Annotated in this window: 79 protein-coding genes, 4 pseudogenes and 1 riboswitch; of the genes and pseudogenes, 60 read left to right on the forward strand and 23 right to left on the reverse strand. The window is 41.2% G+C overall.

What is annotated here, in order from left to right; translation table 11 throughout:
- Window positions 1–559 precede the first annotated feature (559 nt).
- The gene (locus H0185_RS24365) at window positions 560–994 is read right to left on the reverse strand and encodes a family 43 glycosylhydrolase (RefSeq protein ID WP_343223188.1); all 435 of its coding nucleotides are present in this window, start codon (window positions 992–994) and stop codon (window positions 560–562) included.
- Window positions 957–1,562, reverse strand: a complete 606-nt coding sequence (locus H0185_RS24370; protein ID WP_281427658.1) for a family 43 glycosylhydrolase — start codon at window positions 1,560–1,562, stop codon at window positions 957–959. Before H0185_RS24370 ends, H0185_RS24365 begins: the two co-directional genes overlap by 38 nt.
- A 203-nt stretch (window positions 1,563–1,765) precedes the next feature.
- Between H0185_RS24370 and H0185_RS20585 the strand changes: the two genes are divergently transcribed.
- The 5 genes from H0185_RS20585 (at window position 1,766) to H0185_RS20605 (ending at window position 8,550) form a co-directional block, all read left to right on the forward strand.
- Complete coding sequence (locus H0185_RS20585; protein WP_221875382.1) at window positions 1,766–3,562, forward strand: glycoside hydrolase family 2 protein; 1,797 nt, start codon at window positions 1,766–1,768, stop codon at window positions 3,560–3,562.
- Between the two features lie 185 nt (window positions 3,563–3,747).
- Entirely contained in the window at window positions 3,748–4,935 is a 1,188-nt protein-coding gene (locus tag H0185_RS20590) for a galactokinase (RefSeq protein WP_221875383.1), read from the forward strand.
- Entirely contained in the window at window positions 4,935–5,924 is a 990-nt protein-coding gene (gene galE / locus H0185_RS20595) for a UDP-glucose 4-epimerase GalE (RefSeq protein WP_221875384.1), read from the forward strand. Before H0185_RS20590 ends, galE begins: the two co-directional genes overlap by 1 nt.
- Before the next feature lie 12 nt (window positions 5,925–5,936).
- Window positions 5,937–7,436, forward strand: coding sequence for a UDP-glucose--hexose-1-phosphate uridylyltransferase (galT, locus tag H0185_RS20600; protein ID WP_221875385.1), 1,500 nt, complete (start codon window positions 5,937–5,939; stop codon window positions 7,434–7,436).
- A gap of 70 nt (window positions 7,437–7,506) precedes the next feature.
- Window positions 7,507–8,550, forward strand: a complete 1,044-nt coding sequence (locus tag H0185_RS20605) for an aldose epimerase family protein (protein WP_221875386.1) — start codon at window positions 7,507–7,509, stop codon at window positions 8,548–8,550.
- A gap of 276 nt (window positions 8,551–8,826) precedes the next feature.
- Here the strand turns inward: H0185_RS20605 and tatC are convergent, their stop codons facing one another.
- The 3 genes from tatC to H0185_RS20620 form a co-directional block, all read right to left on the reverse strand.
- Window positions 8,827–9,552, reverse strand: a complete 726-nt coding sequence (tatC, locus tag H0185_RS20610) for a twin-arginine translocase subunit TatC (protein WP_221875387.1) — start codon at window positions 9,550–9,552, stop codon at window positions 8,827–8,829.
- A 60-nt stretch (window positions 9,553–9,612) separates the two neighbouring features.
- On the reverse strand, window positions 9,613–9,858 hold the full coding sequence (locus H0185_RS20615; RefSeq protein ID WP_221875450.1) for a twin-arginine translocase TatA/TatE family subunit: 246 nt from the start codon (window positions 9,856–9,858) through the stop codon (window positions 9,613–9,615).
- A gap of 329 nt (window positions 9,859–10,187) precedes the next feature.
- Window positions 10,188–11,834, reverse strand: a complete 1,647-nt coding sequence (locus H0185_RS20620) for a PhoX family protein (RefSeq protein ID WP_221875388.1) — start codon at window positions 11,832–11,834, stop codon at window positions 10,188–10,190.
- A gap of 735 nt (window positions 11,835–12,569) precedes the next feature.
- Here H0185_RS20620 and H0185_RS20625 point away from each other — a divergent pair.
- The 10 genes from H0185_RS20625 (at window position 12,570) to H0185_RS20670 (ending at window position 23,730) form a co-directional block, all read left to right on the forward strand.
- The gene (locus tag H0185_RS20625; protein ID WP_221875389.1) at window positions 12,570–13,289 is read left to right on the forward strand and encodes a GntR family transcriptional regulator; all 720 of its coding nucleotides are present in this window, start codon (window positions 12,570–12,572) and stop codon (window positions 13,287–13,289) included.
- Between the two features lie 163 nt (window positions 13,290–13,452).
- Complete coding sequence (locus H0185_RS20630) at window positions 13,453–14,364, forward strand: Gfo/Idh/MocA family protein (RefSeq protein ID WP_221875390.1); 912 nt, start codon at window positions 13,453–13,455, stop codon at window positions 14,362–14,364.
- A gap of 194 nt (window positions 14,365–14,558) precedes the next feature.
- Window positions 14,559–15,881 (forward strand): 6-phospho-beta-glucosidase, encoded by a 1,323-nt coding sequence (locus tag H0185_RS20635; protein ID WP_221875391.1) that lies wholly within the window; start codon window positions 14,559–14,561, stop codon window positions 15,879–15,881.
- A 104-nt stretch (window positions 15,882–15,985) separates the two neighbouring features.
- A complete protein-coding gene (locus H0185_RS20640) occupies window positions 15,986–17,425 on the forward strand; it encodes a glycoside hydrolase family 1 protein (RefSeq protein ID WP_221875392.1) in 1,440 nt (479 codons plus the stop codon).
- 237 nt (window positions 17,426–17,662) lie between these two features.
- Window positions 17,663–18,013, forward strand: a complete 351-nt coding sequence (locus H0185_RS20645) for a hypothetical protein (protein WP_221875393.1) — start codon at window positions 17,663–17,665, stop codon at window positions 18,011–18,013.
- Between the two features lie 461 nt (window positions 18,014–18,474).
- The gene (locus H0185_RS20650) at window positions 18,475–19,764 is read left to right on the forward strand and encodes an ABC transporter substrate-binding protein (protein WP_221875451.1); all 1,290 of its coding nucleotides are present in this window, start codon (window positions 18,475–18,477) and stop codon (window positions 19,762–19,764) included.
- 83 nt (window positions 19,765–19,847) lie between these two features.
- Window positions 19,848–20,792, forward strand: a complete 945-nt coding sequence (locus H0185_RS20655; RefSeq protein ID WP_221875394.1) for a carbohydrate ABC transporter permease — start codon at window positions 19,848–19,850, stop codon at window positions 20,790–20,792.
- A complete protein-coding gene (locus tag H0185_RS20660) occupies window positions 20,789–21,628 on the forward strand; it encodes a carbohydrate ABC transporter permease (protein ID WP_221875395.1) in 840 nt (279 codons plus the stop codon). The genes H0185_RS20655 and H0185_RS20660 overlap by 4 nt, the downstream gene beginning before the upstream one ends.
- Window positions 21,629–21,726: 98 nt before the next feature.
- The gene (locus H0185_RS20665) at window positions 21,727–22,803 is read left to right on the forward strand and encodes a LacI family DNA-binding transcriptional regulator (RefSeq protein ID WP_221875396.1); all 1,077 of its coding nucleotides are present in this window, start codon (window positions 21,727–21,729) and stop codon (window positions 22,801–22,803) included.
- A 21-nt stretch (window positions 22,804–22,824) separates the two neighbouring features.
- On the forward strand, window positions 22,825–23,730 hold the full coding sequence (locus H0185_RS20670) for an ROK family protein (protein ID WP_221875397.1): 906 nt from the start codon (window positions 22,825–22,827) through the stop codon (window positions 23,728–23,730).
- Window positions 23,731–23,862: 132 nt separating this feature from the next.
- Here H0185_RS20670 and H0185_RS24110 read toward each other — a convergent pair.
- Window positions 23,863–24,148 (reverse strand): annotated as a pseudogene (locus H0185_RS24110) (IS3 family transposase); the annotation flags it as partial.
- 2 nt (window positions 24,149–24,150) lie between these two features.
- On the reverse strand, window positions 24,151–24,372 hold the full coding sequence (locus tag H0185_RS20675; protein ID WP_246629330.1) for a zinc-binding metallopeptidase family protein: 222 nt from the start codon (window positions 24,370–24,372) through the stop codon (window positions 24,151–24,153).
- A 358-nt stretch (window positions 24,373–24,730) separates the two neighbouring features.
- Between H0185_RS20675 and H0185_RS20680 the strand changes: the two are divergent.
- Window positions 24,731–25,180 (forward strand): annotated as a pseudogene (locus tag H0185_RS20680) (N-acetylmuramic acid 6-phosphate etherase); the annotation flags it as partial.
- 219 nt (window positions 25,181–25,399) lie between these two features.
- Here the strand turns inward: H0185_RS20680 and H0185_RS20685 are convergent.
- On the reverse strand, window positions 25,400–26,164 hold the full coding sequence (locus H0185_RS20685) for an IclR family transcriptional regulator (protein WP_221875398.1): 765 nt from the start codon (window positions 26,162–26,164) through the stop codon (window positions 25,400–25,402).
- 398 nt (window positions 26,165–26,562) lie between these two features.
- Here H0185_RS20685 and H0185_RS20690 point away from each other — a divergent pair, with 398 nt between their 5' ends.
- From H0185_RS20690 to H0185_RS20715, 6 genes are all read left to right on the forward strand, one after another.
- Window positions 26,563–27,747, forward strand: a complete 1,185-nt coding sequence (locus H0185_RS20690; protein ID WP_221875399.1) for an iron-containing alcohol dehydrogenase — start codon at window positions 26,563–26,565, stop codon at window positions 27,745–27,747.
- A 162-nt stretch (window positions 27,748–27,909) separates the two neighbouring features.
- On the forward strand, window positions 27,910–29,904 hold the full coding sequence (locus H0185_RS20695) for a YjhG/YagF family D-xylonate dehydratase (protein WP_221875400.1): 1,995 nt from the start codon (window positions 27,910–27,912) through the stop codon (window positions 29,902–29,904).
- Between the two features lie 262 nt (window positions 29,905–30,166).
- Window positions 30,167–31,513, forward strand: a complete 1,347-nt coding sequence (locus H0185_RS20700; protein WP_221875401.1) for a GntP family permease — start codon at window positions 30,167–30,169, stop codon at window positions 31,511–31,513.
- 31 nt (window positions 31,514–31,544) lie between these two features.
- On the forward strand, window positions 31,545–32,459 hold the full coding sequence (locus tag H0185_RS20705) for a dihydrodipicolinate synthase family protein (protein ID WP_221875402.1): 915 nt from the start codon (window positions 31,545–31,547) through the stop codon (window positions 32,457–32,459).
- A gap of 420 nt (window positions 32,460–32,879) precedes the next feature.
- The gene (locus tag H0185_RS20710) at window positions 32,880–33,881 is read left to right on the forward strand and encodes a CE1 family esterase (protein WP_221875403.1); all 1,002 of its coding nucleotides are present in this window, start codon (window positions 32,880–32,882) and stop codon (window positions 33,879–33,881) included.
- A gap of 452 nt (window positions 33,882–34,333) precedes the next feature.
- Window positions 34,334–35,185 carry a transposase gene (locus H0185_RS20715; RefSeq protein ID WP_246629331.1) on the forward strand — a complete coding sequence of 284 codons (852 nt, stop codon included), beginning with the start codon at window positions 34,334–34,336 and terminating at the stop codon, window positions 35,183–35,185.
- Here H0185_RS20715 and H0185_RS20720 read toward each other — a convergent pair.
- On the reverse strand, window positions 35,182–35,688 hold the full coding sequence (locus tag H0185_RS20720; protein ID WP_221875404.1) for a sigma-70 family RNA polymerase sigma factor: 507 nt from the start codon (window positions 35,686–35,688) through the stop codon (window positions 35,182–35,184). The two genes, H0185_RS20715 and H0185_RS20720, sit on opposite strands and share 4 nt — an antisense overlap.
- A 380-nt stretch (window positions 35,689–36,068) precedes the next feature.
- Here H0185_RS20720 and H0185_RS20725 point away from each other — a divergent pair, with 380 nt between their 5' ends.
- Window positions 36,069–36,644, forward strand: coding sequence for a general stress protein (locus tag H0185_RS20725; RefSeq protein ID WP_221875405.1), 576 nt, complete (start codon window positions 36,069–36,071; stop codon window positions 36,642–36,644).
- 83 nt (window positions 36,645–36,727) lie between these two features.
- Here the strand turns inward: H0185_RS20725 and H0185_RS20730 are convergent, their stop codons facing one another.
- Window positions 36,728–37,549, reverse strand: a complete 822-nt coding sequence (locus tag H0185_RS20730) for a Cof-type HAD-IIB family hydrolase (RefSeq protein WP_221875406.1) — start codon at window positions 37,547–37,549, stop codon at window positions 36,728–36,730.
- Between the two features lie 367 nt (window positions 37,550–37,916).
- Here H0185_RS20730 and H0185_RS20735 point away from each other — a divergent pair, with 367 nt between their 5' ends.
- Window positions 37,917–40,250: a TOTE conflict system archaeo-eukaryotic primase domain-containing protein gene (locus H0185_RS20735; protein WP_221875407.1), complete on the forward strand. Its 2,334-nt coding sequence runs from the start codon at window positions 37,917–37,919 to the stop codon at window positions 40,248–40,250.
- 102 nt (window positions 40,251–40,352) lie between these two features.
- Here the strand turns inward: H0185_RS20735 and H0185_RS20740 are convergent, their stop codons facing one another.
- Window positions 40,353–41,315: a DMT family transporter gene (locus H0185_RS20740; protein ID WP_246629332.1), complete on the reverse strand. Its 963-nt coding sequence runs from the start codon at window positions 41,313–41,315 to the stop codon at window positions 40,353–40,355.
- A gap of 238 nt (window positions 41,316–41,553) precedes the next feature.
- On the opposite strand from H0185_RS20740, the gene H0185_RS20745 reads away from it, so the two are divergent.
- The 6 genes from H0185_RS20745 (at window position 41,554) to H0185_RS20770 (ending at window position 46,715) form a co-directional block, all read left to right on the forward strand.
- Window positions 41,554–41,997: a hypothetical protein gene (locus H0185_RS20745; protein ID WP_221875408.1), complete on the forward strand. Its 444-nt coding sequence runs from the start codon at window positions 41,554–41,556 to the stop codon at window positions 41,995–41,997.
- A 292-nt stretch (window positions 41,998–42,289) separates the two neighbouring features.
- On the forward strand, window positions 42,290–43,117 hold the full coding sequence (locus tag H0185_RS20750) for an amino acid ABC transporter substrate-binding protein (RefSeq protein ID WP_221875409.1): 828 nt from the start codon (window positions 42,290–42,292) through the stop codon (window positions 43,115–43,117).
- Window positions 43,101–43,805 carry an amino acid ABC transporter permease gene (locus H0185_RS20755; RefSeq protein ID WP_221875453.1) on the forward strand — a complete coding sequence of 235 codons (705 nt, stop codon included), beginning with the start codon at window positions 43,101–43,103 and terminating at the stop codon, window positions 43,803–43,805. The genes H0185_RS20750 and H0185_RS20755 overlap by 17 nt, the downstream gene beginning before the upstream one ends.
- 14 nt (window positions 43,806–43,819) lie before the next feature.
- Window positions 43,820–44,569 (forward strand): amino acid ABC transporter ATP-binding protein, encoded by a 750-nt coding sequence (locus H0185_RS20760; protein ID WP_221875410.1) that lies wholly within the window; start codon window positions 43,820–43,822, stop codon window positions 44,567–44,569.
- 192 nt (window positions 44,570–44,761) lie between these two features.
- Window positions 44,762–45,814: a 2,3-butanediol dehydrogenase gene (locus H0185_RS20765; RefSeq protein WP_221875454.1), complete on the forward strand. Its 1,053-nt coding sequence runs from the start codon at window positions 44,762–44,764 to the stop codon at window positions 45,812–45,814.
- A gap of 139 nt (window positions 45,815–45,953) precedes the next feature.
- Complete coding sequence (locus H0185_RS20770; RefSeq protein ID WP_221875411.1) at window positions 45,954–46,715, forward strand: SDR family oxidoreductase; 762 nt, start codon at window positions 45,954–45,956, stop codon at window positions 46,713–46,715.
- A 150-nt stretch (window positions 46,716–46,865) separates the two neighbouring features.
- On the opposite strand, the gene H0185_RS20775 is transcribed toward H0185_RS20770, so the two are convergent.
- Both H0185_RS20775 and H0185_RS20780 read right to left on the reverse strand, forming a co-directional pair.
- Window positions 46,866–47,486, reverse strand: a complete 621-nt coding sequence (locus tag H0185_RS20775) for a DUF3298 and DUF4163 domain-containing protein (RefSeq protein ID WP_221875412.1) — start codon at window positions 47,484–47,486, stop codon at window positions 46,866–46,868.
- Window positions 47,487–47,729: 243 nt separating this feature from the next.
- Window positions 47,730–48,455, reverse strand: a complete 726-nt coding sequence (locus tag H0185_RS20780) for a sugar phosphate isomerase/epimerase family protein (protein ID WP_221875413.1) — start codon at window positions 48,453–48,455, stop codon at window positions 47,730–47,732.
- Window positions 48,456–48,647: 192 nt separating this feature from the next.
- Here H0185_RS20780 and H0185_RS20785 point away from each other — a divergent pair, with 192 nt between their 5' ends.
- The 8 genes from H0185_RS20785 (at window position 48,648) to hxlA (ending at window position 55,766) form a co-directional block, all read left to right on the forward strand.
- Window positions 48,648–49,652 carry a LacI family DNA-binding transcriptional regulator gene (locus H0185_RS20785; RefSeq protein WP_221875414.1) on the forward strand — a complete coding sequence of 335 codons (1,005 nt, stop codon included), beginning with the start codon at window positions 48,648–48,650 and terminating at the stop codon, window positions 49,650–49,652.
- Between the two features lie 18 nt (window positions 49,653–49,670).
- The gene (gene hxlB, locus H0185_RS20790) at window positions 49,671–50,228 is read left to right on the forward strand and encodes a 6-phospho-3-hexuloisomerase (protein WP_221875415.1); all 558 of its coding nucleotides are present in this window, start codon (window positions 49,671–49,673) and stop codon (window positions 50,226–50,228) included.
- Window positions 50,229–50,305: 77 nt separating this feature from the next.
- Complete coding sequence (locus H0185_RS20795) at window positions 50,306–51,319, forward strand: TRAP transporter substrate-binding protein (protein ID WP_221875416.1); 1,014 nt, start codon at window positions 50,306–50,308, stop codon at window positions 51,317–51,319.
- A 14-nt stretch (window positions 51,320–51,333) separates the two neighbouring features.
- A complete protein-coding gene (locus tag H0185_RS20800; protein WP_343223186.1) occupies window positions 51,334–51,822 on the forward strand; it encodes a TRAP transporter small permease in 489 nt (162 codons plus the stop codon).
- Window positions 51,822–53,108, forward strand: a complete 1,287-nt coding sequence (locus H0185_RS20805; RefSeq protein ID WP_221875417.1) for a TRAP transporter large permease — start codon at window positions 51,822–51,824, stop codon at window positions 53,106–53,108. The genes H0185_RS20800 and H0185_RS20805 overlap by 1 nt, the downstream gene beginning before the upstream one ends.
- A 152-nt stretch (window positions 53,109–53,260) precedes the next feature.
- A complete protein-coding gene (gene rpiA / locus H0185_RS20810; protein WP_221875418.1) occupies window positions 53,261–53,935 on the forward strand; it encodes a ribose-5-phosphate isomerase RpiA in 675 nt (224 codons plus the stop codon).
- A gap of 141 nt (window positions 53,936–54,076) precedes the next feature.
- Window positions 54,077–55,027 (forward strand): sugar kinase, encoded by a 951-nt coding sequence (locus tag H0185_RS20815; RefSeq protein ID WP_221875419.1) that lies wholly within the window; start codon window positions 54,077–54,079, stop codon window positions 55,025–55,027.
- A gap of 130 nt (window positions 55,028–55,157) precedes the next feature.
- Complete coding sequence (gene hxlA / locus H0185_RS20820; RefSeq protein WP_221875420.1) at window positions 55,158–55,766, forward strand: 3-hexulose-6-phosphate synthase; 609 nt, start codon at window positions 55,158–55,160, stop codon at window positions 55,764–55,766.
- Between the two features lie 142 nt (window positions 55,767–55,908).
- Here the strand turns inward: hxlA and H0185_RS20825 are convergent, their stop codons facing one another.
- From H0185_RS20825 to H0185_RS20840, 4 genes are all read right to left on the reverse strand, one after another.
- Window positions 55,909–56,088: a sulfurtransferase TusA family protein gene (locus tag H0185_RS20825; protein WP_343223189.1), complete on the reverse strand. Its 180-nt coding sequence runs from the start codon at window positions 56,086–56,088 to the stop codon at window positions 55,909–55,911.
- A 69-nt stretch (window positions 56,089–56,157) separates the two neighbouring features.
- Entirely contained in the window at window positions 56,158–57,381 is a 1,224-nt protein-coding gene (yedE, locus tag H0185_RS20830; RefSeq protein ID WP_221875422.1) for a selenium metabolism membrane protein YedE/FdhT, read from the reverse strand.
- A 111-nt stretch (window positions 57,382–57,492) separates the two neighbouring features.
- Entirely contained in the window at window positions 57,493–57,831 is a 339-nt protein-coding gene (locus H0185_RS20835) for a DsrE family protein (protein WP_221875423.1), read from the reverse strand.
- Between the two features lie 453 nt (window positions 57,832–58,284).
- The gene (locus tag H0185_RS20840; protein ID WP_221875424.1) at window positions 58,285–58,608 is read right to left on the reverse strand and encodes a hypothetical protein; all 324 of its coding nucleotides are present in this window, start codon (window positions 58,606–58,608) and stop codon (window positions 58,285–58,287) included.
- A 348-nt stretch (window positions 58,609–58,956) separates the two neighbouring features.
- Here H0185_RS20840 and H0185_RS20845 point away from each other — a divergent pair, with 348 nt between their 5' ends.
- From H0185_RS20845 to H0185_RS20880, 8 genes are all read left to right on the forward strand, one after another.
- Window positions 58,957–59,496, forward strand: a complete 540-nt coding sequence (locus H0185_RS20845) for a glycerol-3-phosphate responsive antiterminator (RefSeq protein ID WP_246629333.1) — start codon at window positions 58,957–58,959, stop codon at window positions 59,494–59,496.
- 215 nt (window positions 59,497–59,711) lie between these two features.
- A complete protein-coding gene (locus H0185_RS20850) occupies window positions 59,712–60,533 on the forward strand; it encodes an MIP/aquaporin family protein (protein ID WP_221875426.1) in 822 nt (273 codons plus the stop codon).
- Window positions 60,534–60,563: 30 nt separating this feature from the next.
- On the forward strand, window positions 60,564–62,054 hold the full coding sequence (gene glpK, locus H0185_RS20855; RefSeq protein ID WP_221875427.1) for a glycerol kinase GlpK: 1,491 nt from the start codon (window positions 60,564–60,566) through the stop codon (window positions 62,052–62,054).
- Window positions 62,055–62,301: 247 nt separating this feature from the next.
- Complete coding sequence (locus H0185_RS20860) at window positions 62,302–63,990, forward strand: glycerol-3-phosphate dehydrogenase/oxidase (RefSeq protein WP_221875428.1); 1,689 nt, start codon at window positions 62,302–62,304, stop codon at window positions 63,988–63,990.
- Between the two features lie 310 nt (window positions 63,991–64,300).
- Window positions 64,301–65,680, forward strand: coding sequence for an MFS transporter (locus tag H0185_RS20865; protein ID WP_221875429.1), 1,380 nt, complete (start codon window positions 64,301–64,303; stop codon window positions 65,678–65,680).
- Window positions 65,681–65,968: 288 nt separating this feature from the next.
- Entirely contained in the window at window positions 65,969–67,000 is a 1,032-nt protein-coding gene (gene dctP / locus H0185_RS20870; RefSeq protein ID WP_221875430.1) for a TRAP transporter substrate-binding protein DctP, read from the forward strand.
- Between the two features lie 284 nt (window positions 67,001–67,284).
- The gene (locus H0185_RS20875; RefSeq protein WP_343223187.1) at window positions 67,285–67,815 is read left to right on the forward strand and encodes a TRAP transporter small permease; all 531 of its coding nucleotides are present in this window, start codon (window positions 67,285–67,287) and stop codon (window positions 67,813–67,815) included.
- Window positions 67,812–69,080 carry a TRAP transporter large permease gene (locus H0185_RS20880; protein ID WP_221875431.1) on the forward strand — a complete coding sequence of 423 codons (1,269 nt, stop codon included), beginning with the start codon at window positions 67,812–67,814 and terminating at the stop codon, window positions 69,078–69,080. Before H0185_RS20875 ends, H0185_RS20880 begins: the two co-directional genes overlap by 4 nt.
- 53 nt (window positions 69,081–69,133) lie before the next feature.
- On the opposite strand, the pseudogene H0185_RS20885 reads toward H0185_RS20880, so the two are convergent.
- Both H0185_RS20885 and H0185_RS20890 read right to left on the reverse strand, forming a co-directional pair.
- Window positions 69,134–69,997 (reverse strand): annotated as a pseudogene (locus tag H0185_RS20885) (IS3 family transposase); the annotation flags it as partial.
- Between the two features lie 203 nt (window positions 69,998–70,200).
- Window positions 70,201–70,506: a helix-turn-helix domain-containing protein gene (locus tag H0185_RS20890; protein ID WP_221875432.1), complete on the reverse strand. Its 306-nt coding sequence runs from the start codon at window positions 70,504–70,506 to the stop codon at window positions 70,201–70,203.
- 307 nt (window positions 70,507–70,813) lie between these two features.
- Between H0185_RS20890 and H0185_RS20895 the strand changes: the two genes are divergently transcribed.
- The 7 genes from H0185_RS20895 (at window position 70,814) to H0185_RS20925 (ending at window position 77,226) form a co-directional block, all read left to right on the forward strand.
- Complete coding sequence (locus H0185_RS20895; protein ID WP_221875433.1) at window positions 70,814–71,641, forward strand: transporter substrate-binding domain-containing protein; 828 nt, start codon at window positions 70,814–70,816, stop codon at window positions 71,639–71,641.
- 21 nt (window positions 71,642–71,662) lie between these two features.
- A complete protein-coding gene (locus H0185_RS20900) occupies window positions 71,663–72,493 on the forward strand; it encodes a sugar phosphate isomerase/epimerase family protein (protein ID WP_221875434.1) in 831 nt (276 codons plus the stop codon).
- 501 nt (window positions 72,494–72,994) lie between these two features.
- Window positions 72,995–73,657: an amino acid ABC transporter permease gene (locus tag H0185_RS20905; RefSeq protein WP_221875435.1), complete on the forward strand. Its 663-nt coding sequence runs from the start codon at window positions 72,995–72,997 to the stop codon at window positions 73,655–73,657.
- The gene (locus tag H0185_RS20910; RefSeq protein ID WP_221875436.1) at window positions 73,644–74,366 is read left to right on the forward strand and encodes an amino acid ABC transporter ATP-binding protein; all 723 of its coding nucleotides are present in this window, start codon (window positions 73,644–73,646) and stop codon (window positions 74,364–74,366) included. The genes H0185_RS20905 and H0185_RS20910 overlap by 14 nt, the downstream gene beginning before the upstream one ends.
- 14 nt (window positions 74,367–74,380) lie before the next feature.
- Window positions 74,381–75,223 (forward strand): PfkB family carbohydrate kinase, encoded by an 843-nt coding sequence (locus H0185_RS20915; protein WP_246629334.1) that lies wholly within the window; start codon window positions 74,381–74,383, stop codon window positions 75,221–75,223.
- Between the two features lie 103 nt (window positions 75,224–75,326).
- The gene (locus H0185_RS20920; RefSeq protein ID WP_221875437.1) at window positions 75,327–76,295 is read left to right on the forward strand and encodes an SIS domain-containing protein; all 969 of its coding nucleotides are present in this window, start codon (window positions 75,327–75,329) and stop codon (window positions 76,293–76,295) included.
- A gap of 196 nt (window positions 76,296–76,491) precedes the next feature.
- The gene (locus H0185_RS20925; protein WP_221875438.1) at window positions 76,492–77,226 is read left to right on the forward strand and encodes a GntR family transcriptional regulator; all 735 of its coding nucleotides are present in this window, start codon (window positions 76,492–76,494) and stop codon (window positions 77,224–77,226) included.
- 451 nt (window positions 77,227–77,677) lie between these two features.
- Here the strand turns inward: H0185_RS20925 and H0185_RS20930 are convergent.
- The 3 genes and pseudogenes from H0185_RS20930 to H0185_RS20945 all read right to left on the reverse strand — a co-directional run bounded on the left by H0185_RS20930 (window position 77,678) and on the right by H0185_RS20945 (window position 81,569).
- Window positions 77,678–78,816, reverse strand: a pseudogene (locus tag H0185_RS20930) (IS91 family transposase).
- 2 nt (window positions 78,817–78,818) lie between these two features.
- Window positions 78,819–79,685, reverse strand: coding sequence for a tyrosine-type recombinase/integrase (locus H0185_RS20940; protein WP_221875441.1), 867 nt, complete (start codon window positions 79,683–79,685; stop codon window positions 78,819–78,821).
- 327 nt (window positions 79,686–80,012) lie between these two features.
- A complete protein-coding gene (locus H0185_RS20945) occupies window positions 80,013–81,569 on the reverse strand; it encodes a BCCT family transporter (protein WP_221875442.1) in 1,557 nt (518 codons plus the stop codon).
- A gap of 548 nt (window positions 81,570–82,117) precedes the next feature.
- A riboswitch (cobalamin riboswitch) is annotated at window positions 82,118–82,312 on the forward strand.
- A gap of 166 nt (window positions 82,313–82,478) precedes the next feature.
- Between H0185_RS20945 and H0185_RS20950 the strand changes: the two genes are divergently transcribed.
- The 6 genes from H0185_RS20950 (at window position 82,479) to H0185_RS20975 (ending at window position 89,800) form a co-directional block, all read left to right on the forward strand.
- Complete coding sequence (locus tag H0185_RS20950) at window positions 82,479–84,524, forward strand: DUF4430 domain-containing protein (RefSeq protein WP_221875443.1); 2,046 nt, start codon at window positions 82,479–82,481, stop codon at window positions 84,522–84,524.
- Between the two features lie 261 nt (window positions 84,525–84,785).
- Entirely contained in the window at window positions 84,786–85,646 is an 861-nt protein-coding gene (locus H0185_RS20955) for a DUF4430 domain-containing protein (protein WP_221875444.1), read from the forward strand.
- Between the two features lie 220 nt (window positions 85,647–85,866).
- Entirely contained in the window at window positions 85,867–86,754 is an 888-nt protein-coding gene (locus H0185_RS20960; RefSeq protein WP_221875445.1) for an energy-coupling factor transporter transmembrane component T, read from the forward strand.
- The gene (locus H0185_RS24540; protein WP_221875446.1) at window positions 86,727–88,382 is read left to right on the forward strand and encodes an ABC transporter ATP-binding protein; all 1,656 of its coding nucleotides are present in this window, start codon (window positions 86,727–86,729) and stop codon (window positions 88,380–88,382) included. The genes H0185_RS20960 and H0185_RS24540 overlap by 28 nt, the downstream gene beginning before the upstream one ends.
- Window positions 88,358–89,050: an ECF transporter S component gene (locus H0185_RS20970; RefSeq protein WP_221875447.1), complete on the forward strand. Its 693-nt coding sequence runs from the start codon at window positions 88,358–88,360 to the stop codon at window positions 89,048–89,050. Before H0185_RS24540 ends, H0185_RS20970 begins: the two co-directional genes overlap by 25 nt.
- A 168-nt stretch (window positions 89,051–89,218) precedes the next feature.
- A complete protein-coding gene (locus H0185_RS20975) occupies window positions 89,219–89,800 on the forward strand; it encodes a YitT family protein (RefSeq protein WP_246629335.1) in 582 nt (193 codons plus the stop codon).
- A 131-nt stretch (window positions 89,801–89,931) separates the two neighbouring features.
- Here H0185_RS20975 and H0185_RS20980 read toward each other — a convergent pair whose 3' ends face one another.
- On the reverse strand, window positions 89,932–90,330 hold the full coding sequence (locus tag H0185_RS20980) for a hypothetical protein (RefSeq protein WP_221875448.1): 399 nt from the start codon (window positions 90,328–90,330) through the stop codon (window positions 89,932–89,934).
- 1,052 nt (window positions 90,331–91,382) lie between these two features.
- Between H0185_RS20980 and H0185_RS20985 the strand changes: the two genes are divergently transcribed.
- Window positions 91,383–92,957, forward strand: a complete 1,575-nt coding sequence (locus H0185_RS20985) for a histidine kinase N-terminal 7TM domain-containing diguanylate cyclase (RefSeq protein ID WP_221875449.1) — start codon at window positions 91,383–91,385, stop codon at window positions 92,955–92,957.
- Window positions 92,958–93,128 lie beyond the last annotated feature (171 nt).

Raw genomic sequence — 93,128 nt, forward strand, 5'->3', positions numbered from 1 at the left:
CATTTTTGTACATAATTAAATTAGCATTTCTACCTTCGGACAGGAGAGGCGAGAAAAAGGAGGACTGAGTCCGAATAGAGGTTGCCTTCGGACAGGAGAGGCAGGGAAAGGGAGGACTGAGTCCGAATAGAGTTTGCCTTCGGACAGGAGAGGCAGGGAAAGGGAGGACTGAGTCCGAATAGAGATTGCCTTCGGACAGGAGAGGTAGGGAAAGGGAGGACTGAGTCCGAATAGAAGTTGCCTTCGGACAGAGTAGGCAAGAAAAAGGCGGACTGAGTCTGAATAGGGGTTGCATTCGGACTCGCATTTCGGAAAAAGGAAGTCTGAGTCCGAATAGGGGCTGCCTTTGGATTTAACATCACCATACGCAATTTGAAACCAGAGAAACGATCACCTTGGCGGGACAGTTTTATTTATCTTATAACAGTTATTCCTTGTTTCCTACCTAGACTTCGTCCCCATCACCGCCGCTTGATTAAGCCGTATTCCAATGTCACATCAGTAATACTAAACTAATTAGTCTACAGCGCCCGCTCTCGAAGTGAGTGTTGTAACTAAGCTATTCTTTTACTTCAATAACAGGCTTCTCTATTTCACTTTCGCTTGGAACAAGGTCTTTTACCTTAGGCCAGCCATCTTCCCAAATGAGTGGGTCAATCATTAACGGTCTGCGGGTAGCGCCGCTATCAAGCTTTGGTTTATTTTTATCGATGGCATGATACAAAATCCAATCGGTGCCGCTGTCATCTGTCACGATTGCGTTATGGCCTGGTCCAACAAAGGTATCTCCTTTTGAGAGAACCATGGTTCCTTCAGAAGCTAGTATGTCGACGCCCTTCTGGTCAAGGTAAGGACCCTGAATGGATTCAGATCTTGCAACCGTTACACGGTAAGTGCTATTCTCGCCTTCACAGCAAGAGCCAAGTGACCCAAAGAAATAATAATAGCCATCGCGTTTAATGATATAAGGTGCCTCGTAGGCATTTCCCGCAATTTGGAACGGTTCCCCTTTTGGGGCAAGCCCGTCCCCTGTTAACTAATAAATAGGGCGTCCCATTTTCTTCGATGAAAAAGGGATCAATTGAGTTTTCAACGCCAATTTCAGTGCTTCGGAAAACTTTCCCTTGGTCTTGAAACGGACCTTCAGCTGAATCGCTTGTTGCCACCCCAATCCCAGGATCATAGTCACCCCAAGTGGAAAGTGAGTAGTATAGATAATATTTGTTGTTGTAGAAAGTGATTTCCGGCGCCCATAAGCCACCTTGTTTCCACATAGGATGGTGTTGGTCGCTAAAGGCATTTCCGATATGCTTCCAATCGGTTAAATCGGCAGACTTAAGGATGGGAATATACTTGGAGCCTTCGCCATCTCCCCAATCATCTTCAGTGCCATATGCATAAAAATGGCCATCTTCGCCTTTAATAATAGAAGGGTCGGCGAAAACCGGTTCAAATACTGGATTCTGATACACAGAATCATCCTTACTCTCCCCAGATGAGCAAGCGCTTATAGCTAAAACCCCAGCAGCTAAAATGGGGAAGAAAAACTTCCTATATTTCATCCAAATCCCCCTTTTCGTTTGTCTAGTTTATTGTATTTGAATGGTTCCCGCTTTTCTATAAGTTTTAGTAAATTATTTAGTTAAAATTTTAGTAAAATCATTGACTGCATTTTACCTTTCTACTAAAATAAGTGTAAAGCGCTTTCAGTAGGTAAAAGGTGAAAAATTACTTTTAATATAAATCGCACAGAGGAGAGAAGCAGATGACTTATCGTCAAGAGTATCCAAGACCACAATTTGTTCGTAAAGATTGGCAGAATTTAAACGGAGTTTGGGGATTTGCCTTTGATGACGACAAAATTGGAACACAACAGAAATGGTACAAACAAGCTAGTGATGCCTTTGATAAGGAGATCCAGGTACCGTTCGCCTATCAAACACAGTTAAGTGGCATCCATGACCCAAGTTTTCATGATGTTGTTTGGTATAAACGTGAATTTGACGTTCCGGAAGATTGGCAAGATCAACGAGTTATCCTCCATTTCGGTGCTGTTGATTACCGTGCTTGGGTATACGTGAACGAACAGTTTGTTGGCTTCCATGAAGGAGGAAATGTTGGTTTTAGCTTTGATATTACGGATGAGCTTGTTGAAGGCAAGCAAAATGTCGTGGTAAAAGTGGAAGACCCATCTACAGATGAAACAATTCCTCGTGGAAAGCAGTACTGGATTGAGCAATCAGATAGCATTTGGTATACAAGAACAACCGGTATTTGGCAGACCGTTTGGTTGGAAGCGGTTCAACCAACTCATCTCTCCAAGCTTCGGTTTACTCCAGATGTGGACAAGGGTGCTGTTGATGTTGAGTTTGAACTTGCTGGTGATTTTGTTCATAAAAATGTTCAGTTTGAGATTTCGTTTAAAGGTGAAGTGGTGATTAACGATCAAATTACTACTCAATCTAAAAATACGAAACGCTCGTTTGATCTTTATAATCATAAAATTTTCCGTACAAGCTTCCACCATGATGGCTGGAACTGGACTCCGGAAAATCCTAATCTATTTGATGTGAAAATAACTGTACGTGACCAAGACGAAGTTCTTGATGTCGTGGATACCTATTTTGGAATGAGAAAAGTTCATACCGAAAACGGCATGGTGTACTTGAACAACCGTCCTTACTATCAAAAGCTTGTTCTAGACCAAGGTTACTGGCAGGAAGGTTTGTTGACTGCACCAACGGATGAAGACTTGAAAAAGGATATTGAGCTAGCAAAAGAAATGGGCTTCAATGGTTGCCGTAAACACCAAAAAGTCGAAGACCCACGCTTCCTTTATTGGGCGGATAAGCTAGGATATCTAGTTTGGGGCGAATGCGCGGCGTCTCCTTCCTACAGCGAGGATGCAGCAGCCCGACTAACGAAAGAATGGATTGAAATTATTGAGCGCGATTATAACCATCCAAGCATCGTCGCATGGGTGCCGTTGAATGAAAGCTGGGGCATCCCGAATGTTCGTGATAACCGCCAACAGCAAAACCATTCTTTGGCCATGTACCACTTGGTGCATTCGCTTGATACGACGCGTCCGGTGATTTCCAATGATGGGTGGGAACTTACGAAAACCGATATCTGTGCGATTCATAACTACAATCACGGTGGCAAGGACGAGACAGCGAAATACGCTCAATATCAAGAGGATTTAGCAACAAAAGAAGCTATTCTCGCTGCAAAACCTGCAGCAAGGTCGATTTATGCAAATGGCTTCGAGCATGAAGGGGAGCCAATTATTTTAACAGAGTTTGGCGGCATCGGTTACAAAGTCGGCGAAGACGCTGGCTGGGGCTATACATCAGTGGCCAATGCAGAAGAGTTTCTTGAAGATTATCAACGCATTATGGAAGCCGTTTACAGTTCGAAAATTTTATACGGCTATTGCTATACACAGCTAACTGATGTGGAGCAAGAGATCAATGGAATTCTAACTTATGACCGCAAACCAAAATGTGATTTAGCAAAAATAAGAGAAATTAACGATATGTGGCATCCAAGAACGATTTAATTGGGACAAGTGCATGTCCTAGGGCTGGAATGAGACAAGGGGACAGGTACCGCGTCCCTGGTCTACATGGTTAAGAGAGACAAGGGGACAGGTACCATGTACCATGTCCCAGGCCTACAAGCTTAAAATGTAAATAGTGGGACAAGGGACCTGTCCCTCTGTCCCGTTGGAGAGGGGTTCTATTTATGGACAAGGAATTTCTTGTTACGAAATTTCATGAGATTTTCCCGAATACAGACAATGATGAGATTCGAGTATTCTTTTCGCCAGGTCGAATCAATTTGATTGGGGAGCATACCGATTACAATGGAGGACATGTGTTTCCGTGTGCGATTACGTTTGGAACTTATGGGGTTGCCAGAAAACGTAGTGATCAACAAATTCGCATGCACTCCCTTAATTTCTCGGAAAACGGGACCATTGAATTTTCACTAAGTGACTTAGATTACGAGAAAAGTCACGGCTGGGCGAACTATCCTAAAGGAATGATTCGTTACATTCGGGAAGCTGGGAAAAACTTCGCAAGCGGAATGGATATCCTTGTTTTCGGGAATATTCCAAACGGAGCGGGGCTGTCGTCATCCGCATCACTTGAGATGCTGATTGGCGTCATCTTAAATGAATTGTTTGGGTTGAAAATCCCTCGCTTGGAGCTTGTTCGCCTAGGCAAACAGGTTGAAAACGAATTTATCGGTGTAAATAGTGGAATTATGGATCAGTTTGCCGTCGGGATGGGCAAGAAAGATTGTGGTATTTTACTAGACTGCAATACGTTGAACTATCAGTATGCGCCATTAAATTTAACGGATTACCAGATTATTATTATGAATACAAATAAGCGGCGAGAGCTTGCGGATTCGAAATACAATGAGCGTCGTAGTGAATGTGAGCAGGCGCTTGCTAGATTGCAAACAAAGCTTAGCATTAAAGAACTAGGCGACCTTTCCGAGCAAGAGTTTGAGGAGAACAGGCAGTTGATTGATGATGATGTGCTCGAGCGTAGAGCGAAGCATGCCGTGTATGAGAACCAACGTACGCTGAAAGCGCTAAAAGCCCTGCAAGCAGGTGAGCTTGAGACGTTTGGCAGTTTAATGAACGATTCCCATATTTCGTTACGTGATGATTATGAGGTTACGGGAGATGAGTTAGATACATTGGCTGAAGCTGCTTGGAAGCAACCAGGAACAGTGGGTGCTCGTATGACGGGGGCAGGCTTTGGTGGCTGTGCAATTGCGATTGTAAAATCAACAGAAATTGACACATTCATCGAGGAAGTTGGCAAAGAGTACCAAGCTGAAATTGGATATGAAGCAACCTTCTACGTCGCGAGTATTGGCGAAGGGGCCACAGAAATCACAACGGAGGTCTTGTAATGAGCATTTTAGTTTTAGGTGGAGCAGGGTATATCGGGTCACATGCCGTTTATCAGTTAATTGATCAAGATTATGAGGTCGTGGTTGTTGATAATCTGTTAACCGGTCATGAAAAAGCACTGCATCCGAAAGCGAAGTTCCACCAAGGAGACATTCGTGACAAGTCCTTTTTGCAGAAGGTTTTTCAAAACGAGAAGATTGAGGGCGTCATCCATTTCGCTGCAAGTTCGTTAGTGGGTGAATCGATGACCAACCCAATCAAGTATTTTGATAATAATGTGTACGGAACGCAAGTGTTACTTGACGTGATGAATGAATATAACGTGAAAAATATTGTGTTCTCATCTACAGCGGCAACTTACGGGGAACAAAAAGAAATGCCGATAACGGAAGAAATGCGGACGATTCCAACAAATGCATATGGTGAGACAAAGTTAACGATGGAAAAAATGATGAAATGGTGTGACAGCGCATACGGGATTAAGTTTGTTTCCTTGCGCTACTTTAATGTTGCTGGTGCAAGGTCCTCAGGAGAAATTGGCGAAGATCATGATCCTGAAACGCATTTAATCCCGGTGGTGTTGCAGGTGGCGCTAGGTCAGCGTGAAGCGATTTCCGTATTTGGAGACGATTATGAAACGCCAGACGGTACGTGCATTCGCGACTATATCCATGTGGAAGATCTCATTGATGCCCATCTTCTTGCCTTGAAGTATTTGCAAATTGGTGGGGAAAGCAATGTGTTCAATCTTGGCTCAAGCCAAGGCTTCTCGGTCAATGAAATCATTGAAGCCGCACGTGAGGTAACCGGACACCGCATTCCTGCTATCGTTGCTGAGAGAAGAGCAGGAGACCCAAGCACATTGATTGCTTCTTCTGCGAAAGCAAAGGAAGTTCTAGGTTGGGAGCCGAAACGCAATTCTATCCAGCAGATTATTCAGGACGCATGGAACTGGCACCAAGCAAATCCCAATGGTTACAACGATTAGGGGGGATCTTCAATGAGGATTTATACCGCAGTAGAAGGGCTGGTTCAGCAGGGAATTGCCGCTGAATTAATCCAGCCGGAAGATAAAGTTTATGCTCGAAACCAAGTCTTGTCGAAATTAGGACTTGATTCATTTCCAGAAGAAGTAGAGTGTGAAACGGATAAAGATATACCAGATTTAGTAGATGAGCTTGTCGACTATGCTGTTTCACAGGAATTCATTCCTGATTTATTTGATAAAAAAGAAATTCTCGCCAGTCAAATTATGAATGTTTTCATGCCACGGCCATCCGAGGTGAACCGAGAATTTTATCAACGGTATAAAATAAACCCGGAAAATGCTACTGATTTTTTTTATAGGCTGAGTCAAAACAGCAATTATATCCAAACGAAACGAATTGCGAATAATATCAGTTATAAAGCCAGTACGGTTTACGGTGAGCTTGACATCACGATTAACCTCTCAAAGCCAGAGAAAGATCCGAAACAAATTGCGCTAGAGAAGGAAATGAAGAAAACTGGGGTCAATTATCCAAAGTGCCTTCTTTGTGTTGAGAATGAAGGATATGCTGGTCGAATTGGGCATCCAGCGCGCTCGAATCATCGGATGATTCATGTGGACTTGGCAGATGAAGATTGGTATTTCCAATACTCTCCATATGTTTACTATAATGAGCATTGCATTGTGTTGTCTAGCGAGCATCGTGATATGAAAATCGATAAAGGAACCTTTGTGCGCTTGCTTGAGTTTGTTGAGCAGTATCCGCATTATTTTATCGGCTCCAATTCAGACTTACCGATTGTTGGTGGGTCGATTTTGACACATGATCATTATCAAGGTGGAAATTATGAATTTGCGATGGCAACCGCAGAAGAAGAGCATGCTTTTACGATGGAAGGCTATCCAGGGGTTCATGCAGCCACGGTTAAATGGCCGATGTCTGTCATCAGACTGCGAAGTGAAAATAAGGCACAGTTGGTGGATGCAGCGGACTTTATCCTCGATACATGGAAATCCTATAGTGATGTTTCCGTAGAAATTGCGGCGTACACAGATGAAATTCCACATAATACGATTACACCAATTGCACGTATGCGCAACGGGGCCTATGAGGTTGACCTGGTTCTTCGTAATAACCGCACAACAGAAGAGTACCCGCTAGGAATTTTCCATCCGCATGCAGATGTCCATCATATTAAAAAAGAAAACATTGGCCTTATTGAAGTCATGGGGCTCGCGGTCTTGCCAGCACGATTGAAACATGAGTTGGGTGAGGTCGAGAAGTTCCTGCTTGATGAGGAAAATAAGATTGCCGATTATCATCTCATGTGGGCGAAGGAAATGAAGGAGAAGTATGGACCGGAGTTAAGTGGTGCTACGGTTGAAGAAATTGTTCGCAAAGAGGTTGGAATTAAATTTATGCGTGTCCTTGAAGATGCAGGTGTTTATAAGCGTGATGAAACTGGACAAGCAGCGTTCCGTCGATTTACCGATTTGCTTGCGCAGGCTTAATCCATGTATCCTTTTCCCTTTATTGGCTCAGGGAAAAGGATTTATTTTTAATAGATAGGAGTTTATACGAATGAGAGTTTACCAAGAAACGTTTGGCGAGCTTAATGGTCAAACTGTGACAGCTTATACGATGGTCAATGACCATGGAATGGAAGTTACTAGCCTTGATTATGGCTGTATTATTTCTAAATTAATCGTACCAGACCAGCATGGAACAAAGGAAAATGTTGTCCTAGGTTTTGATACGGTAGAGGAATATGTGAAGCATTCTCCGTATTTTGGTGCTGTGATTGGCAGAGTGGCTGGAAGAATTAGTGGAGCTGAATTTGAGCTAGATGGTCAGGTTTATAAATTGGCGAAAAATGATGGCGAGCATCACTTGCATGGTGGGAATGTTGGGTTTGATAAGGTGATTTGGAATACCGAAGTTGTCGAGGAAGACCATTCAGTTTCCTTAGTCTTTACTTACTTAAGTATGGATGGAGAAGAAGGTTATCCAGGGAATGTGAAGCTGAAGGTATCATACACATTGACGAACGACAATGAGCTTCAACTTGCCTATGAGGGCGTTTCTGACCAGAAAACTTTGCTGAATGTCACGAACCATACATATTTTAACTTATCTGGTGATTTGAAACGGGATATTCTTGACCACGAATTAATGTTAAAAAGCACTCAGTTTGCTGAACTAGATTCCGAGTTGATTCCTACAGGAGAGCTTCTTTCTGTGAACGGCACATCATTTGATTTTACAGCGGGAAGAAAGATAAAGGATGGAGTCGAAGCACAGCATCCACAAAACCTATTGGCGGGAAAAGGGTACGACCATCCGTTTGTCCTTGATGAAAATCAGCAAAAAGAGATTGTTTTAATAGATGAAGAAAGTGGTAGAACGCTAGTGGTGGAAACGGACCAACCAGGTGTCGTGCTTTATACAGGCACCCAGCTAGGGGAGGACTTTGAAATTCGCGGCGTAAAGTCCCGGAAGTATTTAGGTTTATGTCTAGAAACCCAAGGAATGCCAGACGCCATTCACCAACCAAGCTTTCCTTCCGTAATCGTTGAAAAAGATGAGGTTTACACAGCAACAACAAAATGGCGGTTTAGAGTATAAGACAAGGGGACAGGTCCCTTGTCTCAAATAACAAGGCGAAGTTGAAATTCCCCTTTAAATGTGTTTTCCAAAATTGGAAATTCATTAAGAGATAATCTTTAATATGATAAATTGAGAGGTTTGGATAAGGTTATTCTATTATCCATAAGTTGATCGATAAAAGGCCCGGCAAAGATTTTGCCGGGCCTTTTATCATGGTTAGGGCGATAGTGGAAAGGCTTGTCCAGGTCGAAGGGGTCAAGACTCCAACACAGCTCCTAGTGAACCCTTGTTCCTTTAGTTTAGTGCAAGTTCTTGATTTTGTTTTTTTCGATAGACGATTTTCGATAGCATCACGCTGCATTCGTACAGGAAAAGCAATGGGATGACGACGAGTATATCAGAGACAATATCAGGTGGCGTGATGAGCACGGCAGTAACAATTAGGCCGAAGTACGAGTACTTTCTCATTTTTGCCAGGCGGTAAGGGTTCAGCACGCCGATGCTTGTTAGGAACATAATAATGACCGGGAGCTCGAACAAACAGCCGAAAGGAAGGACGATGTTCATCATAAATCGAAAGTATTTTTCAGCGGTGAAAAAGCTCATGAACAAATCTCCGGCTAAATTGAGCAAAAAGTCAAAGACAATTGGGAAAATGATAAAATAGCCAAAACTGATTCCAGCGATAAATAAGAGAAACAACGCTGGAATATAGGACAAAGTGACTTTTCGTTCACTGACAGATAATGCTGGTTTCACGAACAACCAAATTTGGTGTGCGGCAATGGGGATGATGCCGGCAATCGCAACGACGCCTGCGAGCATAAAATATACCCAAATGATGTCGCTAGGACCCAGGATTGCTAGTTGGATCTCTGAATCCTGCAAAAGATAGTTGTAAATCTCCTCTACATAGATAAACGCAACAATAAACAACAGCATAAAGCTCCCTAGAATGATAAACAGACGCTTCCGTAGTTCGCTTAAATGTTCAACCATATTCAATTCCTGATTCTCCATCAATCCACCTCTTTTCATAAGGCTCTTTTCATTGGGGCTTTCGGAGCGTTTGTTTCTAGCTTATATTACCTTCTTCGCTTCCTTTTCCTTCGCTTCTACCGCTGTTCCATCCTTTGCTTCTTTTTTTGCTTCTACTGCTTTCGGCGCATTTTCATCCTCTGAAACTAGCTCGCGAGTGGATTTTTTAAATTCCTTCAAGGTGCTTCCGAAGGCACGGCCGATTTCCGGTAATTTTTTTGGCCCGAAAATAACGAGGGCAATGACAAGGATGAGGATCAATCCAGGGATTCCAATATTTTGTAGCATCATGTTTCCTCCTTTTTATATCGCTTGCTTGTGTTTTGGTTGACGTTCAAAGTTGTACAATTTGTAGTCGGCGTTTTGTGCACAGACTTGGCATTTCACATCTCCGTTCTTTTTTTCCTCATAGCTAATCGGGTGAATATGGGGGAGGAAAATCATTTTCAATCCTTGATTGACATGCTGTTTGCACACATTGTAATCATGGCCAAGACTCCTCTCTTAGAATGAAGGTGTAAACCTTATGTTGGTTTACACCTTTTTTACCATGGGTTTAGTAAATTGCTGTGCATATTGTCCAGCTTCAGTCCCTGTGCAAGGTGCTGGCGCTTTTTTTATTTAAAAGCTCCACCTTGAATCGCGACTAAGCAGGAGCGGCCGAATTTCTGACCAGGGTGTTGATTCCATGTGCTTGGATGTTGAACATCAACAAACAATGTGCGCTCATCTGGAGTCAGCCACGGGCCAGTGACCTCACAGCCTTGAGGGCCTGAAGCGAACTGGAAGGGCTCGCCGTAGTTTTTGCCATCGGTTGGGACCATGAACACTCCGCAGTTTTTATATTGAGCATATTGATTATCTTCTGTTGCGCTAAAGTCTTCGACCACCCAAAGATTTCCTTTGCTATCAAAGTGCAGGTTGTCTGGGCACGTAATTCCGCTTTGCTGTCCACCGGCAATAAAGACTTCGAATGTAAAAGTTTCGCTAGCATGGTCACCATTTGCTGGAACAAAACGATAGATTTGGCCATGGAAGTTCCCGTGGTTAGAGTTATTCGTTAAGGATAAGAAGACACTTCCGTCAATTGGATGAATTTCAACGTCTTCTGGACGATCAAGCTTTGTACCACCGACAGCTGCTGCTGCTTCACGTGCATAGGTTAAGACATCTGCTTGGCTTGTAAAGAATTTTTTACCGTCTTTTTCATAGTTTTGTAGTTTCGTATTGGTATTGTAATCGAGTGCAATCCAAGTTTGCTTGCCAAGGTCGGCTACATACAGAGTTCCGTCTTCTAAAAGAGAGAAGTTTGCTTCACGATTGTTTGGATTGAACTTCTTTTTACTAACAAACTTGTAAAAACATTCGCCGCGGGAGTCATCGCCCATATATACGACCACTCGTCCGTCCTTGGTTTGACCCATTGCTGCATTTTCGTGTGCGAAGCGGCCAAGTGCCGTATGTTTACGAACTGGTGCGTTGCTGTCGAATGGATTCACTTCCATGACCCAGCCGTAATGCTCGTCCGTAAAGTTTGGCCAACCGTAATCATCGCCGTACTCCGTATTTTCCTCACAAGAAAGGGCCGTGTTCCAAAGTGTAAGTCCACCGCTACAGTTTCCAAGTGAACCTTCCACCACTTTTGCTCCTTTAACAGCAGAACTTCCCGCTGCAGGGCCGGTTAAGTGAATTGGGGTTGTTCCATCCACACGACGGTTATACTTGTCGTCTTGAACCAAGGTCCACTTGCCTTTTTCCTTTTTAACATGGATGACAGAGCCGCCAACCGCTTCTTTCTGCATCTTTAAAAATGCAGGGTACTTCGCGAGATCTTTTTTATTATATGTATTCGAATTGATGCCAAGGATTTGCATGTAGTTGTCTGGTTCAGGGAACTCATGGTTTACCCAGATAAGACCTTCTTCAGAGTTGTTTCCGCCTTCTAAACTATCGATTGGAAAATAAACCGTTAAGTCAGCTGCATCTCCAAATTTCTCACCTTTTGAGTTGATGACATCGCCATAAGAAGCGATGATATTGTAGTTGTAACCTTTAGGGAGAAGGAGTTCATTTTCCCATGAACGGTTGATTTCTTTAAATGGGGCAGTAAGAGGTTTTCCTCTCCCTCCCTTTGGTTGTCCATCCATTAGATGGTTGGCTGTTTGTGCACTTGCTTTTGGAACGAAAGCCTCCAAGCCTGAAGTTGCAGCTACAATTGCAGCAGTACCAGTTCCCATATACGTTAAAAACCTACGACGATCCATATATTCATCGCTCCCTTTTTATGATTTTGTATTGATTCATTTTGTTGAAAATTGTAAATAACAATCTACATTTGGAATTCTAGAGAACAAACATTAACCCAGTGTTAATAGAGTTTGAAGACTTTGTAAATCGGGAAAATTTAGGCAAAAGGGCCTACATCGGGACAGGTCACCTTGTCCCAATGAAGTCAAGGGAGGATTTGCTCGCCAAACGGCGAGTTTTCTTTATGTGAACAGCTTTAGAGGTTTGAAAATTAGAGTTTATAACGCTTGGACTGATGGTGGGACCTGGGGACAGGCACTGTGTCCCGTCCCTCTGCTAGGTCCTGGGACACAGTGCCTGTCCCTCCGTCTCGTCGTTTCCCTCCGTCCTATCGTTTGCGGAAGAAAAGGAATTCTCCTGCAGTATGACCGTGTTCTAGTGGACGGACAGGGGAAATCTACTGCGACCAGATGACCCATGTGTATTTAAAGTACAACAACGGAGGGAGGGACATAGGTTCAAGCACATTCTTCTGTCTTTTTTGTTTCTTAAATGTATATACATTTATATAAAAATGTATATAATAATAAATGTAAGCGTAAACATACTACGTACATACAAATAACAAACCTTTTGTATGAATGACTCTACTCTCTTTGAGGAGAGCTAACAGGTCTTTAAAAGAATTTGTGTTATCTTTTTCCTTTGAGCAAAATATTAGATTAATGGTTTTAGTGATTGGGGTGAAAAGCGTGGTCAAATATCAACAAATTTCAAAAGAAATGCGGCAGAGGTTGGTAGATGGTTATTATTCTTCTAATCAGCCGATTCCAGATGAGGTAACTCTCGCCAAACAATTTGATTGTAGTCGCATGACCATGAAAAAGGCTCTAGATATTCTCGTAACAGAGGGGTTCCTTTATAGGAAACGCGGGCATGGGACGTTTATCGTAAAATCTGCCATTCAATCCAATAAACTGAATGTGGTAAGTAACGATACACTAGGTTTGTCAAACCTGCTTAAGGGGCAAGGGAAAAGGCCGACTAGTAAGATATTAAACTTCGAAGTGAAGTTCCCGACAGAAGAGATCGCCTCGCATCTTTCGATTGATTTAGATACCCCAGTCTATGACATTACAAGGCTAAGATGTGTCGATGGTGAGCCATATGTAATTGAACATACCTATATGCCGACAACCTTAATACCAGGAATTAACGAAAAGGTATTACTTTCGTCTATTTATTCTCATATTAGTGACAACCTCGGACTAAAGGTTGCAGGCTCTCACCGTAAAATACGAGCTAGCAAGGCGGAGCTGTTAGATCAGAACTATTTGGACTGTCAGCCTGACGATCCAATCCTCGAAGTGGAGCAGGCTGGTTACTTAAACAACGGTTTACCTTTTGAATATGCTTTTGCAAGGCATCGCTATGATAAGTTTGAATTTACAACGGTTCATATCAGACGCTGAGAGGGCGGCATGTACTACTTGGGGAATAGAAGTTTGGCGGACTGTGCAGTCGAAGGCGGAATAGGAACAATATTTCAGTAGAATGCAGATTCCGTCAACTCTCCAATATAAAACAATCGAATGAGCTAGGAAAACGCTAGAATATTTTAGATGGGGTGTCAGTATGCTTAAATTGGGCATAATTGGGGTAGGAAATATAGCGAGGAAAGCATATTTGCCTGTACTTAGTACCCTTAAAGACGTTGAACTACATGTTTTTACAAGAAGTCAGCAAACCCTTGCTTATCTTCGAGAATTTTATCGGTTTACCTATTTACATGACTCTCTTGAAAAGTTAATTAATAGTGAGATTACTGCTGCCTTTGTGCATTCATCGACAGATTCTCATTATGAGATTATCAAAGAGTTACTAAAGCATGACATCCATGTATACGTTGAAAAACCAATTACCAATTATTATGAAACAACGAAAGAGTTAGTAGAGATGGCAGGCTCAAAAAATCGAATGTTAACGGCAGGCTTTAATAGAAGGTTCGCTCCTGCCTATCAAAAATTAAAAGAAATTGAACAACCGAATATGATCATCATGCAAAAAAATCGAATTTCTTCTCCGGGAAACATTAGAGAGATTGTGTTTGATGATTTCATCCATGTTATAGATACAGTTCGGCTTTACCAATCAAAACCCGTTAATGAAATCATAGTGACAGGAAAAATTCGCGATGGGCTTCTTTATCAAGTAGCGGCGCAATTCATCACCGAGGATGAAGTTGGGGTTGCGATTATGAATAGGGATAGCGGCGTGAATGAAGAAATTATAGAAGTCATGAGCTCTACGGAAAAAGGAAGAGTTGTCAATATGGTCGATCTTTCAATTAAAAAGGGACTTCATGACACCCACCATTCGTTTGGAGATTGGGAAGGGACTTTATTCAAGCGAGGGTTTGAGCCAATGATCCATGAGGTGATAAAGTCTATGCGTTTAGGGGCTTCTCCTCCTATCCAGGGTGAAGTGGTTCTATCCACGCATGAACTCTGTGAGAAGGTCGTTAGAGAATTAGAAAAAATCAATTGACCTATGGAGAGAAGGGCAATTCCCATTACTCTAAAATGAAAGCGGTTCATTATTACCGTTTTGTAAGGGCGTTTCTACTAAACTCTAATGATTTATCATACAGGAAGATTGATAGAGTTTTAATAAGGTCTACGTATACGAAATTATGAGCGATTAAGGGAGTAAACGATTAATTTAAAGGATGTGAAAAAGGAATGGAAAAGGGCATAAAGATTGTTACGATTGGTGGAGGTTCTAGTTACACCCCTGAATTGGTTGAAGGCTTGATAAAGCGATATGAAGAGCTTCCTGTATCGGAGCTTTGGTTAGTGGATATTGAAGCGGGAAAAGAAAAGCTTCAAATTGTTGGCAACTTAGCTAAACGGATGGTGAAAAAAGCAGGCGTTCCAATTGATATCCACCTAACCTTGGATCGGAAAGCAGCCCTAAAGGATGCTGATTTTGTTACAACCCAATTTCGTGTGGGATTGCTTGAGGCACGTGCGAAGGATGAACGGATTCCATTAAAATACAATGTTATCGGTCAAGAAACGAATGGACCAGGTGGGCTGTTTAAAGGCTTACGGACGATTCCGGTCATCCTAGAAATTATTAAGGACATGGAAGAGCTATGTCCAGATGCTTGGCTTGTGAACTTCACAAACCCTGCTGGGATGGTGACGGAGGCGGTTCTGCGTTATACGAATCACAAAAAAGTGGTAGGCCTTTGCAATGTTCCGATTGGCATTCGCATGGGAGTGGCGCAAATGCTTGGGGTTGAGGCAGAACGGGTACATATTGATTTTGCCGGTCTTAATCATATGGTTTTTGGTTTGGATGTTTATTTAGATGGTGTTCCGATTAAGGACGAAGTCATCCGCCTTATGAACGATCCGAATAACTCAGTAACGATGAAGAATATAGCGAATATCGGCTGGGAACCAGAGTTTCTTCAAGCTTTAAACGCGATTCCTTGTCCGTACCATCGTTATTACTATAAAACGAGGGAAATGCTAGTGGATGAACAAGAAAAGGCGGCAACCGTTGGGACCCGTGCAGAGGTTGTCAAAAAGCTAGAAGATGAACTATTTAAATTGTATAAGGATCCGAATCTAGACATTAAGCCACCGCAGCTTGAGCAGCGAGGTGGGGCTTATTATAGTGATGCGGCCTGTAACCTGATTTCTTCCATTTATAACGATAAACGAGACATTCAACCAGTGAACATCCGTAATAACGGAGCCATTTCTAGTATCGAAGATGATTCCGCAGTAGAACTAAACTGTATCATCACAAAAGAGGGACCAAAGCCAATTGCCGTTGGAGATCTTCCTGTTGCGGTTCGTGGTTTAGTTCAGCAGATTAAGTCATTTGAGAGAGTGGCAGCAGAGGCTGCTGTAACCGGTGATGTAAATAAAGCTGTGCTAGCCCTAGCAATTAACCCGCTTGTTGGCTCAGATAAGCTAGCGAAAGAAATCGTGACTGAGATGCTAGAGGCACATAAGGAATATTTGCCACAATTTTTTACAGAGGTTTAAGCATATTAAGGCTGTGTGTAAAAATTTATAGAAGGAAAACTCATTACTTGTATTCGGGAAATTTAAATTCCTTACACTGATAAACAACTAAAGGAGTGTATAAAATGATACATAAAGAAATGAAACCTTTTCCGAAGGATTTTCTATGGGGCGCAGCATCCGCTGCTTATCAAGTAGAGGGAGCCTGGGATGAAGATGGTAAAGGCGTCTCTAACTGGGATAAGTTTGTTAGAATTCCAGGTAAAACGTTTAAAGGGACGACTGGGGATTTAGCAGTCGACCACTATCACCGTTATAAAGAAGATGTTCAATTAATGGCGGAAATGGGCATGAAGGCTTATCGCTTCTCGATTGCATGGACTCGCATCTTTCCTAATGGAAAAGGTGAAGTAAACCAAAAAGGTCTTGAATTTTACGAGAACCTAATCAATGAGTTAATTGAAAACAACATCGAGCCTGTGTTGACATTGTATCATTGGGATTTACCGCAGGCCCTTCAGGATGAGTATGGTGGCTGGGAATCTAGACAAATTATTGAGGACTTTACGAATTATAGCATTGAGTTATTCAAGCGCTTTGGTGATCGAGTGAAATACTGGGTTAGCTTAAATGAACAAAACATCTTTACGATGCTTGGCTATCGCATGGCTGCACACCCGCCAGGAGTAAAGGATGACAAGTTATTTTATCAGGTCAACCATCATGCAAACCTTGCGAACGCAAATGTTATTAAGGAATTCCGCAAGTATGTGCCAGATGGGAAAATTGGTCCAAGCTTTGCATATTCGCCATCTTATGCTCTATCATCCAATCCAAGGGATATCCTTGCTGCAGAAAATGCAGAGGAACTAAATGCTCATTGGTGGATGGATGTCTATGCATGGGGAAGATATCCTAAGGCAGCGTGGAAATATTTAGAAACCAAAGGACTAGCTCCAATGGTTGAAGAAGGCGACTTTGAGCTTCTAAAAGAAGGCAAGCCTGACTTTATGGGATTGAATTATTACCAAACTACAACCTTTGAAGAAAATCCATTAGAAGGCGGCGTTGGTGCTGCAGAAATGAATACAACTGGTAAAAAAGGAACCTCTAAGGATACTGGAATTCCTGGGGTTTATAAAACTGTAGAGAATCCAAACCTGGAAAGAACGGATTGGGATTGGAATATCGATCCACAGGGACTGAGAATTGCGCTCCGTAGAATTACTGACCGCTATGCCCTGCCAATCTTAATTAGCGAGAACGGCTTAGGTGCGTTTGATAAAGTCGAAGAAGGCGATGTTGTCAATGATGACTACCGAATTGATTTTATTCGTGCTCACGTAAAGGAGATTCAGGAGGCAATTTCTGACGGGGTTGACATGATGGGATATTGTGTCTGGTCCTTTACTGACTTATTAAGCTGGTTGAATGGATTCCAAAAACGCTATGGTTTTGTTTATGTAAATCAGCATGAGGAAGGGGACCATGACCTTCGTCGTATTAAAAAGAAAAGTTTCTATTGGTATAAAGAAGTGATCGAATCAAATGGAGAAAAACTTTAAACGTTTTTCTTTGTTCTATCACATTCCCCCTCGCATGGTTCTTATGTGAGGGCTTTTTTTATTGGAGGACTAATTACGGTTTTAAAAAGTGGTGGCTAATGCTTCTATACCTCATGCAAAAGCAGTGAAACCGATGTTTCTGAGGACAAGTGGCGGGACTAAATCATGAAGCTTGCCATAGAAGAAGGAATGATCGCTTTAGAGCTAGATTAATAGGAGACAGATGTTCCTAAAAGGATGGGAAAGATCAATACCCTGAAAAAACGGATTAACTACCATGAAGGATCGAGTGTTGTTTGTGGGATTTTATCTGTAAAAAATGAGCCCAAATATTGTCGCGATCTGGCGGCTGCTCAATTATTAGCCTTGGCGATATCGATTCATATGTTATACGTCCCTCAGGTTGTCCCAAGGTTTTATATGTTAATGAATTGGATGGTGAGGGTGATTTTTAGTGTCCCTCCTATATTCGAAGTCCCCTTTATGATGGCCATCGGAATGCTTCCAACAAGAATTGATCATGCAATACTAGTGAAGATTGCTTCTTCCCAAGCTAGTTTGAATCGACAAGGAAAGCGGTTTCTGTAGGAGCGAAAAAAATAAATGGTTGCTAGAGTTAGATCCACTATATTTCGCTATTCTTTTATTTAGTTCTTAGATGTTGTTTATGTACTTCCTTTGTATGTGCAAAGCCCTAAATTCAGTCAAAAATGGATTATATCTGGCTTTTTCATATTGATAGCCAATCTTTTTACCAAGTTTTAAATCAGTTTTGTGGTTTGTAATCTCAAAAAGTATAGAAACCGATTTCTAATATTCCGAAAAAAGTATTGTTTTTTATCAGAATGGGCTTTATAATTTGGTTTGTAAGCGGTTGCAGAAAGGTTTTCGCAATCAGAACATCGAAACCGGTTTCCGAAGAATTTGGGCTTCATTATGTAAACAAAAATTCTATTAGAGGAGGTTGAAGAAACAAATATAGAAAAATAGTAATATAGGAAAAGCATTACTACTAAAAAATACTGGGGGTCCTGATTTTGAAAAAAGTAATGAAGAAATTTCTTTCACTTGCATTAACACCTGCACTAGCCTTCTCATTAGTAGCTTGTAGCGGAGGAAATGAAGGTGCTTCGAATACAGAGAAAAGCGGAGACGAGAAAGTTGAATTAACGTTTTGGACATTCGGTGCTACTGGGTATGAAGATTTAGCACAGGAATATTCAAACGTAAATCCAAATGTAACAGTTAAAGTAAGGTCTGCTGAAACAGCAGAGCATCATGATGCATTATTCACAGCATTATCTGCTGGAAGTGGTGCACCTGATATCGCGATGTTAGAAGTTGACCAGTTTGACCGATTTAAAGCAGCGCAGGATCGCTTTGAAAATCTATATGACCTTGGCGCGAAGGATGTTCAGGGTGACTATCTAGATTGGAAATGGACAGCTGGTGAAAACCAAGAAGGCGATTTCTTATTCGGTTTACCAACTGATATCGGTCCTAAAGGATTATACTATCGTACAGATGTATTTGAAGAAGCTGGTTTACCATCAGACCCAGCGGAGGTTGCTTCTTTAATTAACTCACCAGAAGCTTTCCAAGAAGCAGGTCTTCAAGTAAAAGACAAAACGGGGAAACCATTTGTTGACAGTATTGAAATGGCTTACCGTGCATATTTAGATGCGGCTCAAATTTCTTACTTCAATCCAGATGGAACACTTGCGTTAGATGATGAGGGCAGTGCGGTTAAAGAAGCTTATGACTATGCAGTGAAGTTAAATGACATGGGCATCGTTGGTAAGTTTGATATGTGGACACCTGAATGGGCTAATGCTGTAAATAAAGGTGAATTTGCTGCTGAATTAGGCGCTGGCTGGTTAAAAGGTTGGATGGAAGGTAATGCAACAGATGCAGTTGGAAAATGGAGAGTTGCAACACTGCCTACTGAATTCGCTGCAAACTGGGGCGGGTCTTACATCGCAATACCAAGTGAAACTGAAAATGCACAAGCGGCTTATGATTTCGTAGAATGGTTAGTTTCTCCTGAAAACCAATTGAAATCATTCCAAAGCCATGGTTTATTCCCATCTGCACCAGCTGTGTATGAAATGGAAGAATTCAAAGCAAACGAAGATGAGTTCTTTGGTGGACAAACAACAGCTACAGTTTTCGCTGAAGCTGCACAAGCCATCGAAGGTGCTGTTTACAAAGGTGAAAAATACTTCCCAGTTCATAACGAAATTCTAAATGCGCTTAAAAATGTTCAAAACAAAAATGCAGACCCTGAGAAAGAATGGAAAGCTGCTGTTAAACGTTCAGAAGATTTACTAGCTCGTTAATCTAAGATTTTAATAGCAATTAATTGGATATGGTGACCTTATGGGCCACCATATCCTACTTTAACAGGAAAAGAGGTGTGAACATGGCTGCTATCAATCATTCTAAAGTAAAAAAGAAGAGGTTCATGTCTGAGGAAAAGAAGGATAGAGTCTCCGGATACTTATATATAGCGCCTTTCTTCATTATTTTTGCCATTATAGGGTTATACCCAGCTTTATTCAGTATCTTTCTAGGGTTCCAAAAATGGAATGGATTGGGTCCAATGACATTTGTTGGTTTTGATAACTTTAAAGTTGTCCTAACTGATCCTCTATTTTGGAAGTCTGTCTACAATACAATTGTCATGGGTATTATGGGAACTGCACCACAGTTGGTTTTTGGAATTCTTTTTGCATATTTATTAAATTTAGCGTTTCTTAAATTTAAAAATGTCTTCCGAGTAACCATTTTTATGCCATACATTACTTCCATGGTTGCAGTAGCTCTAATCTTTAGTGTCCTTTTCAGTGACCATGAATCTTCCCTTGCGAACTATGTGTTAACTCTAGCAGGTCTTGATCCTGTCCATTGGGGAACTTCCGAGTGGGGGACTAAGATTGCTATTTCTATAATGGTGTTTTGGAGATGGGTAGGATATAACACTATTATTTATCTTGCTGGAATTCAAAGTATTCCAAACGATTTATATGAAGCAGCTACAATTGATGGGGCAAATAAGTTCCAACAGCTCTTCTATATCACAATGCCAATGTTGAAGCCATTTATTATTTTAACTGTATTCACATCAACCGTTGGAGCCTTGCAATTGTTCTCTGAACCAACCGTTTTCCTAGGGACAAGTGCCTTTACAAGAGATGAAGCAATGACGATTGTTATGTACTTGTATCGCGATGCATTTAAATTACAATCCTTTGGGACAGCTTCTGCTACGGCCATCATTTTATTAGTTCTAATCACGGTCTTTGTTGCAATTAACACGCTAATAGCATCAGGTTATGGTAGAAAAAAAAGGGGTGAAAGTGAATGAGTAAACCAAATGGAAAAAAGGTATCAATGAGTAAAATATTGATTTACTTATTTCTATCCCTTGCATCCTTACTTTCATTGTTCCCGTTTTATTGGATGTTTGTTATGGCTACAAGCCCTAGCTCGGCTTATAACACGATTCCCCCGACATTAAAACCGGGGAACTTACTTGTAGAAAACTTTCAGAAGGTATTAGGCCAAGTCGATTTCTTCCAAGCTATGTGGAACTCGTTTGTCATCTGTACAATCGTAACACTTGTGGTTCTGTTTATTAGTTCCTTAGCAGGATTTGCTTTTGCAAAATTTAAGTTCCCTGGAAAAAACGTCCTTTTTATGCTAGTTTTAACAACTATGATTATTCCACCCCAATTAGGATTAATTCCACAATTTTTCCTAGTTTCTAAAGCAGGGCTTTTAGATACATTACCCGGTGTAATGGTTGTGTTCTTTTTAAATCCATTGGGTATTTTCCTTATGAGACAATACGTCAGTGAAGCTGTACCGGATGAGTTAATTGAAGCTGCAAAATTAGATGGGTGCTCAAACTTTAAAATATACCGTAGCATCGTGCTACCAATTATTTTACCGGCCTTTGCTACATTAGGGATTATCGTCTTTACGGCTGTTTGGGGAGAATTCCTATGGCAGTTTACAGTACTAAGAGATCCGGAAAACTACACAATTCAGGTTGCCTTAGCACAATTAAGCAATACACGTAATATTGATTTTGGTATGATTATGTCAGGTGTATTCTGGGCAACTGTGCCATTACTAGTTATCTTCTTAGCGTTTAACCGTTTATTTATTTCTAGTATTACTGAGGGATCTGTTAAGTAAAGCAACGCGTTAGTCCCCCTGCTTAATCTTGTTGTATTAGTTAACTCCAGTAATCTGTTTATAAAAATATAATTTTGAAAGAATTGAAGGGATAAAAAATGAGTCTAACTATAAAAGATATTGCAAAGATGGCAGGGGTTTCCCCATCCACGGTATCAAAGGTATTAAATAATTACGGTGGCATTAACCCGGAAACGAAGCGAAAAGTAACGGAGGTCATTCAAAAGGTGGATTACCAACCTAACTTTTCTGCTAGGTCTCTTGCGACTAAAAAGTCCAACCTGATTGGATTAATTTATGCAGGTAAGATAAACGTAGACATGACTCACCCTTTTTTTAATGAAGTTATATCCACGTTTAAAAAGGCAATTGGGCAATTAGGTTATGATATTATCATGTTCTCCAATGAGCAATTTCGTCAAGATAATGGCAGTTATATCGCACGTTGCAGGCACTTCCATGTGGATGGATGTCTAGTAATTGCAGGTGAAGAGGTAGAAGAATTGATCTATGAACTAGCGAGGGGAGGCTTCCCATGCATGGGTATTGACATTGAGTTGACCGGCCCAAGGTCGAGTTATTTAATGACTGATAACGTGAATTTGTCTAGAAAAGTAGTGGAGTATTTTTATTTGAACTCTATTAGGGAAATTGGCTTTATCGGTGGAAGACGTGATTCTCAGATTTCCAATCTCAGAAAACAAGGGTTTATAGAAGCTATGAATCAATTTGGACTAATCGTCAAGGATGAATGGATTCGATATGGAGACTTCCATGAGGATAGTGGATATAGAGCAATGAAAGAGGTTTTAAAATCAAAGTCGTATCCTGAAGCAATTTTCTGCGCCTCCGATTTGATGGCGCTGGGGGCTATTACAGCCATTAAGGAAGAGGGTTTAAAGGTCCCAGATGATATTCGGATTGTTGGTTGTGATGACATTGCGGCTTGTCGATACAGTGACCCCAAACTGACTACAGTCAAGCAGGATAAAGAAAAGTTTGGAAAATTAGCTGCTTATATGTTGAATGATCTCATTAATGGTACATCCCAATTAAAGCCCGTACTCATTGACTCTGAATTGATTGTTCGAGACTCATGTGGTGGCCGGGAATTATCAAGAGGTGAAGAAAGCGAAAGAATCCAATCTGCTATTACGTTAGGTTTGAAGTCATAAATTTAGATTGGAGGGTTATCCATGAATTATTATGCGGTTCTTGATGTGGGCGGTTCTTCTATTAAGTTTGCCTTGATGAGTGAAGCTGGCGAGTTTATAGAAAGGTCCATGGTTCCCACTCCGAGAGAGGGAATTCAAGTCTTTATTGATACGATCGAAACGATCGTTAAAAATTTTCAAAACATGCACCCTCTAAAGGGGATTGCCCTAAGTATGCCCGGAGCAGTGGATGTTGAGTCAGGTGTGATTTATGGAGCAAGTGCGATTCCATATATCCATGGACCGAATATCAAACAGCTTCTACAGGAACGTACAGGTTTACCTGTTGAACTTGAAAATGATGCGAACTGTGCCGGACTAGCAGAAGGTTGGATTGGTGCAGCAAAGCATGTCCAAGACTACATATGTATCGTCATTGGTACTGGAGTTGGTGGCGCCCTCGTATTAGACAAAAAGGTTCGCCATGGAAAAAACCTCCATGGTGGAGAGTTTGGCTTCATGATAATGGAAGATTATCTTGAGCAGCCATTTGGTGTAAGTTTAAGTTCCTTAGGTGCTACAGGTGGATTAGTAAAACTTGTAGCAAAGCGAAAGGGAATGGATCCGAGTTTGCTTAATGGGAAGATTATTTTTGAAATGGCTGATTCTGGTGATGAGGACGTACAGGATGAGATTCGCAAGTTCATTAAGCGGCTAGCTGTTGGTATCTTAAACTTGCAGTATTCCATCGACCCTGAGAAAATCTTAATCGGTGGTGCAATTAGCCAACGTCAAGACCTAATTGACGGAATAAATGAAGCGTTAGCACAGATGAAAAATAACGTATATAATTTAACCATTAAAGTGGAAAGATGCCAATTTGGGAATGATTCCAATTTAATAGGAGCCCTCTATCATTTCCTTCAAAGAAAAACAAAACTGAATTAACAACTATGTCTAGTCTCTCTTTTATTTATTCTAAAATAGAAAAAGGGTAGACTTTTTCTATTTTAAATGTCATTACAAATAAATGAAGAATTAGTGCCAGAAAAGGCCCTTAAAGAGGCCATTATGCAATTATTAAGTGGCTGTATGAATACGGGGTTGAACCGGACTCACGCGCGCCAATTTTTGCTTTATTATATTAATTCTCCACTTAACTCTTCAATCGTGCACTTTGCCTCTCCATAGTACCTCTCTTGTTTTAGAAGGCCAAAAAAGTTCTCCATCCGGGAGTTATCCAAACAGTATCCTTTTCAGGACATGCTTTGAAAAATTTTATTTCTCTTGAGTGTTGTAACCAACTTTTTATGTTTTGGTATTGCAAGCCTTGATCCGAATGAATCGTTGTCCTAACCCTCGAGTCTTTTACAAATTCAGACTTTGAAAAATAAAGTTCAGCGCAGGAATGCCGACTTCATGAAATGCTTCATGGTCGGATGCGCTTCGCTGATACAGAATTAACTCTGAAGGAGTCCCGATTCGTTCAGCTGTAGCTAATGACGAATCCGTAGCAATGTTTGCCTTTCCATCAAGTGTATTCATATAAATAGCCGTGGCGTTTTCCCAAGCAGTCCCAACCATAACCATTTTGAAGTTTACAAGGCTTCGCTTTTGTTCATTCTCACTTATTTGATTCGCACTAAACCCGTTTTCTTGGTGGGACTGAAGTATTGGCGAGTTTAGTGGACTTGGTTCAAGATGAATTTGCCCATCATTATGCTCGTTGGTACGCCCGATTGATTTTTTATAGGGCAGGAAAGACGAATCACTCTATAGTTTTATCCTGAATCACTGTAGGACGAATGTTTGGTATCATACCGAACAATTACTAGATGCTCGTTCAGCGGAACAAAGGAATCTTCTAAAGGAGAGAATTGAACAAAATGCGTGCGATTGGGCTGCAGGTGGTAAATGTACGCCCATTTAGGGTGTTGAGGAAACTGGCACCCATGGCGAGGAAAACGGATTAGTCTGTTGTAATAAAAGCGCTGAAATCTCTCCAATTGTCGATGTTGCGGTCGAAATTGAGACAGGAACTGAAGTAATTGCAGGGTCTACTAGATTGAAAGCAGGCACTGCCCAAAAAATGGCCCTTAATATTTTCTCTACTGCAACGATGATTAAAGTAGGAAAGGTATATAAGAATTTAATGGTTGATCTCGTTGTGAGTAACAGTAAATTGCATGATCGGGCTATCAGAATCATTGAGGAAGCAACAGGAGCTACATATGAGAAGGCAGCTGAGGCCTTTAAGTCCTCAGATAACGAGGTAAAAACAGCTATTGTCTTAATCTTAACTGGTAAGACAGTGGAAGAAATTAATGAAAAGCTCGTTAAACATCACGGTAAGGTTCGAGATGTTTTGTTAGAATTTGGAAAAGGTGACAAGCAGTGAGCTTACTCACTAAAGTTAGAGTTTATATTGTGTATTAGTAGGCAGGCATGATTCTGGTATTAAACCGGACTCATGCCTGAATTGCTTGTTAGGACCTGACGGTATCCCTATTTACCATTATTTGCACATTACTAGATGGTGGTATGTTATTAAAAACCACGGATAGTTATTATAGTAATATCAGTTATGAGCTTGAGACCTTTGAAGAACCTATTCTTTTCATACCTCATACCCATACTTCATCAACTCAGATAGTTCCTGACAAGCTGTTTTAAGAAGATCAATAAAGACCTCAAGTTCCTGGTCACTCACTCTTGAAATTAATGTCGAAATACTAATGGCAGCGAGTACTTGACCTTTTCCGTTGAAGATAGGCACAGCTGCGCAGCGAACTCCTTGTTCATTTTCCTGGTCATCGATGGCGTAGCCTTGTTGCTGGATATTCTCTATTTCTCTTCGAAACAACGCTTCATTGGTAATGGTACTCGTTGTTTGGTGCTGGTAAGGATACTCTTTTAATAGTCGTTGAATCTCAGCTGGTGTTTGATAAGCTAACAGGGCTTTTCCGATTGCTGTAGAGTGAAGGGGAAGCCTTCTGCCAATTCGAGAGTATCGAATGATTGATTGCTTTCCTTCTACTTTATCAATATACACCCCTTCATTTCCGTCTAAAATCCCCAAGTGTACCGTTTGTCCTGTTTTTTCAGAAAGTGCAAGAAGGTAGTTCCGCGCCACTTTACTAATGTCCATATTGCTGATGACAAGATTTCCCCGTTCCGCTAACTTCAACCCTAAACGATATTTTCCATTTTCCGGATTTTGATTGATATAGGAATATTCTTGGAGTGTTTTTAGCAGGGAATGAACCGTACTTTTATGAAGGTCCATTTTCTCACTAATTTCTGTTATTTTTAGTTCCGTTGTATGCTCATCAAATAAATCCATGATTTTCAGAGCCCGTTCAACCGATTGAATGATAGGCATAGTAAAACCTCACTTGTTCTATATTATAAAACTATGTCTTATTATACCAAAATAAAGATAGATGTGAAGGATGAAAAACTAAAGAATAACGTTCAACTTAAATAAATAGGCTTGTAACGGAATCGACACAATGTTAGCGTTTGCCCAAAATATCGTGTGCTATAATGAAATTGTTAAAAGCGAAATAGTAAAACGGTGTTTTATAATATAAAACAAAGCGCGTTCCATCCAACATTGATAGTGAATACATAATGGAGTACATGCGTTTAATCAAGCGGGAATTTACAAAAAGTATGTGGATAGAAAACCATGCGTAGATTTCCTTCGTTTGGTTCCTAGTACACTATTTTGTGAAAAGAATCACATAATAAAATATAACCCATAAGGAGAGATCGTTTATGTTAACACCAAGAAAAATTTATTGGCCAGCAATCAATCTTGTAGGACCTGGAAGTGTAAAGTTTGTCGGAGAAGAAGTAAAGAAATTGGCTTTGACAAAAGCATTGCTTGTCTCTGATAAGGTCTTAGTTGAAAACGGTGTTGTTAAGCAAATCACAGACGCCTTGGATCAAGATGGCATCGTTTATACCATTTTTGACGATGTGAAACCGAATCCAACTACAACCAATGTCCATGAAGGCTTAGCTCTTTTTCAAAAGGAACAATGTGATTTTATCATTACGGTTGGGGGTGGTTCACCTCAAGATACCGGTTCAGCCATTGGGATTCTAGCAACAAACGGTGGAAACATTGCCGATTATGAAGGAGTAAACAAGTCTAAAAATAAATCGGTTCCGATTGTGGCGATTAGTACAACAGCCGGGACTGCCGCTGAGGTAACCATCAATTACGTGATCACTGATGAAACACGCAAATTGAAAATGATTATGGTCGACCCAAACGCGCTGCCAAGCATTGCCGTTAACGACCCTGAATTAATGATGAAAAAGCCTAAAGGATTAACAGCAGCGACAGGATTAGATGCTCTTACTCATGCGATTGAAGGATATACAGCAAATGGGGCATTCGAGCTATCTGATGCGATCGCCTATAAATCAATTGAACTCATTGGAAGGTATGTTGAGAAAGCGGTTGAAGATGGTTCTGATTTGGAAGCACGTTCTGGAATGGGCTGGGGTTCTTATATTGCCGGTCTTTGTTATTCAAATGCTGGACTAGGAATTGTCCATAGTATGGCCCACCAGTTAGGCGGCGAGTATGACCTTCCACACGGTGTTGCCAATGCAATGTTGTTGCCATATGTAATGGAGTTCAATATGGATGCATGTCCACAAAAATTTGCCGATATCGCCCGTGCTTTAGGAGTTGATACATCCGCTGCGGCTACCGTAGAAGAAGCAGCGAACATGGCGATTGATGAAGTTCGACGTATATCCAAATCAGTTGGAATTCCACCACTACGTGAATCAGCTTTCCGCGTTGAAGACGTTGAAAAATTAGCAGAACAAGCTCTGAACGATGCTTGTACAGGAGCAAATCCAAAACCAGTTACAAAAGAAGACATAATCGAAATTTATATGAAGGCATATGAAAATGCACCAGTTGCAGTAGCAGCCCAATAAGGGACGGGGGCGCGGGACAGAGGGACAGGCACCTTGTCCCAGGGGCTGCCACTAATCGGTTACCGCTAGAGTCTGGGATCTCTGGGACAGTGAACCTGTCCCCTTGTCCCACACTCTGAACAGTGGACCTGTACCTAAAAACAAGAATCTAGGAGGGTTATTATGTCAATCGATTCCATTTATGGTGAAGATCACGATAATTTATATGAAATCAATACTCATGCTGAAGGACCGAAGGGAAAGCTTCCGGTTACTCCTGAGATTTTAAAGGAGCGTCCAAGTGGCGATATCTTTGGGATGACGCTGAATGCGGGAATGGGCTGGGACCCAGCTAAGCTATTAGGAAAACAGGTGTTGATGTTAAGTACATTAGGTGGAATCCGAAATGATGACGGAACTCCTGTGGCAATGGGCTTACATACTGGTCACTATGAAATCGGCGTCCAGATGAATAAGGCAGCGGCTGTCATTAAAGAGGCTGGCGGTGTTCCTTATGCAGGCCATGTTTCCGACCCATGTGACGGGCGGACACAAGGAACAACAGGGATGTTTGACTCCCTGCCATACCGCAATGATGCTGCGATTGTCTTCCGTCGCTTGTATCGTTCACTTCCTACTGCAGAAGCAGTAATTGGCTTAGCCGCTTGTGACAAAGGACTACCGGCAATGATGATGGCGCTTGCCTCGATGCATGATGTTCCAACGATTTTAATTCCTGGCGGCTCTACGCTTCAAGCAAAAGAAGGGGAAGACAATGGAACCGTCCAAACCATCGGAGCGCGCTTCTCAAGAGGAGAACTCTCTTTGGAACAAGCGGCAATTGAGGGATGCCGTGCTTGTGCAAGTGCTGGAGGTGGTTGCCAATTCTTAGGTACAGCAGGTACTTCACAGGTTATTTCCGAGGGTTTAGGTCTCGCGCTTCCACATACAGCTTTAGCTCCATCTAGTACATCAATTTGGGCAGAAATCGGAACACAAGCGGCAAAAGCCGTTCTTGAGTTAGAAGCACAAGGCATCACGACAAAAGATATTCTGACAGACAAAGCGATTGAAAATGCAATGGTAATCCATGCGGCATTTGGCGGTTCAACGAATTTGCTTCTTCATATGCCAGCGATCGCTCATGCCGCAGGACTGCCTATTCCTACTGTTGAGGATTGGGCACGAATCAATTCGAAAGTTCCAAGACTCGTAAGCGTTCTTCCGATGGGACCGGTGAACCATCCAACTTCTCGTGTGTTCTTGGCTGGTGGGGTTCCAGAAGTAATGCTACATTTACGAAAACTGGGCTTGCTGCATGAAGATGTTCTAACGGCAACAGGTAAAACGCTTAAAGAGAATTTAGATTGGTGGGAAACTTCCGAGCGTCGTAGAAAGTGCAGAGAGCGTTTAGTGGAAATCGATGGTGTACAACCAGATGATGTCATTATGAGCCCTGAACAGGCAAAAGAACGTGGCATGACTTCGACGGTAACATTCCCAATTGGAAATATTGCCCCTGAAGGTTCTGTTGTAAAATCAACCGCGATTGATCCTTCCGTCATTGGGGAAGATGGCGTGTTCAGACATACTGGTCAAGCGAAAGTCTTCACTTCAGAAAAAGCTGCGATCAAAGCAATTAAGGTTGGTGACATCGAAGCAGGTGACATCATGGTCGTCCTTGGTGCAGGTCCAATGGGAACTGGGATGGAGGAAACCTACCAGTTAACTTCTGCTCTGAAGCACTTGCCATTCGGGAAGCGTGTTTCCTTGATTACCGATGCTCGTTTCTCTGGCGTTTCTACTGGGGCTTGTTTCGGCCATGTTGGCCCTGAAGCTTTAGCTGGGGGACCACTTGGGAAGGTGCGCGATGGAGATGTGATTGAAATTATCGTCGACTGCCTCAACCTAGAAGGATCGATTAACTTCATCGGAACCAAAGACACGCCATTAACATGGGATGAAGGAGCAAAAGTCCTAGAAGCACGTGATCCAAATCCAGGCATGCAGCCGGATGAGGACCTTCCAGATGACACCCGTTTATGGGCCGGCCTTCAATCTGTAAGTGGGGGAACGTGGAAAGGATGTATCTATGATGTCGACGCGATCCTAGAAGTCCTTGAAGCTGGTAAAAAAGCATTAGCAAAAGAAAAAGAAAAAGATTTGGTCACGAATTGAGGATTGTTTTTTATAGATTGGGAGATTCCTAGTGCTGGTTGACCACCTGCAAAGGGTGGTCATGTACTAAGGTGCAAGGAAATGACCATTTTAGTGTGGATGATTCAAGAGAAATACGGTGCCAACAAAAACAATTGTTTGAGCTCTAATTCTTTATGAATCATCCCCAATTTTAAGATAGATGTAAACGATTCCTAATGATTTTTGTAAAATATTGCCCAAAATCTGAGCTATTTACATAGGAAAATGGAGGATCATCATCATGCCATTATTTATAGTTGCTATCGGGATTGTTGTCTTACTTATTTTAATTACAGGTTTTAAGTTAAACACGTTTGTTTCTTTAATTATTGTCTCCTTTGGGGTCGCGTTAGCTCTTGGGATGCCGCTTGATAGCATCGTCTCTTCGATTGAAGGAGGATTAGGCGGAACCCTCGGTCATATTGCGTTAATCTTTGGACTTGGTGCGATGCTTGGAAAATTAATTGCCGATGCTGGCGGTGCCCAGCGAATTGCGATGACCCTTATCGACAAGTTTGGTGAAAAGAACATCCAATGGGCCGTTGTGGTTGCGTCCTTTATTGTCGGGATTGCCTTATTCTTCGAAGTAGGATTAGTTCTCCTTATTCCAATTGTTTTTACCATTGCGAAACAGTTAAGAGTTTCGATTGTTTATTTAGGAATTCCAATGGCTGCTGCTTTACTGGCTACCCATGGATTTTTACCTCCTCATCCAGGACCAACGGCTATTGCTGGTGAATATGGCGCTGATATTGGGATGGTTCTACTTTACGGAATCATTGTGGCGATTCCAACGGTTATTTTAGCAGGTCCGGTCTATACAAAGTTAGCGAAAAAAATTATTCCGAGTGCTTTTAATAAAAGCGGAAACATTGATTCTTTAGGTGAGCAAAAAACCTTTAAACTTGAAGAAACACCTGGATTTGGCATTAGTGTGTTAACTTCGATGTTCCCGGTTATTTTAATGTCGATTGCAACGATTATTAATATGATTCAAACTTCTGGTGGAATCGAAGATAACGCATTTTTCACAGTGGTTCGTCTTTTAGGAAATGCCTCTACTTCCATGTTAATCTCGTTAATTCTCGCTTTTTATACGATGGGTATTGCTAGAAAGATTCCGGTTAAAACCGTTATGAATTCCTGCGCTGTTTCGATTAGTCATATCGGGATGATGCTGTTAATCATTGGCGGCGGTGGTGCTTTCAAACAAGTCTTAATTGACGGTGGGGTTGGTGACTATGTCGCTGAACTATTTACAGGTACCAACATCTCTCCGCTTTTACTCGCCTGGGTTGTGGCGGCCATCTTACGTATCTCACTAGGTTCCGCAACAGTTGCAGCCTTATCGACTGCAGGATTAGTCATACCGTTACTTGGTCAATACGATGTAAACCTAGCGCTTGTGGTCTTGGCAACTGGAGCAGGAAGTTCCATCTGTTCCCATGTTAATGACGCTGGTTTCTGGATGATCAAAGAATACTTTGGATTGAGTATGAAAGAAACGTTTGGTACATGGACAGTACTTTCAACGATTACCTCAGTAGCAGGATTAGGCTTTATTTTATTATTGAACTTATTTGTTTAGTTAACTTGAGTTTTAGTAAGGAGAGAGTAGGATGAAAAAGGCTGAATTTTTAACGCCTGTTGTCACTGCCTTTGACATTGACGGACAATTGGATCATCAGGCAAATAAAAACATTTATGATTTCTTGATTGATGGAGGCGTAGACGGGTTAGTCATCATGGGGAGTACGGGTGAGTTTTTCTCGATGGAGGCTGTTCAGAAGAAAGAATTGATTGACCTTGTGGTTGATCATGTGAATCATCGAACAAAGGTTTATATCGGGACGGCGTGTATGACAGTGGAGGAAACAGTAAATCTATCAAACTACGCGTTAAATGCCGGCGCAGATGGCGTCATGATTGTCAGTCCGTATTATTTTTCACTTTCTGATGAGAGCATTGAATTCTTTTATGATCAGGTTGCAGAAGCAGTGAACGGAGATATCTTTCTCTATAATTTCCCTGCAAGAACTGCCCACGACCTGTCTCCAGGAGTCACGCTAAATCTCTTACGAAAACATAGTAATATAAAAGGGTATAAAGATACTGTTACAGAAATGGGGCATACTAGGAAATTAATTCAAACTCTACAAAATGAATTCCCGGACTTTATCGTCTATTCCGGATTTGATGAGAACTTTGCTCATAATGTTTTGAGCGGAGGAAACGGCTGTATTGGCGGTCTCTCGAACCTATATCCAGAAGTATTTGCCGAATGGGTACAGGCCAATAACGCAAAAGATCTAAAAACAGTCGCAGAGGTTCAAAACATCGTTGATAAATTGAGTGAGTTATATGATATCGGTACCCCGTTTATCCCAATTTTGAAAAAGGCCATGATGCTTAGAGGAATTGACTTACAAGGCTATTGCACAAAGCCGTTCCTAGAGCCAAATGAGAAACAGGTTGAGGCAATCAGGAGAGTTTTGGAAGATGTCGATGCATTGATTGGTGAATTGGTGCGCTAGGGACAGGGGGACAGGCACCGTGTCCCAATCTCTTTTAGGGAAACGTTTCAGATGTGTCGCCACCGGAGTTTTGTAGATTGAGAGTTTGGCATTAGATAATCTTGATGGTCCTTTTGCTTTGTAGCAGAAGGGCTTTTTTCGGGTTTTTCCACCGAGCAGTGACTAGTTTTTTTGTCTGCACTGCTTTTAAGAACATAAAGGAGCAAGTACAGTGAGAACGCGACGCACCATCCCTTTTTCGTTGGAGACAATGAACCTGTCCCTTAATAATTGTGAAACGAACAGTGAATTCATGGCGCAATGGTAATTTTTCTATAGTTATTAAGAACCATTTACAGGAAATCTAATTGTTTATAAAGACAACCTTTCTTATACTACAAATGTTCTGAATATTATGAAAAACAAAGGAGTTGGGATGTTATGTTAAAAAGAAGGCTATCTGTTTTGCTCATCTTGGTGTTGTTCATGATGATTTGTTCTGTTGTTGCTGCTGAAGAACCTACATACGAAATTAAGAGTGGAACAATGATGTACCAAGGGTACGAACGTACCTATAAATACTATGTTCCTTCCACTTACACAGGAAAGATGGCCCTTCCTTTGATGCTTTCATTCCACGGATCGGGAAGTAGCGCTGACGGACAAATCACTTTAACTGACTATCATAAGATTGCTGAAAAGGAAGGATTCATCGTTGTTTTTCCAGATAGCACAGTAATCAATGAGGACGATGAAGTTATCATCTCTGATGATAACTCGTTTGACCCTAATTCCCCCTTAATCAGAAGGTGGAATACTGGAACAGCGACAGGAACACTTGCAGGCATCGATGATGTAGGATTTACTTCAGCTTTAATTGACCGATTTAATGAATCATTCAATATTGATTTAAGCCGCGTGTACGCTTCTGGGATGTCCAATGGCTCAATGTTTTCCAATCGTTTAGCTGTAGAGCTTTCTGACCGAATTGCAGGAATCGGTGCGGTCACAGGACAATTAGGTTCTAATTTTATAAACCAGACCCCTAAAGCTCCAGTTACCGTTGTCCATGTCATGGGAGACACGGACCCAGTTGTTCCTTATGAAGGAAGACCAGGATCACTTCTATCGGTTGACGCCACTATCGATTATTGGAAACAAGCAAACGGTACTGTGAAAAAAGCAAGGGTTACTGAACTGCCACAGATCAGTGAGGGAGATCAAACGAAGGTTGTCCGCGAAGTGTATGGCGGTGGAAAATACGGAACGGAGGTCATTCTGTATAAGGTAGAAGGTGGCGGACATACTTGGCCTGGTGGACCACAGTACTTGTCTACGAATCTTATTGGCTTTACTAGTTATCACATAAATGCTAGCCAAACAATCTGGGATGAACTCAAAACTCATAAAATCGCTAAATTAAAGAAAGAGAATCATAAATAATCTTTGATGGTCCCTCTGTTGATGACAGGGGGATTTTTTTTGTGATGAGTGAGACATGGGGACAGGCCCCTTGTCTCAGAAGGAGAATAATCATTGCTCGGGGGAGGAAAAGGGATGTCTCCGTTTGTCCAAAATTCTTTGTTATTGGCAGCAGGACTTTTAATATTTTTGTTGAAATATAGCCATGTGTGTTCTTCACTTTTCGTTTCCCTCTTCTTTCCTTTAGAAAGTTTCTTTTAATGTTGTTATGCCCCCTGTTTTCTTCACTACTTTATGATCAAGTCATTTAAGTGTTTCTTCCATTTTTAATTCATTTTTCTGTCTTACTCTCCAAATAAGCGGGACAAAGGGACAGGCACTGTGTCTCACTAATCCATTCCATACTATTAAGCAAGGAACAACACATTCGGGACAGCGGACCTGTCCCCTTGTCCCAAATGAGGTGATTGTAGATGCCAAGATTAGCGAGGGAGAAAAGTAGAACTGGTGTTTATCACGTTATGTTGAGAGGAATTAATCGACAAATCATCTTTGAAGAAGATGAGGATAGGAGGAAGTTTTTAGAGACGCTAAAGAGGTTTAAAGAGAGTAGCCTATTTGATTTATATGCGTATTGTTTGATGGACAACCACGTCCATTTATTAATCAAGGAGAATGATGAAAGCATTTCGGTTTCTATTAAAAGGATTAGTTGTAGTTATGTTCATTGGTACAATACCAAATATGAAAGGTGTGGACATTTGTTTCAGGACCGCTTCAAGAGTGAAAAGATAGAAACGAGCTTGTCTTTTTTAAGGGTACTTCGGTACATTCACCAAAACCCATTAAAGGCAGGTTTAGCTAGAACGGTGTTCGATTCTAGCTGGACTAGTATCCATGAATATAGAGATAAAGCCGATTTAATTACAATTGATAAAGGGTTAAGCCTCTTCCACGCTGATAGGAATTTAGCACTCGATCATTTTAATGCATGCATGACGGAAGAAAGCGAAGAGCAATGCATGAGCAATGAACCAAGAATCAAGGTCTCCGATAGTCAGTTGTTAGACTATCTGCGTTCAAAAGGAGTTATAGAAAAAAATAAGCTTCAGCAAATGAAAAAAGAAGACCGGGATGCTATCCTGACTAATCTTAAAGAAATAAAAGGTGTGTCAATCAGGCAGATTTCTAGAGTAACAGGAATATCAAAAAGCGTCATTGAACGAGTCGGACGGGGGGACAGGCACTGTCCCCATGTCCGACCGGCCCCCATATATGACTCGGGGAACCCCGTTGTCCCGAACCGGGAGAATCTCATGTTCTAATAGGTCAGTTCCTGCAAGATGTCTTTATCGGCTCGCAACTTATTCAGAGCTCCGGTGCGCCAGGCTTTGACCGCAGATACACTGACGTTTTCAATCGCCGCGATTTGGCCAATTTTGAGTGCCTTATAGCAGTGGTAAATGACCCACTTAGTCTGATTTTCTGTTAGTTGATGTTGTTGGCATACCGCAAGAATCCTGTCCTCTTCATCTGAAAAAGTTCCGTTTGTATCCTCCAGTAATTCAAAGAATGGCTCTGTAGCAATGAAAGAATGGTCTTCCTCATTTTTCGCTCGCTTTAGTTCAGTTAACATTTTTCCTTTTATATAGACGTAGGCATAGCTTGTAAACGATCCTTTCTGAGGGTTGAAGCGTTCAAATGCCTCCCAAAGACCGATAAGTCCAATCTGAAAGAACTCCTCTTTGTTTTTATAGATTTGTAAGGTCCGTAGGATACTGTGAATCATTGGGGTGTATTGCGTTTTCACTTCTTCAAAGCTTTCCATTGGTGTTCCCTTCACAAAGCGCGCTTTGCTTTTGTATTCCCGGGTATCTTTAAGATAAAGGGATTAACATTTTTCATCGAATCTGCCTAGTTCACTTTTGTAGCCCCAATACCCCTTTAACAGTCAAAAACGGAGGCAAATTTGATTTTTGATGAGGAAAATCACTATTTAAGGCAGACTTAGTATGAATTTGCGGGAAAAATTGACAGGTTCCTGTCCAGGTTAAGGATTCTTTTTAGGGGGGGACGGCTACTTAACCTGTGACAAGAACAGTGGGAATCGTCATTGCAGGTGGTCAGAGTAGACTCAAGTACACCGTTTGTTTAATTCCTTCCTCTAAGGGTATCTAGTTATAAATGACTTCTTAGAGGAGGAGTAGCATGACAAACGAAAAGATTATTAAAATTGTAGGGATATATGATCGAGAAGAACAGGCTGTTGGGGCAGTGGAGGAATTAAAAAGCCAAGGATATCATCAGGAAGAGATATCAATGATTACAAATAACAGGGAAATGCTTGAAAAACTCGGAATCGACAAACCGACTCGTTCAAAGATGAATGAAGGTGCAAAGACAGGGGCAGCAACTGGTAGTTTAATAGGAGGCTTGGCAGGACTATTGGCTGGGTTTGGGGCGTTTACCATACCTGGAATTGGACCCATTCTTGCTGCAGGACCGATTGCCGCGGCGTTCGTCGGAGGATCTGCTGGAATTGGTGTTGGTGGTATTACCGGAGCCCTAATTGGGTTAGGGATTCCCGAAGAAGAAGCCAACCGGTATGAAAAGGAAATGCAACAAGAGAAAATCCTTGTTATCGTTGAAAAACAGATTACCAAGCCATTAATAAAGCCAATGGATCATACCGCATCAGAACGAGAGTTAACTGAAGTTGACCCCTCTAAAGAAATACCGAAACGTTCAGCAATGGATCAGGTTGATCCTAGTCGTTATTTTTAATCGGGAAAAAGAGCGCATATCCTAGAGTGCTAGAACAGTAAATATTTTAGGGACAGTATAAAGATACTGTCCCTATTTCTATCTTAAATTGTTACTAAATCCCGCAGCACAAATTCCTCAACAACCTTGGCCACTCCGTCATTCATGTTTGTATCCGTTACATAGTTTGCTACACTTTTAATATCGTCAGGGGCATTTCCCATTGCAACGCCAAGACCAGCGAATTCAATCATTTCTTGGTCGTTGTAGCTGTCCCCGATAGCGATCACCTCTTCACGTGTAATCCCAAGTTCCTTGATAAGGTGGTTTAAGCTAGTTCCTTTGGTAACTCCTTTTTCAGTAAACTCTAGGAAGAAAGGCTTGGAACGCATGACACTAAAGTCTTCAGCTAATTCCGCTTGGAGCTTTGCCTCGACGACTTTCAGTTTGTCAGGTTCGCCGATCATTAACGCTTTCACGACTTCCTCTTTGACACCCTCAACAAAATCTTCTACTAGTTTAATTGGCAAATTTGTTAATTGCGATTCTATCGTTGTATAAGGGTTGTCCACAGCTGTAATAATTTCATTCCCCACATACGTATGGATCATGACACCTTCACGCTGGCTTAATTCATACAGCCTTTTCACGTCACTTAAAGACAAGGTACTACTAAACAATTCTTCTTTCGTTCTGTAATTGATGATTTTTCCTCCGTTAAAAGAGAGGATGAAGCTTCCGTATTGTGCTAAGGCAAGCTCATCTGCAATGGGTAGCATTCCAAAGGTTGGACGACCAGAGGCAAGTACCACTTTAACGCCGTTTTCCTGTGCCTTCATCAAGGCTTCTTTCGTACGATTTGAGATTGTGTGATCATCTCGGAGCAACGTATCATCTAAATCTAGAACAATCATTTTATAGGACATATAGATTCTCCTTTAAATTTTTTTCAGGGACAGGGGGATACCTTTTCCTTGGTGAAAAGGGGAGACTACTTGAGCTTTTCCTGGACAATTGGTCAGACCCTTTGTCCTGGTTTAAATAAATATCTCTGGTTATACTATATATTAACTAGCTCTTCTTGTATTATAGCTCTGATTTGGTTTGTGTTTTTCAGTAAACATTTCCCAAGTTAATCTACGTGTTACGAGTAAGGAGCTAGTTTTTATATTTTGGACAGATAGTCTAATTTGCGTAAAAAATGGTTTTTAAAGGGAATTTCTCTTATATTTTGAAATCATTAGGGGTAAACTATTAAAATAAAACTATATCCTTTTTATTATGAGGTATCAAATGGAAACCAATCAATATATCCAAAATCTTCTTCAGGAATGTGAGCAATTAAAGAAGGAAAATCGTTATCTTAAAGAACAAGTTAGTTTGCTAATGCAGCACCAATCTTCAATTCAAAATTCTTCCCAAGAATCCTCCCTCGTTTCGAAACAATCATCTCTTGAGTCTAAAATCAAATTATATAACAGCTTGTTCAAAGGAAGAAAGGATGTATATGCACTTCGTTGGGAGTCTAAAACGGGTAGAAGTGGATATACCCCAGCATGTGCACTTGAATGGAGGCAGCCTATTTGTCTGAAACCTGCAATTAAATGTACAGACTGTCAACACAGAACACTCCTTCCAATCACGAACCAGGTGATCATTGACCATTTAAGTGGCAAGCATGTGGTTGGTGTGTATCCAATGAGTAAGGATGAAACTTGTTCCTTTTTAGTTGTTGATTTTGATAAGCACAATTGGAAACAAGATGTTACTGCTTTTACACAGGTGTGTAGGGGTTTGGATGTTCCATATAGCATTGAACGCTCTCGTTCTGGGGATGGTGCACATGTTTGGTTCTTTTTTAATACGGATATCAAGGCATCTGTTGCAAGGAAGCTTGGCCTAGGTTTGCTTTCGAGGACACTAGAAAAGCGGCATGAACTGGGAATTGATTCTTATGATCGCATGTTCCCAAATCAAGATACGTTACCAAAAGGCGGTTTTGGGAATTTAGTGGCGTTACCTTTACAGAAACATGCTGCTAAAAACGGGAATAGCCTGTTTGTTGATGATGCTTTCAATCCCTATCCAGACCAGTGGATATATTTATCTCACGTAAAAAGGCTAACCCAAGAAGATTTGTCTATTTTTATGAAAAAGTTACATGGGGATACGATTAGGGAAAATGCTATTGATTACCCTCTCCCTAAGAAACTGACAGTCCAATTAAAAAGTGGTCTTAACATAAAAAAGGACCAGCTTCCTTCAGCGTTAATAGCTCGGCTCGTTCAGCTAGCATGTATAAAAAATCCTGAATACTACAAAGCTCAGAAAAAAAGAAAGTCTACGAATGGAATTCCTCGAATAATAAACTGTAGCGAGGAAGATTTAGAGCATCTAATACTGCCACGTGGGTGTCAGGGGGATCTTGAGGACCTTTTAAAGGAATTAGGAGTAGAAGTGAAATATATAGATTCTCGCTATAGTGGAGATGAGATTAACGTGATCTTTAATGGTCAACTAACTTCCCTTCAATTAGAGGCCGTTTCACAGTTGTCAGGGAGTACAAACGGTGTATTATCGGCAACAACAGGATTTGGAAAGACCGTCGCAGCAGCGGCTTTAATTGCAGAGAGAGGGGTTAACACGTTAATTATTGTTGACCGTACTCAACTACAGCTCCAATGGGTTGAGAAGCTTGCTTCTTTTTTAAATGTACCTTTAAAAGAAATCGGTCAGTATGGAGGAGGTAAAAAGAAGCTGACCGGTAAAATAGATGTGGTTACGATACAGAGTTTGACATCAAAACAGGAGTTGAAGTCTTTTATAACCCAATACGGCCAAATCATTGTAGATGAATGCCATCATATTTCTGCGTTTACTTTCGAACGTGTTCTTAAAAAAGTTCGAGCAAAATATATCTATGGTCTTACAGCCACTCCCATCCGCAAAGATGGACTACACCCGATTATTTTTATGCAGTGTGGTCCCATTCGTTACAAGGTAGATAGCAAAACGCAGGCAAAAGTACGACCTTTTGTTCATCGGCTAATGGTAAGGAAAACAAGCTTCACCACTTCATCAGACGACATTCAGAGTATTTATCAGATGTTAGCTGTTGATGATAAAAGGAACCAACAGCTATTTAATGATGTTTTACATACGCTTGAAGAAGGCAGGTCACCGATAGTTCTAACAGAACGAATTGAACATCTTGAATCGTTAAAAAAACAATTCAATGGGTTTGCAAAGAATATCATTGTCTTGACTGGCAATCTTTCAAAAAAGCAGCAAAAGGCCGAACTAGACCGGCTCGCACAAATACCTGATTATGAGGAGCGACTGGTCCTTGCAATAGGAAAGTATATCGGCGAAGGATTTGATGATGCAAGGCTCGATACGTTATTTCTTTCGATGCCTATTTCATGGAAAGGTACACTTCAGCAATATGTAGGACGACTCCATAGATTACATGACAGAAAACGAGAGGTTCGGGTCTATGATTATGTGGACACCAACGTGCCAATCCTAGAAAAGATGTTCTTAAAGCGAAAAGCCGGTTATAAGAATATGGGGTATGTTACAGAGGCAGAAGGCGCCATTACAGGTGAACAGATGAGGTTATTTTGAGTGGGACAAGGGGACAGACACCTTGTCCCGGCAGTGTAGTAGCTTTGGGTGAAAAGGAGTCTATCTAGGACAGTGGACCTGTCCATCGCCTTGTCCGCTCGTCTAACTTACCTTTTGTTTCAATTCCGTCCCCAAAGGAACCACTTGTTTTTTAGAGTAATTCATAATAATAATACCAAAGGCTACAAATCCGATCGCAGCGAGGATCATGGGGTTTTGGCTTTCTCCGGGAACCAGCCATGCCGATAGGATGGTCCCAAATACAGGGGTGAGGAAATTATAGATGCTCACTTCGCCTGCTTTATTATATTTTAATACAGTTGTCCAGAGAGCGAATGCGACTGAAGAAAGAAATGCGGCATAAATCAATAAGCCCCAGCCATATCCTGTAAAGGTAATGGCGCTCTCACTTAGTTGCGGAACACCTATGAGAAGCAACACAATGGCGCCGATGGTTAATTGCCACCCAGTTAAGGTAACAGGTGGGATGTCTGTTGCTAATTCTTTCGTCATAATCGTCGCTACTGCACTGGTCAAACCAGCCAGAATCATGTATCCTTCTCCCATTAGTTGAAAATCAAACTGAAATTCTTTGCCCCAATTGGCAATAATAATCCCAACGAAGCCAGCCAAGACCCCAATTGATTTTTTCCAACTCATCTTATCATTTTTATAGAAAAAGTGCGCAATGATGACAGAAAGGAAGATTCCACTAGATGATAAAATCGCTCCTTGCATGCCAGAAACATTGGATAAGCCAATATAAAAGAAATAATATTGTACAGCTGTTTGGATGATGCCAAACAAAATTAAAATGAACAGTTGTGACCTTTTGATCAGTAATTGTTTGCGGTTTGTAATGAAGAGGAAGGCTAAGAGAAAAAGCCCAGCCAATAAAAATCGCATCCCAGCAAAGACAATTTGAGCAATTGGGTCATTAGCAGGGAGTTGCAATTCCACATTACTAATCTTTAAAACTGGGAAAGCACTCCCCCATAATAACGTACAAATAACCGCAATTCCCAAAACGCCCCATTTATCTTGAAATAAGGATTTTATTTTCAAATGAATACATCTCCTACTACTTAATCAATGAACAATGAATAATCTTATCACATGGTTTATAAGAAATAGTAGAGGAAAGTTTAGGGACAGAGGGATAGGGACAGAGGGACAGGCACCTTGTCCCAATTGTACAGTAGACTTTGATTGAAAAGGAGTTGGTCTTCCTTTTGCTGGGACAGAGTGCCTGTCCCCTTGTCTTGAAATCTGGTAATCTTATAAAAAGACAAGGAGGGTAATTATGGTAAATCCAGCATGGCTGTTTGTATTGGCTGCTATTATTGCTGCTTTAGGGATATTGGCTGCATTTAAAAACCTAATGCTACATGTACAAGAAAGAATTGAGCAGAACGAGGAACTCAGTATGCAATCGCTGCAAAAGAAGCAGGGGCAATTTTTCATTAGGGTTGCAATGAGTGAGTCCATCCCACTCTTATTAATTGTGTTTGGCTTTATATCAATGGATTCCTCCAAAGAGCAGAATCCCTTCATTCCGCTGCTCTTGATTTTGGCAGTCTTAATTTTTGTCCTGTTCCAAGTCATTAACATTCGTAGAAATGTTTTAGGGTTTGGCGAGACAACAACGGAACTAAAGAATATTGTCAATACCTTGTGTTTTCTCGGCGGAGCACTCATGTGTGCCATTCCGATTATTTCGATTGTTGCATTGGTGATCATGATGTAAGGGGTATCAAAGTGACTTTTCCCACACTTTGTCCGATGAAAGCGAAAATTTAGCGTGTGTACCATCCGCCCAATTAGCGAAAAGCTAGTTGGGCTTTGTTTTTGATTAGTTTCACCTCGAGGTCCAGATTGTATGTAATTGACCTGAGACGATAACCTTTCACCCTGTCCCACCAGAACTTATGAACTTGTACCTTGATGGAACTGGGACAATGAACCTGTCCCCCTGTCCCAGTGCATGAGATTGGGATATTGTGCAAATAATACTGGCAAAAAGTTCAGGGGGTTAAGAGTTGAAAAAGGTATTTTTGTGGTTTATCACATTGGCTTTATTGTTTGCATTAGGTGCTTGTTCGACGCGGGACAAGGATGAAGGGAAGGAGACTAAGAAAGAAGAGGAAAAGCCAAAGGAGACGACCTTGTATGACAGTATTAAGGAAAAGGGTATTCTCAATGTAGGAACAGAGGGAACGTATGCGCCGTATACTTTCCACAATGAGAAAGACGAACTAACAGGATATGATGTAGAAGTAATTAAAGAAGTGGCAAAAAGAATGGAGTTAAAAGTTGAGTTTATGGAAACTCAATGGGATTCGATGTTTGCTGGTCTGAATTCTGGTCGATTTCATTTGATTGCCAATCAGGTTGGAATCAATGAGGATCGAAAGAAAAACTACGATTTTTCTGAACCGTATACGTACTCAAGTGCCGTGCTGGTCGTACCAAAAGACAGCAAGGGAATTTCTTCTTTTGAAGATTTGTTAGGGAAAAAAGCGGCCCAATCATTAACAAGTAATTATGGGAAAATCGCCGAGGAAAATGGAGCTGAACTGGTTGGTGTTGAAGGGTTAGCGCAAGCCATCCAATTAATGAAACAAGGGCGTGCTGAAGCAACGGTCAATGATAAATTAGCGGTGTTGGATTATATCAAACAGCAGGGTGATGAGGAGATTACCATTATTGCTGAATCAGATGATGTATCGGAAATGGCTTTTACATTTAATAAAGACAACCAAGAGCTTGTTGACGAGGTCAGTAAACATCTAAAAGCGATGAAAGAAGACGGGACCTTAAAAGCAATTTCGGAAGAATGGTTTGGCGAAGATGTTTCTACAAAGTAATGTCCTTTATACCATCACAGCGGGAATGGAGGGATGGGAGTTATTTAGGAACTCCCTTCTTCCGATGCTATCTGGAGCCATTCAATATACGATTCCGCTGACGCTCATTTCGTTTGCTGGAGGGTTGCTGCTAGCGTTACTAACGGCGATGATGCGTCTTGCGAAGTCGCGATTTATCCAGCTTCCAGCGGTTGTCTATGTCTCGGCAATCCGCGGCACGCCTTTACTTGTACAATTGTTTATCATTTTCTATGGACTTCCAAACATCGGATTGAATATCGACCCATTTCCAAGTGCAGCGATTGCGTTTATTTTAAATGTCGGTGCTTATGCCTCTGAAATTATCCGTGCATCGGTTCTTTCGATTCCGAAAGGGCAGTGGGAGGCAGCATATACAATCGGGATGTCGCGGGGGACTGCACTACGAAGAATTATTTTGCCACAATCCGCACGCGTATCCGTTCCGCCATTATCCAATACTTTCATTAGTTTAGTAAAAGATACCTCACTTGCTTCCTTGGTACTTGTGACGGAGTTATTCCGTAAAGCCCAAGAAATTGCCGCAAGAACCTATGATTTTTTATTATTGTATGTTGAAGCGGCGCTTATCTATTGGGTGATATGTTTTCTCTTATCGTTGGTACAAACAGTAATTGAAAGGCGTTTGGACCGATATGTGGCGAAGTAAGGAGGGGAGAGTTCATGTTTTTGACGATCAGTGGGTTAGCAAAATCATTTGGGGACAATAAAGTGTTAAAGGATATCAATCTTGAACTCGATAAGGGTGAGGTATTATCGATTATTGGTCCTTCTGGCTCTGGAAAGACGACATTATTGCGTTGTTTTAATGGGCTAGAAACACCTGATAAAGGGAGGATGAGCTTTGAAAATGGGTTAACGATAGATTTTGGAGAGAAGGCTTCTAAACAGTCAATTGACACTATGCGTAAAAAGTCCGCAATGGTGTTTCAATCATATAATCTATTTCCCCATAAAACCGTACTAGAAAACGTGATTGAAGGTCCGGTAATCGTCCAAAAAGAAAAGCGGGCTAACGCTGTGGAGCGTGCTGAGGCATTACTTGAGAAAGTAGGATTAAAAGAGAAGAAGGATTTTTATCCTCATCAGTTGTCGGGCGGACAGCAACAACGGGTTGGAATCGCGCGTGCCTTAGCCTTGAAACCTGAGTTAATGCTGTTTGATGAACCAACGTCCGCACTTGATCCTGAGTTGATTGGCGAAGTGTTGACCGTGATGAAAGACTTGGCAAAAGAAAAATGGACCATGATCATGGTGACCCATGAAATTCAGTTCGCCGGGGAAATCTCTGATCAAATTGTGTTCATGGATGGAGGCTATATCGTTGAACATGGCCCTCCGCAGGAAGTGCTAAAGGCGCCAAAGCAAGAAAGAACCAAGCAGTTTTTACAAAGAATTTTAAACCCCGTGTAAGAGTTCAACAGGACGATTCTTCCGCTTTCATCCTAAAATGGGTGCGAGCGGAGGAATCGTCCTATTTTTATGTGTAGTCTCCAAAAAAGGAGAATTTGTGAAATATTGGAAAAATATCTAGTTCTCTAAAAAATAAGTACTATACTAAAAAAAAGGGGGAATTGAAAAATGGTACATATCGCTGAAAATCAAATGAAAGCAGCCGTTTGGCATGAAGCAAAAGATGTTCGAGTGGAGGCAGTTGAAATCCCAAAACCGAAATCGAATGAGGTAAAGGTTGAGGTCATGTGGGCTGGCATCTGTGGAAGCGACCTACACGAATATCTTCATGGTCCAATGACGATTCCAACGGAGACACATCCTGTCTCTGGAAAAAAAGCGCCGTTAACACTGGGGCATGAATTTTCTGGTCGGGTTACGGAAGTAGGAGAGAATGTTCAACATTATAAAATTGGGGATGCGGTCGTGATTAATCCGCTCGTTTCCTGCGGCAAATGCCATGCTTGTTTAAATGGTCATGAAAATATTTGTGATTCACTAGGATTTGTTGGTTTGGTCCAAGATGGAGGGTTTGCTGAATATGTCGTGGTCAACGAAAAGCATGTAAACCATATGCCAACAAGCCTTTCTTATGAAGAAGGGGCATTAGTCGAACCAACCGCTGTGGCGGTCTATGCGGTCAAACGGAGTCAAATGAAAATCGGCCATACTTGCGCTGTTTTTGGGGTTGGACCAATTGGTTTATTAACGATTCAAGCAGCGAAAGCAGCAGGTGCGACAAGAATTTTTGCCATCGACGTTTCTCAAGAACGTTTAGTGAAAGCAAAAGAAGTTGGTGCAACTGTTGTGATTAATCCGCTCAATGAGAATGTGGTTGATGCTATCTATTCTCATACAAATGGGATCGGTGTCGATGTTTGCTATGAAGTGGCCGGTGTTCAAGCAACCTTAACTAGTTCTTTAGAAGCTGTAAAAAAATTAGGGGAAGTCATGATTATTTCACTATTTGCTGAGCTTGGTAAAGTGGATCTGTTCCAAACCGTCCTAAAGCAATACCAGTTAACCGGAAGTGCCGCCTATGACCAAGAAACTTTTAAAGAAGCCATTCGATTAATTGATTCCGGCCAAATTGATGCTAAGAAAATTATCACGAAAAAAATTAAATTAGAGAATATTGTGCCTGAAGGCTTTGAAACACTGGTAAATGATAAAGCACAATCCAAGATTCTTGTCCAAATGAAATAGTATTGACGTTCATCTCTCAATAAAAAGATTGAGAGATGATTTTTTTGCGTCATGTGGAAAAGCATCAGCGAGTCGCGGTTTGGTTAAAATAGTTATCATGAACTACACGTTACATAATGGCCAGTGAAGGAGGGATAGGATGAAACTTTCAGGGAATACAGTACTGATCACCGGCGGGGCAGCAGGAATCGGGTTTGCTTTTGCACAGCGATTCTTAAAAGCAGGAAATAAGGTGATTGTTTGCGGCAGATGCGAAGAAAAACTCCAGGAAGCACAGGAGAAAAATCCAGAACTCATTACTCGTGTTTGTGATGTTACCAAAGAAACGGAGCGAATTGCTTTATTTGACTGGGTTACGAGAGAGTACCCCGATGTGAACGTGCTTGTAAACAATGCAGGCATTCAGCAGCGGTACCATGTCCTTAAAACAAACGTGAAAGATGACTGGCGCTATTACAGTCAAGAAATTGCCTCCAACATCGAGGCGCCTTTTCATTTTGCTATGCTATTTGCGCAGCACTTTGCCAAAAAGGAGTATGCAGCAATCCTAAATGTATCATCAGGTTTAGCTTTTACTCCAATGGCGATTGCCCCGATTTACTCTGCTACAAAAGCAGCGGTTCATTCTTTTACGATGAGCTTACGGCATCAGCTTGAAGAAACGGACATCGAGGTAATAGAAATTGCACCACCAGCAGTTAACACCGATTTAGGCGGAGTGGGGCTACATACCTTTGGCACCCCTGTAGATGAATTTGCTGATGCAATCTTTACAGGCCTCAAAGCAGGTGAAACCGAAATTGGTTACGCACGTGCCGCAAAGGCGATGAGGATGTCCCGTGAAGAAATTGATGAGTCCGTAAAAACGATGTACGACAATATGAAAAACACCATTCAGTAATGTCAAAATGTGAGCTAGTTTCGAAAGGGGACGTTTTCATCCTGAAGGGACAAAGGGAAAGGGACACGGGGACAGGCACCATGTCCCAAGGAGCTTACTGGTGCTTCGGGAAAGGTGCCTGTTCTCATGTACCACCCACCCTACTACTTGTTAGTTGTTCTGGCCAAGCCTTCCAAGGGCGCCGTCTTCAACAATGATATCCTGCAAATCATAAACAGAAAGAGGGAACATTGGAAATCCAAAAACATAGGGAGTAAGCTCATATAGCTGAAAATAAATGACGAGTGTCTTGTCGGCGATGTAGAAATTTTGGTCAGGTTGTATGGTTGTGAACTCTTCTAGGAGTGGAATGTCTCGTTCTGCAATTTGGGCTAGGATTAAACCGGAGATTCTATTGATGTAATCACTATCAGGTTTAAATAAATCTTTTAACTGCAAGAGTTTGCCTTGTTTTAAATCAAAGCTTAACGATTTGATATAGGTCATCCCGTGGGCAGCTTGGTAGTAGTACGTATAATTAGAAAACGCAAGACTTAGGACATCTCGCTGATTATTCTTCACTTCGTAGGTTCCCAGCATTTCGACCACGGTTGAAGGAGATTGATTGACTTGTAGATTGATGAGTTCTTGAGTTTGATTGACAATGGAAGTATTGATGAGATGTTCCAATGCTGTGTTCTGCATTTTTACTACTCTTGGGTAAAAAACCTGTAGATCAGGGCCGTTACTGACGTTCATCGTTTTCATAAGGACAGGCAAGGTGACTGGCATTGTCATACCACCTTTTTCATCCATGGTATTCAAGTGTATCTTAGGGGTGCTTGACACTGTTCCATTCGAGGTGAATATGCAGGGGATAGGACGAACTTTTCTCAGCCTGGGATGAAGAATTTGAAATTTAGTATCGACCTAGTGCTTATAAACGTTGATGTAGCAAGGCGAAACTAATCAAACGTTTGATTAGGATAGGACAAAGGAGCAGGAACTCTGCCCCAAGAGCAAACAATCTTAAACCTAAGAATGAAGCTTTGTCCGACTCATTTTTTCTACCCATTGTGGACCTTCGGTATTTGGGTTGGTCAATGGAAATTCAATAGCGGTGTAGGTAGGGAAAGGGATGCTAAAGTGTTTATTCAGAACAGGGAGGCTTACCCAGCCTTCTTTTGTTTTTTGGACTGATTTTAAGTGGAGGTATTCGATCCATGGGTTTAAACGATTGTAGGCTTCCTGCCAGTCTTCTTCATTTACTGTCCAGTTGCCAACATCAAACGTCATGCGGACTGACGTTTCCCTTACCCATTGAAAAAAGGAAAGCATGGGCTGTAAAGTTCCCCCATAAGTGGATTGGTCATTTTCGATTAAAAGTTTCATTCCTTTAGGGAGATTCGTAGCCAGCCAAGCTTGAAATCTATCGACGTTGGCGTGGTCTGCATGAAACCTTCCGAGAGAAAACTTAATATGGGTCGCTTGCAATAACTCGGCTTCCTTCATGGAGGTTACTGCGACTGGATTGATCGTATGTGAGTCTAGAAATAACTCAGTCGGCACAGAATAAACGACTGTCTCTAAACCTGAAGCTTTAATAGAAGCTTTAAACCTCTCCAACTCTGTTGAGATATCCTTTAAGCGTTCTCGACGGACTTCGATTCCATCCGCACCGTATTCTTTTATTCTTGTCACTTGTTGTTCGAGTGAAAGAGATTCTTTAAAGATAAGTGTAGGTAAGATAATCTTTGTCATTTTTAAGCCTCCTCGGTGCTACTAAACCGGTTTAGTAGAAATTCTAACACTTATGGAAATCGTTTACAAGATTCAACATTTTTTTGTGGGACATTCGAAAGAAAGGGGTTGTAAACCGCTTACATTTAGTCTATACTTTCACTAAACCGGTTTGCTAAACCGATTTAGTAAAACGATTTAGGAGTAAAAGAGATGAAAAAGGTTACCATTGCAGATGTTGCTCAACATGCAGGTGTTTCAAAAAGCACTGTATCCCAATATTTAAACCAGCGCTTCGATTATATGGGCGAGCAAACGAAAGCTCGTATTGAAGAGGCAATTGCAGCACTAGAATACAGCCCTAATATTGTTGCCAGAAGCTTAAAACAAAAGTCTACTACTACCATCGGCGTCATCGTGGCAAACATTTTGCATGTGTTTTCCACGCATGTGATTCGAGCCATTGAGGACGTTTGTAATGAACATAATTTTCACGTGATCATCTGCAATGCTGATGATCAACCAGAAAAAGAGAAAAAATATATTGAGATGTTAAGAGCCAAACAAGTCGATGGAATTATCGCCGTTCCAACTGGAGGAAATGTGGCGTTATACCAGGACCTTGTGAAAAAGAACTTTCCAATTGTTTTTATGGATCGTTTAATCCATGGTGTCGAGATTGATACGGTTTTACTAGATAACGAGAAGGCTTCTTTTTTAGCGGTTGAAGCTTTAGTCAAGCAGGGGTATTCACAAATTGCGATGATTTCGCCGTTTCTTGACCCAAATATAACACCACGTGAAGAAAGGATTAATGGATATAAAAAAGCATTAGAACAACACCAAATTCCGCTTGAAGAACGTTATATCGTTCCTAGTGCAATTTCCGAAATGCAGGAGTCCATTGGTCGAATGATGCAGCTACCTAACCCACCAAATGCGATTATTGCTGTGAATGATCGGGTGTTAAAGCAGGTATTAACCTATGTAAAAAACCAGCAAATGCGAATTCCTGAAGAAATCGCGGTGATTGGAATTGATGATGTTCCTTATGCTGACATATTCAGTCCCTCATTAACAACCGTTGCCCAACCTGCTTTCAAAATGGGGGAAAAGGCAGCAAACCTTTTATTCGAAAAAATGCAAAACAAGGAACGTTCGAATCAAGCCCAAATTTACCGATTTGAACCAGAATTAATTGCACGAGAATCTTGTTAACTAGAAAGGTGATCAAAGATGAAAAAGATTATTGAAACCGTTGCCAGTGAAATTTCTGGTGTATTAGGTCAAATAGATGAAAACGAAGCAGCTCAATTAGGAAATGAACTGGAAAATGCCAAGCGGATTTTTATTGCAGGTACAGGGCGTTCCGGCTTGGTAGGAAAAGTATTTGCGATGCGACTTATGCATAGTGGATATTCAGTTTATGTGGTCGGCGAAACGATTACACCAAGCATTGAAACAGGGGATCTTCTCCTTGCCATTTCAGGTTCAGGAAGTACAGGCTCACTTGTTCAATATGCGAAAACAGCAAAGAAAATTGACGCAAAAGTGGCTTTGGTTACGACCAATAAGGAATCTGTTATCGGGGAGCTTAGCGATTGTGTCATCACAATTCCAGCAGCAACCAAAAAGCGTCTTCCTTCAGAGCCAGACACGATTCAGCCGCTTGGAAGTCAGTTTGATCAGTCAGCACATCTGCTTTTAGATGCCATTATTGTGTATCTTCAGCAGCTGCATCCAGAGGGGAAAAGTCATTCAAGCTTAAATCAAAAGCACGCAAACTTAGAATAGGGGAATAGGGCTTTCTGGAGAGAAATGGATCTTTCGGAAAGCCTACTAAGTTATTCATCATAAGGGGGAAAGGGAAGATGGGAAAAAAATTTCTATTACTCGTGGTTCTTGCTATAGGATTTTTAGCGGGTTGTAATAGTACGACAGTAGACGGGGATGGAGACGGAAAAATTAAGATTATCGCCGCACACAATCAAACTTCTCCAGAAAATCCTTATCAAACAGGAATGTTGAAGTTTAAAGAAGTAGCTGAACGTGAATCAAATGGAAATATTGAAGTAGAAGTCCATGCAGGAACCATTGGTACAGAAGAATCGCAGTTAGTTGAAAAACTTCAGCTTGGTGCGGCAGATGTGGTACTTGTTTCACCAGGTTTTATGACTCAAACAGGGATTCGAGAAGTGGATTTATTTTCGGCACCTTATTTATTTACCAGCTATGATCATTGGTTAAGTGTAGTGGATGGTGAAGTGGGGAAAGAGATGGGAAACATCATTAATGAAAAATCCAATAATTCTTTTAAACTATTAGGCTATTGGTCTGCTGGTGTTCGCCATTACTATGGAAAGAAACCGCTTAACTCTGTAGAAGACTTAAAAGGTGTTTCCTTAAGAACGCAAACGTCTGGTGTTGTCTCAGACTTCTGGGAAGCAACAGGAGCCATTCCATCAGGAATCTCTTGGGGAGAGCTTTATCAAGGTTTACAGCAAGATGTTGTTGACTCTTCTGAAAACGCTTACCCATTCTTTGTACAACAATCCCATCACACAACACCAAATGGGAAGTATATCACCGAAACCGGACATGATTATACAACGAGGTTTTTATTAATCAATGGGGAAAAATTTGACCAATATACGAAAGAACAACAAGAGGTTATTTTAAAAGCGGCAGAAGAATCGGTTAAGGCAGAACGTGATGCAACAAATGCACAAGATGTTGAATATAAGGAAAAGGCCATTTCAGAAGGCGCTACTATCAATGAAATTGATACAGAACCATTCATTGAGATTGCTAGACCTATTTTAAAAGATTTAGCAAAAGAAATTGAAGTAGAAGAATTACTACAGAAGATTATCGGGTTGGAGTAACCTAGGGAGGCGTAATGATGAAGCGTTTTGTGCAAGCACTTGAAAAAATACAAATCACCTTTGGAGTCATATTCTTAAGCGTTTTCTTTTTGGTGATTCTTTTGCAAATTATTACAAGATATTTAGGAGTATCTGTGCTTTGGACGGAAGAGGTTGCAAACTATTCCTTTATCTGGGCAATGTTCATGGGAGCAGCTGTAATGGTGAACCGTCGCGAACATTTTAACTTTGATTTCATCATCAGAAAATTAACGGGGAAGAAGAAAGTATCGCTTAACGTTTTTAATGACCTTGTTTTAATCGCATTTAACGTTTGTATTTTCTTCCTTGGAATGATCGTTGTAAAAGAGTTTTGGAACTATACATGGGCAACCCTTCCTGAGATGAAAATGGGGTACATTTGGATTGCAATTCCGATTATGGCAGGAACGATGATTATTTACTCTGTTTCACATTTACTTGACCATATTCAATCACACAAAGCAAAGGGGGTTAATGGGTAATGGGATTTTTACTACTTGGATTATTCATCATTTTAATGCTAATCGGTGTTCCGATCGCTTTTGTCATCGGGATTGTCGCTTTACTTGGTATTTTTGGAATCCCTTACACTCCTGAAGCGACCGTACCAATGAAAATGGTCAATGGACTTGATTCTTTCGTTCTATTAGCGGTACCATTATTTATTCTTGCAGCAAATTTAATGAACTCTGGAAAAATTTCTGAAAAACTCATTAACCTGGCTCTCGCAGTTGTTGGCCCAATTCGTGGAGGGTTAGCACATGCGAATGTACTCGTATCGATGATGTTTGCCGGTGTATCAGGTGCAGCACAAGCAGATACTGCTGGAGTAGGGAAGATCCTTATTCCTAGTATGTTGAAACAAGGCTATGACAAAGAAACAGCGGTAGGAGTAACGGCTGCCTCTTCAACAGTAGGCGTCGTCATTCCTCCTAGTATTCCAATGATTATTTTTGCAGGCTTAACCAATGCCTCCATCGGGGCTTTATTCCTCGGCGGCATTGTACCGGGAATCTTAATTGGTCTCGGCATGATGGTGTTTATTTATATCCTTGCTGTAAAAAAGAATTATCCTAGATCAAAACGGGTAGAAATGAAAAAGTTCGCTAAGTTGTTGCTAGAAGCCATTCCAGCCTTACTTACACCAATCATTATTATCGGTGGAATTATTACAGGCTTCTTTACAGCGACAGAGGCAGCAGCGGTAGCATCACTGTATACGTTAATTGTTTGTATGTTCTATTATAAAACTTTAAAATTGAAAGATTTGCCGAAAATTTTAATGGATACGTTAGCGTTAAGCTCCTTGTCTCTATTCGCCTTAGCATGTGCAAGTGCACTTGGGGAATTAATGAGTTATTACCAATTAGGAACCCTTGCACAAGAATTCTTTACAAATAATGTCGGAACAGAATGGATGTTTATTATCATCGTTATCTTGTTCTTCCTCTTTATTGGAACGTTTATGGATGCCATTCCAGCGATGATTTTATTCGTACCAGTGATTTTGCCAACTGCATTGGAGTTCGGAATTGACCCTGTTCATTTAGGATTGATTGTTGTGATCACTCTAGCCATTGGCTTGATTACACCACCATATGGTCTCTGCCTATTGCTGGCAGCTAAAATTGGGGAAATGTCCATTGAACGCTCTTTTGTCGCGGTGATTCCGTATATTGCGATTGTGGTTATCGTGTTGTTATTTATCGCGTTCTTCCCAGACATTGCATTCTATATTCCAAAAGCCATTAATCCAGGATTGTTTTAGTGGGACAGGGGGACAGGCACCTTGTCCCAAGGGTTCCATGCGAATCGTCCACTTTATTGCAATAAAATGGATTTTAGTAGAAGGTTCATGTGATATCAAGGGCCGATATTTGGGACAGTGAACCTGTCCCTTTGTCTTAGGGGTGAAATAAAGTGAGTGATCAAGATAAAAGAGTTGCTGCTGAAGCAGCAGTAAAATACGTGAAAAATGGTATGACGCTAGGATTGGGATCTGGATCAACGGTTAACTGGATGCTTCAGTGCTTGAGTGAGCGGATAAACGAAGGGCTTCAGGTTCGGGGTATTCCTTCTTCAAAAAAGACAGAAAAATTGGCTAGAGAACTAGGCATTCCGTTGGTTGACTTTTCAACCACTACCCATATTGATCTTGCGATTGATGGTGCCGATGAAATTGATGGTGCTTTAAACCTGGTAAAGGGTGGCGGCGGTTCATTGGTCAGAGAAAAAGTAGTTGATGCTTGTGCCGATGAACTAATCATCATTGCGGATTCATCGAAGGTCGTTTCGCAGTTAGGGACTTTTCCCTTACCCGTAGAAGTTCTACCTTTTGGGTATGAAGTAACGATGAAGAACATTGAAAGGCTGGGCGGGATCCCAGTTTTAAGAAGAAAAGACAAAGAAGTGTTTGTATCGGACAACGGAAATTATATTCTTGATTGTCAGTTCGGAAAGATTGAGGATGCTCTAGGTTTACATGGAAAATTGATTCAACTAGTTGGTGTTGTCGAAACCGGGATCTTCGCCGGGATGGTAGAGAAAGTGATTGTTGCACGAAACGGACAAATTGAATTGACCGAACGAGGGTAGGACAAGGGGACAGGCACCTTGTCCCAAAGATTCAACAATGAAAGAAATTGCAGACATACAAGGAATTGAAATATTAAGGGCAGGAGGCGATGCCTCCTTGGGACAGTGAACCTGTCCCTGTGTCCCTGAGGGGGTTTTAGAATGAAGGATGTTATTACAATTGGGGAAGCGATGATCGTTTTTGACCCAAATACGACTGGACCAATGAAATTTGTTGGTGGATTTGAGAAAAAGATTGGCGGAGCGGAGCTTAACTTAGTACTTGGTTGTGCTCGGCTGGGTTTAAAAACGGGTTATATTAGCGCTTTAGGAAACGATGAGTTTGGGAAACACATTCACAACTTTGCACGCGGCGAAGGAATTGATGTTTCTCAAGTGAAGTTTGTTGATGGATACCCTACTTCATTGAATTTTAAAGAAATCATGGAGGATGGGAGTACAAGAACCTTTTATTATCGAGATAAATCACCAACTCTCACATTGAGTGCAGATGATCTAGATGAAGAGTATTTCAAGCAAGCAAAAATCCTACACATTACAGGCATCTATCCAGCAATTGGTCCGGATCACATCCAAGTCATCCACCGTGCTATTGAACTAGCAAAGCAAAATAACATGATGATATCCTTCGATCCAAATATTAGACTGCGCATGTGGAGCAAGGAAGAAGCGAGACGTGTCTTATCGGAAATATTGCCACGTGTGGATATTTTGCTAGCTGGTGACGAAGAAATGGACATTATCATCGGTGAGAGTGATCCGGCGAAAATCATTGAAGAAATGAAAGCTCTTGGAATTTCATTTATTGCCATCAAGCAAGGCGATAAAGGGTCTGTTGGGTATTGGAATGGTGAAATACTAGCTTCTCCACCAGTGAAGGCATCAAAAGTAGTCGACACGGTTGGTGCAGGAGATGGCTTTAACTCCGGTATCCTTTATGGACTTTTACACGAGTGGTCACTTGAAAGAACACTCCATTTCGCGAATACCATTGGTTCGATGGTAGTTAGTGTTAAAGGCGATAATGAAGGATTGCCATACTATGAAGATGTCCAAGCCAAACTCGGCGAAGTCGAGCGGATTGAAAGGTAGAGTAGGGTGACCGAATTGGGTGACCGAGAGTAGGGTGACAGGCACCATCCAGAAATTTGGAAGAAATCGAACGAGGTGACAGGCACCATCCAAAATTTGGGTGCTACAAAGGAAATAACGAGGTGTTGGTATGAAATTACAGTTAGCATTAGACCGATTAACAAGAGAAGAATGTCTTCGCATTGCGAAAGAAACAGAAGAAAGCATTGATATTATTGAGATTGGAACAGGGGTTATTAAAGAATACGGAATGGCGATTATCAGAGAGATGCGTGCGCTTTTCCCTGACATCCTGATTCTTGCTGATATGAAAACATGTGATGCCGGCAAGCACGAAGCACGTCAAGCTTTTGAAGCAGGAGCCGACATTACTACCGTGATGGCATTCTCATCTGATCTTACGATTAAAGATACGCTTCAGGTTGCAGAAGAAATGGGAGCGCAAATCATGATTGATTTGTTAGAGGTTCATTCTCGAGACCGATTGGCTGAACTAAAAGAACTCGGTGTCCAACTTGTCAGTCTGCATGTTGGGAAGGATAAACAAACTGAGGGGAAGTTTAATACAGCTTTGTTTTCACTTGTTGAGGGCTTCGATTTTGAGGTAGCTGTCGCGGGGGGAATTAACCTGGAAAGCTTACCAGAGATTACAACTCATCACCCAGATATCATCATCGCTGGCAGTTCCATCACCGGAGCAGAAAACCCGGCAAGCGTTGCAGCTGAGATGAAGAAATGATAATCGAGAAAGACAAACAAGGGGCGGTTCTCCTGAATTCATACATGTATGGATGCAGAAGAACCGCCCCTTTGCTTAAGAAAAAGGCGACTTCCAATTTCTGGATGGTGCCTGTCACCTTTGTTTTTGTCACCTTTGTTTTCTATTGAACCACTCGAATATAAAAATAAATATCCTGACCGTCTTTTTCTGGTTCGGTGATGAGCTCATAGCCGTGCTTGACTGCTTCTTCGGGAACGCTTTGGAAGGATTGTGGGCAGTCGGCAATGACTTGTAAGACTTCACCAATTTTCATTGATTTTAGCGCATCCAGCGCATAAATGACGGGATACGGTCAAGGCTCACCACGGATATCTAATGTGTAATCAATCTCAAGTTCTTGTAACATAGCTTAAACCTCCTTGGTTGTGAGTTTTGGAGTTTCTGATTTTGTGATTCCTTTTCCATAACGGAAGCGTTTTTCCCACCAGCTGGAGAACAGAAACCAAAGTGCCAACATCGCTAACGTTCCAATGAGTGCTCCGGTTGGCCCATATACCTCGATTAAATTCACCGCTGGCCAGTCTTTTGCTAATGCATTGAATATGCCAAGATGATCCCAACCGTAGGCAAGCAGAGTAGCGCCAACAATATTACCTGCACCAACAACCCAGAACAACACTTGGCCTTCCATCGCACGGTACATCATTCCAGTTTCACAGCCTCCGGCAAGAACAATGCCAAATCCGAATAACAATCCACCAATCACGGTGCTTGGAGCTGCAATTTTAATGATTTGGGCCGCACCAGTTTGAATATAAATAAACGTAATAACCACACTGACCATCATTCCAACCGCGATTGCCTTAGACATAACCGCCCGGCCACTAATCCACATATCGCGGAACGCAGAGGTAAAGCAAATCTGTCCTCGTTCAATCAGAATCCCAAATAGAGCCCCTGCAATGGCCCCAATCGCAAGTAAGTTCTGACCAACGGCAAAGAAAAACACAATCAATGCTGCGTAAAGGCAAGCTAAAATCAACCCAAGAATTGGCTGGATCTTGCTCTTTTTTGCTTTTCGTTTTAAGGCAACCTTCCCAGCCCCTTTTTGAAGGTTCGGTTTTCCCAGCCACCACTTGGTATTGACGACCTTCACCCCAAAGTAGGTGCCAATCGCGGTCATCAACATAAACACCCAAGCGTGGAAAGAGAATTGCGGAACACCGGTAAAAAAGGCTGCGAGATTACACCCGAGGGCAAGTCGTGCACCAAAACCAGCAATGATGCCACCAATAAACCCCTGCACTAGGCGACGCTTTTGATTGGGAATCCGAATTTTAAAGCTATTGCTAAGCAAAATCATGATTAAAGCTCCAACGAGCATTCCAATCACAATCCAGCCATCAGATCGACCAATTGGAGTTCCTTCTAGCCCGACGAGGTTAAAATAAGCCCACTGGGACACATCGATTCCAAACCACTGTAGAATATGCCCCCCGAATCTAGTGAACTCTCCGGTTACCGCCCAAACGGTACTCGTTAGGCTAAAATACAACGCACTAACAAGCCCTGCAAGGCTAATCGCTATGTAGGGGTTCCAATACTCCTTAAATATTTTGTTATACAAACTCATGGTTGAGTTTTCACTCCTTTCTCATATTGGGACTAAATGCCCGATTCCGTGTCCCGGTGTGTAAGCATGATAGTAGGGAAATGGACCAGTTACCTTGTCCCGAACGAACACTTACGATAATGTAAGAACTTCATATTGTGAAGCCAACTCAATAAAGTGTGCCATGCCACTGATTTTTCCAGCGATGAGTTGGTTTTCAACTTCATAATGCTCAACACAGGTTTTACAAGCGAGAACATCCACGCCCTTTGCCTCAAGATCTCTCAGTTGGAGCGATACTAGCGAGCGTTCTGTTAAGGTAAACACCCCACTGTTCATGCAAAATACAGCAACAGGCAGATCTTCCTTTTGTTTTAGGATGGTAAAAAAGGTCTCTAACACACCCTCCCCTAAATCTTTGTCTCCTCTTCCAAGCTGGTCGGAAGCTAGTAAAATGACTTTGTTTTTCAATGTTTTCACCTCAGATTTCATATTCTATTTTCTATAATAGGAACTATCCGTTTTCCGTGGCTTGCTAAAGTAGCCTCATTTAAAAACGCAAAACAACTCTCTAATTATAAGAAACAACCATTTGATATATAAATTCAAATAATCAATAATCCCTCTAGTAACTAATCGGTTTTCTCGATAGGAAACATGGGGACGTGGATGTAAATGATGTGTTCACCTTCGAATGGAGAAACGAGTATTGAGTTTAGAAGAGGACATTAAAGAATACGGAATGACTAGTAAAAAAGTTAGAAAATTCCCCTGAAACTGCGGCACATAACCAGAAATCATCATCGCTGCCAGTCCCATCATCAGGGTGGAAAAGTAGACAAGCGTATAAAGATAAAGAACATATTTTGAGAACCGTCCCTTTCTACCTGGGGACGGTTGTATTAGCCATGGCCTACTTGCTTCTCAGTCAGGATTCAGCATATAGCACGTTCCGTCAGCGGCAAAATATAAGTATTTTCCGTTCTTTTGATTGAAATCCACATTCTTTTTGTCATAGATTAATTTTGGCCCCTTTGTGAATTGATGGACAACCTCTTGAGATGGGTCCAATATCACTTCTTCTGTATTTAAAGTTGTCACAAATCCTTTTGGGTTGCGGTGCCTTTCAGGTTTTAATTCCGTCATCCAGTCGCCTTTGAGAAGGATCGTATCAGCTGTCATTTTTTTCTTCCGGCTTTGAATTGCCCATACTTCTCTGCAGTTACAACGGTGTATTTTCCATTTCATCCAATCCCTACTTTCCCTAAAATTTAAAAGGAAAAAAGTGCATAATACACCATATTCATAAAGGAGTATGATTATTTGGAGAACATGAACATTCTTGTCGAGGTTATGAATAGCGAAGTGATATAGAATAACATCGGGTGGTGGACTCAATGTGGTTTTAAAGTCTAAAAGAGTCTTTATCTCCGTTCCCAAGCAGACCAATTAATAACTTCGAATAGGGTGAAAACATTCTGCTGTTACTCCTGGGACAGTAAACCTGTCCCCGTGTCCCGCCCCGGTCAATGAACCCATGTTCCGGAAAAGGTTTGTGTTAAGATGGTTATAAACTTTTTAGCATGGAGGTTACTCATGATTGAACAGAAAATATTGCCTGCTTCTTCAAATATGAAGGAGTTTGAGCAGTTTTTACAGAGTAATTATGAACTTGGGGTCTTTTTAGATTTGCATATTGCTCAGTTAAAAAACGTGAATAGCATGGCTAAAGCGGCAGGGAAAAAAATGATCTATCATGTTGATTTGATTCAAGGAATCAAAAACGATGAATATGCAACGGAATACATCTGTCAAGAGTACAAGCCATATGGTTTGATTTCAACGAAGGCAGGGGTGATTAAAAAGGCAAAGCAAAAAGGGGTACTCGCTGTGCAAAGAATTTTCTTACTTGACAGCCATGCCTTGGAAAAAAGTTTAAAGCTTCTAGAAAAGACGAAGCCTGACTATATTGAGGTTCTTCCAGGTGCGATGCCATGGATGATTGAGGAAGTAAAGGAGAGGGTAGGAATTCCGATTTTTGCTGGAGGATTCATTCGAACGAGGGAAGAAGTTGAAAATGCCTTGAAGGCTGGAGCCACGGCGATTACAACGTCTAAAACGGACTTATGGACATAAAGCCTACAAAAAGAAAAAAGCCAGTTTTTTAATATATTTATAGTAAAAACAATGTTGACACCGTTTTCATTTGTGTATATACTAGCCTTACAAGTTAATAATTATGTGACGGAGATAAGGAGATTCACACGGAGCCCATTTTATAGGGAGGGTTCTGTTGTGATCTCCTTTTTTATTGTCAAAAAATTGATCCATCTAGAAAGGGAGAGGAAAAAATGACGCCATTTGTTGGAGAAATCATTGGTACGATGATTCTAATCGTATTTGGTGCCGGAATTGGAGCAGGTTCTTCCTTAGCGAAGTCCTACTCCAATAATGCCGGTTGGATTGTCATTACGATTGCGTGGGGACTAGCTGTTACAATGGGAGTGTTTGCTGTAGGATCCGTTAGTGGGGCTCACCTAAACCCAGCCGTAACCGTAGCATTGGCATTGAATGGAGATTTTGCTTGGGCGGAGGTTCCGGGCTACATCATTGCCCAAATCATCGGAGCCATCATCGGCTCGGCTATCGTCTATTTGCACTATCTACCACACTGGAAGGAAACAACAGATCCAGCTACAAAATTAGGGGTTTTTGCCACAGGGCCAGCAATCCCACATACCTTTTCAAATTTAGTAAGTGAAATAATTGGTACTTTCTTTCTTGTACTTGGTTTATTATATATCGGAGCCAACCAATTTACAGAAGGGCTAAATCCACTTGCAGTGGGGCTACTCATTGTTGTCATCGGTATGTCTTTAGGAGGGACAACAGGTTATGCCATCAATCCAGCCCGCGACCTCGGTCCGCGTATTGCTCACTTTTTCTTGCCGATTCCTGGGAAAGGGAGTTCCAATTGGGGCTATTCCTGGATTCCAGTAGTTGGTCCGCTATTGGGCGGTAGCTTAGGAGCAGTTTTCTATCAAGCAGCATTTTTAGGGAAGATTACAAGTTTACTATGGGCCGTTCTAGCCATTCATCTTGTGGTCTTAGCGATTGCCTATTCAGCTAGTAAAAAGCAGACAACTACTATGGGTAAAACAAAGGCTGCTTAATCACTATTTACACAACTGGGGGATATGATTATGGAAAAATACATTTTATCATTAGATCAAGGAACAACAAGTTCTCGTGCAATTCTGTTTAATAAAAAAGGAGAAATCGCTCATACCGCGCAAAAGGAATTTACGCAGCATTTTCCAAAGCCGGGTTGGGTAGAGCATGATGCCAATGAAATTTGGGGTTCAATTTTATCGGTAATTGCCGAAGTATTATCAGAATCGGAAATCAAGCCGGAACAAATTGAGGGAATTGGGATTACCAATCAGCGTGAAACAGCGGTTGTGTGGGATAAAGAAAGTGGGAAACCGGTTTATCATGCAATTGTTTGGCAATCTAGACAAACAAGTGGAATTTGTGATGAGTTAAAAGAAAAAGGCTATAACAATTTGTTTCGTGAAAAAACAGGATTGCTGATTGATGCTTATTTTTCCGGAACGAAGGTAAAGTGGATACTAGACAACGTAGAAGGTGCACGTAAAAAGGCGGAAGAAGGAAAACTTCTGTTCGGTACGATCGATACATGGCTGATTTGGAAGCTTTCAGGCGGACGTGCCCATGTAACGGATTATTCGAATGCTGCCAGGACGCTAATGTACAATATTCATGAGCTAAAATGGGATGATGAGCTTTTAGAAATTTTAGATGTACCAAAGAGCATGCTTCCTGAAGTACGTCCATCTTCTGAAATCTACGCACATACGGTTGATTATCATTTCTTCGGAAAGGAAATCCCAATTGCAGGAGCAGCAGGGGACCAGCAGGCAGCTTTGTTTGGTCAGGCATGTTTCGAAACGGGAATGGCGAAGAATACGTATGGAACGGGTTGTTTCATGCTAATGAATACAGGAGAAAAGGCTGTTCAGTCCACCCATGGACTTTTGACCACGATTGCTTGGGGAATCAATGGCAAGGTCGAATATGCGCTTGAAGGAAGCATCTTTATTGCGGGTTCTGCGATTCAGTGGCTTCGTGACGGGTTAAGAATGCTCAAAGATGCAAAGGATTCTGAGGACTATGCTTTAAAAGTCGCATCATCTGAAGGCGTCTATGTGGTTCCAGCCTTTGTTGGCTTAGGGACTCCATATTGGGATAGTGATGTTCGCGGTGCAGTATTTGGATTGACTCGTGGTACTTCGAAGGAACATTTTATCCGCGCCACACTAGAATCACTTGCATACCAAACAAAAGACGTGTTATCTGCTATGGAAGCGGATGCTGGTCTCGAATTGAAAAAACTTCGTGTTGATGGCGGTGCTGTTAAAAATAACTTCTTAATGGATTTCCAAAGTGATCTTTTAGATGTTTCAGTTGAAAGACCAATTGTCAATGAAACGACTGCACTTGGTGCCGCTTATCTAGCTGGTCTAGCTGTTGGTTTCTGGGAGAGTCAAGAAGAAATTGCCAAGCAATGGGCAATTGACCGTAAATTTGATCCAAGTATGACTGAAGAGAATCGTACGGAGCTCTATGAGGGCTGGAAGAAGGCGGTCAAGGCCGCAATGGTTTTTAAATAAAAGCGAAAAAAATGTACTTTGGTACGAAATCCCTGGAACGGATCTAGCAAGTTTGTCATAGACTAGTAAATAAATCACTGTACTTAATAGCTTATTCAGTGTTACAATATCGATAAGTTAATATCTGGTTGGAGATTAGGAGAGACCGCAGAAACATTGCCGTAGTAGGGTAATGTCTTTTGCGGTCTCTTTTTTTATTCCCTTAAGGCCTGTTAGGAACATAAAATGAGAAATGGGGGATTTCAAAATGAACTTTTCAAATGTAAATCGCAGTGAAATTGTAAATAAATTAAAAAGCGTTAAGTATGATGTGTTAGTAATCGGTGGGGGAATTACCGGTGCTGGAATTGCTCTTGATGCCTCAACAAGGGGAATGAACACGGCCCTAGTTGAAATGCAGGATTTTGCTGCCGGCACATCCAGCCGATCAACGAAACTTGTTCACGGCGGTCTCCGTTACTTGAAACAATTTGAAGTGAAAATGGTGGCAGAGGTCGGAAAGGAAAGAGCCATTGTGTATGAGAATGGACCTCACGTGACAACACCAGAATGGATGTTGCTACCCCTTCACCAAGGAGGAACCTTTGGGAAGTTCTCAACTTCCATTGGTTTAAGAGTGTATGATTTTTTAGCAGGAGTAAAGAAATCAGAACGGCGCTCGATGTTAAGCGTTGAGGATACGTTGGCGAAGGAACCCCTCGTGAAAAAGAATGGATTAAAGGGCGGGGGCTATTATGTTGAGTACCGTACTGACGATGCAAGGCTAACGATTGAGGTCATGAAGGCAGCGGTCGAAAATGGGGCAACTGCTTGCAATTATACAAAAGTAACCGAGCTCCTTTATGAAAATGAAAAAGTGGCTGGGGTCTTAGTGGAAGATCAGCTAACTGGTGAAAAGTTTGAAATTCGGGCAACGAAAATCGTCAATGCTGCGGGGCCATGGGTCGACCAAATTCGTGAGATGGATCAATCCAAAAAGGGAAAAGTGCTCCAACTTTCAAAAGGCGTACACTTGGTCATTGACCAGAAACGTTTCCCGTTAAAACAAGCGGTTTATTTTGATACACCGGACGGCCGGATGGTGTTTGCGATTCCTAGAGACGGCAAGGCGTATGTTGGAACGACGGATACTTTTTATAAAGAAGATGCAGTCAATCCAAGGATGACCACACAAGACCGTACCTATATTATCAACGCAATAAATTATATGTTCCCTGATGTGAAAATCAGTGAAAAAGACGTTGAGTCTAGTTGGGCTGGCGTTCGTCCCCTTATTTATGAAGAAGGGAAAAGTGCTTCGGAAATTTCAAGAAAAGATGAAATCTGGGAAGCTCCATCAGGCTTAATCACCATTGCTGGTGGAAAATTAACAGGCTATCGGAAAATGGCAGAAATGATTGTTGATTTATTAGCAGCAAAGTTTCAATCTGAACAATCACGCGAATTTCCAGCGGGCAAGACGAAGCATCTTCCTATCTCTGGGGGAAATGTTGGTGGTTCTGCTCAATTTGAAACCTATGTTACCAAACACATTCTGAAGGGAACAGAATTGGGCCTTAAGCGGGAAGAAGCAGAATATTTAGCGAGAACATACGGTTCAAACATTTCAACCGTTTACCAACTACTTGAAAAGCACAAAAACGATGCGGCTCAGTATAAAATGCCTTTATCGTTATTTGCGAAGTTAATCTATGCCATTGATCAAGAGATGGTAGCAACACCAATTGACTTCTTTCATCGCCGTACCGGGGCCATTTTATTTGATATCCAGTCGGTAGAAAAATGGAAAACAGAAGTCATCCACTACATGAACAGCCAATTCAACTGGACCAATCAAGAAAAGAAAAAACACAGTGCTGCATTAGAAGTAGCCTTATTGGAATGCACTACACCAATTGATCAAAATCCAGACTACCCACAGGCTGCTTCAAACTAAAGCGAACAGGCAGGTTCCAACTGGAACCGCCTTTTGGCGTCATAGGGACAGGGGGATAGATCTAAGGTGCACCCCAAAAGGTAGAGTAAAAATCTAATCTTTTGGGGTGTTTATTTTGGTTGAAAAATATAGTGATGATTTGAAGTTAACATAAACTAAGTAGGGAATGCAGATTACGTCGCCACATCCCAATAATTGAAAGAATATGTAGAATTGTCCAAAATTATAAGTTATACTAATTGTACTGAACGGTCGGTATGTTGCCGTAAACGTTTATATCTAGGGGAATTTAAGTCGAGGGGGATGAAAGATGTTAGCGGAAAAGCAGCGAGTGAAGCAGACTGGTCCAGTCCAGGGTGAGAGACCGGGACATAAGGAAATGTTGAATTACGGGTTAGGATTTTTTGGGGTGATCCTTACTTGGACACTGGTTGGAACGTTTCTTACTTTTTATTACACCGATGTTGCGGGCATATCTGCAGGAGTAGTTGGAACGCTGATGCTCGTGGCACGCTTGTTTGATGGGGTAACGGATATTGCGATGGGAACATTAGTCGATCGTACGAAATCCAAACATGGGAAAGCTCGACCTTGGATCCTGTGGATGGGGATTCCGCTCGGGGTTGTGACTTTATTATTATTCACAGTTCCAGATATCGGGGATGGTGGGAAGATCGTTTATGCCTACGTTACCTATATCCTTTTAATCCTAGTTTATACAGCTATGTCGATTCCATATAAAACCTTGCTTGGTTATATGACACAAGAACCGCAGGGGCGTTCGGTGTTAAACATTTATACAGGAATATTCACAATGTTAGCGACCCTAGTTATTACAATTCTGGCTCAACCAGTAGCAAGTGCCATTGGTGGCAAAATAGGATGGACAGTAGTGGCTGGTATCAGTGGAGCCACCATCATCGTGACGAGCTATCTTGCTTTCCGTTCCACTAAAGAAAGAGTGGCTCCATCAACTGCAGCTCAAAAGAATTCCGTCGAGCTTACAGTTGGGATTAAATCTTTGTTCATGAATAAGTATTGGCTCATCATGACCTTATACTGTGTGATTACCTATACATTAAACGCTCTTGTTACGGGAGCAGGTTTGTATTATACAACCTATATTCTTGGAAATGCCGCTTATTTCTCCATTTCCAGTTTATTGCTGTTTGTTCCATCGATGATTGGATTCTTTTTTGCTGCAAAATTAACCAATAACTTTGGAAAGCGACACATTGCTCTAGTTGTTTCCATCATTGGTATTTTCGGACCGATTATTAAGCTGATTGATCCTAGTAGTCTTCCAATCTTTTTAACAGGAACGGTTATTCAAGGTTTCGGTTTGGTACCAACAATCATGTTTATTTATGCGATGATTAATGATACCGCTGAATACGGCGAATGGAAATTTGGATTTAGAACACAAGGCTTAGTCAATAGTGCTGCAAGCTTTGGAATGAAAGTTGGGGCAGGTCTTGGAGGAGCGCTTATTGGTTGGCTATTAGCATTCGGAGGCTATGTAGGGGCTGCTGCCGAACAGTCCGCCAGCGCAACGAACATGATATTGGTTTTAAATATCTACCTTCCATTAGGTTTAGCAGTATGTCAGGCGATTTTAATGTGGATGTACAAGCTAGATAAGCAATATCCGCAAATTCTTAAGGAATTAAGTGAGCGTAAAATGAGGTAAGGACAACGTGTCACAAAGCATATGAAAGGAACACAAGGGAGGTCCATACCGCCCTTGTGTTTTTATTTAGTTTCATGTTTAGGCGGATTAGGGGAGTGCTAAAAATCTCCGAATAATGGTGACTGGCTACATCTATCATCCTGAAAAGTAATAATTTTAGGAAAATAGTAAACTATTAATGCTATTTGGTTAATTTTCGTTTATAATAACAATAACTTTAACACGTATACGCTTTTAAGCGTTAAAGTAACGCATATTAAAATATTTATAAAAAAGGGGTAATTTGTTTTGAAACGACTTAAGTTATGGATGATGATGGCTGCAGTATTCAGTCTTTTGCTGCTGAGTGCTTGTGGTGGTGGAGCGGAGGAAGCGTCAAAGGAAAAAGGGGAAAGTGGAAATGACAGCGATATCATTAAGATTAAAGTAGGGCATATTTCACCAGATGATCAGGCCTACGCGATTGGGTTTATGGAGTATGCGGAGGCAGTGGAGGAAGCGACTGACGGGAAGGTTCAATTTGAGATTTTTGGAAACGGTGCCTTAGGTGGCGAGCGGGAATTGCTTGAAGGTGTTCAACTAGGGACATTGGATATGAGTTTAATCACAACAGGCGTCGTGACAAACTTTGTCCCAGAAGTAGCTGTGATTGAGTTTCCATTTTTATTTAGAGATTTAGACCATACGTATAAAACATTAGATGGTGAAATCGGACAAGAATTGCTAGACAAAATGTCTGAATCCAATCTAAAAGGGATTTCCTTCTGGGAAAACGGTGAACGCTATGTCGCTAATAGCCAGCGACCAGTCAAATCTGTAGAAGATTTAAAAGGGTTAAAAATGAGAACGATTGAAAGTGAACTCTTGCTAGATATGTATAGTGCGCTTGGTACCAATGCAACGCCAATGGCGTTCCCTGAAGTATACAACGGATTACAGCAAGGTGTCATTGACGGTTCAGACTTCTCAACAGGTGTGTACTATACAACAAAGGTGTACGAGCAATCGAAGTATTTCTCTGAAGTCCCACTTTACTATGCATCTGCGACTCTAGTAATCAATCAAGAACTTTTTGACTCTATGCCTGAAGATGTACAAAAAGTGGTCGTTGATCTTGGGAAAGAGTATGCAGCAAAGCAGCGCCAGATCAATCAGGATCTAATGGAAGAATACAAAGAGAACTTAGTTGCGGATGGTGTGGAGATTATCCCAGCTGAAGAAATCGATATCGATGGATTCCGTCAAGCGGTTGAATCAGTTTATGAAAAGCATGCAGATGGTTATGGGGATTACATTGAACGAATTCAAAATGTAGAGTAAGAGCATCACACACTTTCATGTTAAAAGAAGGCTGTTCTCGTTAAGATTGTTGTTAAAATCCAAAAGCTGATTTTAACGCAAGATAAACTGTTTTGTACGTTATAGAAAGTTTGCACGCTCTTTTCTCAAAATTAAAAAGCTACTCTGTAGTAAAACAAAGCTAATCCATACTATTTTGTAACCGAGAGCAACAATGTTTGAGAAAAGGGCCTAAAAGAAAAGACTTTGGGAGAGGATGATTTCTCAAAGTCTTTTTTCCATCCTTCATTTTGTAAAGGAGAATTATGATGAAGATAATCCGTTGGCTTGATGAACATATTGAAAAAGTCTTTTTAGTCTTCTTTTCCGTCATCATGGTCGCAGTCATCTTTTTACAAGTCGTCATGAGGCAGTTGGACCATTCGCTTTCCTGGTCAGAAGAATTAGCGCGCTATTGCTTTATTTGGCTGATTTATATTGGAATCAGCTTGGGTGTAAAAGAACAAAAGCATGTAAAAATCGATGCTCTATTGGTTGTCTTATCTAAAAAGGGTCAGACTGTCCTTCATTTCATCGCAAACCTTTTCTTCATGGCGTTTGCGGTCTATGTGTTGATTTTTGGGTATGAGTTGGCGAACCAATTATTGCAATTTGGACAAAAGTCCCCTGCGATTCAGATTCCAATGGGCTTTGTTTATATGGCTACGCCAGTTGGAATGGGGTTGACCTTGATTCGCTTGGTTCAGCATCAAATCAAATTAATTGGTACATTCATGGATAAGAGTTCGAAGATCGAAACCATTTCTAAGGACCAAGAGAGGAGGATCACCTCATGACAACGGCAGTCTTATTTGGCAGCTTTGCCGCATTATTAGTGTTAACTGTACCCATTGGGATTGCCCTAGCGCTAGCCACTCTGATTACGATTGCCTTTTCCGGCACAATGCCGCTGCAATTTTTAGCAAAAGAATTGGTCACTTCGGTTGATTCCTTTCCATTATTAGCTGTACCGTTCTTTATACTTGCAGGGGAAATAATGGGGAAAGGCGGAATTTCAAAAAGGTTGTTTGGGGTTGCCAGTTCGATGGTCGGGAACAAAACAGGCGGATTGGCGATTGCGACGATTATCACCTGTATGTTCTTTGCCGCTATTTCCGGGTCTGGTCCTGCGACTGTTGCAGCGATTGGTGGGGTGATGATTCCGTTCATGGTTCAAGAGGGTTATGATAAGGGGTTTGCTACTGCGACCGTGGCAGCTGCCGGTTCAATTGGAATCATTATTCCACCGAGCATTCCAATGGTCATGTTTGGCGTGACCGCGAGTGCTTCTGTTGGAGACTTATTTATCTCAGGGATTATCCCAGGCGTGTTAATCGGACTTGCAATGATGGTTTGGGCTTGGTATTACTCGAAGAAAATGGGCTACAAAGGCATCGCGGAGAAGACTTCGCTACGTAAAATTGTTCGGGCGATCTGGGAGGCAAAGTGGGCTTTATTGATTCCAATCATTATTTTAGGTGGAATTTATGGAGGGATCTTCACTCCAACCGAAGCCGCAGTAGTAGCCGTGGTGTATGGTTTATTTGCTGCAATGGTTTTATATCATGAGCTATCGTTCAAAGATTTACCGAGAGTGATCTATGATTCAGCACTTACAACCGCTACCGTTTTAATCATTGTCGGTGCAGCCAATGCGTTTGGCAGGCTGTTAACCATCGAACAGATTCCAAATAAAATTGCGAATTGGTTAATGACCATTTCTAGTAATCCAACCGTCATTATCTTACTTATTATGGCCTTGCTCTTGTTCGTCGGAATGGTCATGGATCCAATAGCCGCAATCATTATTTTAACTCCTATCCTATTGCCAGTTGTAACTCAAGTAGGCTATGATCCGATTCATTTTGGTGTGTTGATGATTATTAACTTAGCCATTGGCTATTTTACTCCGCCAGTAGGAGTAAACTTATTTGTTGGCTCAAGTATCTCTGGTGTTCCAATGGGGCAGCTATCAAAAGCCGCCGTCCCATACATGGTAAGCATGATTATCATCCTCCTGCTTGTAACCTTTCTCCCGCAAATCGCGTTGTTGTTTGTTTAAAGGTGAGACGAAGGGACTGGTCTTGAGCTGACCCCAAAAAGTTAGAGTTTTTATTATGCAACTAATTGGCTGGTATGAATACGGTATTGAACCGGACTCATGCCCGCCAATTTTTGCTTAATACGTTTGTTATTATAATAATCTATATATCTATTAATTCTCTCACTTAACTCTTCAACCGTGCACTTTGCCTCTCCATAATACATCTCTTGTTTTAGAAGACCAAAAAAGTTCTCCATCGGGGAGTAATCCAAACAGTTTCCTTTTCGAGACATACTTTGAAAAACCTTATTTTCCTTAAGTGTCTTAACCCACTTTTTATGTTGGTATTGCCATCCCTGATCAGAATGGATTGTTGTCCTAAACTGCGAGTTTCGTACAACTTCAATGGCCTCTTTAAGGGGTTTGATCGCAAGATCCAAAGTGGGGCTAGTTCCTAACCCATAAGAAAGAATCTCTCCGTTATATAAGTCCATAATAGGGCTCAAATATAGCTTTTCACCGTTTAAACACTTAAATTCTGTGATATCAGTTGTTAACTTCTGATGACACACACTCGTTTGAAAACGCCGATGAATACGGTTCTTCGCAACCTTTCCTACATTTCCCTTATAGGAACTATACTTCCTTGATTTTCTACTAAATTTGTTACCTCTAAGTCCGAGCTTTCCCATAATACGCTGAACAGCTTTGTGATTTACTATTTTTCCTTGGTTCTTCAGTTCTAATTTAACACGACGATATCCATAATTACCGTCATTCTCGTCAAATATAGATTGAATACGGTCCTCAAGTTCTTGTTTTGGGTTTTCCTTTTTCATCGCTTTTATTTGGTAGTGATAAGTCGATTCAGGAATCCCAACGACTAGTAATACGTCTTTTAATTTGAACTTTTCTTTGAGTTCGAGTGATATTGCTGCTTGTGTTTCTCGAGAAAGCCCTTCGGGTTCATCCGATAGGCTCGCAACTTTTTTAAATACTCTACCTCCAAACGAAGGAGTTCATTTTCTCTTTCCAACTTTTGTTCGTATGTCATTTCTTTGTCGGTTTTCTTGTTGTTAGACATGGGTGGCCTACCTTTATGTTTATTCAGGCCTTCATCTTTCCCCTCTAAAAAGGCTTACTTCCACCTACCAATTATAGTAGGTTCTGTTATTCCAAATTGAAGGGCAGTTTCCGTCTCTGAAGAACCTGTTCTCTTCATAAAGCTTAATACATCTAACTTGAATTGAACAGAATATGATTTGTTGTTCTTCTTCCTTTTTAATCCTTCAGAACCAAATCTCTCATAAACTTTGATCCACCTGCCAACTACTGATTTTGACTTAATCCCGTGCCTCTTGGCCAGGGGTCTTATCCCTAGTCTTCCTTCTTGATACTCTCTCACCACTGTTAACTTCAAATCATCACTATATTTTTTAGCCAAAATAAGCACCCCAAAAGATTAGATTTTGACTCTAACTTTTGGGGTGCACCTTAGGACCTGTCCCCTTGTCCCTATCGATGTTCCAAATCCCCAGGCTTTTCCACTATAGGTATAATGTAAACGGTTTAAAGCCAAATATTTAAAATAGATGATATATTGTAAGTTTTCAGAAAAAGTAGTTGACAGATGATGGGGGCGCTATTATTATAACGTTATATAACGTTATTTGTTTTTATAGTTTGGACGTCGGTTAAGTCTAGTTATTATTTTCTTTTTTTTCAAAAAACAAAACAAGGGGGAAAAGAACATGAGAAAACTATTAAAAAAATTAGCAGTAGTGGGTATGGCGGGTGCAATGGCCATTTCCTTAGCAGGATGTGGCTCATCAGCAGAGGAGACAGCTAAAACTGAAAAAACAGGCTTAGCAGGTCTACAGGAAAAAGGGAAGATTGTAGTGGGCACAATGGCCGCGACTCCTCCATATGAGTACCACCTGGTTGAAGGCGGCGAGGACAAAATTGTAGGGTCAGACATTCAATTATTAGAAGAAGTGGCCAAAGATTTAGGTGTCGAATACGAAATTAAGGATATGGATTTTGATGGATTACTAGTTGCTCTTCAGGCAGGGAAAATTGATATGATCATTTCTGCTATGAGTCCGACTGAGGAACGTGAAAAAAATGCAGATTTTACAGACGTATATTATAGAGGTAGAAACGTCATGATGGTCAGAAAAGATGATGTAGATAAGTATACGACTCCAGAAAGTCTAGCGGATAAGAAACTTGCAGCCATTAAAACTTCTGTCCAGCAGAGCATCCTTGAAACAGAGTTGCCAAATGCAGAATTAAAATTATTAGGAAAATCCACTGAATTAGCCATTGACTTAGCAAACAGAAAAGTCGAGGGTGTTCTAGTCGACATTCCAACAGCTACTCTGCTTGAAAAAGGAAATCCAGCTATTACTGCAAGTGAAATTTACTATGAAGATACTTCAGCCGGGGCAGCGATTGCTATGCCGAATGGAACAGATAAAGAAATCATGGAGACTATTAATAAGACCATTGCAAGAGTTAAACCAGAATATGAAGGTTGGTTAAAAGACGCAATGGAAGGCGTTGAATTGGAAGAGTAGGAGAAAGGGGAGTAGAGGAATATGGCTTTAATTAAAAGAGAACAAATTGCAGGGATGAATATCCACTATATGCGCTATACATTAGACTACTTTTTGGATGCCCAAGTAAAAGCGGGCATTCAGTCCATTGAATTTTGGACCGGGGTACCACATTACTATTTGGATCCTATAACCTATTCAGATTGTAAAATTCTAAAAGACAAAGTTCAGTCAAGAGGTCTGGAGATTAAAGTATTTACTCCGGAGAATTGTATGTATCAATATCAGTTTGCAGCTGTTAAGCCCGAAATATTTGAAAAAAGTTTACAGTATTTCACCAATGGAATTAAAGCAACGGCTGAACTTGGCTGCAAAGTGATGCAATGCAATTCTGGGTGGGGATACTTTGATGAGGACCGCGAAGAAGCTTGGAAAAGGTCGAATGAAATGCTATCCAAGCTTGCTGAGGTAGCCAAAGCCGAAGGGGTTACGCTCGCCCTAGAAGCCTTAAGACCTGAGGAATCCAACCTTGTTACTACAGCAAAGGATACAAAAAGAATGTTCGATGAGATCAATCATCCAAACTTAAAGGTACTGATTGATACGACTGCAATGGGAGTTGCTGGTGAAACCTTACAGGACTGGTTTGATTTATTTGGCAAGGATATCATCCATACTCACTTCGTAGACGGTGATCCTTATGGACATTTAGTTTGGGGAGATGGGAAGCATAATTTAGAACAGTTCCTAATAACCCTTCAAAAGAATGGTTATACAGGTTATTTAGGACAAGAAATTACAGATTCCAGATACTTTAAGGACCCAGTAGCCCATGATATACGAAATATGAAACAGTTCGAAAGGTTTATGTAATTTGCTATGATTTGTTCTAACATTGGTTTAGCTGTTTTTAACGCCTACTATTTACCCAATTATGACATGTCTAAATAGCTGTTTCCGATAGAAAGCCATGTGAAAATAGTTAAAAACAGGTCGTTAAAAGGAAATAAAAAAACTGGTGTAGATCGTTAACACCAGTTTTTTTTGCTTTTTGCTAGGAAGGGTTATTTGCACGAAGTAAAACTAAAAACTGTCACTATTGCAACTTTATATTTTATTGTAAATTTTCAGATTAAATATTGACACGAAGGACAAGTAAGGTTAATATAACGTTATATAACATTATATAACGTTATACATAGTGTTCAGCAAACCTCATTCTTTAATCATGCTCGCTTTTAAAAAAAGAATTTTGGGAACAAAAAGGATTAGAGGATATTTAAGGTGTAAAGGGAAAGGAAATCTCTTTAACGTTAAGATCCTTTCATTCTTTTAAAAAAGATCCAACTACTATACACCATGGGGGGGATAAAATTGAACTTTTCATTTTTAGGACAATATTCTTCATTCTATTTAACAGGGGCATACATTACCATCGCCCTTGCAGTGATTGCTGTAGTATTAGGTACCATTCTCGGGGTTGCATTAACTTTATTAAGGCGAACCAGATTTAAGCCTCTCAAACTTTTAGGAGATATTTATGTCGAGTTTATAAGAGGTACCCCCCTTCTTGCACAGATTTATATCATTTATATCGGGGTGCCGATTATCTTTTCTGGAAGCGATATTCCAGATTTTGCTGTAGGTGCTATCGCGTTATCACTGAATGCAGCAGCCTATATCTCCGAAACCATCCGTTCTGGAATCGACGCTGTTAGTATTGGACAAATGGAAGCGGCAAGAAGTTTAGGAATGACTCAGAGGCAAACAATGTTTGACATCATTCTTCCTCAGGCTTTTAAAAACATTCTTCCAGCACTTGGAAATCAATTTATTGGTAGTATTAAGGATTCCTCGATTGTCTCGATCATTGGTGTTGCAGAGTTGATGTATAAATCAACGATTGTTAGAGGAAATACAGCCTTGGGTTTAGAGCCAATTTTAGTAGCCTCATTAGGGTATTTAATTATGACATTTACCTTGGCACAGCTTCTAGGGGTTGTTGAAAGGAGATTGAAAACAAGTGATCGACGTTAACGATTTGCATAAAAGCTACGGGAAAAACGAAGTGTTAAAAGGAGTAAATGTCAATATTAACAGGGGAGAAGTAGTCGTAGTAATAGGACCATCTGGCTCAGGAAAAAGTACTTTCCTTCGGTGCCTAAACCTATTGGAGGTTCCTACGAGCGGGACGATTCTTGTCGATAATCAAGACATTACTTCAAAAAAAGTAAACATCGATAAAGTAAGAGAAAAGATGGGAATGGTTTTCCAACAGTTTAATTTGTTTCCACACAAGACGGTCTATCAAAATATTGTCCATGCTCCTATGAGAGTGAAGGGGACGAAGCAACAAGAAGCAAAAGTCTTAGCAGAAGAATTATTGAAAAAAGTAGGTTTGTCTGAAAAGATACAAGCCTTCCCATCCTCCCTTTCCGGAGGGCAGCTGCAGCGAATTGCGATTGCAAGAGCACTCGCTATGAAGCCAGAAGTGATGCTTTTTGATGAACCAACTTCAGCTCTTGACCCAGAAATGGTCGGCGAAGTGCTAGCTGTTATGAAAGACCTTGCCCGAGAAGGAATGACAATGGTTGTCGTCACCCATGAAATGGGGTTTGCCAAGGAGGTCGGGGATCGAATTCTATTTATGGATCAAGGAAAGATTATGGAGGAAAACAATCCTAAAGAATTCTTTGAACATCCAAAACATCCAAGAACAATCGATTTCCTTTCAAAAGTCTTATAAGTGAGGGTTCAGAAATGTTGAAAGTACTAGGATTAGGCGACAATGTCGTTGATAAATATGAACATATCCACACGATGTATCCTGGCGGTAATGCTTTGAATTTCGCCGTTTTCGCAAAAAAGTTTGGTGCCGATGCAGCGTTCTTAGGGGCTTTTGGCACTGATCAGGAAGCAGAGCATGTCCAAGAAAGTGTTAGAACGATAGGATTAGATACCACCCATTGTAAGCAGTATGAAGGAGAAAATGGGTGTGCTAGAGTCACCCTGAGAGAAGGAGATCGTGTTTTTCTAGGCAGTAATCGTTGCGGAGTTCTAAGCCAATATGGCCTTAATTTAACTCCTGATGATTTTGACTATATAAAACATTTCGATTTAGTCCATTCAGGCCTTTATGGGTTTGCAGAAGCGGAGCTACCAAAGTTGAAAGAGCTAGGAGTATCGATAGGGTTTGATTTTTCATCTGATTTTACAGAAGAAAAGGTCAACCAAATTGCTCCATTTGTGGATTTTGCCTATTTTTCAAGCAGCCATTTACCTCTTGATGAAATGTTAAACCTCATGGTGAAAGTAACAGGATTAGGCTGCCAACTGGTTTTATGTACGATGGGTGAAAAAGGGGCGCTCTTATTCGACGGAGAAACGTTTTATATGCAAGAACCAGACTATGTAAAACCAACTGATACGATGGGAGCAGGCGATTCGTTTATTACGTGTTTTATTGTCCAATACCTGAGTAAAACAAAGCATGGGAATACGAATAGGGCTGAGATTATAAAAGATAGCTTAAAAGAGGCTGCTAGGTTTTCGGCGGAACAGTGTTTAGTAGACGGTTCCTTTGGATTCGGAAAAGTCTATTAAAAACTTCCATTTTAAGGCATAAAAATTCATTAAAATTGGTTATTTAAGATGACATTTGTTATCTATAAAAATATAAAAAAACAAAATACTGGAGGCTTTATCCATGGAATTAAGACAAATTATTACTTCAATTAAGGAAAAACAACCATCAATTAAAAGTGTATTTTTTGTAGGCTGTGGAGCATCTAAAGCGGAACTTTATCCTGCAAAATATTTTCTAGAAGCAAATGCAAAAGAACTTCGCGTAAGCTTATATACAGCAAATGAATTTAATTATGCAACGCCAGTAGCTGTAGACGAGACAAGCATTGTGATTACTTGTTCATTAGGTGGTACTACACCAGAATCAGTAGAAGCAACATCAAAAGCTAGAGAACTAGGTGCACATGTCATTGCGGTAACTCATGTGGAAGATTCTCCATTAACGAAGGATGCAGAGTATGTGGTATACCACGGATTTGAAGCAAACTATGCAGCTAAAATGGAAAAAATGACAAAAGTACTAGGATTGGCAACTGAAATTTTAAATGAGTTTGAAGGATATGAGCATTATATCAAGATGCAAGATGGATTCAGCAAAATTTACGATCTAATTGAAAAATCCGTTGCTTCAGTTGTTCCACAAGCAAAAGCATTTGCTGATGCTTACAAAGACGATGAAGTGATTTATGTGATGAGTAGTGGGGCAACACATGAAGTTGCTTACTCTTTCTCCATCTGTTTATTGATGGAAATGCAATGGATTAACTCTGGTACATTCCACGATGGTGAGTTCTTCCACGGACCTTTCGAAATTGTTGATAAAGATGTCCCATTCTTATTATTAATGAATGATGGTAGAACGAGAGCAATGGATTCTAGAGCACTTGATTTCTTAAACCGTTTTGATGCCAAAACAACTGTAGTAGATGCCAAAGACTTTGGGTTAGGATCTGAGGTTGCCCCAGAAGTGGTCGATTACTTTAACCCAATGTTAATTTCAGGTGTGTTACGTGTCTATGCAGAACAGCTAGCCATTGTAAGAAACCACCCACTTACGAAGAGAAGATATATGTGGAAGCTTGAATACTAAAAATCGGATGAGGAACTAAAATTGTGGTGTTGTTTTAGGGCAACACCCTTTTTCTCTTCTTTTCCTGACAGATGTGATAGATTTGTAGTATCGCCCGTTTTGATTAGGCGCAATTTCTTTTAAAAAAGTTTCTCTTATGTTATGAATAGATAGAAGGGATCATTTTTATAAAATTCCCGAAAGGAGGCAGGGTGTATTGCTGAATAGTGAAAGCGCTATCCCTTTGTATATACAACTCAAACAAGCCATTTTAGAAGACATTAATAATAAAGTATATAGACCTGGTGAAAAGTTGCCAACTGAACCTGAACTAGGTGAAAAATACAATGTTAGTCGGATTACTGTTCGAAAAGCCGTTGTAGATTTAGTAAACGAAGGGTATCTAATCAAGCAACAAGGAAAAGGTACATTTGTTAATCATGCGAAGATAAAAAGAGAACTGGTTTCAGTAAATGGTTACTCTGAATACATGATTTCAGCTGGGAATAAGCCCCAGCAAAAGATTGTATCCCTCGCAATTAAGGAAGCGTCATTAGAACTAGCACAAACATTACAAATTCCAGAGGGCAGTCAAATCCTAGAGTTGAGAAGGATTCTTTACCTAGACAATCAGCCATTATCCCATGAAATTTCTACCTATCCATTATCTTTATTCCCTAAGCTAGATCAATATATAAAAGAAAACCACTCGATGCACCAAATCCTAAAAGATCAATACGGCATTGCCCCAGCTTTTAATAATAAGGTCTTAAATGTAGTATTTGCTAACCAAGAAGTGGCGGACTTTTTGGAATGTAACAAAAGTGATCCACTATATGAGTTAGAAAAAATCGCTTATGATAAAGATAAAAAAACCATTTACCATTCTTTTTTGTATTATCATATTAGTCGGGTTAGTTTTACGATTTCAAGCGAATTTACATCACAGTGACGCAGCAAAGAGAATCATTTTAAATAATACCATATGGTTGAGAATAGAAAAGGACAGCCCTTTCGCTTTAAAGAGAAAGGGCCGCCCTATTTTTCGAGGTTTTTCTTTTTTGTCATGGTGTGCTACTAGTCTTAGAAAAAGGGACGGTTCTTAAAGTGGACAATCGGAAGTTTTGCGCGAAAAAGGGCACGATGAGCGGTATATACTACTCATCGTGCCCTTTTCTATTCTTGGTTCTTCCTCAGACACGCAAAATTTTTGATTGCCGGAGAAGAATGAAGTCGCGGTTCTGGCCTATGGGGTTTGAATCTTTCGATTTCCCTCAAAAATAAGTTTAAGGGAATGGATCATGGGTTAAATTCATTGAGTGTACTGGATTTTAAGGGGAAACGAACATAGTTTCCCCCTCCCCACTGAAGAGGCTTTTATTCGGGTATTCACTTAAGGTCATCTAGGGTACTCCTCCGGAAGCGGCTAACTGTAAAGAAGAGTTCCGGCAGCCTTGGCATTGACTTACGTCCTTTTTTAAGATGAGGGAAACAATCTCCAAAACACTCAATCCCTCAAACTTCGATTTATATACGGGGCTTCTAGTCATTTTCCGGCATAGTTTTAGTTTCGTTTTCTTATTCCTGTTCGCGAGTAAGCCATAATGCCTGATCTTTACAAATCCCTTGGGAAGGACGTGCATTAGGAACCTGCGAATGAACTCTACCTTTGTGAGGGTGACTTTTTTCTTCCTATTATCGTTTTTATAGTCCCTCACTCCAAAGGTGACGGTATCCTCATCAACTGAAATGATCCGGTTATTCGAAATGGCAATCCTATGGGTGTAACGACCAAGGTATTCCATCACTGCCAAAGGTCCATCGAATGTCCTCTTGGTATAGCTATACCAATCAAGTGAGTAACACTTGTCCAAGAGATCCTGAAAAACCTCTTTATTTTGATAGATTTTAGCTTCGTTATAGAAACCTAGCAGTCCTTGTCTGTAATACTGCTTCAGGTAATAAAGATATTTTCCCTTGAATTTTTTTGACAGCACTTTGACCGGAATGAAGAATTTCTTGGACGCAGCACGCCATTCATTGTGTTCCGTCAGGCCTCCGGCCAGCACGACTGTATGGATGTGAGGATGATAGTGCAGGTTCTGTCCCCATGTATGCAAGACGGAGAAAAAGCCGATTTGTGCTCCAAGATATTTTGTGTCCTTTGAGAGCTCCATCAATGTTTCAGCCACAGCCTTATACATTAAGTCATAAAGCAGCCGTTGATTATGATAGATAATCTGGTGTAGCTGTTCGGCATAGTGAAGACGACGTGAAAATAAGGCGCATTCAATATATCTTGTTTTCGTTTATCAACCCAAATATCTTTATTGACTCCCTGACATTGGGTGCAGTGCCGATTACGGCAGGAGTTATAGCTGACCTGAGAGTGGCCGCAACTATCACATTCATAAGTTCGTCCGCCCAAGGCTGAAGTTCTACAGTTCATGATATCCCTAGCAGTTTTAGCTTGATCGAGGGATGGCTTGTATGATTGTTTATATCTAGAAAATGAGTCACGGAACAAATCCTGGATATTCATTCTTACTCGCCTTTGCCAGAGTCCATTGGACTCTTGACCCCCATCAGGGATTTGGATGTCATGTGCAAGTAGGCAGCTGATGTTTGAAAGTTTTTATGACCAAGCAATTGTTGGATCAAAACCGGTTCTACCCCGTCTTCCAAGGAATGAGTGGCAAAGCAGTGCCTTAGAGTATGGGTTGAAATACGTGAATCTATCTTCAATTTGTTTTTAAGCCTAATCATGGTGTTTTTTATGGTTTTTACATGGATGTGTTGATTATCCTTTACTCCAGGAAATAACCAGTCAGAAGATAAATAGTTCTTATTGGCGAATTCGGTCCTGAAATAATCCCGAAGGACCAAGAGTGACTCCTTTGATAAGATGGTGTATCGGTTAGTGTTATGTTTGGCATTGGCCACTCGAACTCTCATGGTTTTACTGCAGATATCACCAATCTTCAGGTTCGCGACTTCACTGACCCTTAATCCACTTCCATATAACAATGAAAAGATTGCCTTATGTTTTTTATTTTGGATAGCGTTTATTAGGTTGAGAATTTCATCCCTGGAAGGGATGACGGGAAATGATTGGGGACGCCTCATTCTTGGAATCTTCATAGGATTCCATTCCTTCTCCAGAACATATGTGTAGAAGAATCGGACGGAAGAGATATAATTATTGATTGTCCCTGCCGAAAGCCCCCGTACGTTTTTTAATAGAAGAATATAATCCTGGATATCCTCAAGGGTAGTTCCGTCGGTTGGACGGTTTTGTTCATTCATGAAAGAGATGAATGAACGTATCCTTCTTCCGTAGGACTCTCTTGAAGACTCGGGAGTGTTTTTGAGTTCAAAGTACAAGTTTACTTTTTGATCATATTGATTCATGGTTGTGTGCCTCCTGATTTTAAAATTTAATATTAAAAATCAGGAGGCAGGAGGGGGCCTAGATAGGGAATTTGTGTTATATATTTTTCTATGGTTCTGTGTTATAATCATGGGCGAAAAGTTCTTTTCTAATGTATTTGTTTGGTTTGGCGATTAAACAATACCATAAGAAAGGAAACTTTTCTTTTTTTATGCACTTTTTTAACTGTTTAAACTAGATTTGGAAGCCATCGCGGAGCGATTTCGTTCTTCTCTTACTTCTATACTAGGTGGAAGAGGAGAACCGTCCCAACCGAAGTTGGAACGCTTTTTATAGTGGATTTGTTTTTATCCCGCCTCTTTAACACCCTTTTTGCTTTGTGCTGCCATTGCTTTCTTTTGAGCCATAGTAAACTGACCAATGCCAAGCTCTTTTGCTTCTTTTTGTAAGGACTTTAGAAAGCTGACGACCATTAACACCAGAATGGCTGAGAATGGGAGAGCGGCAATAATCATCGTGTTTTGCAGGCCTTGCAGGCCGCCAGAATAAATGAGAGCAAGTGCAATTGCTGAAAGTAGGACACCCCAAGTCACTTTTATCGGAACACTTGGATTTTGCGACCCATTCGTTGTCATCATCCCTAATACAAATGTACCAGAGTCCGCTGATGTGACAAGGAATATAACGATAAGCAAAACAGCTAGCAACGATAGGACCATGCTGAACGGGAAGCCTTCCAGCACGCCGAAAAGGGATTCCTCGGCCGCTAATGATGAAATTGAAAGCAGCCCTGTAGATTCCGTGAAAATAGCTGTACCCCCGAAGGTGGTAAACCATAGGAATCCAATCAGAGACGGAATGAGCAGGACACATACAACAAACTCGCGAATGGTTCGTCCTTTTGAAACTCTGGCAATAAAGACACCAACAAATGGAGACCAGGCAATCCACCATGCCCAATAGAAAATCGTCCAACCATTAATCCATTCGCGTCCCCCTTCGTTCAGGGGAGCAATCCGCAAACTCATGTTCATAAAGTTTTGCAAATAGGTTCCTACTGTATCTGTAAATAAGTTAAGGATGAAAAGGGTCGGACCAAACGCGAAGACTATCAAGAAGAGGACAGCCGCAAGCCCCATATTTAAGTTGCTTAAAATCTTAATCCCTTTGCTAATCCCTGTTAGAGCTGAAATCATGAATAAGACTGTCACCACCAGCAAAATGATGGTCTGGTTAATCATAGAACCAGGTACATCAAAAAGGAAGGACAATCCCCCATTGATTTGCATCGCCCCAAATCCTAACGAGGTAGCGACCCCTAAAACCGTCGCAACGACAGCCGTAACGTCGATTGCCTTGCCAATCGCTCCATCCGCATGCTTCCCAATCAGCGGTCGTAAAGTTCGGCTAATTAAGCTTAATTCCCCTTTTCTAAACGTAAAATAAGCCAATACCATCGCAATTGAACCATAGATGGCCCATGCATGGACTCCATAATGGAAGAAAGTAAATCTCATCGCATCTTTAATCCCCTGATCGGTTCCCTCTGTGCCTGTAGGAGAACTAATCATATAATGGCTAATGGGTTCATAGGTGCCATAAAAGACCAAACCAACCCCAATACCCGCACTAAAAAGCATCGCAAGCCAAGTTGGGCGTGAAAACTCAGGCTTATCCTCCTGTTTCCCGAGCTTAATCCGGCCAATTGGACTTACTAATAAATAGAAGCACACAAACACAAAAATCGATACAACTACAAGGTAATACCACCCAAATGAGTCTGTAATAAAGCCTTGAGCACTACTCGTCATTTGTTCCAACGCCTGGGGCATCGTGATTCCCATTAAAACAAGACCCAGCACGATTGCTAATGATACATAAAAAACAGTTGAAGCATTCTTCATATTAAATTTTAACTCCCATCTTTGATAGATTCGCAGAGGGTTTACTTCGTTTGGTGAACATATAACATGCAAAACCATATGATAAAAGAATTTTTTTAATGAAGTAAGATGAAACTTAACCCTTAAAAATTGCGTTAATTCATTTACTCTAAACTACAACACTTTAAGACTCGTTAAATAACCATTGTCCATCTGTATGGGTTTGGGATTATAGATAGATAAAAATATGGCAGAGGTAATTCGTCTGGATCAGTTTTTTAAGCTGTTTAGGGGAGTATTATAACTATAACAAACAAAGCAAAAGCATACACATCCGAAAAAGTGGCTTATTTAGTGCTCTAGTGGAACAATCCTTGTTGAGAAGGACTCCTAAAGATAAATTCTTAATATAACTCCCAGATCCTCTTGATACGGCCAAAATACGATACGGGACAGGCACCTTGTCCCAGTACGGGAAAGAGGGACAGTCCCCCTTGTCCCACCGTCCAACTTAGACAAAATTCAGCTTATATTGACAATTGGCAGAACTTTCCCTATGATTATGATAATTGAATACGGAAGAAATAGGTTTGAGATTACGAGTCTACTATATGTAATTTCTTAGAGGGAAGCCGGTGTGAATCCGGCGCGGTCCCGCCACTGTATTTTGGGAGTTTTCTATTGATTGCCACTGTCTATAGATGGGAAGGTGATAGAAAGCATTGATCATGAGCCAGGAGACCTGCCTATTTTTAACGCCATTCGACCTACGTGGATAGGGAGGTGTACGAACGTTTCTGGTTTTATGTCTGCTTTTCAGGCATTTTTATGTCAGCATATAAAAAACAGAAACTACCATCTGTACACATCTCTAGGAATAGGGGTGTATTTTTTTTTGCACAAAAAACAATTACAGAAGGAGAGTTTATAATGAACAAGACTGCGTTAGTTCAACGGTGGGTTGCAGGTTTTGCGGTATTTTTATTAATCCTTAGCAATCTAGTATTTGTCCCGCATGTTGGACAAGCTGCAACATTAGAACAAGGCGTAACGATTAAAGCAATTGATGAAAATGGTGAGGTTGTCTTGCCATTAACAGCTGTTGGATTTGACGAAGGAGACACGGCTTTTGATTTGTTGCTTGAAGCCGGAGAAAAGCATGATTTAGAAGTAGCTTATGAGGTCTATGATTTTGGAAATATGATAACAGGTATCGGAAATCAATCTCCTTCAGGGTCAGCTTATTGGTCGTTTACTATTAATGGAAAATCTGCTGAAGTAGGGAGTTCAACTCATCCAGCTAAGAATGGGGATAACTACCTTTTTGCGATAACCGAGTGGCCAAATCCATCTGTAACAGTCAAGGTATCGGCTATTGGGAAAGACGGAGAAGCGGTAATTCCAGAAACGGAAGTTGCATTAATGGAAGGTGCTAGTGCATACGACGCCCTAGTACAGGCCGCTGCAGAACATCAACTTCTAGTAGATAGCAGTGTGGATGATCTTTATTTTACCTTCATTAAAAATATTGGGAGTACAGAGGTAGGTCCTAATGATTACTGGAGTATTGCCGTTAATGATAGTGGCCTATCCACGAGTGCAGCCGACTATACGTTAGCAGAAAATGATCATGTTCAACTAACGTTGGAGACATATGTACCACCAACAGACCCGGGTACTGTGGAGCCAACTGAGCCAGAGAAACCAACGGAAACACAAGATCCGGAGGAACCAACTCAACCAGAAGAACCAACGGGAACAAATGAAACGATTAATCAAAATGTAGAAGCTAGTGTTGCAGATATTTTAACTTATATCGATAAAAATAATATTTCTTTGGAATCTGGAAGTGAATGGTGGGTATGGGGTTTAGCCAATACAAACCGAGAAATCCCAGCATCCTATGTTAGCAGTGTGAAAGAGAAGGTTAAAGAGCTAGAAGGGAACTTCCGAATCTTTGACTTGGAAAAGCTCATTATTGGCTTATCGGCTGCCGGAGAAGATGCCACATCAGTTGAGGGGTATAATCTCGTAGAATCACTAGTGAATCATCCGAATCTAGAAAATCCTTCTATTAATATGAATATCTATGCTTTATTAGCGGTGGATAGTGGACAATATGAAACACCTGCAGGCTTTAGAGAAGCACAGGTTAACACGATTTTAGAAGGGGAATTAGAACAAGGGGGATGGAGCTTCTTTGGCTCAACTCCAAGTCCCGATATCACAGGAATGGCTTTAACGGCATTAGCTCCATACGCTGATCAAGAGAATGTTCAATCAGCTATCACGCGAGCTGTCGACTATTTATCTCATGCTCAAAGTGAGACAGGCGGCTTTGACATTGCGATGAATGGGGGAGATGCAAGTGAATCCGTCTCCTCAGCCATTGTGGGGCTTGCTTCTGTCGGGGTGGACCCTATCGGGGAAGATTTTACGAAAGCTGGCGGGAACCTTGTCCAGCATCTATTAAAATTCAAACAAAATGACGGTGGATATAGTCATCTGCAAGATGGTTCATCTAGTGATATGGCCACACAACAAGCGTTATTGGCACTTACCGCTTACCAGAGCTTTGTGAACGGTGGGGGATTGGTTTACCAGTTTGAGTTAGCGGGTGAAGAGAAACCGCCAGTTGAAACGGAACAGCCCGAGCAGCCGGAACCACCAGCTGAAACTGACCATCCAGAACATCCAGAACAACCAGAACAACCAGAACAACCAGAACAACCAGAACAACCAGAACAACCAGGTAGTCCTGAGCAACGAGAACACCAGCCAGGTGAGCAAAAGCAACCAGATTTAAATAAGGAAAACACAGGCACCTCCATAAATGCTGAAACAACAGAATCTTCAAAGACCGGGAAAGTATTACCGAATACAGCAACAAATACTGCCAATATGATGCTAGTTGGAATTGGTTTATTGCTTGGCGGTTCGATTCTTTTCTATGTTCGTCGTAAGCGAGCAGCATAAGGTAAGTGCACCAATTGGGTAATTCATCTTTTAGGTGGATTACCCTCATTCATTGTATTGGGAAGTTCGTTTTCGTATGGGATGGTTGTTAAAATCCTATAGCCGTTTTTTAACGCAAGTTAGGCTATTTTGTACGTTTTAATAAGTTTGGACGCTATTTTCTCATGATTTAAAAGTATTTTACAGTGAAAAAGCTTAATCCATCTAATCTTGTATCTAAAAGCAATAAAGTTTGAGCCATTGGGAAAGGGGGAGTATAGAATGAAGCGATTGTTGATAACGGCGCTGATGCTAATTTTGTTTGTTTTTGGAACCGGTTGTGAAAAAGATGAGGTAGTCGCCCCCGAAGGAAAGGACGATTTCAAACAGTCTGTCGAGGTAGCGGAACATAATGATTCCCCTCAGGATGTGGTCGCTGAGAAGGAAGAGTCAGAGGACGTGGACTCAGCTGAAAAGACTGACGAAGCTGAAGGTACAGATGCTTCAACTAAGGAAGAACCAGCTGCTAAACCATCCCAACAGGTAAACACCAAAAGTAATTCATCATTACAGCAAGAAACGAATAAAAATACTCAGTCACCCGCGCAAGAGAACAAGAAGACTGTCAATTCAACTCAGAGCTCCAAGACTGAACAACCTAAAGAGTCGACCAAAAAATCACCACTACCTCAAGAGAAATCCAGTAATACTACTACCCAAAAGCCAACATCAGAAAAGCCAACAACAGAAAAGCCAAAAGAAGTAGTGGCACCTGCTCCAACCAAACCGAGCCCAACTCCAGAGCCGACGAAACCGAAAGAAACTGTAACCATTACGATTGTTGCTCCTGGTGTAAAAGACACGATTTTACCTGTAACATCGGTCGAGTTTCAAGAAGGAGATACGGTCCTATCCATTACCCAAAAGATTGTCAGGGCGCGTGGAATTCAAATCAGTGTCACAGGTGCTAGTGCAACGGCTTATGTCCAGGGAATCGATAACCTTTATGAATTTGATCACGGCCCATTAAGCGGCTGGGAAGCGTTTGTAAACGGACAGGGACTTGATAGGAGTGCTGGAGTCTATGGGGTCCAACCAGGACAAGCAATCATGTGGCGTTATACGAAGAACTATACGGAATAGCTCTTTTCGTAAAAATTGTTGTTAAAATCCTAAACCCGGTTTTAAGGCAAGATAAGCTATTTGGTGCAATAAATGTAATTTGGTAAGCTCTTTTTCTCAAAATCTAAAAAGCTATTTTGGCAGTGAAACAAAGTCTAATCAGTCTATTTATATCCAAAAGCAATAAGATTTGAGAAAACAGCCTATAGAATAGACCAACAAAAGGATTGAGTTGACATACATGGTACGAGGTTTTCGTTCGTTTCACCCTATTATTCTTTTGCTTTATTATCTTTTCGCCATGGCAGCGCTTATGCTATATCAGCATCCGATGTTTTTGGCGCTGGCGACCGTGGCGATTCTCCTGATGAACTTTATGCTTGATGGAGGATTGGAGCTTAGGAAATGGCGCGCAATGATCCTCATTATGGCGGTGCTAACGCTTGTGTTGACACCGTTTTTTAATCAACGAGGCAATCATCTACTCTTTTATTTGTTTGAAAAACAAGTGTACCTGGAAGCAATTTGGCAAGGGGTGATGATTAGCTTAACCCTTGTTTGCATCTTAACCTTATTTCTTACGTTTAATTTAGTTATTACCCCAGATAAGTTTGTATTTCTCTTCTCTAAAATAATGCCCCAATGGGCGTTGTTGACCATGTTGTCATTAAGGTTTGTGCCACTTTTAAGGAAACGTCTCCTTGAAATTGGCGATGTGCAGAGTATAAAAGGATTTTCGTTAAAAACGGGTTCGGTTAAAGGTCGCGCCCAGAGCGGAATGCTCTTCTTACAAACCTTGTTAACGTGGTCGTTAGAGGAGTCGATTCAAACGGCTGACTCGATGACGGCAAGAGGGTATGGACTTGGGAAGCGAAGTAAATACCAGCCTTATTATATGAAAAAAAGAGACTGGTTGGCGTTCGCTTTTCTGTTGGTGAGCGGATCACTCGTCTTGTTTGGCTGGTGGCTCGGCGATGGGGTATTAACACTGCTACCGGTTTTGGAGCCAGTTTGGTTATCCGGTAGGGAGTGGCTCTATTGGATTTTATTTTTTATGATGATTGGTTTTCCGATTTGGACAGAAGGAAAGGAGATGGTTAAGTGGAAATTCTTGCGACGCATAGGTTAAGTTTCACTTACCCAAATGCAACTATACCAGCATTAAAAGACATCAGTATTCAAGTGAAGCAAGGGGAGTTTGTTGTCCTTTGTGGTCCTTCTGGAAGTGGCAAATCGACGCTACTTCGTCTGTTTAAACCGGAAATTGCCCCTCATGGCATAAAGGAGGGGACTCTTTTTTTTCAAGGGAAACCTCTCCAGGAAGTTACCCCGATTGTGAATGCAAAGGAACTTGGAATGGTGTTTCAGGATCCGGAAAACCAAATCGCGATGGACAATGTGCTTGAGGAACTCATTTTTGGAATGGAAAACCTGGGTTTCACCACTGAACAAATGCGCAAGAAAGTCGCGGAAATGGTGAATTTCTTTGGCTTAAATCCCTTACTGGATAAAAAAATCGACGAATTGTCCGGCGGCCAAAAGCAATTGCTTAATTTAGCTTCTATTTTATTGCTCGAGCCGTCGGTATTGCTATTAGATGAGCCGACGGCTCAGCTTGACCCGATTGCAGCCAAGGAGTTCATTCATATGCTGCAGCGGTTAAATGAGGAATTTGGCATTACGATTGTCATCGTGGAACATCGGCTAGAGGAACTTTTCCCAATTGCGAGCAGAGTCATCTTGTTCGATAACGGGGTACTTTTACATGACACAACACCAAGAGAAATGGTGAAGGAGCTTGGGACTCATAAGACTATGAAGAGTTTTTTACCGAGTTCTGCCTTATTATATTTAGAGTTTTACAAGAAAGCACATGCAGAAACTATTCCTTTGAATGTGAAGGAAACGAGACAGTGGTTACAAGGAGAGCATGTTGAGTGGGACGAGCCTTCTGAGGTTAGTAGCGCAGCGGCGGTTCCTTCGCCCATTTTAGAATTGAAAGAAGTGGACTACCAATATAGTAAAAATACACCAGCTGTTTTGTACAATTTAGATCTAACCATTTATGAGGGTGAATGGCTGGCAATTGTGGGGGCAAACGGTACGGGAAAGTCTACGCTTTTAAAGGTGATTGGCGGAATTTTAAAAGCACAGCATGGATCGATGAAATACAAAGGGAAGAAGGTCCGAAAGTGGGAACCGAGGAAAGTAAGTTATCTTCCTCAAAACCCGAAGCTGTTTTTCATCCAGGATACAATCAGAAAGGAATTTGAGCACCTGGCATTAAAGCATGGGGAGAGGAACCCAGAGGAGCGGATTCAAAATTTACTGAACAAGTTTGGGATTGCGCACTTGCAGAACCAGCATCCGTATGACTTAAGCGGGGGAGAGCTGCAGAAAGCGGCGTTAATCGGTAGCTTGCTTGTGGAACCAACGATTCTGTTGATTGATGAACCAACAAAAGGGTTGGATCCTGAATCGAAAAGAGCATTCGGAGAGCTTGTTTCCACTTTAGTAGATGAAGGGCTTACGGTGGTAATGGTTACCCATGATATTGAGTTTTCTGCTACCTATGCAACAAGGTGCAGCATGCTGTTCCAAGGAAAAATTACGGTAACGGAAAACACGCGGGATTTCTTTCACGAGAATACGTACTACACAACGGTGTTGAACCGGGCGACACGAAACAGCAGTGCATATCCAGTTGTAACATTGGAGGAGGCGAGACGCATATGGCGCGTCAAAAGCCCATTTTAATCGGGATTTCGGTGTTGATTCTTGTGCTGCTTGTTGGTTTTCCTTTATTGAACACCGAACATTATCTTGCCTTAAGCCTCCTGATAATGGCGTCTTCTTTCTTTCCTTTTATGATAAGCTTTGCAAAGAAAAAAGTATTGAGCAGAGAACTGGTCGTGATTGCCATTTTAGCGGCGATTGCCGCCGTTAGCCGCGTCCCTTTTGCCTCGATTCCAAGCGTTCAGCCAACCACTTTTGTGATTATCATCTCGGCCATTGTGTTAGGTCCACAAAGTGGGTTCGTCGTCGGTACTTTAGCAGCCATTGTCTCGAACCTGTTTTTAGGCCAAGGTCCATGGACTCCATGGCAAATGTATGCTTGGGGAATGATAGGACTAACGGCTGGATTGCTAGGTAAAACATGGATCATGCAAACTAGGCTCGGTCGCTGCCTATTCGGCTTCATTGTCGGGATTGCCTTTGGGTGGATCATGAATCTATGGGTCGTCATTAGTATGATTCAGGAACTAAACTGGCCCGCAATCATCACCTATTACAGCACAAGCCTCTACTTCGACCTCGCCCACGGAATCAGCAACGTATTCTTCCTGTGGATATTCGGCAGCAGCTGGATAAAGATTATTCAGAGGTTTAAGGTGAAGTATGGATTGTTCGGAACAGAGGGATAGGGACAGAGGGACAGGACCAGGTCCCAAAGTCTCCCCACGTTGCAAGTAACTTTTGGACAAGGAACCGCTGTCCCCGTGTCCCACCGCTCACCCGCTTCAACCCAACCGTCAATCCTTACGTATATTCCTAGGACAACCATCATAAGGATTAGAGAGGTCGAGGATTGGTTGGGGAAATGGGGTGGTGGAATGTTTGCTAGGGTTGCGGCTTTAATCATTGGAAGTATTCTGCTGGGTATTGGGATTAATGGTTTTTTGGTTCCGCATCAATTGCTTGAGGGAGGAATTATTGGTCTGGCCTTGCTTCTTCATTATTATTTTGATTTTCAGGCGGGGCTATGGTCGGCTTTATTGAGTATTCCATTGATTCTTTATGCTTGGGTAAAGGATCGTGCTCAGTTTCATGGTAGTATTTATGGAATGATTGTGACGGCTGTTTTTATTGATTTGCTCGCACCATATCAGTTTGCGTTGCCAATTTGGGTGAGTGCCATCTTAGGGGGAGCCCTTTGTGGAATCGGGGTTGGCTTGATGCTTAGGTACAAAACAAGTACTGGTGGCACCGATTTAATTGCTTATTTCATAGCAAAAGCGACCCCTTTAAATATAGGACTGTTGATTGCAATAATGGATGTCTTCATTGTTTTACTAGGTTTTCAGACTCTGGGCCTACAGAGTGTTGTATTCTCATCGATTACGATCTTAATAGCAGGATATCTAGCTTCGATTTGCTATGAGGGATATCGATAAATAGGATGCTAGGGGAGATAAAGACTTTATAGTACAGACCTTGTAAACGTGATGGGGAAACCTATTAAATGTTATTAAATAAAAAGTAGAAAAAGGAGAGTGAATGGATGCGCCCATTTACTCTCCTTTTTTTAATGCTTTTTTTTATAGAAAAACTTTTTCATAAGATTGTAGATTCCTTTGATTGCTAAGTAGCCAGCAAAGAATAATATGAATCCCCATAAACTAATTACAGCATCATGAAATTCCATGTTTCCACGTCCGGTGAGCTTTTGTTGGATCTCAATCGCAAAGACAATCACCACTAATACGGTAAAAGTATAAATAAAAGAAATGGCTGTGATACTGAATTGAGCTAAATATTTAAATACAACATTCACAACTATGAATGCTAAGATTCCCACGATCCCAAATACCCAAAGATGCAAATCTTTATCGGTAAGATTCCACCCAGCACGGTTACTGATTGCAAAAATTAAATCGTGCAGCGTGTTAATGATTTCAGCAAGGAGCAAAATAAAATCCTTCATGCAAACTCTCCCACATTTTTTGTATTTGTAACTTCTACAATTATAGGACATTGAGAGGGAAATGGATAGATAGGCTAGAAGGGGATTAGTCCTCTCATCTCCTCCCGTTCTTGGTATTTAAGTGTTTTCCAAATATTGGGTCGAGGGGCCTACTCTGGCGTTTTTAAAATTTCCGTGTACCTAAGTAAGTAATCCTAGGAACATGAAATCTGCCGAGACGGCTGAAATATAAATCATATGAAGACCGAAGTGGATTGCTTAAGAAGACGAAAAGAGACTGAGCAACAGAGGTGCTTCTTTCCTAGTGCAGATGAAGCCGAAATCAAGCTAGGAATCGCCGAGAAACCAGCTTCATAAAGCCGATGAAGCCGAAATCGAACTAGGAATCGCTGAGAAACCAGCTTCATAAAGCCGATGAAGCCGAAATCGAGCTAGGAATCACTGAGAAACCCGCTTCATAAAGCCGATGAAGCCGAAATCAAGTTAGGAATCATTAAGAACCCCGCTTCATTAGGCAGATGAAGCCGAAATCGAGCTAGGAATCACTGAGAAACCCGCTTCATAAGGCAGATGAAGCCGAAATCGAGCTAGGAATCACTGAGAAACCCGCTTCATAAAGCAGATGAAGCCGAAATCAAATTAGGAATCGCCGAGAAACCAGCTTCATAAGGCAGATGAAGCCGAGATCAAGATAGGAATAGCCGAGAAACCCGCTTCATAAAGCAGATGAAGCCGAAATCAAGCTAGGAATCGCTGAGAAACCCGCTTCATAAGGCAGATGAAGTTGAAATCGAGCTAGGAATCACTGAGAAACCCGCTTCATAAGGCAGATGAAGCCGAAATCGAGCTAGGAATCACTGAGAAACCCGCTTCATAAGGCCAATGAACCCGAGATCTAGCTAGGAATCATCTTTTCAGTGGCGACAGGACCTGTCCCCATGTCCTGTCGCCACCTGTCCCGTCCTAAAAAATCACTATTCTATTCGTTGCCTTTTGCTATATAATGAATTGAATTATAGGTATTAAGAATACATCGTATGGGGTAGATAGAGATGCTGGAAGAATTATGGGGATATTTACTATGCATTATTTTGGCGGGGGTATTAAGTTTATTTCTATCTGTTTATGTACGATTAAAACTAACTGGTGTACCTGGTGCAAGGTACTTTATGTATGCCACACTCTTGTCAGCATTCTTTACTTTTGCCTATACGTTTGAGCTGTTTAGTTCTACATTAGGACAAATTAAGTTTTGGTTGAGGATTGAGTACCTCGCCATGCCGTTTATCCCTTTGCTTATGTTGTTCATGTGCTTTGAATATGTTGGTCAAAAGCTAAACCAACGTCTATCGTTGATGTTATATGTGATTCCCGTAATCACGGTGTTTTTGGTAAATACCAATGACCTTCACCATCTTTATTACTCATCTGTTGCTCTTAGAAGTGATACTCCTTTCCCCATTCTAGCACTAGAGTATGGACCGGGGTTCTATGTTCACGCTCTCTTTGTTTTTATGTGTTTAATGATTAGTGTCGTCATTTTGCTCATGCATATAAAAAAATCACTATTTAAATTCCGCATGCAAATTTTATTAATGGTAGCAGGGTTAATTATGCCCATCATTGCGAATCATTTCTATTTAAATGGCATGAGTCCATATGGAATTGATCTTGGCCCGGTTTCTATGAGTCTTTCATTTCTGTTTCACGGGGCAGCACTTTTCTGGTTTCAGATGTTTAATGTGGCCCCGATTGCGCGAGAAACGGTGTTTGAAAGTATGCATGAAGGCGTCATTGTCATCAATCAGCAAAAAGCGATTGTTGATTATAACCTGTCCGTGGTGAAGGTCATCCCGACCTTAACCTCCGATGCGATTGGGCGACCAATTTTTGATCTATTGAATCGCAATCAAGTACTTTCCGAAATAATCCACCGTGGGCAGGAATGCGACTATGATATGTATATAGGAAAAGACATGCATTATTTCCATATTCGTTTTTCCCCTGTTCATAATAAAAATCATCTCCAAATCGGCCAGATCATTACGTTTGTTGATATAACCGAAAGAGTCCATCTGCAAGAAAGGCTGCAGGAGCTGGCAAGTATCGATGGGTTAACGCAAGTTTTCAACCGGATGTATTTTAAGAAAACAGCCGAAGAAAAGATCGAACAGCTTACGGACAAGCATGTATCACTTATTATGTTTGATATTGATCATTTTAAAAGTGTGAATGATTGTTATGGACATGAAGCAGGAGACATGGTGTTGACTCATGTTGTTGAGGTAGCAAAAAATAGTTTGCGCAAAGAGGATATCATGGGGCGGTATGGAGGGGAAGAGTTTATCATTTGTTTGCCAGATACGCCAATTCAAGAGGCTTATGAGGTGGCGAATGGAATACGCGAGAATATTGCTGCTAATCCTATCGTAATAGACAATATTGAAATTACTGTAACCTCCAGCTTCGGACTCTCTCATGCCTATAGGGTGGGGGACAATCAGAATACCCTCCAAACCTTAACAAGGCAAGCGGACCAAGCATTATACGAGGCCAAAAGAGCCGGCCGAAATTGTGTGCAAGTCCTAACAGTACCTACACCTACATTCGCTGTGGTAGGGGAGTAGGACAGAGGGACAGGCACCTTGTCCCAAAGAGAGACATGGATTCGACTTCCGTGTCTCTTTTTGTTTTTCTGCAAGTACCTTTCGGGCAAGGGGCCAGCGTCTTATCCCTAGTAAATAAAAAAAGGGAAGGCAGGGGATTTAAAATGTACCCTATAGAGTAGACACGTAAAA

The sequence above is a fragment of the Mesobacillus maritimus genome, assembly GCF_019749255.1.
Classification (GTDB): domain Bacteria; phylum Bacillota; class Bacilli; order Bacillales; family Cytobacillaceae; genus Mesobacillus_B; species Mesobacillus_B maritimus_A.

What these genes read in the sequence shown, in the direction of transcription:
- H0185_RS24370 (WP_281427658.1), bottom strand. Translation starts at nt 1,562, where the DNA reads ATGAAATATAGGAAGTTTTTCTTCCCCATTTTAGCTGCTGGGGTTTTA.
- H0185_RS20585 (WP_221875382.1), top strand. Translation starts at nt 1,766, where the DNA reads ATGACTTATCGTCAAGAGTATCCAAGACCACAATTTGTTCGTAAAGAT.
- H0185_RS20590 (WP_221875383.1), top strand. Translation starts at nt 3,748, where the DNA reads ATGGACAAGGAATTTCTTGTTACGAAATTTCATGAGATTTTCCCGAAT.
- galE (WP_221875384.1), top strand. Translation starts at nt 4,935, where the DNA reads ATGAGCATTTTAGTTTTAGGTGGAGCAGGGTATATCGGGTCACATGCC.
- galT (WP_221875385.1), top strand. Translation starts at nt 5,937, where the DNA reads ATGAGGATTTATACCGCAGTAGAAGGGCTGGTTCAGCAGGGAATTGCC.
- H0185_RS20605 (WP_221875386.1), top strand. Translation starts at nt 7,507, where the DNA reads ATGAGAGTTTACCAAGAAACGTTTGGCGAGCTTAATGGTCAAACTGTG.
- tatC (WP_221875387.1), bottom strand. Translation starts at nt 9,552, where the DNA reads ATGGAGAATCAGGAATTGAATATGGTTGAACATTTAAGCGAACTACGG.
- H0185_RS20615 (WP_221875450.1), bottom strand. Translation starts at nt 9,858, where the DNA reads ATGCTACAAAATATTGGAATCCCTGGATTGATCCTCATCCTTGTCATT.
- H0185_RS20620 (WP_221875388.1), bottom strand. Translation starts at nt 11,834, where the DNA reads ATGGATCGTCGTAGGTTTTTAACGTATATGGGAACTGGTACTGCTGCA.
- H0185_RS20630 (WP_221875390.1), top strand. Translation starts at nt 13,453, where the DNA reads ATGCTTAAATTGGGCATAATTGGGGTAGGAAATATAGCGAGGAAAGCA.
- H0185_RS20635 (WP_221875391.1), top strand. Translation starts at nt 14,559, where the DNA reads ATGGAAAAGGGCATAAAGATTGTTACGATTGGTGGAGGTTCTAGTTAC.
- H0185_RS20640 (WP_221875392.1), top strand. Translation starts at nt 15,986, where the DNA reads ATGATACATAAAGAAATGAAACCTTTTCCGAAGGATTTTCTATGGGGC.
- H0185_RS20645 (WP_221875393.1), top strand. Translation starts at nt 17,663, where the DNA reads ATGGGAAAGATCAATACCCTGAAAAAACGGATTAACTACCATGAAGGA.
- H0185_RS20650 (WP_221875451.1), top strand. Translation starts at nt 18,475, where the DNA reads ATGAAGAAATTTCTTTCACTTGCATTAACACCTGCACTAGCCTTCTCA.
- H0185_RS20655 (WP_221875394.1), top strand. Translation starts at nt 19,848, where the DNA reads ATGGCTGCTATCAATCATTCTAAAGTAAAAAAGAAGAGGTTCATGTCT.
- H0185_RS20660 (WP_221875395.1), top strand. Translation starts at nt 20,789, where the DNA reads ATGAGTAAACCAAATGGAAAAAAGGTATCAATGAGTAAAATATTGATT.
- H0185_RS20665 (WP_221875396.1), top strand. Translation starts at nt 21,727, where the DNA reads ATGAGTCTAACTATAAAAGATATTGCAAAGATGGCAGGGGTTTCCCCA.
- H0185_RS20670 (WP_221875397.1), top strand. Translation starts at nt 22,825, where the DNA reads ATGAATTATTATGCGGTTCTTGATGTGGGCGGTTCTTCTATTAAGTTT.
- H0185_RS20675 (WP_246629330.1), bottom strand. Translation starts at nt 24,372, where the DNA reads ATGGTTATGGTTGGGACTGCTTGGGAAAACGCCACGGCTATTTATATG.
- H0185_RS20685 (WP_221875398.1), bottom strand. Translation starts at nt 26,164, where the DNA reads ATGCCTATCATTCAATCGGTTGAACGGGCTCTGAAAATCATGGATTTA.
- H0185_RS20690 (WP_221875399.1), top strand. Translation starts at nt 26,563, where the DNA reads ATGTTAACACCAAGAAAAATTTATTGGCCAGCAATCAATCTTGTAGGA.
- H0185_RS20695 (WP_221875400.1), top strand. Translation starts at nt 27,910, where the DNA reads ATGTCAATCGATTCCATTTATGGTGAAGATCACGATAATTTATATGAA.
- H0185_RS20700 (WP_221875401.1), top strand. Translation starts at nt 30,167, where the DNA reads ATGCCATTATTTATAGTTGCTATCGGGATTGTTGTCTTACTTATTTTA.
- H0185_RS20705 (WP_221875402.1), top strand. Translation starts at nt 31,545, where the DNA reads ATGAAAAAGGCTGAATTTTTAACGCCTGTTGTCACTGCCTTTGACATT.
- H0185_RS20710 (WP_221875403.1), top strand. Translation starts at nt 32,880, where the DNA reads ATGTTAAAAAGAAGGCTATCTGTTTTGCTCATCTTGGTGTTGTTCATG.
- H0185_RS20715 (WP_246629331.1), top strand. Translation starts at nt 34,334, where the DNA reads ATGCCAAGATTAGCGAGGGAGAAAAGTAGAACTGGTGTTTATCACGTT.
- H0185_RS20720 (WP_221875404.1), bottom strand. Translation starts at nt 35,688, where the DNA reads ATGGAAAGCTTTGAAGAAGTGAAAACGCAATACACCCCAATGATTCAC.
- H0185_RS20725 (WP_221875405.1), top strand. Translation starts at nt 36,069, where the DNA reads ATGACAAACGAAAAGATTATTAAAATTGTAGGGATATATGATCGAGAA.
- H0185_RS20730 (WP_221875406.1), bottom strand. Translation starts at nt 37,549, where the DNA reads ATGTCCTATAAAATGATTGTTCTAGATTTAGATGATACGTTGCTCCGA.
- H0185_RS20735 (WP_221875407.1), top strand. Translation starts at nt 37,917, where the DNA reads ATGGAAACCAATCAATATATCCAAAATCTTCTTCAGGAATGTGAGCAA.
- H0185_RS20745 (WP_221875408.1), top strand. Translation starts at nt 41,554, where the DNA reads ATGGTAAATCCAGCATGGCTGTTTGTATTGGCTGCTATTATTGCTGCT.
- H0185_RS20755 (WP_221875453.1), top strand. Translation starts at nt 43,101, where the DNA reads ATGTTTCTACAAAGTAATGTCCTTTATACCATCACAGCGGGAATGGAG.
- H0185_RS20760 (WP_221875410.1), top strand. Translation starts at nt 43,820, where the DNA reads ATGTTTTTGACGATCAGTGGGTTAGCAAAATCATTTGGGGACAATAAA.
- H0185_RS20765 (WP_221875454.1), top strand. Translation starts at nt 44,762, where the DNA reads ATGAAAGCAGCCGTTTGGCATGAAGCAAAAGATGTTCGAGTGGAGGCA.
- H0185_RS20770 (WP_221875411.1), top strand. Translation starts at nt 45,954, where the DNA reads ATGAAACTTTCAGGGAATACAGTACTGATCACCGGCGGGGCAGCAGGA.
- H0185_RS20775 (WP_221875412.1), bottom strand. Translation starts at nt 47,486, where the DNA reads ATGCCAGTCACCTTGCCTGTCCTTATGAAAACGATGAACGTCAGTAAC.
- H0185_RS20780 (WP_221875413.1), bottom strand. Translation starts at nt 48,455, where the DNA reads ATGACAAAGATTATCTTACCTACACTTATCTTTAAAGAATCTCTTTCA.
- H0185_RS20785 (WP_221875414.1), top strand. Translation starts at nt 48,648, where the DNA reads ATGAAAAAGGTTACCATTGCAGATGTTGCTCAACATGCAGGTGTTTCA.
- hxlB (WP_221875415.1), top strand. Translation starts at nt 49,671, where the DNA reads ATGAAAAAGATTATTGAAACCGTTGCCAGTGAAATTTCTGGTGTATTA.
- H0185_RS20795 (WP_221875416.1), top strand. Translation starts at nt 50,306, where the DNA reads ATGGGAAAAAAATTTCTATTACTCGTGGTTCTTGCTATAGGATTTTTA.
- H0185_RS20800 (WP_343223186.1), top strand. Translation starts at nt 51,334, where the DNA reads ATGATGAAGCGTTTTGTGCAAGCACTTGAAAAAATACAAATCACCTTT.
- H0185_RS20805 (WP_221875417.1), top strand. Translation starts at nt 51,822, where the DNA reads ATGGGATTTTTACTACTTGGATTATTCATCATTTTAATGCTAATCGGT.
- H0185_RS20815 (WP_221875419.1), top strand. Translation starts at nt 54,077, where the DNA reads ATGAAGGATGTTATTACAATTGGGGAAGCGATGATCGTTTTTGACCCA.
- hxlA (WP_221875420.1), top strand. Translation starts at nt 55,158, where the DNA reads ATGAAATTACAGTTAGCATTAGACCGATTAACAAGAGAAGAATGTCTT.
- yedE (WP_221875422.1), bottom strand. Translation starts at nt 57,381, where the DNA reads ATGAGTTTGTATAACAAAATATTTAAGGAGTATTGGAACCCCTACATA.
- H0185_RS20840 (WP_221875424.1), bottom strand. Translation starts at nt 58,608, where the DNA reads ATGAAATGGAAAATACACCGTTGTAACTGCAGAGAAGTATGGGCAATT.
- H0185_RS20845 (WP_246629333.1), top strand. Translation starts at nt 58,957, where the DNA reads ATGATTGAACAGAAAATATTGCCTGCTTCTTCAAATATGAAGGAGTTT.
- H0185_RS20850 (WP_221875426.1), top strand. Translation starts at nt 59,712, where the DNA reads ATGACGCCATTTGTTGGAGAAATCATTGGTACGATGATTCTAATCGTA.
- glpK (WP_221875427.1), top strand. Translation starts at nt 60,564, where the DNA reads ATGGAAAAATACATTTTATCATTAGATCAAGGAACAACAAGTTCTCGT.
- H0185_RS20860 (WP_221875428.1), top strand. Translation starts at nt 62,302, where the DNA reads ATGAACTTTTCAAATGTAAATCGCAGTGAAATTGTAAATAAATTAAAA.
- H0185_RS20865 (WP_221875429.1), top strand. Translation starts at nt 64,301, where the DNA reads ATGTTAGCGGAAAAGCAGCGAGTGAAGCAGACTGGTCCAGTCCAGGGT.
- H0185_RS20875 (WP_343223187.1), top strand. Translation starts at nt 67,285, where the DNA reads ATGATGAAGATAATCCGTTGGCTTGATGAACATATTGAAAAAGTCTTT.
- H0185_RS20880 (WP_221875431.1), top strand. Translation starts at nt 67,812, where the DNA reads ATGACAACGGCAGTCTTATTTGGCAGCTTTGCCGCATTATTAGTGTTA.
- H0185_RS20895 (WP_221875433.1), top strand. Translation starts at nt 70,814, where the DNA reads ATGAGAAAACTATTAAAAAAATTAGCAGTAGTGGGTATGGCGGGTGCA.
- H0185_RS20900 (WP_221875434.1), top strand. Translation starts at nt 71,663, where the DNA reads ATGGCTTTAATTAAAAGAGAACAAATTGCAGGGATGAATATCCACTAT.
- H0185_RS20915 (WP_246629334.1), top strand. Translation starts at nt 74,381, where the DNA reads ATGTTGAAAGTACTAGGATTAGGCGACAATGTCGTTGATAAATATGAA.
- H0185_RS20920 (WP_221875437.1), top strand. Translation starts at nt 75,327, where the DNA reads ATGGAATTAAGACAAATTATTACTTCAATTAAGGAAAAACAACCATCA.
- H0185_RS20940 (WP_221875441.1), bottom strand. Translation starts at nt 79,685, where the DNA reads ATGAATCAATATGATCAAAAAGTAAACTTGTACTTTGAACTCAAAAAC.
- H0185_RS20945 (WP_221875442.1), bottom strand. Translation starts at nt 81,569, where the DNA reads ATGAAGAATGCTTCAACTGTTTTTTATGTATCATTAGCAATCGTGCTG.
- H0185_RS20950 (WP_221875443.1), top strand. Translation starts at nt 82,479, where the DNA reads ATGAACAAGACTGCGTTAGTTCAACGGTGGGTTGCAGGTTTTGCGGTA.
- H0185_RS20955 (WP_221875444.1), top strand. Translation starts at nt 84,786, where the DNA reads ATGAAGCGATTGTTGATAACGGCGCTGATGCTAATTTTGTTTGTTTTT.
- H0185_RS20960 (WP_221875445.1), top strand. Translation starts at nt 85,867, where the DNA reads ATGGTACGAGGTTTTCGTTCGTTTCACCCTATTATTCTTTTGCTTTAT.
- H0185_RS20970 (WP_221875447.1), top strand. Translation starts at nt 88,358, where the DNA reads ATGGCGCGTCAAAAGCCCATTTTAATCGGGATTTCGGTGTTGATTCTT.
- H0185_RS20980 (WP_221875448.1), bottom strand. Translation starts at nt 90,330, where the DNA reads ATGAAGGATTTTATTTTGCTCCTTGCTGAAATCATTAACACGCTGCAC.
- H0185_RS20985 (WP_221875449.1), top strand. Translation starts at nt 91,383, where the DNA reads ATGCTGGAAGAATTATGGGGATATTTACTATGCATTATTTTGGCGGGG.